103 protein-coding genes, 1 pseudogene and 1 other annotated feature (2 of these 105 cut by a window edge) are annotated in these 115343 nt (G+C 52.3%); of the genes and pseudogenes, 73 read left to right on the forward strand and 31 right to left on the reverse strand.

The window, feature by feature from the left end; all coding sequences use genetic code 11:
- The 16 genes from F556_RS0119910 to F556_RS0119985 all read left to right on the forward strand — a co-directional run.
- Positions 1–181 carry the end of a YveK family protein gene (locus F556_RS0119910; protein WP_169447612.1) on the forward strand. The gene continues 572 nt to the left of window position 1, outside the view, so the window shows 181 of its 753 coding nt (coding positions 573–753); its start codon lies beyond the left edge, outside the window; its stop codon occupies positions 179–181.
- A complete protein-coding gene (locus F556_RS0119915; protein ID WP_020618758.1) occupies positions 162–833 on the forward strand; it encodes a CpsD/CapB family tyrosine-protein kinase in 672 nt (223 codons plus the stop codon). The genes F556_RS0119910 and F556_RS0119915 overlap by 20 nt, the downstream gene beginning before the upstream one ends.
- A gap of 249 nt (positions 834–1082) precedes the next feature.
- On the forward strand, positions 1083–2288 hold the full coding sequence (locus F556_RS0119920) for a glycosyltransferase family 4 protein (RefSeq protein ID WP_020618759.1): 1206 nt from the start codon (positions 1083–1085) through the stop codon (positions 2286–2288).
- On the forward strand, positions 2257–3702 hold the full coding sequence (locus F556_RS0119925; RefSeq protein WP_157272855.1) for an O-antigen ligase family protein: 1446 nt from the start codon (positions 2257–2259) through the stop codon (positions 3700–3702). Before F556_RS0119920 ends, F556_RS0119925 begins: the two co-directional genes overlap by 32 nt.
- Positions 3699–4610 (forward strand): glycosyltransferase family 2 protein, encoded by a 912-nt coding sequence (locus F556_RS0119930; RefSeq protein WP_020618761.1) that lies wholly within the window; start codon positions 3699–3701, stop codon positions 4608–4610. Before F556_RS0119925 ends, F556_RS0119930 begins: the two co-directional genes overlap by 4 nt.
- Positions 4610–5737 carry a glycosyltransferase gene (locus F556_RS34625; protein ID WP_020618762.1) on the forward strand — a complete coding sequence of 376 codons (1128 nt, stop codon included), beginning with the start codon at positions 4610–4612 and terminating at the stop codon, positions 5735–5737. Before F556_RS0119930 ends, F556_RS34625 begins: the two co-directional genes overlap by 1 nt.
- 35 nt (positions 5738–5772) lie before the next feature.
- Entirely contained in the window at positions 5773–6492 is a 720-nt protein-coding gene (locus tag F556_RS0119940; RefSeq protein ID WP_020618763.1) for an SGNH/GDSL hydrolase family protein, read from the forward strand.
- Between the two features lie 30 nt (positions 6493–6522).
- Positions 6523–7398, forward strand: coding sequence for a glycosyltransferase family 2 protein (locus F556_RS0119945; RefSeq protein WP_020618764.1), 876 nt, complete (start codon positions 6523–6525; stop codon positions 7396–7398).
- 31 nt (positions 7399–7429) lie between these two features.
- Entirely contained in the window at positions 7430–8803 is a 1374-nt protein-coding gene (locus tag F556_RS34630) for an oligosaccharide flippase family protein (protein ID WP_083938063.1), read from the forward strand.
- A gap of 12 nt (positions 8804–8815) precedes the next feature.
- Positions 8816–10000, forward strand: coding sequence for a glycosyltransferase family 4 protein (locus F556_RS0119955; RefSeq protein ID WP_020618766.1), 1185 nt, complete (start codon positions 8816–8818; stop codon positions 9998–10000).
- Positions 9997–12315 (forward strand): glycosyltransferase family 4 protein, encoded by a 2319-nt coding sequence (locus F556_RS37235; protein WP_020618767.1) that lies wholly within the window; start codon positions 9997–9999, stop codon positions 12313–12315. The genes F556_RS0119955 and F556_RS37235 overlap by 4 nt, the downstream gene beginning before the upstream one ends.
- Positions 12316–12380: 65 nt before the next feature.
- Positions 12381–12884 carry a hypothetical protein gene (locus F556_RS0119965; RefSeq protein WP_020618768.1) on the forward strand — a complete coding sequence of 168 codons (504 nt, stop codon included), beginning with the start codon at positions 12381–12383 and terminating at the stop codon, positions 12882–12884.
- Positions 12885–12911: 27 nt separating this feature from the next.
- Positions 12912–13427, forward strand: a complete 516-nt coding sequence (locus F556_RS0119970) for a DUF1854 domain-containing protein (RefSeq protein ID WP_020618769.1) — start codon at positions 12912–12914, stop codon at positions 13425–13427.
- 297 nt (positions 13428–13724) lie between these two features.
- Positions 13725–13982: a hypothetical protein gene (locus F556_RS34635; RefSeq protein WP_020618770.1), complete on the forward strand. Its 258-nt coding sequence runs from the start codon at positions 13725–13727 to the stop codon at positions 13980–13982.
- Between the two features lie 153 nt (positions 13983–14135).
- The gene (locus F556_RS0119980; RefSeq protein WP_020618771.1) at positions 14136–15092 is read left to right on the forward strand and encodes an ABC transporter ATP-binding protein; all 957 of its coding nucleotides are present in this window, start codon (positions 14136–14138) and stop codon (positions 15090–15092) included.
- A 28-nt stretch (positions 15093–15120) separates the two neighbouring features.
- Complete coding sequence (locus F556_RS0119985) at positions 15121–15867, forward strand: ABC transporter permease (RefSeq protein ID WP_425414012.1); 747 nt, start codon at positions 15121–15123, stop codon at positions 15865–15867.
- Positions 15868–15939: 72 nt separating this feature from the next.
- Here the strand turns inward: F556_RS0119985 and F556_RS0119990 are convergent, their stop codons facing one another.
- A complete protein-coding gene (locus tag F556_RS0119990) occupies positions 15940–16377 on the reverse strand; it encodes a bactofilin family protein (RefSeq protein WP_020618773.1) in 438 nt (145 codons plus the stop codon).
- 215 nt (positions 16378–16592) lie between these two features.
- On the opposite strand from F556_RS0119990, the gene cls reads away from it, so the two are divergent.
- A complete protein-coding gene (gene cls, locus F556_RS0120000; protein ID WP_020618775.1) occupies positions 16593–18020 on the forward strand; it encodes a cardiolipin synthase in 1428 nt (475 codons plus the stop codon).
- Here the strand turns inward: cls and ligD are convergent, their stop codons facing one another.
- Both ligD and ku read right to left on the reverse strand, forming a co-directional pair.
- A complete protein-coding gene (ligD, locus tag F556_RS0120005) occupies positions 18021–18914 on the reverse strand; it encodes a non-homologous end-joining DNA ligase (protein WP_020618776.1) in 894 nt (297 codons plus the stop codon).
- Between the two features lie 39 nt (positions 18915–18953).
- Positions 18954–19793 (reverse strand): non-homologous end joining protein Ku, encoded by an 840-nt coding sequence (gene ku / locus F556_RS0120010; protein WP_020618777.1) that lies wholly within the window; start codon positions 19791–19793, stop codon positions 18954–18956.
- Between the two features lie 138 nt (positions 19794–19931).
- Between ku and F556_RS0120015 the strand changes: the two genes are divergently transcribed.
- From F556_RS0120015 to tsaD, 11 genes are all read left to right on the forward strand, one after another.
- Positions 19932–20138: a hypothetical protein gene (locus F556_RS0120015; RefSeq protein WP_020618778.1), complete on the forward strand. Its 207-nt coding sequence runs from the start codon at positions 19932–19934 to the stop codon at positions 20136–20138.
- A gap of 23 nt (positions 20139–20161) precedes the next feature.
- Entirely contained in the window at positions 20162–20344 is a 183-nt protein-coding gene (locus F556_RS0120020; RefSeq protein ID WP_020618779.1) for an H-type small acid-soluble spore protein, read from the forward strand.
- Positions 20341–21141: a polysaccharide deacetylase family protein gene (locus tag F556_RS0120025; protein WP_026297397.1), complete on the forward strand. Its 801-nt coding sequence runs from the start codon at positions 20341–20343 to the stop codon at positions 21139–21141. Before F556_RS0120020 ends, F556_RS0120025 begins: the two co-directional genes overlap by 4 nt.
- 285 nt (positions 21142–21426) lie before the next feature.
- The gene (locus F556_RS0120030; protein ID WP_169447613.1) at positions 21427–23784 is read left to right on the forward strand and encodes a YcdB/YcdC domain-containing protein; all 2358 of its coding nucleotides are present in this window, start codon (positions 21427–21429) and stop codon (positions 23782–23784) included.
- Between the two features lie 57 nt (positions 23785–23841).
- Positions 23842–24408: an FAD-dependent oxidoreductase gene (locus F556_RS0120035; RefSeq protein ID WP_020618782.1), complete on the forward strand. Its 567-nt coding sequence runs from the start codon at positions 23842–23844 to the stop codon at positions 24406–24408.
- Positions 24409–24613: 205 nt separating this feature from the next.
- Positions 24614–25474, forward strand: coding sequence for a YitT family protein (locus F556_RS0120040; protein ID WP_026297398.1), 861 nt, complete (start codon positions 24614–24616; stop codon positions 25472–25474).
- Positions 25475–25516: 42 nt separating this feature from the next.
- Entirely contained in the window at positions 25517–26632 is a 1116-nt protein-coding gene (gene thiL / locus F556_RS0120045) for a thiamine-phosphate kinase (RefSeq protein ID WP_020618784.1), read from the forward strand.
- Positions 26622–27107: a tRNA (adenosine(37)-N6)-threonylcarbamoyltransferase complex ATPase subunit type 1 TsaE gene (gene tsaE / locus F556_RS0120050; protein ID WP_020618785.1), complete on the forward strand. Its 486-nt coding sequence runs from the start codon at positions 26622–26624 to the stop codon at positions 27105–27107. The genes thiL and tsaE overlap by 11 nt, the downstream gene beginning before the upstream one ends.
- Positions 27104–27943, forward strand: a complete 840-nt coding sequence (gene tsaB, locus F556_RS0120055; RefSeq protein WP_020618786.1) for a tRNA (adenosine(37)-N6)-threonylcarbamoyltransferase complex dimerization subunit type 1 TsaB — start codon at positions 27104–27106, stop codon at positions 27941–27943. The genes tsaE and tsaB overlap by 4 nt, the downstream gene beginning before the upstream one ends.
- On the forward strand, positions 27943–28455 hold the full coding sequence (gene rimI / locus F556_RS0120060; RefSeq protein WP_020618787.1) for a ribosomal protein S18-alanine N-acetyltransferase: 513 nt from the start codon (positions 27943–27945) through the stop codon (positions 28453–28455). The genes tsaB and rimI overlap by 1 nt, the downstream gene beginning before the upstream one ends.
- Positions 28452–29522: a tRNA (adenosine(37)-N6)-threonylcarbamoyltransferase complex transferase subunit TsaD gene (gene tsaD, locus F556_RS0120065; protein WP_020618788.1), complete on the forward strand. Its 1071-nt coding sequence runs from the start codon at positions 28452–28454 to the stop codon at positions 29520–29522. Before rimI ends, tsaD begins: the two co-directional genes overlap by 4 nt.
- An 82-nt stretch (positions 29523–29604) precedes the next feature.
- On the opposite strand, the gene F556_RS0120070 is transcribed toward tsaD, so the two are convergent.
- The 3 genes from F556_RS0120070 to F556_RS0120080 form a co-directional block, all read right to left on the reverse strand.
- The gene (locus tag F556_RS0120070) at positions 29605–30675 is read right to left on the reverse strand and encodes a phosphodiester glycosidase family protein (RefSeq protein WP_020618789.1); all 1071 of its coding nucleotides are present in this window, start codon (positions 30673–30675) and stop codon (positions 29605–29607) included.
- Entirely contained in the window at positions 30675–31028 is a 354-nt protein-coding gene (locus F556_RS0120075) for a hypothetical protein (protein WP_020618790.1), read from the reverse strand. Before F556_RS0120075 ends, F556_RS0120070 begins: the two co-directional genes overlap by 1 nt.
- A gap of 279 nt (positions 31029–31307) precedes the next feature.
- Positions 31308–31520, reverse strand: coding sequence for a hypothetical protein (locus F556_RS0120080; RefSeq protein WP_020618791.1), 213 nt, complete (start codon positions 31518–31520; stop codon positions 31308–31310).
- A 353-nt stretch (positions 31521–31873) separates the two neighbouring features.
- Positions 31874–32126: a binding site (T-box leader), on the forward strand.
- Positions 32127–32218: 92 nt separating this feature from the next.
- Between F556_RS0120080 and F556_RS0120085 the strand changes: the two genes are divergently transcribed.
- Positions 32219–33760, forward strand: coding sequence for a 2-isopropylmalate synthase (locus tag F556_RS0120085; RefSeq protein WP_020618792.1), 1542 nt, complete (start codon positions 32219–32221; stop codon positions 33758–33760).
- Positions 33761–34171: 411 nt separating this feature from the next.
- Positions 34172–34828 (forward strand): NAD(P)-dependent oxidoreductase, encoded by a 657-nt coding sequence (locus F556_RS0120090; protein ID WP_020618793.1) that lies wholly within the window; start codon positions 34172–34174, stop codon positions 34826–34828.
- Positions 34829–34880: 52 nt separating this feature from the next.
- Here the strand turns inward: F556_RS0120090 and F556_RS0120095 are convergent, their stop codons facing one another.
- Complete coding sequence (locus F556_RS0120095) at positions 34881–36824, reverse strand: ABC-F family ATP-binding cassette domain-containing protein (RefSeq protein WP_020618794.1); 1944 nt, start codon at positions 36822–36824, stop codon at positions 34881–34883.
- A gap of 347 nt (positions 36825–37171) precedes the next feature.
- Between F556_RS0120095 and F556_RS0120100 the strand changes: the two genes are divergently transcribed.
- The 10 genes from F556_RS0120100 (at position 37172) to F556_RS0120145 (ending at position 46394) form a co-directional block, all read left to right on the forward strand.
- Entirely contained in the window at positions 37172–37867 is a 696-nt protein-coding gene (locus F556_RS0120100) for a 5-formyltetrahydrofolate cyclo-ligase (protein WP_020618795.1), read from the forward strand.
- Positions 37868–37872: 5 nt separating this feature from the next.
- A complete protein-coding gene (gene moaC, locus F556_RS0120105) occupies positions 37873–38349 on the forward strand; it encodes a cyclic pyranopterin monophosphate synthase MoaC (protein WP_040717354.1) in 477 nt (158 codons plus the stop codon).
- Between the two features lie 49 nt (positions 38350–38398).
- Positions 38399–38893, forward strand: a complete 495-nt coding sequence (locus tag F556_RS0120110; protein WP_020618797.1) for a MogA/MoaB family molybdenum cofactor biosynthesis protein — start codon at positions 38399–38401, stop codon at positions 38891–38893.
- Positions 38890–39915: a molybdopterin-binding protein gene (locus F556_RS0120115; protein WP_020618798.1), complete on the forward strand. Its 1026-nt coding sequence runs from the start codon at positions 38890–38892 to the stop codon at positions 39913–39915. The genes F556_RS0120110 and F556_RS0120115 overlap by 4 nt, the downstream gene beginning before the upstream one ends.
- A gap of 84 nt (positions 39916–39999) precedes the next feature.
- Positions 40000–40236, forward strand: a complete 237-nt coding sequence (locus F556_RS0120120; RefSeq protein WP_020618799.1) for a twin-arginine translocase TatA/TatE family subunit — start codon at positions 40000–40002, stop codon at positions 40234–40236.
- Positions 40237–40296: 60 nt separating this feature from the next.
- On the forward strand, positions 40297–41124 hold the full coding sequence (tatC, locus tag F556_RS0120125) for a twin-arginine translocase subunit TatC (protein WP_020618800.1): 828 nt from the start codon (positions 40297–40299) through the stop codon (positions 41122–41124).
- Positions 41125–41319: 195 nt separating this feature from the next.
- Positions 41320–41601 carry a co-chaperone GroES gene (groES, locus tag F556_RS0120130; protein ID WP_020618801.1) on the forward strand — a complete coding sequence of 94 codons (282 nt, stop codon included), beginning with the start codon at positions 41320–41322 and terminating at the stop codon, positions 41599–41601.
- 121 nt (positions 41602–41722) lie between these two features.
- Positions 41723–43369, forward strand: coding sequence for a chaperonin GroEL (gene groL, locus F556_RS0120135; RefSeq protein WP_020618802.1), 1647 nt, complete (start codon positions 41723–41725; stop codon positions 43367–43369).
- A 782-nt stretch (positions 43370–44151) separates the two neighbouring features.
- The gene (locus F556_RS0120140; RefSeq protein WP_083938065.1) at positions 44152–46047 is read left to right on the forward strand and encodes a serine hydrolase domain-containing protein; all 1896 of its coding nucleotides are present in this window, start codon (positions 44152–44154) and stop codon (positions 46045–46047) included.
- A gap of 83 nt (positions 46048–46130) precedes the next feature.
- On the forward strand, positions 46131–46394 hold the full coding sequence (locus F556_RS0120145) for a YolD-like family protein (protein ID WP_020618804.1): 264 nt from the start codon (positions 46131–46133) through the stop codon (positions 46392–46394).
- A 224-nt stretch (positions 46395–46618) separates the two neighbouring features.
- Here F556_RS0120145 and F556_RS0120150 read toward each other — a convergent pair whose 3' ends face one another.
- A complete protein-coding gene (locus F556_RS0120150; protein ID WP_245583099.1) occupies positions 46619–46810 on the reverse strand; it encodes a DUF6199 family natural product biosynthesis protein in 192 nt (63 codons plus the stop codon).
- A 190-nt stretch (positions 46811–47000) separates the two neighbouring features.
- Between F556_RS0120150 and F556_RS0120155 the strand changes: the two genes are divergently transcribed.
- Both F556_RS0120155 and F556_RS0120160 read left to right on the forward strand, forming a co-directional pair.
- A complete protein-coding gene (locus F556_RS0120155; RefSeq protein ID WP_020618806.1) occupies positions 47001–48041 on the forward strand; it encodes an oxidoreductase in 1041 nt (346 codons plus the stop codon).
- A gap of 95 nt (positions 48042–48136) precedes the next feature.
- Positions 48137–48988 (forward strand): ATP-dependent DNA ligase, encoded by an 852-nt coding sequence (locus tag F556_RS0120160; protein ID WP_020618807.1) that lies wholly within the window; start codon positions 48137–48139, stop codon positions 48986–48988.
- Between the two features lie 64 nt (positions 48989–49052).
- Here F556_RS0120160 and F556_RS0120165 read toward each other — a convergent pair whose 3' ends face one another.
- From F556_RS0120165 to F556_RS0120180, 4 genes are all read right to left on the reverse strand, one after another.
- Entirely contained in the window at positions 49053–49388 is a 336-nt protein-coding gene (locus F556_RS0120165) for a potassium channel family protein (protein ID WP_020618808.1), read from the reverse strand.
- A gap of 179 nt (positions 49389–49567) precedes the next feature.
- On the reverse strand, positions 49568–50704 hold the full coding sequence (isdG, locus tag F556_RS39080) for a heme oxygenase (protein WP_020618809.1): 1137 nt from the start codon (positions 50702–50704) through the stop codon (positions 49568–49570).
- Entirely contained in the window at positions 50701–51693 is a 993-nt protein-coding gene (locus F556_RS0120175; protein WP_020618810.1) for a FecCD family ABC transporter permease, read from the reverse strand. The genes isdG and F556_RS0120175 overlap by 4 nt, the downstream gene beginning before the upstream one ends.
- A 10-nt stretch (positions 51694–51703) precedes the next feature.
- Complete coding sequence (locus F556_RS0120180; RefSeq protein ID WP_020618811.1) at positions 51704–52657, reverse strand: ABC transporter substrate-binding protein; 954 nt, start codon at positions 52655–52657, stop codon at positions 51704–51706.
- Between the two features lie 372 nt (positions 52658–53029).
- Here F556_RS0120180 and isdC point away from each other — a divergent pair, with 372 nt between their 5' ends.
- Positions 53030–54100, forward strand: coding sequence for a heme uptake protein IsdC (gene isdC, locus F556_RS36455; protein WP_020618812.1), 1071 nt, complete (start codon positions 53030–53032; stop codon positions 54098–54100).
- 70 nt (positions 54101–54170) lie between these two features.
- On the forward strand, positions 54171–57293 hold the full coding sequence (locus F556_RS36460) for an NEAT domain-containing protein (RefSeq protein ID WP_020618813.1): 3123 nt from the start codon (positions 54171–54173) through the stop codon (positions 57291–57293).
- Between the two features lie 337 nt (positions 57294–57630).
- Here F556_RS36460 and F556_RS0120195 read toward each other — a convergent pair.
- A pseudogene (locus tag F556_RS0120195) lies at positions 57631–58784 on the reverse strand (IS3 family transposase).
- Between the two features lie 600 nt (positions 58785–59384).
- On the opposite strand from F556_RS0120195, the gene isdE reads away from it, so the two are divergent.
- The 3 genes from isdE to F556_RS0120215 are packed head-to-tail and all read left to right on the forward strand — an operon-like array spanning position 59385 to position 62098.
- The gene (gene isdE, locus F556_RS0120205) at positions 59385–60296 is read left to right on the forward strand and encodes a heme ABC transporter substrate-binding protein IsdE (RefSeq protein ID WP_157272867.1); all 912 of its coding nucleotides are present in this window, start codon (positions 59385–59387) and stop codon (positions 60294–60296) included.
- Between the two features lie 34 nt (positions 60297–60330).
- Complete coding sequence (locus tag F556_RS0120210) at positions 60331–61320, forward strand: FecCD family ABC transporter permease (protein ID WP_020618817.1); 990 nt, start codon at positions 60331–60333, stop codon at positions 61318–61320.
- Positions 61310–62098 carry an ABC transporter ATP-binding protein gene (locus F556_RS0120215; RefSeq protein WP_020618818.1) on the forward strand — a complete coding sequence of 263 codons (789 nt, stop codon included), beginning with the start codon at positions 61310–61312 and terminating at the stop codon, positions 62096–62098. Before F556_RS0120210 ends, F556_RS0120215 begins: the two co-directional genes overlap by 11 nt.
- A gap of 2 nt (positions 62099–62100) precedes the next feature.
- Here F556_RS0120215 and F556_RS34650 read toward each other — a convergent pair whose 3' ends face one another.
- Positions 62101–62607, reverse strand: coding sequence for a NucA/NucB deoxyribonuclease domain-containing protein (locus tag F556_RS34650; RefSeq protein WP_020618819.1), 507 nt, complete (start codon positions 62605–62607; stop codon positions 62101–62103).
- A gap of 119 nt (positions 62608–62726) precedes the next feature.
- Positions 62727–62939 (reverse strand): hypothetical protein, encoded by a 213-nt coding sequence (locus tag F556_RS0120225; protein ID WP_020618820.1) that lies wholly within the window; start codon positions 62937–62939, stop codon positions 62727–62729.
- Positions 62940–63187: 248 nt separating this feature from the next.
- On the opposite strand from F556_RS0120225, the gene F556_RS0120230 reads away from it, so the two are divergent.
- On the forward strand, positions 63188–64615 hold the full coding sequence (locus tag F556_RS0120230; protein WP_020618821.1) for an NAD-dependent succinate-semialdehyde dehydrogenase: 1428 nt from the start codon (positions 63188–63190) through the stop codon (positions 64613–64615).
- A gap of 161 nt (positions 64616–64776) precedes the next feature.
- On the opposite strand, the gene F556_RS0120235 is transcribed toward F556_RS0120230, so the two are convergent.
- Positions 64777–65988: a glucose-1-phosphate adenylyltransferase gene (locus F556_RS0120235; protein WP_020618822.1), complete on the reverse strand. Its 1212-nt coding sequence runs from the start codon at positions 65986–65988 to the stop codon at positions 64777–64779.
- A 255-nt stretch (positions 65989–66243) separates the two neighbouring features.
- Here F556_RS0120235 and glgB point away from each other — a divergent pair, with 255 nt between their 5' ends.
- The 13 genes from glgB (at position 66244) to F556_RS0120300 (ending at position 82240) form a co-directional block, all read left to right on the forward strand.
- Complete coding sequence (glgB, locus tag F556_RS0120240) at positions 66244–68175, forward strand: 1,4-alpha-glucan branching protein GlgB (protein ID WP_020618823.1); 1932 nt, start codon at positions 66244–66246, stop codon at positions 68173–68175.
- On the forward strand, positions 68172–69641 hold the full coding sequence (gene glgA / locus F556_RS0120245; protein WP_020618824.1) for a glycogen synthase GlgA: 1470 nt from the start codon (positions 68172–68174) through the stop codon (positions 69639–69641). Before glgB ends, glgA begins: the two co-directional genes overlap by 4 nt.
- Positions 69642–69801: 160 nt before the next feature.
- Positions 69802–70536: a hypothetical protein gene (locus F556_RS36465; protein WP_020618825.1), complete on the forward strand. Its 735-nt coding sequence runs from the start codon at positions 69802–69804 to the stop codon at positions 70534–70536.
- A 131-nt stretch (positions 70537–70667) separates the two neighbouring features.
- Positions 70668–70994 carry a YflT domain-containing protein gene (locus F556_RS0120255; RefSeq protein WP_020618826.1) on the forward strand — a complete coding sequence of 109 codons (327 nt, stop codon included), beginning with the start codon at positions 70668–70670 and terminating at the stop codon, positions 70992–70994.
- Positions 70995–71142: 148 nt separating this feature from the next.
- Positions 71143–74850, forward strand: a complete 3708-nt coding sequence (locus tag F556_RS0120260) for a response regulator (RefSeq protein ID WP_020618827.1) — start codon at positions 71143–71145, stop codon at positions 74848–74850.
- Positions 74851–74899: 49 nt separating this feature from the next.
- Complete coding sequence (locus tag F556_RS0120265) at positions 74900–75688, forward strand: CheR family methyltransferase (protein ID WP_083938074.1); 789 nt, start codon at positions 74900–74902, stop codon at positions 75686–75688.
- Positions 75689–75730: 42 nt separating this feature from the next.
- On the forward strand, positions 75731–77923 hold the full coding sequence (locus F556_RS34660; protein ID WP_020618829.1) for a response regulator: 2193 nt from the start codon (positions 75731–75733) through the stop codon (positions 77921–77923).
- A gap of 27 nt (positions 77924–77950) precedes the next feature.
- Positions 77951–78901: a magnesium transporter CorA family protein gene (locus tag F556_RS0120275; RefSeq protein WP_020618830.1), complete on the forward strand. Its 951-nt coding sequence runs from the start codon at positions 77951–77953 to the stop codon at positions 78899–78901.
- A 91-nt stretch (positions 78902–78992) separates the two neighbouring features.
- Positions 78993–79322, forward strand: a complete 330-nt coding sequence (locus F556_RS34665) for a hypothetical protein (protein ID WP_020618831.1) — start codon at positions 78993–78995, stop codon at positions 79320–79322.
- Positions 79323–79509: 187 nt separating this feature from the next.
- Positions 79510–80553, forward strand: coding sequence for a CobW family GTP-binding protein (locus F556_RS0120285; protein ID WP_020618832.1), 1044 nt, complete (start codon positions 79510–79512; stop codon positions 80551–80553).
- Between the two features lie 86 nt (positions 80554–80639).
- Positions 80640–80819, forward strand: a complete 180-nt coding sequence (locus F556_RS0120290; RefSeq protein ID WP_020618833.1) for a CsbD family protein — start codon at positions 80640–80642, stop codon at positions 80817–80819.
- A 147-nt stretch (positions 80820–80966) separates the two neighbouring features.
- Entirely contained in the window at positions 80967–81713 is a 747-nt protein-coding gene (gene map, locus F556_RS0120295; protein ID WP_020618834.1) for a type I methionyl aminopeptidase, read from the forward strand.
- 155 nt (positions 81714–81868) lie between these two features.
- A complete protein-coding gene (locus F556_RS0120300) occupies positions 81869–82240 on the forward strand; it encodes a hypothetical protein (RefSeq protein WP_020618835.1) in 372 nt (123 codons plus the stop codon).
- Positions 82241–82307: 67 nt separating this feature from the next.
- Here the strand turns inward: F556_RS0120300 and F556_RS0120305 are convergent, their stop codons facing one another.
- From F556_RS0120305 to F556_RS0120325, 5 genes are all read right to left on the reverse strand, one after another.
- On the reverse strand, positions 82308–83033 hold the full coding sequence (locus tag F556_RS0120305; RefSeq protein ID WP_020618836.1) for an ABC transporter permease: 726 nt from the start codon (positions 83031–83033) through the stop codon (positions 82308–82310).
- Position 83034: 1 nt separating this feature from the next.
- Positions 83035–83745: an ABC transporter permease gene (locus F556_RS0120310; RefSeq protein WP_020618837.1), complete on the reverse strand. Its 711-nt coding sequence runs from the start codon at positions 83743–83745 to the stop codon at positions 83035–83037.
- Positions 83745–84647, reverse strand: coding sequence for an ABC transporter ATP-binding protein (locus F556_RS0120315; protein ID WP_245583100.1), 903 nt, complete (start codon positions 84645–84647; stop codon positions 83745–83747). The genes F556_RS0120310 and F556_RS0120315 overlap by 1 nt, the downstream gene beginning before the upstream one ends.
- Positions 84648–84772: 125 nt before the next feature.
- Positions 84773–86164: a HAMP domain-containing sensor histidine kinase gene (locus F556_RS0120320; protein ID WP_020618839.1), complete on the reverse strand. Its 1392-nt coding sequence runs from the start codon at positions 86162–86164 to the stop codon at positions 84773–84775.
- Positions 86161–86835, reverse strand: a complete 675-nt coding sequence (locus F556_RS0120325; RefSeq protein ID WP_020618840.1) for a response regulator transcription factor — start codon at positions 86833–86835, stop codon at positions 86161–86163. Before F556_RS0120325 ends, F556_RS0120320 begins: the two co-directional genes overlap by 4 nt.
- A gap of 112 nt (positions 86836–86947) precedes the next feature.
- On the opposite strand from F556_RS0120325, the gene F556_RS0120330 reads away from it, so the two are divergent.
- A complete protein-coding gene (locus tag F556_RS0120330; protein WP_020618841.1) occupies positions 86948–87310 on the forward strand; it encodes a response regulator in 363 nt (120 codons plus the stop codon).
- A gap of 359 nt (positions 87311–87669) precedes the next feature.
- Here F556_RS0120330 and pepT read toward each other — a convergent pair whose 3' ends face one another.
- On the reverse strand, positions 87670–88917 hold the full coding sequence (pepT, locus tag F556_RS0120340) for a peptidase T (RefSeq protein WP_020618842.1): 1248 nt from the start codon (positions 88915–88917) through the stop codon (positions 87670–87672).
- A gap of 167 nt (positions 88918–89084) precedes the next feature.
- On the opposite strand from pepT, the gene F556_RS0120345 reads away from it, so the two are divergent.
- From F556_RS0120345 to F556_RS0120355, 3 genes are all read left to right on the forward strand, one after another.
- The gene (locus F556_RS0120345) at positions 89085–89609 is read left to right on the forward strand and encodes an RNA polymerase sigma factor (protein WP_020618843.1); all 525 of its coding nucleotides are present in this window, start codon (positions 89085–89087) and stop codon (positions 89607–89609) included.
- A complete protein-coding gene (locus tag F556_RS0120350) occupies positions 89593–90363 on the forward strand; it encodes a hypothetical protein (RefSeq protein WP_020618844.1) in 771 nt (256 codons plus the stop codon). The genes F556_RS0120345 and F556_RS0120350 overlap by 17 nt, the downstream gene beginning before the upstream one ends.
- Positions 90364–90584: 221 nt before the next feature.
- Positions 90585–90998, forward strand: a complete 414-nt coding sequence (locus F556_RS0120355) for a hypothetical protein (RefSeq protein ID WP_020618845.1) — start codon at positions 90585–90587, stop codon at positions 90996–90998.
- A gap of 204 nt (positions 90999–91202) precedes the next feature.
- Here the strand turns inward: F556_RS0120355 and F556_RS0120360 are convergent, their stop codons facing one another.
- The 5 genes from F556_RS0120360 to F556_RS0120380 all read right to left on the reverse strand — a co-directional run bounded on the left by F556_RS0120360 (position 91203) and on the right by F556_RS0120380 (position 98583).
- A complete protein-coding gene (locus tag F556_RS0120360; protein ID WP_020618846.1) occupies positions 91203–92030 on the reverse strand; it encodes an alpha/beta fold hydrolase in 828 nt (275 codons plus the stop codon).
- Between the two features lie 190 nt (positions 92031–92220).
- The gene (locus F556_RS0120365; protein ID WP_020618847.1) at positions 92221–94335 is read right to left on the reverse strand and encodes a serine hydrolase domain-containing protein; all 2115 of its coding nucleotides are present in this window, start codon (positions 94333–94335) and stop codon (positions 92221–92223) included.
- A 69-nt stretch (positions 94336–94404) separates the two neighbouring features.
- The gene (locus F556_RS0120370) at positions 94405–95169 is read right to left on the reverse strand and encodes a DUF3169 family protein (protein ID WP_020618848.1); all 765 of its coding nucleotides are present in this window, start codon (positions 95167–95169) and stop codon (positions 94405–94407) included.
- Positions 95162–95380: a helix-turn-helix transcriptional regulator gene (locus F556_RS0120375; protein ID WP_020618849.1), complete on the reverse strand. Its 219-nt coding sequence runs from the start codon at positions 95378–95380 to the stop codon at positions 95162–95164. Before F556_RS0120375 ends, F556_RS0120370 begins: the two co-directional genes overlap by 8 nt.
- A gap of 170 nt (positions 95381–95550) precedes the next feature.
- A complete protein-coding gene (locus tag F556_RS0120380) occupies positions 95551–98583 on the reverse strand; it encodes a copper amine oxidase N-terminal domain-containing protein (RefSeq protein WP_020618850.1) in 3033 nt (1010 codons plus the stop codon).
- Between the two features lie 244 nt (positions 98584–98827).
- Between F556_RS0120380 and F556_RS0120385 the strand changes: the two genes are divergently transcribed.
- The 4 genes from F556_RS0120385 (at position 98828) to thrC (ending at position 104088) form a co-directional block, all read left to right on the forward strand.
- Entirely contained in the window at positions 98828–100072 is a 1245-nt protein-coding gene (locus F556_RS0120385; protein WP_051108759.1) for an AAA family ATPase, read from the forward strand.
- Positions 100073–100156: 84 nt separating this feature from the next.
- Complete coding sequence (gene lplA / locus F556_RS0120390) at positions 100157–101170, forward strand: lipoate--protein ligase (protein ID WP_020618852.1); 1014 nt, start codon at positions 100157–100159, stop codon at positions 101168–101170.
- A gap of 346 nt (positions 101171–101516) precedes the next feature.
- Entirely contained in the window at positions 101517–102029 is a 513-nt protein-coding gene (locus F556_RS0120395) for a hypothetical protein (protein ID WP_020618853.1), read from the forward strand.
- Between the two features lie 655 nt (positions 102030–102684).
- Positions 102685–104088, forward strand: a complete 1404-nt coding sequence (gene thrC / locus F556_RS0120400; RefSeq protein ID WP_020618854.1) for a threonine synthase — start codon at positions 102685–102687, stop codon at positions 104086–104088.
- 101 nt (positions 104089–104189) lie between these two features.
- Here the strand turns inward: thrC and F556_RS34670 are convergent, their stop codons facing one another.
- Complete coding sequence (locus F556_RS34670) at positions 104190–105020, reverse strand: cupin domain-containing protein (protein WP_020618855.1); 831 nt, start codon at positions 105018–105020, stop codon at positions 104190–104192.
- A gap of 256 nt (positions 105021–105276) precedes the next feature.
- Between F556_RS34670 and F556_RS0120410 the strand changes: the two genes are divergently transcribed.
- The gene (locus F556_RS0120410) at positions 105277–106074 is read left to right on the forward strand and encodes a Nif3-like dinuclear metal center hexameric protein (RefSeq protein ID WP_020618856.1); all 798 of its coding nucleotides are present in this window, start codon (positions 105277–105279) and stop codon (positions 106072–106074) included.
- 12 nt (positions 106075–106086) lie between these two features.
- Here F556_RS0120410 and F556_RS0120415 read toward each other — a convergent pair whose 3' ends face one another.
- A complete protein-coding gene (locus F556_RS0120415; RefSeq protein WP_020618857.1) occupies positions 106087–106878 on the reverse strand; it encodes an AraC family transcriptional regulator in 792 nt (263 codons plus the stop codon).
- An 88-nt stretch (positions 106879–106966) separates the two neighbouring features.
- On the opposite strand from F556_RS0120415, the gene F556_RS0120420 reads away from it, so the two are divergent.
- Positions 106967–109030: an alpha-glucuronidase family glycosyl hydrolase gene (locus tag F556_RS0120420; RefSeq protein ID WP_020618858.1), complete on the forward strand. Its 2064-nt coding sequence runs from the start codon at positions 106967–106969 to the stop codon at positions 109028–109030.
- A gap of 249 nt (positions 109031–109279) precedes the next feature.
- On the forward strand, positions 109280–112843 hold the full coding sequence (locus F556_RS37240) for an RCC1 domain-containing protein (protein ID WP_169447615.1): 3564 nt from the start codon (positions 109280–109282) through the stop codon (positions 112841–112843).
- Positions 112844–113356: 513 nt separating this feature from the next.
- On the opposite strand, the gene clpP is transcribed toward F556_RS37240, so the two are convergent.
- Positions 113357–113941, reverse strand: coding sequence for an ATP-dependent Clp endopeptidase proteolytic subunit ClpP (gene clpP / locus F556_RS0120435; RefSeq protein WP_020618860.1), 585 nt, complete (start codon positions 113939–113941; stop codon positions 113357–113359).
- A 140-nt stretch (positions 113942–114081) separates the two neighbouring features.
- Here clpP and F556_RS36470 point away from each other — a divergent pair, with 140 nt between their 5' ends.
- Positions 114082–114825, forward strand: coding sequence for an RNA polymerase sigma factor (locus F556_RS36470; protein ID WP_020618861.1), 744 nt, complete (start codon positions 114082–114084; stop codon positions 114823–114825).
- 45 nt (positions 114826–114870) lie between these two features.
- Here F556_RS36470 and F556_RS0120445 read toward each other — a convergent pair whose 3' ends face one another.
- Positions 114871–115343, reverse strand: the 3' portion of a protein-coding gene (locus tag F556_RS0120445) for a mismatch-specific DNA-glycosylase (protein WP_020618862.1). It continues 46 nt past the right edge of the window; only the last 473 of its 519 coding nucleotides appear in the window; its start codon lies off the right edge, out of view — the gene reads right to left on this strand; the stop codon is at positions 114871–114873.

The raw sequence follows: 115343 nt of genomic DNA on the forward strand, positions 1-115343 counted from the left end.
CTTCCTCCTGGAATATCTGGATGACACCCTGAAGACGGAAGAGGACATTTCCCAAGTGTTCGGCGTACCTACGCTGGCAAGTGTTGTGCGCATCCGCAAGAGTGATCTGAAGCATAAGCGTCAACAGCAGCAGAACAATAATAAGGCAGGTGAAGCCAATTATGCGGCAATCCCCAAGTAATAGTCAACCGCTGATTATGGACATTAATCCTGAGTCTGCTGTTGCAGAAGCCTATCGTGCTATCCGCACACGCATTGCATTCCCTACCGATGGCAAGGAGTTAAAGGTCATTATGATTACCTCCACTAAGAAGGGTGAGGGAAAATCAAGCACAGCAGCGAATATTGCTATCTCAATCGCGCAGACGGGCAAAAAGGTCGTGCTGATTGACGCTGACATGAGGCGACCGGCGCTTCATCAGATGTTCGGGGCCATTAATCACACGGGATTGGCGAACTTCCTCGCCAATCTTTCGGTGGAACCCGGGGAAATTGTCCGTTCCATGCATATTGAGAATTTGTACTTCGTCCCTTCTGGTCTGACGCCATCTAACCCGGCAGAACTGCTGACGATGACTCGAATGGATGAACTGCTTCATTATTTGAAAGATGTTTATGATGTCATTATTATCGATACGCCGCCAGCGCTCTCCGTCTCAGACGCACAGATCGTCGCGGCGAAATCAGACGGTGTCGTTGTTGTGGTTGAATATGGCAAGGTTAATCGCTCCAATGCAAAAAAGGTGAGTTTCTATCTGAATCAGGTTAATGCCAAGCTGCTAGGTGTCGTGCTAAACAAGGTCAAACGCAAGGGATTGCATGTCTATCAATAAAAGAAATTCAGGTAAGATCTGCTGCACCTCTATCACTGCAGATACTCGGCCATGCTGTGGGTCAATCGACCTTAGACGTCCATCGTCGATGGTATGGTGTGAGGGCGGGTTAGATGCCCAATATAAAAAAAATAATTATGCTGTTTTGTGAATTTTTAAGTCAAAACAGTATAATTATTTTTTTTGTACAATAAAGAATTGTTTTAAGAAAGTGATTGAAAAGAAAAAGAGGTACGGGGTGGAGATCGAATGAAAAGAAAACCGGTTGTTGTGTATGTTGCACATGATGTAGGTGGGCACGGGGGGATGGAGCTTCACCTAGAGGAAGTCATCTCACGTCTTAAAAATGAGTGTGAACTCATCGTAGTTTCGACCACATTGAAGCTGAAAAATTCAACAGGTATTCGCCATATAAAAATTCCAGTCATTACCCGACCAGTCCCTTTAAGACTTGTTTTATTCTCCATATTCGCAACAATACGTATCGCCTTTATTAAAAGAGATATTTTACATACAACTGGAGCAATCATTTTTAACAGTGCAGACTTTTCGACAGTGCACTTTTGTCACAACGGTTATATAAATGCGGTGGGAAATACACGCGCTAAAAATAACACCTCCTATTTTAAAAAGCTCAATAGTTTGCTTGCAAGTAAAATTGCGTTGTTCATGGAGAGCAAAATATACAAGCCATCTAAAACGAAAAACTTAATTGCAGTTTCCAACAGAGTTAAGGAGGAATTGGATTCTAATTTTGCTTATGATGCGAAGGATGTTGTGGTAATACCCAACGGGGTTGATACCAAACGATTTTATCCTCAGTCATATAATGAAAAGATGCATTTAAGAAATAAATACAATCTTCCGACACAGGGAACCTTTCTTCTCTTTATGGGAGGGGATTGGCCATTAAAAGGGCTAGAATATGTTGTGCAATCATTTTCAGGGTTAGCCCAGAGTTTCCTAGATTTGTACTTGATAGTTGTTGGTAAAGGTGATAGTAAATTTTATAGCTCTGCATTGGAACCTAGCATAAGAAATCGTGTTATTTTTGCTGGAAAACAGACCCGTCCAGAAGATTGGATGGGAATGAGCGATATTTTTGTTTTTCCGTCTAGCTATGAAACCTTTTCGTTGGTCGTTCATGAGGCCGCGGCAACGGGACTAATTATCCTTGCAACAAGGGTAGGAGGAGTCGAAGATCTCATCAGGGATGGTAAGGATGGAATTTTAATTGAGAGGAATCTAGAGTCTATAACGACTCATTTAAATAATATACTGGTCGAACTTAAATCCCATCGTTACTTAGGTGAGAACGCAAGGAAAAACGTTGCCCGATTATCTTGGGAAAATACTTTTGAAGAAACTATGCAGATTTACAAAACATATCTTATTGAAACAAAGGAAAGCAGGGGAGGCGGCTTTGAATACATTTATAGCCAGGGTAAAAAGTAATGAGTGGCTTAAGACTTTAACGTTAATAACTCTTGTTTTACTTTCCAGTTATGTCTTGGGAAGACTTGTTATGAATCCCTCTATGGTTAGAATGCTTATATTCTTAGTACTTTTCATGATTGCTGTATCTTTTAGTCTTCGAAAACCAGTGTTGGTCTTATACAGTCTGCTTCTTTACTTACCATTTATGGGGTTTATAAGAAGGTGGTTGATTCCTCATACTGGATGGAGCGGGTTTGATCCGCTAGTAGTTCTTGCCCCTAGTATAGTTCTTCTAATAGCATCCTTTTGGTTATATAGAACTTATGTGATGCGTGAATCTATAATTGATGATACCACTTTATTTAAGCTTATTAGATATCTACTTTTAATCGAGGTTCTTCAAATTTTTAACCCATTACAAGGTTCGCTAATTGTAGGCTTGGGAGGGGTAATATTTTATATTGCTCCACTAGCTTGGATGCTAATGGGACGATATTATGTAAATGCCATATGGTTAAAGAGGATTTTTTTTACAATATCAGTTATGGGTGTATTTAGTATCCTCTACTCACTGAAACAAGTTCATTTTGGATTTTTTAGTTTCGAAGAAGCGTGGATTGAAATTTCTGGATACGCAGCTTTAATGGTAGGTCAAAACTCGAGAGGATTTTCATTTTTTACAAGTGCGGCTGAATATGCTCAGTATGCTTTGCTTGCTGCAATTATATGTTGGGTCTATGTGCTCAGGGGTAAGAGCTCTTTAAAAATAATCGCAATAGCTCTGTTACCCTTGTTTTTTTATGGGTTGTTGATGACCGGAAGTCGTACACCGTTAATCATGTTTTTCCTATCTATAGGTGCAATAACAATAATGAATGTAGGAAATATAAAAAAACGAGTTTTAACTTCAATTTGTGTAATTATTGCTGTAATTATCAGTTATCAGTTAGTAATCGCTATTGATGCCGGAGATAATGCTCTTATTGCAAGGCAAGTTAACGGTCTTACTAATCCCACGGATGAAGAGCACTCTACTCTTGGTTTGCATTGGAATTATTTTTTGGAGGGGATGAAGAGCGGTTTTACTAACCCTATCGGGACGGGGCTGGGAAGCACCACATTAGCAGGAATGAAGTTCTCAGAAGGAAGTAACAATTCAGAAGTAGATATAAGCAACATGTTTACCTCCAATGGTTTAATTGGGGGCATTTTGTATTTGGCGATTGTATTTCACATTCTAAGGCTTGCCTTCAGACACTGTAGGGATAATAACTTAATGATGTGCATATTTGGAGTTTTAATAAGTACTTTTGGTAGTTGGGCAATAGGGGGCAATTACTCTACTGTAACAATTATCTGGCTTTGTGTTGGCTACCTGGATGGTTACTCTGCAAAAAACAAATTATCTGATAAGAAGGTGATGAAAATATGATCTCTGTTATTATTCCGACATATAAGCGAACTCAAAGTGTAGTTGAATGCTTAAAAGGTTTGCAAAAGCAAATTATGTTGCCTCATGAAGTTATAGTGGTTGTAAGAGATGAAGATAAAGAAACGCTTGATACTTTAAAGAAATCAGACTTTTCGCCATTAGTAGTAAAATTAGAATTAGTGCATGAGCCAGGAATGGTAGCTGCTTTGAACAAAGGTCTTATCAGAAGTGAGGGGGAAATTATTGCAATCACAGACGATGATACAATTCCACAAAAGCAATGGCTTTACTACATAAATGATTGCTTTGAATCGAATAAACATGTAGGTGGAGTTGGAGGAAGAGATTGGGTATATATCAACGGTAAGCTTGTGGAGGGAATTGGTAAAAAGGTAGGGAAGGTGAAATGGTTTGGAAAGGTTGTTGGCAATCATCATTTAGGTACAAAATTCCATGAAGTTGATGTTCTTAAAGGTGCAAATATGAGTTTTCGAAAAACTGCGATCAATCATATTCGTTTTGATCATCGTTTAAAAGGATCTGGTGCCCAAGTGCATAATGATTTAGCTTTCAGTCTTGAAGTGAAAAAAGCAGGTTGGACATTAATTTATGATCCCAGAGTTGCAGTTGATCACTATCCTGCACAAAGGTTCGATGAGGATAAGCGTAATAGTTTTAATGCTGTGGCTCAGTTCAATGCAGTTTTTAATGAAACTTTCACTTTGAAGAATTATTTAGGTCCATTTAAAAGAGTGATTTATTTTATTTGGGCATTTCTAGTTGGCACATCCTCCGCTCCAGGGATTTTACAAGTTTTTAGATTGCTCATTACCTTAAAAAACAATAATTTAGTAGAAAAATATATAGCGACTCAAAGAGGACGCCTTAACGGAATGGTGAGTCGTTAATGTTCAATAAAAATATCGCTAAAGTTGAGAAATTGATGGTAGAGGATACTCAAGAGCTAAATATAATTGGTTTCGCTACTCAGGGAAGTAATGGGGATGATGAAAACCGATTAAGAACTCTATTGAGTAAATTACCAGTCAGTTACTATCCCTTCCGCAAAGACAAAAAATATAAAAATTACTCGAATATCGTGAGATTATTGTTATCTGAACGCCCCAGTTTGATCGTCATGGAGGGAACAGGTGTCTTTGGTGGATTAGCTTTAATTACAGGAAGTGTAATAACCAAAACGCCTTACATAGTGAGTAGTGGTGATTCTGTAGGACCATTTATTGCGAGTAAATATCCTGTAATCGGGCCATTATTTAATTTGTACGAAAAAATGCTTTATAAAAGAGCAACAGGATTTATTGGCTGGACCCCCTATCTAACTGGAAGAGCATTGACTTATGGATCTAATTTTGGCATGACCGCAGCCGGGTGGGCACCATTTCATATAAGTAATAATGATAAATATAGCGCAAGAAATGATATTAGAAAGAAATATGGAATTCCTCAAACTCATATCGTAGTGGGTATTGTAGGCTCATTAAACTGGAATAAAAGAATTGGTTATAGTTACGGCTTAGAATTAATTCAAGCTAATAATCGAGTGGAGCGACAAGACGTTACAGTAATGGTTGTAGGTGACGGAACAGGCAGAATCGAATTGGAAAAACTAAATAATAAGCAAAACGTAATATTTACGGGAAAGGTTCCAAGAGAAGAGGTACCGCTCTACTTGTCTGCAATGGATGCGGCAAGCTTGCCGCAAAGTGTTGATCAAGTTGGTAGTTTTCGTTACACAACGAAAGTTAGTGAATACTTATCTGTAGGTCTACCGATAATTACGGGAACAATACCGATGGTCTATGATTTGGATAGTAGGTGGTTCTGTAAAATTATTGGTGCTAATCCGTGGTCTGAACGATATGCTGAGGGATTAGCCCAATTTATTACTAATACATCTCAAGAAGAACTTAAAAAAATATCGGACGAAATTCCAGAAGAGATATCATATTTCAATAAGAACATGCAAATTAAAAGTGTTACTGAATTTGTAAATGACATTATGATTAGCATTTAATTTACTTAAATTATAATCTCCAGGAGGAAAAGGATTTGAAGATTATAATTCTAGGGGACTCAATTGCCGCGGGTTTAGGTGTTCAAGGAAAATCTTATGCTGATCTTTTGGGAGATATGGGGCATTCAGTTTTTAATTTCTCTAAATCCGCAATGCAAATTAATGAGTCGTTAGAGGTTTTAAAGACAAAAACAATTGATAACATTGATTTAGTTATCATTGCACATGGTATAACTGAAGCAATCATAAGGCCAAAACAAGCATACTTAAAATACTTACCATCACGTTGGCGCAGGGCAGGATGGATGGACCCAAGGCCTTATTATTCTAAACGTTGGCATAAAAAATGGATTCAAAAAGTAGAATCTGCAATCCGTTGGAGGATTAAAAATTTCCTTATAGTTTTATATGGTGGTCGAAGCTACCAAACAAGAAATGATTTTTATGACCACTATAAACAACTTATAAACCTAATAATGGAAGGAAGCCAAGCCAACATACTTGTACTATCACATTGTGGAATTGACGAACACTTTTACCCTGGTTCTGCAGAGTCATTAAACTCCTTTTATGATGAAACAAAAGTCTTATCAAACTCTCGTATCTACAATCTTGATTTGACTCAGGTTTGTAATAAATGGGAGGATTTTTTGGAAGATCATTTTCATCCTAATTCTTCTGGACACAAAAAAATATTTAAAGAAATAGCGGACTCATTGCCAAAATGCGAAACAGTAAATTTCAAAGCTAATTAATGTCCAATTACAAAAATAGGAAGGTGCATGATGAGTTTAATAAATCAGGATTTAATAATGAATCTTTCTATTTGTATCTGTACTCGTAATCGGCCTGAAGAAATCAAGAAAGCTCTTAAATCGATAGAGAAATCCTCCATTAAGATATATGAGGTCGTTGTTTCTGATGACAGTACGGACGAAAAGACAAAGGAGTTGATAGGTGAGGAGTTCCCTTACGTTACTTATGCTCAAGGACCTAGAACAGGGTTGTGTGCTAACAGAAATAATGCCATAAAATATGTTAAAGGTACTCATGTTTTGTTCATGGATGATGATGTGATTTTGGGTGAATCATTTGCTGAGCAAGTGAAAACATGCTTGAGCAGTAATAAAGGGATAGTTGATCGTGCAATCGTTACGGGGCTTGAGTTAAAAAATCAAATAAAAGTGATTCCGCATGATCAAAATTTTCTGGGTTTTCAAAAGAAAAAATATAAACAAGGCGAACCATTAAAAACTGTCATAATAAACAGTACCATATTTCCAATGGCGTTATTCTCGAAATTGAAATTCGATGAGCAGCTAAGATATGGATATGACGAAGTAGATATTACAACTCGTGCAATCAAAAATAACTTTTTAATCATCTTGTGTGATTCAGCCATAAATCATCATTATCCCTCTGAAGTGAACAGAGATTATTATAAGCCTTATATGGACGCTTCAAGAATCTATGTTACTTACAAAAGATATTTCTATAGTGAGGAAAAAAAGCTTAAGGCGATTTCTTTTGCACTGATTGCAGCACTTCACACTACAATTCACGGGCTGTCTAGCAAACAAGGATTAAAAAATACATGGTTCACTTTGCAAACCACAGCAAAATATATCGTTGGCTATCAAAAAGATATCATTAAACCTTGATGTAGTTAAGTCTGTAGTTAAGGGGAAGAAAATGAGACTTATTACGAATCTACGTAGTCAATTGCTTACATTTGGAGGACAAAAGACCACTACTTTCTCAGCAGCAGCTGGGAAAGTCTTTTTTTCTTCCGTGTGTCTGCTCATACTTAATATGGGTACCGGTATACTAGTAGCACGATTTCTGGGACCCGAAGGCAGAGGAGAGCAAGCCGCAATGATATTGTGGCCGCAGTTTTTAACATTTTTATTAACCTTTGGTATTCCATCCTCACTAGTTTACTTCTATAAAAAAAATAAAGCTTATTCGTCAGAATATCTTTCGGTTTCAATCATTCTAGCAGCCATATTTGGAACGGTTGCTTCTCTTGTCGGAATATTTTTAATCCCCTATATGCTGAGCGAATATAGCAACTCAATTATTCTATTCGCCCAATTATCTATGCTTTTAAGTCCTATAATTATGATTAGTATCTATATGAGTTCAGCCTTACAAGCTTATGACAATTATCGAATGTTGAATTTATCTAAAACAAGTGGTCCGTTTTTAACCTTATTGCTGATCGTAGGACTAATAGCAACCGATTATATAAATCCCTATACAACAGCGATAGCTTATTTGATTGGATCTTTACCAATTTCAGTATTAGTGTTTTTTGTCTTGTATAAAGAAATCAAACTTTCATTTAATAGATTGAAACTAAGATTTAAAGAACTCTTCAGCTACGGCATCCGAGCTTATGCAATTGATTTACTTGGTACACTTTCTATGCAGTTAGATCAAATATTAGTTGTCGCTATGCTTACCCCTACTCAAATGGGCTACTACACCGTGGCACTTGCGCTGGCTAAGCTTCCCAAAATCGTTCAAACCACAATCGTTACTGTATTATTTCCTAAGGCAGCTGGCAATGACGAAGCGACGATTTTTAACATGACGATGCGATCATTTCGCATAGGAACGTTTATTACAGGGCTCCTTTGCATTGGAGCTCTATTTTTGAGCCCATATGCCATTGAATTGTTGTACGGAAGAGAGTTTATGGGAGCTGTCGCGACGGTCCAAATCCTTTTAATACGAGAAATTATCGCAAGTGGAGCGAGCATTTTACTTCAGTATTTCATGGCTAATGGTAAGCCTGGACAAGTTTCTATTTTGGAAGCTATCGGAATCGGTTTGAACATTCCTTTAATGCTATGGTTACTCCCTCTTTATGGTCTCCCTGGTGTAGCTACAGCTTTGCTCCTTACGAGTTTAGTTCGGCTAGTATTTGTCATTATATTTATTCGTCGGAGTCAACCCGGCCGACTGCAGCTCATACTGAACAAAGATGATATCAAGCTCATGGTTCATGAAGGCATGAAAATAAAGAATAAGCTCGAAAAACGAAAAAGAAATCAGTCTTAAAGGAGTGAAACCATGAACATCCTCGCGTCAGGCATGGGATGGATCGACCACACGCATGGCGGGCTAAACCGGTATTTTGCCGATTATACCGCGGCCATGCAAGCTAAGGGGCACGCCGTCAAAGGTCTAATCACCGCTCACGGGGAGCGCACGACGGCACCTGCCTACATCCAGGAGGTACTGTCCAGAGAAGCCAAGGTGAATCCAATTGTACGAAGTCGGGCCTTCGCGAACAAGTTCCGTTATGAACTCAAGGCCAGCCCTCCAGATGTGTTTAATCCGCACTTTGCTCTTTATGCGTCATTAATTACCCGGCAGCAGGTCCCATTAGAAGTTCCTATCGTGACACACTTCCATGGGCCTTGGGCACAGGAATCGCAGGTAGAGGATCGCGGGGCAAGTATGGGGCAGAAACTGCGCTATCAGCTGAAGAAGAATGTGGAACAGCTGTCGTATCGACGTTCCGATTATTTTATTGTTCTCAGTCAATATTTCCGGGATATTCTGGCCAATGAATATGGGGTCCCGACGAACCGGATTCATATCGTGCCTGGCGCAGTGGATGTGGATCGGTTCCGCCCGGCAGTGGACCGTGAAGAGGTTCGGCGTAGTCTGGGACTGAGACCTGATCAGCCGGTACTGTTCTGTGCCAGACGGCTGGTCAACCGGATGGGCATCGACCGCTTGATTGCGGCAATGCCACAGGTGCTTAAGGAAGCAGCGGATACGGTTCTCTATATCGTGGGTGATGGTCCATTACGTGGCAGGCTGGGTGAACAAATCGAACAGCTGGGCCTGCAGCAATCCGTAACCCTGCTTGGTAAGGTGTCCAATGAGGACTTGGTCCGCTGGTACCAAGCGGCGGATCTCAGCATTGTCCCGACAGTCACGCTAGAAGGCTTCGGGTTGGTAACCGTCGAGGCCCTGGCTTGCGGAACGCCTGTCCTAGGTACTCCATATGGCGGTACATTAGAAATTCTAGACCAATTCGATCGCAAACTATTATTCCGCGACCATAGTCCCGAAGCAATCGGGGATAAGATTACTGCTGTCCTCACTGGGCAATGCACGATTCCAAGCCGAGATGCCTGCAGAGCACATGTCATGCAGCGGTATACCTGGGATATCGTCTCCGAGTCTGTGACCCAAATCTTCGAGATGGCGGTCTCGGATCGAAGGAGGCTGATGGTACGATGAAAGTCGCCTTCTACAATCATACAAGCGATATTAGTGGGGCCGAGATCAGCCTGCTGCTGACGATGAAACATCTACAGCAGGCGGAACCGGTCCTTTTTGCGCCGTCTGGCGAATTGACCGAACGTGCTGCTGAGTTCGGTATTCAGACCGTCCCGCTTGAGTCCTACCGAGCGAGGTTGTCGCGCAATCCCTTGAAGTTGCTCAAGGACATAGGCGGAATGATGAAATCCGGTTGGCGGCTCGCCCATGCTATTCGAAACGAGCGGGTAGAAGCGATTCATGCCAATTCGCTTCGCGCGGGTATGATGGCTTCTTTGTTCGTCTGGCTGCATCGCCGTCCCGTTATATGGCATGTGCGTGATATTCCACCGGGTGGAATGATTGGCCGCATGATAAATTGGCTGGCCGCACCTACAGTAACTGCAATTATCGGTATTTCCAAACCAGTGCTTGAAGGCTTTCCGCTAAAGATTCTACAGAAGCGGCTCCACCTGGCCCACAACGGAGTAGAAATCGAGGATCTCTCGGAGCTAGAAAGAGCTAGATGCCGGCAACAAATTCGCAAAGAGTGGCAGACTTCACAGGAAAGCAAGGTAATGGTGATTATTGGGCAGGTGGCTCCATGGAAGCGACAGGAGGATGCAATAGCGGCAGCGGAGCGGTTGATCTGGGAAGGACAGGATGTATACCTCTGGGTAGTGGGAGCGCCGAAGTTCCGACAGGAGAATATTGATTACTTCCGGGATCTGCGAGAGCGGGTGGCAGAGGCGGGGCTGTTGGATCGGATTCGGTTCACTGGCTTCCGTGAAGATGTGACGGCTATTTGCTGTGCAGCCGATCTGTTGTTGCTTTGCTCCGACAATGAGCCCTTCGGGCGAGTGATTACAGAGGCAATGGCTCAGGGGGTACCTGTGGTAGGTACGCGTGCCGGAGGCGTGCCGGAAATTATTAGACATGGAGAAGATGGGCTGCTATATGAGACGGGCGATGTGGATGAGCTTGTTGCGTGTGCGACACAACTGCTCCGTGATTCAACAACAAGACGTGTAATGGGCAAAAAAGCAGCGGAACGTGTACGCAGTACCTTCACCATCGAACGTACCGCTGCCCGTATTGAAGAGATTTACGGCACGGTACTTAAGAACTCCTTCAACAGAAGGATATCCTCTGCGCCGCGTGTCGCCATCGTCCACGATTATTTAAATCAGATGGGCGGCGCAGAGCGAGTGGTTGGGACGCTGCATCGCATGTACCCAGAAGCTCCAATCTTCACGACTATCGTTGACCGGGAAAAACTACTACCGGAGCTACAGAATGCGACCATTCACTCGACTTGGATGCAGCATATTCCTGGTATCCAGAAGCGTTTCAAGCTGTTCTTCTGGCTTTACCCACTAGCCATGCGCTCAATGAAGCTAGACGATTACGACTTGGTGATTAGCTCCAGCAGTGCATACGGCAAGGCAGCTCCTGTACGCAAAGGGGCCTTGCATTTATGTTATTGCCACACGCCAATGCGCTTTGCCTGGGATTTCGACACGTATATGGAAGGGATGAGAGTCTCTCCTGTCCTCAAAATGGCAGCTCGCATGCTGGTGATGCCGCTTCGGCTGTGGGATCGTGCAACCTCCAAGCGTGTCGATAGAATAGTTGCCAATTCAACAATCGTTAGTGAACGGATCAAGGCGCATTACAATAGAGAAGCACCGATTCTCTACCCGCCAGTTAACCTGTCCCGGTATGAGCCGAGCGGAGAGCCTCCGGGGGATTATTTTCTGGTCGTATCGCGATTGGTATCTTACAAGCGTATTGATCTGGCCGTGGAAGCGTGCTCTGCCCTGAGTATGCCTTTGGTCGTCATCGGGGATGGTCCGGACCGAGCGCGGCTCGAGGAGCTGGCCGCTCCATGCGTACGCTTTATGGGTAGATTGCCTGATGCCGAGGTTCGTCAGTGGATGCAGGGATGCCGGGCATTCTTGTTTCCGGGGCTAGAAGATTTCGGTATTACACCGTTAGAAGTTAATTCCTGTGGCAGACCGGTCATTGCGTATCAGGGCGGTGGAGCACTGGATACCATAAAGCCCGGCGTTAATGGCCAATATTTCACCGAGCAAACCGTAGAATCTCTGGCTGACGTACTCAAGCGTTTTGACGAAAAACTGTTTGATGAGGTACTTGTACGTAAGCATGCCGAGCAGTTTGATGAATCCCGCTTCATCCGACAGCTAAGCCAAATGATTGACCAGATGCACAGGACACCCAAACCAGTCACCGGATTTGAAAATGAATCGCACCCTGTCCGCGCAAATGCATAACTCACGTCTACTCCCACCCTCCCAAACATAAACTGTACTAGCTATGGTGGACAGGGAGGGAGTTTATGTTCAGAAGAAGACGGCGGCCGCTTCGTTTCCTGCCGATCGCCCTGCTTGCAGTTGTGCTGCTGTGGGGAGGATGGCAGGCATACGGGTGGCTGCAATCGTCGTTTGGCTCCAGTCGGGAGATGGAATTGCAGGAAACCGTGGATGCTTTCTATGCAGCGGAGCAACAAGGTGATTTCGGAAGCGCCTGGGAGCTGTTTCACTCGGACATGCATAAGCGGTTCTCAAAGGAAGCCTATATTGAAACACGCGCGCACGTAATTCTGAACCACTTCGGTGTCCAGACCTTTCAATACGCGGTGGGGGAGCCGGAGCTGGTCGGCGAGTGGCGAATGGACGATAATGCCTCCAAGCTGGCGCATGTGTATAAGATTCAAGTGCAAACGACATTCCAAAGTCCGATCTTCGGCCGGTTCGAGCTCTCCCAAGTCTGCTATCTTGCGCAAGAGAATGAGCAGTGGCGCATGCTGTGGGACTACCAGCCGGATAGAGGCTCCTCTTGAAATGATTATTCGTCATAGGAGGTCCAAATGAGCAACCTAGTCTACTACCGCCCTGATTGTGACAGTCATGCTCCGGTGCGGCTGCACCGGAATGACCGGGGAATGCTGGTGCTGGAGATGGATGGCGTCAGCTACGAACGGATACAGATCGCTTATGGACTGCCGCGGGCGCTGCCCCAAGGATATATTGCTGTGCAAAATCAATTGGGGAAACAAATCGCGCTCATCCATTGCCTGAGTCTGCTCGATGAGGCCAGTCGCGCTGAGGCGACACGCGAGCTGGAGCGGGCGGCTCTACTGCCGGTCATTGAACGTATTGACTCCATTGCCTATGAACAAGGAGATTGGGTGTGGCAGGTACAAACGAGCTGCGGCGCCGAGACGATTGTTATGCGTGCGACCAGCGAACAGCTTCACCGCCTATCCCAGCGCCGCTGGATCCTTGTGAATTATAACGACCATCGCTGCGAGCTGCGTGATCTGACAGCGTTGGATGATGTCAGCCGCCTGCAGGCCGAAGACTGGTTAGAGCGTTTCGGATAAAACCCCGCCATTTCAAATCCTCTGTATACGCTTCAGAATTCTCTCTCATCGCCGCTTTCCGATCAGGTCAACTTCTTCTTCCCGCACGATGTTCTCCGCGTATCGACAGGTCCTGCATCAGGGACCTATCGCTAGCCTGTATTGAAAGCGTATACACGACAAAACCCTACAAGATTTACAGGTTATGCTTGACACGGATCGATATTTGTCATAAATTAAGGATAACTGGGATACAATATGTAACATAAAGGATATTAAGATACATTTCGTATATCTCATTTCGAGGAGAGATCGTAGATGCTAAGATCAGACCAATATTACTGCGTGGGCTGCGGCCGCATGGAAAAGCTAGAAGAGGCACAAGTGTTGTTCCGTACCGGCTTCTTCCGTATCGTTCACCCGCTTGGTTGCTGTGTCAGCTGCGGTGAACAGGATCAAAGCGCCCCTGACCTGTCTCATCCCCTCATGAATAACGACCCGATGCAAGAGGATGAAGATAAGCGCCCCATTGCCTATCCTTACAAAGAACGCAAAGAACTGGCCTACGCTTTCTAGCTCCCTTGAATGGACCTCAAGCCGCCGTGCACCTTGTTGCAGGGCGGTTTTTCCATATTGTCTAAAGGAATTGCTAAGTTTTTGCTAAATTACTACCAATGCCTGAGGCAGATCAGCTATAATAAATGGAAGTTTCATGAGAGGAGAGATGGCATGACGTCCAGCTCGGCTCCTGCGGGAGCACATGCAGCCCTGCCCAATCAAGAACCGGTTGTCCGGATGCAGGGTGTTACCAAGCGAATAGGCAAGCGAACCATTATTGATAATCTCACGTTGGATGTTCCTCCTGGCGAGGTATTCGGCTTCCTTGGGCCCAATGGTTCAGGTAAGACTACGACGATCCGCATGATGGTCGGACTGATGAAGCTCAGTCAGGGTGAGATCCTGATCCGCAATCACAGCATTTCCCGTGACTATGAAAAAGCGATCCGGCATGTCGGCGCCATTGTCGAGAATCCGGAAATGTACAAGTATCTAACAGGCTATCAAAACCTGCTCCACTTCGCCCGCATGATTCCTGGCATCACCAGACAGCGGATCGATGAGGTAGTACAGCTGGTCGGGTTGAATGCTCGTATTCATGACAAGGTCAAAACGTATTCTCTTGGTATGCGTCAGCGTCTGGGTGTGGCCCAGGCTATTATGCACAAGCCTTCGCTGCTGATTCTGGACGAGCCTACCAATGGTCTTGATCCGGCGGGAATTCGTGAGCTGCGCGATTACTTGCGCTTACTGGCCATTGAAGAAGGGATTACGGTATTTGTCTCCAGCCATTTGCTCTCCGAGATGGAGCTGATGTGCGACAGAGTTGCGATTATCCAGAGCGGCAAGCTCATCGACGTTCGGCCGATGCGTCAGCAGCAGATGGAGACGGATCTCAGCAAAGTATTCTTCGAGGTCGATCAGCCGCAGACAGCGCTGGAGGTGCTCGAGGGTACGGGAGCTGCGCTTGAGGGTAATCACGTGGTATTCCTGGGCAATCGGGAGAACATTGCTGCGTGCAATGCGCAGCTGGTGCAAGCGGGGATCAAGGTATACGGTATCCGCCAACAGATCAAGACGCTGGAAGATCAGTTCCTTGAAGTGACGGGGGGCGAGAGAATTGTTTGATTTTTTGCAGCTCGTGAACAACGAGAATATGAAGATCTACCGTCGGGTTCGTACGTGGATTATGCTGGGCATCTTGCTGGTGCTGACACTCAGCATTTCTCTGTTGACTTACATATATAGCGGGAATATCTCCCCATCCATGTGGGACCTTATGCAGATTCAGTCCGTGATGTCGATCATGCTGGTGACCGTGTTCACAGTAGTCATTGCTGCGGAGACAGTGGCAGGAGAGTTCAGTACGGGAACGATTAAGCTGCTTATGATTCGCCCATGGAGCCGTTCGAAGATTTTGTTGTCCAAGTACGTGTCGCTCCTGTTGTTTGGCTTGTTCTTCATGGCCGTCATCTTCGTGTGGACTATCGTGACTAACATGCTGTTCTTCGGCTATGACGCATCTCCTATCATGGGTTCTGACATGTCCCAGTTGACATATTGGCTGCTCAACTATGGTGCGGAGTTCATTACCATGATCGTTATCGTTACCCTGGCGTTCCTGATTTCGACTGTCTTCCGCAGCGGTGGTCTGGCGATTGGACTGTCTCTGTTTATCCTGCTCGGCGGAAGCATTGTTACGGGCATTATCAGAATGCTCGATTATGCGTGGGTCGATTATCTGCTGTTTGCCAACCTTTCATTAAGTGAGTATATCCTTGGCGATGCTTCTTCAATTACAGGTAAGCCTCTCGGATTTACGTTGGGCGTTCTCGCGGGATACTATGTCCTATTCATTGCTATCACATGGACCGTATTCAACCGGCGGGATATTGCTTCCTAATGATTTGAAGATATACCACAATGGTCTGTTCCCTGTGAGATCCACTCTCCCTGGAACAGCCCATTTTTATATTCAGCTCACTGCGCGCGCCTTTTCTTTGTCCTTGGCTTCTTTGCCATTCTTCGGAGGAGGCTCATCCTTGCGGGATGCAGGGACGGCAGCAGGAGCGGGCAAGACCATCAAGCAGTGACCGTTGAGCTGGCCGCCTTCTTGAATAATTAGGGCAGCTGCGCTCACCGTGCCATGAATCTGACCTGTAGCCGTAATGATCAACCGTCCTGTGACCTGAACCTCGCCATGAACGATGCCAGCTACAGTCAGGTCTCTGGAAGTCAGAGTCGAGTGGGCCACTCCGCATTCCCCGATGATAATCTCACCTGTACACGAGATGTCGCCCCGCACCTCGCCTTCAATTCTAAGGTCGGATTCGCAGACCAGCTTGCCTTCCGTGTGCGTCCCTTGACCAATCAACGTATCCGCTGACGAATAGCGACTTTTCTCCTTAAACATACAGCAGACCTCCTCCTCCTCAAGATAAGGTGATGTCCTAGCCTCCTTAGCTATTTATTCGGGAGCTTGCTCCTTCATGACAGAAATCTTGTTAGCCGGTTGATGCAAGTCTGTATTCTCCGGGTTATAGGAGAGTATAAGGCTGACTGAGGATGCAAAAACTAACTGGAACGTTAATGAGTTGTGTTTGCGAGCCTCCACGAAAGGAGTCCTCCATGATCTGGCTTGTACTGGCACTGCTTATCTTTATCTTTCAAATCGCAACCATTCTAATTGCTGAATTCAGACGACCCTCCAAAGCAGTGGCCTGGCTGTTGATTTTATTTGTGTTTCCTTTGGTGGGGTTTGTGATGTACTACTTTATGGCCAAAGACTTCCAGCAGCGCCGTGCGGTTCGCAAGCGTGGTGTCATCGCAGGAGAGCATCGCCTGGAGGCGATGCGACGCTGCAAGCTGGTTCACCGGATATCTGACCTCGGGGAAGGGCGGTTTGATCATCAGGAGCGCTTGTTCCACCTGCTGCACAATCTGGCCCAGTCTCCGATTACTGGCTGCAACACAGTCAAAATTCTTAATAATGGGGAAGCGACCTTTGAAGCGATCCTCGATGCCATGGCGTCGGCCAAGCATCATATTCATCTGGAATATTATACGCTGCGAGACGACGAGATCGGCCAGCGCTTCAAGGAGCTGATGATCCGCAAAGCCAAGGAGGGCGTGGAGGTACGGCTCATTTTCGACGGGATCGGCAGCTATGAGCTCAGCGGCGCTTATCTTCGAGAGCTTTGCGACGCAGGTGTGCATACGCATTGCTTCTTGACACCGCGTCTGGCTTTTTTCCGTAAACGGATGAATTACCGCAATCATCGCAAAATCGTAGTGGTGGACGGGACCATCGGTTTCCTGGGCGGCATTAATATTGGAGATGAATACTTGGGCAAGGACCCCAAGCTAGGCTACTGGCGGGATATTCATATGCAAATAACAGGGGATGCCGTCTATTTCCTGCAAGATGTCTTCTTGCGGGACTGGTGGTTCACAGCGCGTGAGAAGCTCGAGGATGGCGCCTATATGCCAGAGCATAGCTGTGAGAGCGACCAGCATGTGCAGATTATCTCCAGCGGCCCGGATAGTACAGCCGATACGATACTGGAGTGCCTATCGGGAGCCATCTCCGTAGCCAAAAAAAGCATCTACATCGCAACCCCCTATTTCATTCCCGATCCGAGCATTCTGATGGGACTGCGAACTGCAGCGCTGGCTGGCGTCGATGTACGGATACTCATTCCCGAGAAGGCCGATTCGCGGTTGGTCATGTTCGCTTCGCTTTCCTACGTAGAGGATCTGATGACTGCCGGCATCCGGTTCTATCGGTATCAAAAAGGGTTCATTCACTCCAAGGTGACGATAATTGATGAGCTGGTTGCTTCGGTGGGGACGGCTAATCTGGATATGCGGAGCTTTTTCAGTAATTTTGAAATCAATGCGATGCTGTTCGACGAGGAGCCAATCCGTCAGTTGACGGAAGATTTCATGGCAGATCTGGAGGATAGCAAGGAGCTTCATCTGGCGGAGTTCCACGAGCGCTCGCGCTTGCAGCGTGCCAGCGAAATCGCCGCACGCATGTTATCACCGTTGCTTTAGCTAGCGCTTGGAGATGAACTCGAGAATGGGCCGCAGCTGCTGTGGCTCGGTCTGTTCCATCAGATCCCCCATCTGGCTGAGCCGCTTGCCAATGGTAAGAAGGTTGAACTCGGTGGGGTGGGGGGAGCGACGCACTTCATCCCAGGTCAATGGTGTCGAGACCGGGGCTCCCGGACGAGCTCTTGGTGTATAGGGAGCGGAGAGGGTCTTGCCTTGATAATGCTGCAGATAATCGACATAGATGAGCTTGCCGCGATTTTTCTTCAGTCGTTCGATCGTAAACAGATCAGGATACGTAGAGGTGAGGTATTCCCCAATGAACAGACCGATGTGCCGCAGCTCATCGAAGCTGAGGTCCCGTTGGAGCGGGACTGTAATTTGAACGCCGGTGGCCCCGGAGGTCTTGGGAATGCTGCGGATGCCTAAGGAATGCAATACATCGCCCACGCGCATGGCAGCCTCCATGATGCGGGGCTCTTCGTCTTGAGACGGGTCCAGGTCCAGCACCCATTCCGTTGGAACAAGCGGTTCATTAATCCGGTCAAAAGAGGCGTGAAACTCCAACGCAGCCAGATTCCCCAGCCATAACAAAGTAGGCAAGGAGTCCAGATGCACATAGTGAATGCCGGACTGCTCGGCAAGCTGCACGAATGGCGGCTGGGGCTGCGGGCAGTTCTTCTGGTAGAATGACTTGCCGTCAATCCCGTTCGGATAGCGAATCGTGGTTAGATAACGGCCGCGGCAGTGCTTGATCAGGTAAGGGGCGAGCTCACCCAGACGTTGCAGATAGACGAGCTTGGTAATGCCGTCCTCAGGCCATAACAGCTTGTCCGGGTTGGTAATATCGAGCTCGCAGCCGTCGATGGTGAGCTTTCCTTTTACAGTTGCCGGCATGTTCTCACCTCCTTTGGTTGGATTTGAATTGGCGTACTGCTATTCGGCCTTTTTGCGGGCGGGCTTCTTCTTGGCGGGAGCTTTGGTCTTGGCTGGCTTCTCGGTGGTATCGGTATTCACGGCTTCCAGCGAAGCCTGCAGAGCTGCCATCAGGTCGACAACATTGGTCCGCTGCTGCTCTGGCGCCACATGGACCTCTTCACCCGCAATTTTTTTATTGATCATATCCATCAAGCGCACCCGGTAGTCATCCTGGTATTGGTCGGGCTCGAACGGCGTGCTTAGCTGATCGATAAGCATCGCAGCCATCGACAGTTCTTTTTCGTTGACGTCTACTTTTTCGGGTAGACCTGGGACTTGGGATATCGGGCGCACTTCGTCAGGATAGAAGATCGTTTCCATTGCCAGACAATTATCCATGACCCGAATGGCTGCCAGTGAGCTTTTCGAACGAATGGAGATCTGGGCGATTCCGATGCGGCCCGATTGCTTCATGGCTTCCAGCAGCAGGTTGTAGGCATTGCCGCCGGCTTGGTCCGGAGAGAGGTAATAGGTTTTCTGAAAATAAATCGGATCAATCTCGTGGAGATCGACAAAATCCACAATCTTGATCGTCTTGCTCCCGTCACTGCCGAGCTGATCCAGCTCCTCCTTCTCAAACAAAACAAAGCGGCCCTTCTCATATTCATAGCCCTTGGCAATATCGGCCCATTCCACATCCACTTCACAGGTTTTGCATTGTCTGACATAAGCGATCGGCGTGCCGCACACTTTGTGAATCATGCGCATCGAGATATCCTTATCCTCTGTGGCGGAGAACATTTTGACAGGGACATGAACGAGCCCGAAGCTGATCGCCCCTTTCCAAACCGTATGCATGGTTAAAGCCTCCTCTTCCTGGGTTTCGGGGTGCAATTCGTCCTGCACGTGTAGTATTCAGGTTTCCCCGAATGCATGATTATCAACCGGAGAGGGCATATTTTCACAGAGACTGTAAACCTGAGGAGGAGTGACAGGATGCCTAACGATAAAAAAGAGCACCAGTTGGATGCTGACCACGAGGGCCGGCAAGCCTATGAGATGGATATCGACCGGATGGTCAATGAAGGTCTGGGCGGCGGTCAGGTCACCCGGGACAATGGGCTGATTGAAGAGACGACAACGAGTACGATGAAGGGTGACCAGCAGGTGTCCGAGAGCAGCTTGGACCGGGATGATCTGTAATTGAAGAAGGGAGGCGTAGGAAAATGAATACCAAGCGAGCACTGGAGATCTATCATGCCGATGAGCAGATTGGCGTACAGCTGAATGGCGAGCCGGTCTGGATTGAGCATGTGGATGAAGCGAATGGGATGGCTACTGTCCAGGTAGGTTCAAGACCGACCAATACCCAAACGGTTTCTGTAGACGCTCTGACCGAAGGGGAATGAGTATGAAGCCGGGCAAGCCGATTGCCATTTTGCTATTGGTACTCGTGCTGTTGGGGTGCGGGGCAATGCAAGAGGAGGCCGGAGAGGGTGGGCAGGTCATGAGCGGCGCGAGCGAGGCTGAGGGCATCAGGCAGCCGGTCGCTCCGCCACTGACACTGGCGGAATTGGGCCGCAAGTATCCGGAGACGTTCATTTTCCATGGTCCTCAGAATGTACGGGCCGTCGCCCTCACGTTCGATGATGCGCCAGACGATACGTTTACCCCGATGGTGCTCGATGCGCTCAAGGAAGCTGGGGTGCAGGCAACCTTCTTCGTGGTCGGTGAGCGGGTGGAAAAATATCCGGACGTTATGCGCAGGATCGTTCAGGAAGGGCATGTGGTGGGCAATCACTCGTATAATCATGCCAATCTCCCCACACTCAGCGAGGCGGCCTTTCGCTCCCAGATTACCAGGACCGATGAGCTGATCCGGCAATATACCGGGTACATCCCCAGTTACATTCGACCGCCCTACGGCAATATTAACGAGCCTCAGCTGCAGTGGATTGCTTCCCAGAAGCGCAAGGTCGTCAACTGGAACGTCGACTCACTGGACTGGCGCAATCTGCCCCGGGACGAGGTCGTCGCCAACATCCTGGCCGGCGTCAAGCCGGGTGCAATCATTCTCCAGCACTCAGGTGGCGGCGTTGGGGCCGACCTGCGGGGAACAGCCGAGGCCATCCCGATTGTCGTGAGCCAGCTCAAGGAGCAGGGCTACCGCTTCGAGACCATTCCCCGACTGTTGGGTGACTTTTAACCTTCAAAAGGATGGGTAAAAACCGATGCTGTACAAACCGAAACCGATTCTGTACCGCCTCCTGCGGCAGGGTCGGTTTTTTTGTGATTATAACCCCTGAGCTCATGAACAGGCTGAACCCACAACGAAAAATCGACGCAGCGATGGCGGAGCTTAAGCAGTTAAAATAGGATGGCGTTTTCCCTAATCAGGAAATTTATTGAAACCAACTTCCTCTTTTTTCCGTATGATATAGCGTTTTCTTTTTTGGGGAGAACAATTATCTGCGTTGAAAGGATGGATGAAGTGAGTAGAAAGCAAAAAAGAAGCACAAAGGCATTGAAGGTTGCGGTGGCCGGTACGCTTAGTCTGGCTTTGTTGCACGGTCCAATCATTCCGGGAGTATCGGCAGCAACAGGAGCTTCGGGCAGCGCAACAGCAGTTACGGTAACTGACACGACGGTACCCGCACCAACACCTGTGTCCGGAACCCAAGCACAGGGGCCAGATGCCAGCCAAGTGAAAGTGACAAAGGAGGAAGCAGAGAAGATTGCACGGGACTTGTTCCCGGAATTGGCGGAGGCTCAGCTGCAAGAGGTGAATTTGGGCAGTCCGGGTACGTACCCCCCGCCTACGGAGTTGGTTTGGGAGCTGCGTTGGCAGATGACAAGGGGTAACGGCAGCTATGGTTACGGGATTCGAATTGATGCGCTGACAGGGGACGTTCGTTCGTATTCCCTGCCATCTTTTCAAGAAGATTGGATTGTTGGCTATCCACCGGAGGTGAAGCGGGACCAAGCAGAGGAGATTGCCAAAGCCTTCATCGTCAAGGTGGCGCCATCTCTCAAGGATGTTGAGCTTGTCGAGCATCAAAACAGTTATATCTCCCCAAGAGGCGGATTGTTCGGCCAGATCGGTTATGCTCTCACTTATCAGGTCGTTGTCAATGGCGTGTTGAGCGAGATAGAAAGCATTAGCGTCGAGGTCGATGGCCAGGGAACCGTGAGAGGCTTCCATTACAATAAGCTGCAGAGCGAATATCCGCAAGTGACGGCAAGTGTCAATGCGGAGGAGGCGCTGGAATCTATTCAAGAAGGTCTCAAACTGCAGCCAGTCTACCAGAGCAGCAATTATTACTATTATGGTCCAAGAAGAGGTTCGGAACAATGGAGCCTTGTCTATACACCAGCTGAGCCGCTGTCGGTCATTGATGCCGTAACGGGTGAGTCCATTGTTTCTCCCTATCTCTCTGTCGGTCAAACTGAGTCGCTGCCTGCAGCAGATCGTGTATTCCAGCCTCATCAGGGAGCGAAGCTGACTGCGGAGCAGGCCAGAGCAAGAGTCACCCAGGTGTACACCATTCCAGAGGGCTTTGTTCAAGAGCAAAGTAATTTGCAAACAAACAGCTATGAGAGCAGCAAAGAAACCTGGTATTTGAGATGGTCCAAAGAATATGATCCCAGAAACAGATATCCGTTCCCGGAGAGCATCACGGCCACTGTGGAAGCAGACACGGGCAAAATCCTCCGTATCTATGATGAGAGCCGCATGTACTATGGCTATGAGCAAGAGAATGAACCAGCGAAGATTACGGAGGCTGAGGCGCGGGCTGAGGCGATCCGGTTGATCCATCAGCTCTATCCGAACGCTGCAACCGAGCTTCGTATGACATCCATTGGTGATTCTGAAGCTGCGGAGGAGTCTGGACAGTTTACATATTCTTTCCAGCGATACTATGGCGATTATCCTGTACAAAATGCCAGCGTTGGCCTGACATTGGACGGCGAAGGCAAGATCATCATGTACAGTAGTTCAGCGCCTTCCAATGAAGAGCTGGCACCGAAGCTGGATGGTCTGGAGTTGACGGTATCCGAGGCGGAGGCCCAGGAGACTTTCATAGATGCACTGACCACGGAGCTGGCTTATATCAGCACTGGCATCTTTGGTTATCCGGGGCATGAAGAAGCAGAGATTAAATTGGCTTATGTGCCGTATGTCGACGGCAAGCGTCTGGGGGCTTATGTGGATGGAACGACAGGGAAGCTGCATACGATTACTTTTGGAGAGCAAACGGAAATTGTAGAAGCTACAGACATCGAGGGACATTGGGCGCAAGAGCAATTGGAAACTCTGGTATCGGCAGGCGTATTGCAGCCTGATGCTGAGGGTCTCCTGCATCCGAATGCGGAGGTTACACTAGGCGACTGGATTCGTATGATGGCTAGAGCCATGTACGGAGACTATGAAATGTATGGATACTATGACGATGGCGGTGAGCTGTTCGCAGATATTGATGCGGATAGTCCCTATGTCTCCGCGGTCCGCCTTTTCGTAAATAATGGCTGGCTGGAGCGGAAGCCGACGGCCGACCTGAATCCGGAGCAGGCGTTGACGCGCGATCATCTGGCGCTGCTGTTGACGCATGTTCTGAGCTACGATAAGCTAGCGGGCTTTATGCAGCAGGATGTAAGCGTCAGCGGCTTGGCAGATGCGAGCGCAATCGACAACAAAGGCGCCGTAGCCATCGTAGCCAGTCTTGGCTTGCTGCAGCCATCCAATGGCCGCTTCAACCCTGACGGTGTCGTGACCAAAGCCCAGGCTGCGACCATCATCATGCGCCTTGCAGCGCTCCAGGGCAAGACCGATTCCACCTTATTCCGCTGATTGTGATACAATAGGGACGTATTACATATGTCCTGGAATGAGAGGAGCGACTGGAGCATGTACGAAATCGCGATCATCGGAGCCGGGCCTGCCGGCGCAAGTGCAGCGTTATTTACCGCCAAGGCCGGCAAATCCACCTTGGTGCTGGATAACAACCAGAGTATGACCAAGCGCGCTTGGGTGGAGAACCATTATGGTGTCATGGAGACCACCGGGCCTAATCTGGTCGAGACCGGTAAGCAACAGGCAGCCAAGTTCGGCGCCGAGATTATGGAAGAGCAAGCTACGCGTCTGGAGCCGATTGACGGCGGTGTTCTGATTCACACGGATACCGGCGAGAACTATGAGGCCCAGCATGTCATTATTGCCACCGGCATTGCGCAGGATCTGCTGGAGACTAGCGGCATTATGACCCGTCCCGGTACCGAGCCCCGGATTAAGACCGTTATCGACTGCGATCCGCTAGGACGCACATCGATGGAGCGCGTATGGGCTGCCGGTACGGCCGCAGGCATGAGCGTGCATACAATCATTACCGCTGGCGATGGTGCCAAAGTAGCGATCAATGTCATCAGTGAGCTGAATGGCGCACGTTACGTTGATCATGATGTTTTGAAATCCTAAGGTAATGGTAAGAAAAGCCCCTCGGGGCGGCCGGGCTCTGCGAATCATGCAGTGCCAGACCGCATCTCCCGCAGGGGCTTTTGACGCGGCTGTGCCTTTCTTGTATTCCTACATCGTGCTCCCGCTTTGAATCTGCGGACGTTTCAGTTAAAATAAGAACATTGACTGTAGATAAAGTCAGAAGGGAGCACACCCTGTGGTTGCAATGCAGCATCACCGTTTAACCAAAACTGATGTGGCTAGGCGGGTGTTTTTCATCGTCTTGGGCGCTGCGCTGGTTTCTGTGGCTCTGGAAATCTTTCTGGTCCCGAACCAGATTATAGACGGCGGCATCGTCGGCATTTCCATTATGCTGGCCCATCTATTGTCCCTGCCGCTGGGGATTTTTCTGTTCGCGTTGAATGTTCCCTTCTTGTTTCTGGGATATAAGCAAATCGGCAAGACCTTTGCCCTCTCCACCCTCTTCGGGGTTACGCTGATGTCGGTAGGGACACTGGTGCTTCACCATGTGAATCCGCTCACGATTGATACGTTTCTGGCAGCGGTGTTTGGCGGAGTCATTCTGGGCATAGGGGTGGGCTTGGTCATCCGCTTCGGCGGGTCGCTGGACGGCACGGAGATTGTGGCGATTTTGATCAATAAAAAGTCGCCCTTCTCCGTAGGCGAAATCGTCATGTTCTTCAACTTGTTCATTATGACGACCGCCGGCTTCGTGTTTGGCTGGGATCGGGCGATGTATTCGCTGATTGCGTATTTCATTGCTTTCAAGACGATCGATATCATTATCGCAGGCTTCGATGAATCCAAGTCCGTCTGGATTATTAGCGATGAGGCGCGGGAGATTGGCTCTGCGATTATGGACAGGCTCGGCCGTGGCGTAACGTTTCTGCAGGGTGAGGGTGCGTTTACAGGAGACAGCAAGCAAGTGATCTTCTGCATCATTAACCGGCTGGAGGAGGCCAAGCTGAAATCGATTGTCCAGGAGCTGGATACGTCCGCCTTCCTGGCCATTGGGACGATTCATGATGTAAGAGGCGGCCGCTTCAAAAAGAAAGACATCCATTAACCCGCCGGTTTACCGCCGGCCGCAGGAGAGAGGAGCAACGGGATGCCACTAGATGAATTTGGCCGGATCCGGCACTGGACGGGCAACCGGCAATCGCCAGAATGGTTGGCTGGCCAAGGTGTAATCATCGGCATTGGCGACGATACGGCGGTCGTTGACCCCCTGCCACCAGGCGGGGGTGAGCCTGCCGAATGGCAGCAGTTGCTTGCGGTCGATACCATGGTGGAGACGGTGCATTTCCTGGAATCGACGATGACCGAAGCGGATATCGGCTATAAGGCGCTGGCCTCCAATGTGAGTGATATCGCGGCAATGGGCGGCATTCCGCGGCACGCACTCATCTCGGTCAGTGCTCCTGCCTCATGGGGACCGGAGCGTATGCAGCGGCTCTATGACGGGCTATATGCTTGCGCGGCGGAATATGGGGTAGCCGTGGTGGGGGGCGATACGACCTCCGCACCTCAGCATCTGGTGGTGAGCGTAACGCTGACCGGCGCGGTAGAGCGGAGCCATGCCATTACCCGTGCGGGTGCACAGCCGGGAGACGCCGTGTTTGTCACGGGACCGCTTGGCATGTCAGCTGCCGGGCTCCATTATTTGTTGGCCGAGGCGGGGCGACCGGATTCGGATGATCCACTGGCAGCAGCGGAAGCAGCCGGGACGACAGCGCTGGTGCGAGCACATCGTCGCCCCCAGCCTTCGATACAGGCGGGGCGATGGCTGGCACATCGCGGCACCTGTACCTCGCTTAACGATGTAAGCGACGGCTTGGCCAGCGAGACTTGGGAATTGGCTGAAGCTTCTGGTGTCGCTCTTGTACTGGAGGAAGAGCGGTTGCCGCGCGCCGGCTCACTGTCGGCCTATGCTTCCCGTGTTGGAGAGGATCCGCTGACCTGGATGCTATGCGGCGGCGAGGATTATGTGCTGGTCGGTACGATTGCCTCATCGGATGCAGAGGCAGCTCGGACAGAACTGAACGGACTCGGCATCCCCTTCTATGTTATCGGCCGTGTAGCTTCAGGAGAAGGCGGGGCTTCGGTCTCGATGGAGACAACGTCAGCTTCGGGAACCGTCCGCCGTTCCCCGGTGGCGCGGCGCGGATACAATCATTTTGCGACATCAATCCAAGAGGAAAGAACTGATAGGCATGATAGTTAAGCATACGATATGGCAGGCCCGAAATGAGAACGATACAGTACGCCTGGCACGATCGCTGGCCGGCTGGGCGTCTGCGGAGACGCTGCTGGCGCTGGATGGGGAGCTGGGAGCCGGCAAGACCCGGTTCTCGCAAGCTTTTGCGGAAGCGCTTGGTGTACAGACGGTCGTGAATTCGCCAACGTTTACGATTATTAAAGAATATCAGGGCGAGCGATTGCCTTTTTATCATATGGATGTATACCGGTTGTCGATGGCGGAGGCGGACGAGCTGGGGCTGGACGATTACTTCTATGGTGACGGAGTAACGATCGTGGAATGGGCGAGTCTGATTGAACCACTGCTTCCGCCGGAGCGGCTGGAGATGCGCATTTTGCACGCGGCGGACGGTGGACGTCGTATCGAGCTGACCGGGCGGGGAGCTCGGTATGCCGATTGGTGCGCACAACTTGAAGAGATGGGGGCGGAGAACGCGTGAAGGTGCATACTGGTTTACAAAAAGGTCTCCATCCCTACCAACCGGAATCGGACGAGCCACTCGTGCTGGCATTTGATACGGCGACGGCGGCGATTGCAGCCGCACTGCTGCAAGGAGATCGGGTACTGGGCGAAGTGCAATCCTTGGCAGAGCGCAATCATTCGGTTCATATTATTCCTCAGCTGCAGCAATTGCTGCAGGAAGCAGGCGTCACTCCCCAGTCGCTGACGGGACTGGCTGTGGGCGTGGGGCCTGGCTCGTACACTGGCGTCCGCATTGCGGTAACTGCAGCCAAGACGCTTGCATGGGTGTGGGACAAGCCGCTGGTGGGCGTGTCGAGCCTGGAGCAGCTGGCGCTAGGCGGCGGTCCTGTAGGGGATTCCCAGTCTGCGGGGGATAGTGTTATGGAATGGGGCGTGCCGCTGATGGATGCGAGACGGGGCCAAGTGTATACGGCGGCCTTTTCTGCTGATCCTGATCAGTGGATGCGGCTTGCAGAGGATCGGATTCGTTTAATGCGCGACTGGTGTGGAGAACTGCTGGGGCGTTTGGATGCGATCGATGCTGATGCTCAACCGGCTTGTGTGCGATTCACTGGCGATCCGGCCCTGCATATAGCAGAGATTGAGGCGTTCGAGGCAGAGTTGAATCGTCGACATCCGTCTATCCGGGTAGCTGTCAGCCCGCATGTGTCCGAAGGACGTTGGGCCGCCCTGCTGGGATCGGTTCGTCTGTTCGCAGGTGAACGTGACGAGGCGCATGATCTAATCCCTAATTATACTCAGCTGGCCGAAGCGGAAGTTAAACTGCAAGCCAGGTTGCGGGAGGGATCGTAATGGCAAGCGTTCAGAGGGGAGAGGGCGGCCGACTGCTGCCTGATTCGCTCGTGTTTCGGGCGATGCGGCTGGAGGATGTACCGTCGATCTGCCAGATTGAACAGGAGGCTTTTACGAGTCCTTGGACCGCAGAGGCTTTTATTAATGAGTTGACGAACAACCATTTTGCGCGGTATATGGTGATGATGCTGGACGAGGACGTGATCGGTTACGGCGGGATGTGGACAATTATGGACGAGGCCCATATCACGAACATCGCGGTGCGCCATGACTATCGCGGCCGAGGCTTCGGCGAGCGGCTGCTCCTGGAGCTGCAGCGGACGGCGGTGTTCTTCGGGATGAACCGCATGACGCTGGAGGTTCGGGTAAGCAATGAGCAAGCGCAACGGCTGTACCGCAAGCTGGGCTTTACGCCGTCTGGGGTACGACCGGGCTATTACTCGGACAACAACGAAGATGCCCTTATCATGTGGGCGGAACTGGATAACAGGAGAGCGGGTGAGCGGGCATGACAACAGACCAACTAGCCAAGGATGGCGTGACGCCGGAGCTGATTCTGGCGATTGAAACGAGCTGTGACGAGACCTCTGCTGCCGTCGTTCGCGGCGGCCGGGAGGTTCTCTCCAACGTCGTCTCCAGTCAAATCGCCACCCATCAGCAGTTCGGCGGCGTCGTGCCGGAGATTGCTTCGCGCAAGCATGTCGAGACGATCACCCGGATTACCGAACAAGCCGTGCAGGAGGCTGGTATTGAGCTGCGGGATCTCTCGGCCATCGCTGTCACGCAAGGGCCGGGACTGGTCGGCGCGCTTCTGGTTGGCATCATCGCGGCCAAGAGCTTGGCCATGGCGCTGGATGTGCCGCTCATCGGTACCCACCATATCGCCGGACATATCTATGCCAACCAGCTGGTGCATGACCTTCAATACCCGCTGCTGGCGCTGGTCGCTTCGGGCGGTCATACGGAGCTGGTGCTGGTGGAGCGGGAGGGCGAATTCCGTATCATCGGACGGACCCGTGATGATGCAGTGGGCGAGGCGTATGACAAGGTGGCGCGCTCGCTCAAGCTGCCCTATCCGGGAGGCCCCCACATCGATCGGTTGGCGCAGCAGGCAGAGACAGCGACTCCGCTGCCCAGGTCTTGGCTGGAGGCGGACTCGTATGACTTCAGCTTCAGCGGCCTCAAGTCGGCGGTGCTGGGCGTCATTAATCAGCATGGGATGAAAGGGCTGACGCTCGATGAGGGAGCATTGGCGCGTGGCTTCCAGGAGTCGGTCATCGAGGTGCTGACCGAGAAGGCGATTCGGGCAGCCAAGGCATTCGACGTGCGCCAGCTGCTGCTGTGCGGCGGCGTCGCGGCCAACAGTGGCCTGCGTGAGGTGCTGGGCGCACGTTGCGAGGCCGAGGGCATCCCGCTGCTGCTGCCGCCGCTGTCGCTCTGCTCGGACAACGCGGCGATGATTGCCGCCGCCGCCCACTTGAAGTGGACGCGCCGCCAGTTCACCGAGCTCGACATGAAGGGCGACCCCGGCCTGCCCCTCGAAGACTGGTCGGTCAGCAGACACGGCAGCGACCGTTAGAGTGGGACTCAGAACGTAATACCGCCCGCCAGCGCAAGCCGCCACAAAAAAATGGACCTGACGTTATCGTCAGGTCCTTGCTTTATTTGAACAGCAAAAAGTTGGTGGCTAGCCGGCGTAGATTACCGTCGGAAGGCTTGTTGACCACACGGCCATTGAATATGAGCGACGACGAGCCGCCGCCGTCCAGATTGTACGCATCCTTTACGCCAAAACGGGAGAGCAGAATCTGCAGCTCTGCGAGCGTTGCACCCGAGTTGCCGTATTCGTCGGAGCCGTCGGTAACCAGGAACAGCAGCTGGTCATCCTTATAGTTGGCAATGACGGTACGAGGCGCCCGGTGTGGGTTGGACTTCCACTTCTGGGGAATGGGCTGCACTACGCCATCCTTCAGCAGGATCGGTACGAACGAGGCCCCGAATTTGGGGTTCTCGCGGTCCAATTCTTCCCGGGAGGCATACTTGCCCCCGATCAGTTTGAGATCCTCGCTCAGTCCGACGAAGAACAAATCAGCGAATGACGGCTCGAAGCCGTTGACGTACTCGCTATTTTTCACAGTCGTACTGAGCGGATAACGGCCGCTCTGGCTGTCGGCGAAGCCACCGGCGTTGATGCCAGCCAAGGCATTATAACGTTTGACAGCCGACATGGTCGTCTCGCTTTTGCCGAAGGTATCATGGCCCAGCACCATGTCGATGGCCTCGTCCGACTTGAGCTTGACCTTGAGCGCATAGCCCCGGAAATGCTGGGCGCGGATATGGAAGAGCTGAGCCGTCAGTTTCTCGCTCTGTACTTCCTCCGAGGCATAGCCAAGCTTGCGGACTACTCGCCGGTCATAGATATGCCAGGCCCGGTCGGATTGGGAGCTGGCCAGCTGCAGCAATGAACGGACCTCCTTGTTGGTCTGTTCATAGAGCTGGGTATCCCGCTTAATGGCTTGCGCGGTGACTGTGGCCATCTCCTTGGCCTTGTCCAATCCCCCGATGACATTGCCCGTCAAGGATTCGGCCTCGGCAGGCAGAACGGTCGCGGTCAACTCCGGCGCGGGATCGTTCAGTTCGACAGCCGGAGTGGAGAAGAGCAGCCATGCCAGGACGCCCAGAAATGGTGCGCAGGACAGCAGAGCCAGACGGTTGATTTGTCGTACATTCATTATTTCAACACATCCAGGCTCTTTTTGAGCTCATTCAGTTTCTGATTTACTTCGTTAATCTGGGTATATAGTTGATTGCTGTTATCCGTCTTCTCCGTTGTGTTATCCTTGGCGAAAGTCAGCAACTCGTTAAGGGCGTTAACCTTGCCTTCCAACTGCGTAATCTCTGTTGCGAATCCATCCTGCAGCTGGGTAATCTGGGTCTGGTAATTCTCCTGTACGGCTGCGATCTGCCTTGCGGTCTGCTGTTCGATCGCGGCTGCCAGTTCAGCTTGCTGCTTGTCCGAATACCAGATGGCGCCGTATACGCCTGTTCCGATAAGCACGACCCATACCAGCAAAAATGCCACCATGGACTTGGTCGTTGATCTACGGGCTGATCTCTCTGGTAGGCCCCTAGATGTCTGAAGATCTTCATTCATAGCTTGGTCTCTCACCTCAACAAGTAAGACGCATGACGGCCCAAAAAGTTGCGGATTGCCAAATGAGAAATATGTCATGATTGAGTGAATGGTTATCAATAGGTTGTGTCAATCGGTTGTTGACAGATGTATGGCAACTCGCTATACTGGGTAACAATACATGAATGTCATCCATAATTATAACGCGATGAACAGGAACAGTAGGATGGTTTAGGGGCCGGAAGCCGAGCAATCGGGGACTGGAACAGAGAGCTGCGGGACGGTGCGACGCAGACCCCATACGATCTGAAGCTCGCCTGGGAGCGGGACGTTGGACGTACCGATTCGAGATTGTAGGAACAGGTACAGGTACTTCGTCACGGCAGCCACCGTGATTTGGCAGCGTATCTTCTTACGGTCCGGACCGGAGCAGATGTGCAACAAGGTGGGCGCCCTCCTCTGGGAGCAGCGTCAACAAGGGTGGTACCGCGCGGACAATGGTCTGTCGTCTCTTGAATAAGAGACGGCAGGCCTTTTTTGAATTCTAAGAATTTATATGTTTCACCTATAGATCAGCTTAGAATTCTCCGGAATGAAACTTGCGTCCCCGTCAAAGGACAGGGTAGCCGTTTCACCTTGATTATATAGGCACCTAAACAGGTTCACCTATAGATCATACTCGCGGCAGGCAGTGCACGGCCTGAACCGCCCGCTGACAGAAGGATGCATGTATGACGTTACTAACATAACGCTCGGCAGTGGCACGAATGGTCTTCAGCCGGCATAGAATTGCATAGAGAAACGCGATGAACAGGAGTAGTAGGACGAACGTCGGGAACCAGAGAGCTGTGGGGTGGTGCAACACAGACGAAGACGATCCGAACTCGCCTGGAAGCGGTGTGCCAGAAGTGCGCGGGGCAAGCAGTCCCCGCACATAGTAAGGCGCAACGGGTAACCTCCGTGATCAGGTATTGAGCGGGCCGGGAGCCATACTCCAGGCCAACAAGAGTGGTACCGCGGCAGCTGTTCAACCAGCCTGTCGTCTCTTCTGTAACAGAGGAGGCGGCAGGCTTTTTTTATCGGAATGAAACGCGCTGCGCTGCTAACCCCATACAAAATTGAACCTTTGGAGGATGAATACAATGACAATTCGGAACATTCAGATTTTTGACACGACTTTGCGTGATGGAGAACAGTCCCCAGGAGCTTCTATTGAACCGGCCCAGAAAATCGTTCTGGCCCGTCAGTTGGCCCGCTTGGGTGTAGATATTATCGAGCCCGGGTTTCCGGTCTCCAGTCCTGGAGAATTCAATGCGGTACAACAAATCTCGCGTGAGCTGCAGGGCACGGAAATTGTCGGCTTCGCCCGTGCGGTGAAGGGAGATATCGAATCAGCCATCAAGGCAACCCAGGATGCGGCACGGCGCCGGCTGCATTTGTTCATCTCCTCCTCTGACATTCATTTGGATTTTCAATTGAAGAAATCAAGAGAAGACGTCATCCGAATCGCACGTGAGATGGTAGCCTTCGGCAAGGCCTCCGTCGATGAAATTGAATTCTCCGCTATGGATTCGACACGGACCGGATTGGAGTTCGTTATTGAGCTGGTGGAGGCCGTCATTGAGGAAGGAGCCACGGTGATCAATCTGCCCGACACCCTGGGCATCGCGCTGCCGGAAGAGTACGAGGCCTTGTTCCGTAACGTGCGGGCGCAGGCGCGAGGCGGGGACAAGGTGCGTTACAGTGCCCACTGTCATAACGATTTGGGGCTGGCGGTAGCCAATTCGCTGGCAGCGATTCGGGGTGGTGCTACTCAGATCGAAGTAACAGTCAACGGCATCGGAGAGCGTGCCGGCAATTGTTCGCTGGAGGAACTGGTCATGGCAATGGAGACGCGCAAGGAAGCGTTGCAGGCCGGCACGGGCATCAATACGTCTGAGATCTACGCTACGTCGCGGATGGTCAGCCGGACGATGCATTTCCCGATTGCCTACAACAAGCCGATCGTGGGCCGCAATGCATTTCAGCACGAATCAGGGATCCATCAGGATGGCTTGCTGAAAAACCGGAACACCTATGAGATCATGGATCCGGAAGCAATGGGCATTCCGCGCAGCATGATCATTCTGGGCAAGCACTCGGGCCGTCACGCCATCAAGCATCGCATGAGCGAATATGGCATTGAAGTGAGTGGGGAGCAGTTGGAGACGGTCTATACTCGGTTCAAAGATGTAGCGGATGAGAAAAAAATTGTTACCGACGATGAATTGCTGCGTCTGGTAGGTGAAGCGACGGCAACCCAGCATGATCCTTATGTGCTGACCGATGTCCAAGTGAAGACGGGACCTGCTGAAGTATGCACGGCTCAAGTGACGGTCCGCACTCAAGACGGTGCCGCACATAGCCGGACCGGAGAGGGTACGGGTCCGTTAGAAGCCGTCATCCGCAGTATTCAAGAATTAATCCCTGTGGCGGCACAGTTTGAAGATCTGGAGCTGCATTCTCTCTCCACGGGGGAAGATGCGCATGGGGAAGCGGTTGTCAGCATCCTGCATGAACAGGCGCGCCACCAGGGCACCGCGATTCACAAGGATATCATTCTGGCTGCAGCAACCGCTTATGTAGCGGCCTGTAATCAGGCATTACTGAGCTCAGCCCGCAAACGTCAACAGCAACAAGCATAAGTGTTTATGGCATCAACCGTGTAGGCGTCTACGATCGCTTATACGGTTGATTCATGTTTGAACAGAGCTTTGTTAGAAGAAGAAACAGGCTGTGAACAAAAGTTATCCACATATCCTCCACAAAATGTGGGTAACTCCATTTTGGGTTGATTTATCAGTGTTTTAAAACCGGGGGTAGTTGGGGACAGATACGGATGGATCAGCCTGTGGATAATGTGGACAATGTGTGCAAAACTTTCAAAATAAGCTTTACAAAAAAGTCAATCTTAAATTTTAGTGAAGAAATGGACGTTTTTTGAGAAAAACTATCGACAGAATTGCCTAACAATTCACAAAGAGTTGTGGATAACATGGCGGATGTGGGGATAAGCGTCATTCTATCCATAATCGGCAGAAAATGGGGGTATACCTATGAGAGTAACGATCCTGGGAGCAACAGGTCGTGTGGGACAAGCGGTTTTGGCAGATGCCTTGGCAGATGGTCATAATGTATCGCTTTTAGTAAGGGATGCGAAGAGAGCCAAGGGAATTCTGCACCAGACGTCTGGCACGAAGAATGCTGTTGTGGGAGAAAATGTACGAATGGTGGAAGGCGATGCGCGGATAGCATTGGATGTTGAGGCTGCTCTTGCTGGTGCGGATGTCGTATTCAGTGCTTTAGGGACGGATGGGGGAAATGTATTAAGCGAGTCGATCCCGCACGTGATTGAAGCCATGGACAAGACGGGGGTAAGTCGGCTTGTCACGATTGGCACGGCCGGCATCCTGAACAGTCGGGTGGAACCGGGCCGATTGCGCTATGAGTCCGTCGAATCACGCAGAACCCAGACACGAGCCGCAGAGGAACATCGGCTCGTGTGGGATCGGCTGGCAGAGACATCTCTGGATTGGACCATTGTCTGCCCTACCTATTTGCCCGATGGCGACAGTACAGGCGTATATCGTGTCGAACGCGAGTTTTTGCCTATAGACGGCCGTTCTATCTCTGTGGGGGATACCGCAGCATTCGCCTATTTACAGCTGCGGGATTCCACATATAATCGCGTGCGCGTTGGTATTTGCTATTAATGTGTGTTCAAAAAGGTCGGTGTTCAGCACCGGACTTTTTGAACAACCTCTATTAGGCGAGCAGTTCTTCCCAAGCCGTATATACCTCGGAAAGCTCTTCCTTATAAGTATCAATCGCTTGCTGGCGCTCTCCAACTGCAACATAATCATTGTAGATGTCGGGCTGCGTCAGTTCTTCCTCGAGGTCAGCGATCGCTTGCTCCAGTCGAGCAATATCCGCTTCCATCTGCTCCAATTTTCGCTGACGCTGGCGCTCGTCCTTTTTCGCCTGTTTGTCGGCTTCATACGACGAGCTTGGCGTTGCGACAGCAGACTGCGCCGATGCTCCCGGTTTTTGGATGGCCTCTGCCGCAGCTAATTCCTCCAACTCCTGCAATTCCTGTTTTTTCTCCATCATGTCGTCGTAATTTCCCAGGAAATGTTGCGTACCCTCTGGTGTCAGTTCGACAATTCGCTCCGCCATCTTATTGAGGAAGTAGCGATCATGGGAAATAAAGAAGAGTGTGCCTTCGTAATCCATCAATGCCGACTCCAGCACTTCCTTACTGAACAGATCCAAGTGGTTGGTAGGCTCATCAAGGATAAGGACATTGGCCTGCTGCAGCATAAGCTTGGCAAGCGATACGCGAGCCTTCTCGCCACCGCTGAGTGCCGAGATCCGTTTCTTCACATCCTCGCCGCTGAACAGGAAATTGCCCAGCACGGTGCGAATCCGCGCCTCTTCCAAATGACGGTATGCACTCCAAACCTCCTCCAAGACCGTGTTGGTTGGTGTCAGACCTGTCTGCTCCTGATCATAATATCCAATTTGAACATTGCTTCCCCAGCGGATCGTGCCGCTGGCCAGGTTGGGCTTTGGATGAATAAGTGCTTTGAGCAGCGTGGACTTGCCTACACCGTTGGGACCCACCAGAGCGACAGTCTCTGCACGACTCAGGCGGAAATCGACATCGTGAAACAATGGCTTTTCCTTGCCCTCGAAACCAATCGACAGCTGCTGTACGTCGAGGACATCCTTGCCCGTGCGCTTGTCGATTTCGAAGGAGAAGTGTGCTTTCTTGAGATCGCCGAGCGGCTTGTCCATGCGGTCCATCTTCTCCAGCGCTTTACGCCGGCTCTGTGCTCGCTTGGTGGTCGATGCGCGAACAATATTGCGTTCGATGAACTCCTCCATACGGGCAATTTCGTCCTGTTGTTTCTCGAAGGCCTTAAGAGTAGCCTCGTATTCTGCTGCTTTGATGTCGATATAGCGGCTGTAGTTGCCTGTATAGCGTTTTGCGGCATGGCGTTCGATCTCTACGATGGAAGTCGCCAGCGCATCCAGGAAGTATCGGTCATGGGATACGACGAGAATGGCGCCGGCATACCCGCGCAGATAGTCTTCGAGCCAAGTAAGGGTCGGAATATCTAGGTAGTTGGTGGGCTCATCGAGCATCAGCAGGTCCGGTGCCTGGAGCAGGATGCGCGCCAGAGCGAGCCTGGTTTTCTGTCCGCCGCTCAAGGTATGGATCGGGGTTGCCGGGTCGAAGCTGCCGAATCCCATACCATGAAGCACGCTGCGAATCCGGGTCTCGATCTCAAAACCACCGTTCTCGCGGAACCACTCCGAGAGGTAGGCATATCGATCAAGCGTATCCTGGTAACGCTTCTCGTCGTCCTGCAAATGTGGATCGGCAATCTGCTGCTCCAAGGTGCGCAGCTCCTGTTCTGCCTCCAGAAGACTGGCGAAGACGGCCAGCATCTCCTCTTGAATTGAACGCTCGGAGGTGAGTCCGCTGTTTTGCGCCAGATACCCGATCCGCGTTTCCTTAGACTTGAAGATCGAGCCTGAATCAGCGGACATCTCGCCGCAGATAATTTTGAGCAGCGTGGACTTGCCCGCACCATTTACACCAACCAGGCCGATTCGGTCCCGTTCCTGAACCTGCATGGTAATATGAGAGAGTACGGACTTTACGCCGTAGCTTTTGGATAGATCGGATACTTGTAGCAGCATAGCAACCTCCGTGACATGTATTCCTTTAAGTGCGTGTTCAAAAAGGTCACAATTCAGCACCGAGAAGGTTGCGAGAACCTGCAGAAGGAGGAGCGGAGTGTAGGCAAACCTACATGAGCACCGGACTTCAAGGGTGAACGCAAGATTCGATGTCGAGTTAGCTTCCTGATTTTCTTCGTGATCAATTGGGGACTTTTTGAACAACCTCTTTAAGTGTACCACATTGCTTGTCTGTGCTCACTAATGGCTTGGGAGAAACCTAGGCCTTCAGGTCTTCTTGGCGAAATCAGGGGATCAATGGTAAACTAAATCATACAGATGAAATTGATGTTGAAGAGGGAGAAAGCATGAATCAACCAGTTTCGGCACAAGAGAAACGCCTGCTTCGGCAGGAGATGAAAGAGCGGCGGGACAAGCTCAGCGAAGCGGAACAGACGCATGGCTCCGAACAGATCAATGAGCATGCGCTGACGTATATTCGTGGCCTGGACGCAAGGTCCGTTATGCTCTACCTCTCGTTTCGTTCGGAAGTCCGCACAGATGCGCTGATTGAATCGCTCTGGGCGGAAGAGATAGAGGTGATTGTACCGATTAGCAATCCCTACGACCGATCCTTGTCCTTGTTCCGTCTGCGGAGTTGGGATCAGCTGATTACCGGGGCGTATGGTATTCGGGAACCGGATTCGGGATTGGCCGAGCCTTGTGACCCAACATTCGTGCCCGACCTCGTCATTGTCCCTGGTCTTGCCTTTGACAGGAAGGGAGGCAGGCTTGGTTACGGCGGCGGTTATTACGACCGGTTCAATGAGCGTTTGCAGAAGCTTGCCGGTGCTGGTCAGCGAGCATCGGAGCATGTACAGCTGACAGATGGCGGAGGTGATTCTACTATTAATATAGCCCCTGTATTGGAGCCGCCTTGGGTGGGGTTAGCTTATGAAGCACAGATGGTGGAGCAAGTGCCGATGCAGCCTCACGATGCCTCTATGAACGGTGTCATTACGGAGCAAGGAATTTGGATCCATCCAAAAATTGGAAGGGGATGATGATCATGAATAGCTTTACCCATTTCAACGAGCAAGGACGGGCACGCATGGTGGATGTATCGGACAAAGAAATTACGACTCGTGTCGCCTCGGCCCGCTCCTCCGTCAAGATGGCGGAAGAGACGCTGCGGCAGATCAAGAGCGGCGGCATTCAAAAAGGGGACGTGTTGTCCGTCGCCCAGATAGCCGGGATCATGGCTGCCAAGCGGACAGCCGATTGGATTCCGATGTGCCATCCGCTGCCCCTGACAGGAATCGATATTTCCTTTCATGACAACGGTACGGATGTCCTCTTCATTGAAGCGACGGTGAAGACAACCGGGAAGACCGGAGTGGAGATGGAAGCCTTAACGGCGGTATCAGCCGCTGCACTGACCGTGTATGATATGTGCAAGGCGCTGCAGAAGGATATGCTGATCGGGCCGACCATGCTTATACACAAAGCCGGGGGCAAGAATGGCGATTATAGCGTAACGGAGTAACAAGTATAGAAGAGACGAACATCCAGTGATGAGGATTGGGGGGCTAAGGATGAGATGGAAAGTGGCCATACTGACAGCTAGCGACAAGGGCTCTGTCGGGGAGCGGGAGGATACGAGTGCTCAGGTCATTCGCGAGTTGGTGGAGGAAGAGCTCGGCGGCGAGATTGTCGATTACCGAATCGTCCCAGACGAGCAGGATGAGATTACGGCAGCACTGATTGAGATGATCGACTATTATCAGGCGGATCTGGTGTTGACCACCGGCGGTACGGGCTTGGGTCCACGCGACGTGACTCCGGAAGCCACGCAGCGCATCATTGAGCGTGAGGTGCCAGGCATCGCAGAGGCGATGCGGATGTTCTCCATGCAGAAGACGAAGCGTGCGATGCTCTCCCGGGGGATCTGCGGGATTCGCGGACGTTCGTTGATTCTCAATCTGCCGGGTAGTCCGAAGGGCGTTCACGAGAGTCTAGTGGCCATTATGGACCAGCTTCCTCATGCGCTGGGCATTCTGACCGGAGCGATTGGAGAGCATAAGCGATGAGCGGGACAACAGGCGGTACTCGGCTGACGGAGGTTCCGGTACGGGAAGCGGTCGGGCTGCGTCTGGCGCATGACCTGACCCAGATTATTCCCGGCCAGTTCAAGGGGAGACTGTTCACCAAGGGACACTTGATTACGGAAGAGGATATCCCTCGCCTGCTCGATATCGGCAAAGAGCATATCTATATTCTGGAGCTGGGATCCACCGAGCTCCATGAGGACGAGGCGGCCCAGCGGCTGGCGGCGGGGTTGTGTGCGGATACGGATTTCTCGGCGACGGAGCCTCATGAAGGCAAAGTCACAATTAAGGCGGAGCGACGCGGACTGCTGGAGATCGATGGTGAACTGGTACACGCCATTAATCGTCTGGGCGAGATTGCCCTGGCGACTGTGGCCCATTGCACGGTCGTGGAGCCAGGGCAACGTGTGGCGGCGACCAGGGTCATCCCGCTAGTTGTGGACAAGGACAAGGTGGAGCAGGCAGAGCGTCTGCTATCCGACTACCGCTCGGAGCAAGGAATTCCGCCGCTGCGGATTCGCCCCTTCCGCGCCATGCGGATTGGTTTGCTCACGACTGGTGGTGAAGTATTCAGCGGTCGCATTCAGGACAAATTCGGTCCGGCAGTCAGGGACAAGGTGGCTGCGTATGGCTCCGAGGTTATCGAGCAACGATTTGCGCCGGATGATCGACATACAATTGTCAAGGAAATACACTACTTGCTTGACGCAGAGTATGATATGATACTTGTAACTGGCGGGATGTCGGTAGACCCGGATGATCGCACACCTGCAGCGATTCGTGAAGCAGGGGCAGAGATTGTCAGCTACGGCACGCCGATGCTGCCGGGCTCGATGCTGCTTATGGGGTATCTGCATGGCGTACCGATCTTGGGTTTGCCAGGCTGCGTGATGCATGACCCGTATACTTCGTTTGATGTGCTACTGCCGCGGATCCTAGCCGGCGACACGATTACGAGAGAAGACATCGTGACGATGGGCTTTGGCGGCATGCTGGGTTGTTAATTGTTGCAAGTCTTCGATTGTTTTGGGGAAGATTAGAATAGACTGACAGGTTGACATCATGAAAGTTTGAGGAGGTTAACGATTATGGGATTGGGTACATCAGGAATCATTTTGCTGGCCATCGTGGCGCTGTTGCTGTTCGGACCGAACAAGCTGCCAGAGCTTGGACGGGCATTTGGACGGACGTTGAAGGAATTCAAGAACGGTGCCAAAGACATCATGGGCGATGAGGACCAGAACGAACGCAAGACCGTTAGTACCGTGCAAGCCGATGCGCCGCGCTCGGGAGAACCAATGAACAACAAGCGCCTTCCGGACTAACCGGAGACGCTTTTTTTATGAAATTCCTAGTACGTTCAGGTATAGAAAGGATGTCCTCGGGTGACGGAAGATAAAAAAACGGCCTCCTCCGGCAAAGGCAGACGGGAGGCCTTTGCAGACCGGCTCGGACAAGAAGGGCTCATGCCCCTGTTGGGACATGTCGGGGAACTGCGCAAACGGATCATCGCCGTCTTGGTCGTGCTGATCCTCGGAATGATTGCAGGGCTGTCCTTGGCCAAGCCCGCTTACGATTTTCTCATGTCGCAGGAACCGGCTAGGGATTTGACAGTACATGGTTTTTCTCTCTGGGACGGCGTCGGAATCTATATGAAGTTTGCGCTGGTCATGGCGCTTCTGATTACCTTGCCGTTTACGTTTTATCAGCTTTGGTCATTCGTGAAGCCTGCATTGGCGCCCAGTGAACAAAAAGCAACGCTAAAGTACATTCCATTCGCGACGCTTATGTTGCTTATTGGAATAACCTTCTCTTATTTTGTTGTGTTACCAATGGCTTACTATTTTACTACGGCAGTTTCAGCTAATCTTAATTTGGTTGAAACTTTCGGTGCAATCCAGTACCTTCAGTTTATGTTCAACATCATTATTCCAATCTCGTTGCTCTTCGAGCTGCCGATCGTAATCATGTTCCTGACCAAGCTGAGAATCCTTAATCCACTCCGGCTGCGCAAAATGAGGCGTGTCGCATACTTCGTGCTCATCGCTGCTGCAGCTCTCATTACACCGCCGGATATTGTGTCGGACATTCTGGTCGCGATACCGCTCATCATCCTATATGAGTTCAGTGTCTTCCTCTCCGCTCGCGTGTACCGCAAGCAGTTGGAGAAGGATGCAGAGTTCGAAGCGCAATATCAAGACAATCAAGCTTAATGTGTCGACTTCCTAGTCCCGTACAGATCGAATACCGAGATGTGCGGGACTATTGTTATTTAATGAACTCTTCGCAAAAGGGACTTGAAATTTAAGACCAAAATAGGTATTATAAAAATGGTTGTTAGCACTGAGGGTTGTCGAGTGCTAACCATGCCGATATTTGGCGACAAATTTAAAAGGAGGCTATTTTTCATGATCAGACCTTTGGGTGAGCGCGTTTTGATCGAACCAATCGCGAAGGAAGAAACGACTGCTAGCGGTATCGTCCTGCCGGATACGGCGAAGGAAAAGCCGCAAGAAGGCCAAGTTATCGCAGTTGGTGTCGGTGCGCTGAAGGACGGTGTACGCGTAGAGCTGGAAGTGAAAGTAGGCGATCGCGTTTTGTTCTCCAAGTATGCCGGTACAGAAGTGAAGTATGATGGAAAAGAATATTTGATTATGAAAGAAAGCGACATCCACGCAATCTTCTCTTAAGTTAAGGAGGTTCAGAGAGCTCGACTTTTTGAACTTTAATTTTAGAGATTGCGTTTCGGACCCCACATAGATTGTAAGAAAGATACTTATTTGTTCTAAATCTAAGGAGGTTAATCAAGCTATGGCAAAGGATATCAAGTTCAGTGAAGATGCTCGCCGTTCGATGCTTCGTGGTGTCGACGCGCTGGCAAACGCAGTAAAGGTTACACTTGGACCAAAAGGCCGTAACGTGGTACTCGAGAAGAAATTTGGCAGCCCGTTGATCACAAACGATGGTGTGTCCATCGCGAAAGAGATCGAGCTGGAAGATGCTTTCGAGAACATGGGTGCTCAACTGGTTAAAGAAGTTGCGACCAAAACCAACGATGTAGCTGGTGACGGAACAACAACTGCGACTGTATTGGCGCAAGCGATGATCCGTGAGGGTCTGAAAAATGTAACCGCTGGTGCAAACCCAATGGTTATCCGCAAAGGCATCGAGAAAGCTGTCAAAACAGCCATCGAAGAGCTGAAAACTATTGCGAAGCCAATCGAAGGCAAGCAGTCGATCGCTCAAGTTGCTGCAATCTCTGCTTCCGACAGCGAAGTTGGCGAGCTGATTGCAGAAGCCATGGAGAAAGTCGGCAACGACGGCGTTATCACCGTTGAAGAATCCAAAGGCTTCGTAACTGAGCTGGAAGTGGTTGAAGGCATGCAGTTCGACCGCGGTTACATCTCCCCGTATATGATTACAGATACGGACAAGATGGAAGCTGTGCTGGAGAACCCGTACATCCTGATCACTGACAAGAAGATCACCAACATTCAGGAAATCCTGCCTGTTCTGGAGAAAGTCGTTCAATCCGGCAAGCAACTGATGATCATCGCAGAAGACATCGAAGGCGAAGCGCTGGCTACGCTGGTTGTCAACAAACTGCGTGGTACCTTCACTTGCGTAGGTGTCAAAGCTCCTGGCTTCGGCGACCGTCGTAAAGCGATGCTGCAGGATTTGGCTGCTCTGACTGGTGGTCAAGTGATTACGGAAGAGCTGGGTCTGGATCTGAAAACGACGTCGATCGAGCAACTGGGTTCGGCACGTCAAGTACGCATCACCAAAGAAAACACAATCGTCGTCGATGGCAGCGGCAACTCTGCTGACATCGTTGCTCGCGTGAACCAAATCCGCGCTCAACTGGAAGACACCACTTCCGACTTCGATCGTGAGAAGCTCCAAGAGCGTCTGGCTAAACTGGCTGGCGGTGTTGCCGTTATCAAAGTCGGTGCAGCTACTGAGACTGAACTGAAAGAGCGCAAGCTGCGCATCGAAGATGCCCTGAACTCGACGCGTGCTGCTGTCGAAGAAGGTATCGTATCCGGTGGCGGTACTGCCCTCGTGAACGTATACAACGCAGTTGCTGCTGTTGTCACTGAAGGTGACGAGCAAACGGGTGTAAACATCGTTCTGCGCGCGCTGGAAGAGCCTGTACGCACAATCGCTGCTAATGCTGGTCAAGAAGGTTCCGTTATCGTGGAGCGCCTCAAAAACGAAGCTATCGGCGTAGGCTACAACGCAGCTTCCGGCCAATGGGTGAACATGTTCGAAGCAGGTATCGTTGACCCAGCTAAGGTAACTCGCTCTGCGCTGCAGAACGCGGCTTCCGTAGCTGCAATGTTCCTGACCACCGAAGCTGTTGTGGCTGACAAGCCAGAGCCAAAAGGCGCAGCTGGCGGCGGCATGCCAGACATGGGCGGCATGGGTGGAATGGGCGGTATGGGCGGCATGATGTAATCAAGCCCCCAGAAACCTTATATAGATCAAAGATCAGAGGCCTCGGAGTGAGGTCTCTTTTCTTTTTTGCAATCAAAGGAAAATAACAATCCACCTGCGCATTGCTTGATATTGAGGCATAGATAACTGCCGACGACAGAGATATGACCTTTTGGATTTCCATTGTCGACAATCAGGAGGACAAGTGACCAACATCCTGCTACTCGATCGAAATGTCCCTCTTCACTCAAAAAAAGTAGAAATCGTCCGGCCAGCTTCCTCTAACGGCCACCACAGCCGCTATTTCAGTCAAAATTCGTGGTTCAGAATTCTAACGGCCATATATGCAGTTATCTGATCTACTTGGGGCCGTTTTCTGGTGTTTTTGATGAGATAAGCGCATATGTGGCCGTTAGAGCAGCGAGCCCCGCAAAAAGCAGGAAATAGCAGCTTATATGGCCGTTAGAGTAAAGTAACCATGCTACAACACTCCGAGCACCATACTCAGCACAGTACACCCATTCCGCACAACCAGTACAATACACTCAGCGCCGCGCACTCAACATCATCCGAAAACCACACATCGAGTCCACCACCCCGAACCCAGCATCACTCGAGCACAATTCACCAAGCAAAGTATACCGAACCCCGCACACACGCTACCTCTCCACCCATTTTCTTCGCACCTCCCCACAAGCGTCTCCGGACCAACTACTTCCTGACCCGCTGCTTCCTGATCTCCTACGGGATATGGTAGAATGAACGACGAATATCATTAACGCGAACGTAGAGGAGAGCCCATTGTGCCCCGAAAAGCTGCAGTCCTTATCATTATGATGCTTATATGTTTTTCTCTAGCGATACCTGGGCTTGCTGAATCGCAAGCATCTGGCGGTCCGCTTCGTCCCATACCAGGAACGACGCCAACAGGCGTGCCTTATGAGGAGTTAGAGGACTTTGTGGATGAATATGCGGGGCGTTATGTGGGACAGAGGACGGTCGGGGCAGCCGTTGTTATTGTAAAGGATGGCGAGATCATCCTGTCCAAAGGCTACGGTTATACAGATATGGAGCTACAGCAGCCGGTGGATCCACAGCGTACCGTATGGGAATGGGGATCCATTTCCAAACTTACGGTCTGGACCGCAGTGATGCAGTTGGTGGAACAGGGGAAGCTTGATCTGGATACGGATATCCGATCGTATCTGCCTGACGGGTTCTTAACCCAGCTAAGCTATGACGAGCCAATTACCATGCTCGATTTGATGAATCATAGTGCAGGCTTCGAAGAGTATATGTTTGATCTTGCTTATCAGTCACCGGATGACGTCCAATCCCTGGAGGAAGGCCTAAGGCTTGCTGAGCCTGCACAAGTGTACAGACCCGGCGAAAACATCGCCTACTCCAATTATTCCACTGCCCTGGCAGCATATATTGTTGAGCAGCTTACGGGATTCGAGTTTCATACTTATGCAGAGAATCATATCTTTTCACAATTGGATATGAAGCAGACGTCAGCCCACCCTACGCTGTCGGACCGTCCTGAGCTGCTGACACAGAAGGCCAAGGGGTACTATTATCAGGGGAATGCACAATTCGAACCTGGCCCATGGAACTATATGTCGATGTATCCGGCAGGTGGCATAAACGGAACTGCCGAAGACCTGGCCAGGTTCGCAATGGCCTTCATGCCGGCTGAGGGGCAGTCTTCTCCTCTTTTTCATCAAATCACTACCCTAAGCGATATGCTGGCAACCAGTCATTCGAGTGCACCGCAGGTACCTGGAATTGCGCATGGATTTTGGGAATATGCAGGGGAGCATGGCGGCTTGGGGCACACCGGCAATACGATGGTTTTTACCAGCAACTTGCTGATTGTACCCGAAGAGGGGCTGGGGATTGTTGTAATGAGCAACCAGGCGAGCGAGGCAGATATGGTTCATGGTTTGGTCAAAGCACTCGCTGGCAGGGTGAATGTCGCGCCTCCTCAGCTTGAAATGCCGAGTGCAGCAACCATCGAAGGCAGCTATATCGCCGCCCGCCGGCCGCACCACGGGTTCATGAGCCTCTATCCCTACCTGTCCTTGATGAAAATTGCTGCAGTAGATGAACAGACGATCCAGCTTGCTATTGCCGGCGCCATTGGTGAATATGTGCAGACTCATCCCTATGTCTATGAGAAGGTAAGTGGACATTCGGCACTGGATGCTTGGTCTGTTCTGTACGCTCAGGTTGAGGGGGACAAGGTAATGAAGGTTGCCATTCCGACCTCTGATTATTTGCCTCTGCCAGCTGGAAAATCCATACCAATGCTTACGACTTACGCGATAGTGGCTATCATCGTCATATTGTATTTTTTGAGTCTGCCGATTCTGCTTATCGTTCCACCTGTGCGAAGAAAATGGAGATTTTCCCCGTCCCTTTTCTGGCTTAGCCTTACGGGTATGGGATTAATCCTGAATAACGGCTTCCTCGCGCTGCGGATGCTCAGCAATTATGAGCGGGCGTATGCAGAGGTCTATCCACATCTCGTCGTGAACTACATCTTCACGGGGATCGGGTTGGTGCTGAGTGGAATCGTCCTAAGCGGATGGAGAAAACAAACCATGACCTTGGTCCAGAAAAGTATCCGACTGGCTACGGCTCTGTTGATGCTTCTTCTTGTTGCTTTGCTTGTCATGTGGCAATTTTATTCGTAGAATGCAGGCTAATTTTCATCAACGATCTTCTCCCTCTCTTAGCTTCGTATGGTATAATTATGGGATAAGGAGAGGGTAACGTGATGTTTCAAAAGCCAAAAAAAGGATACAAAGCAAAACGGCCCACGAGGGACGAGTATCAATTGGAGGAATTAGGTGACCGCTTGGTGGAAGCCAAGGAAGAAGAGTCGGAGCTGTTGCTTGAGGTGTGGGGCGAAGAGCAAGAGGTACGCGGCAGAATTGTCGCATTGGATTCCCGGACCCGCAAAGTCCATGTCGCGGAGAGCCATGGGGAATTGAGAAAAATCCCCTTTCTGGATATTATGAATGTCAACCGTCCCAGGTAAACTCCCACACGAGCGCCGCGAGGCATTTATTCGCATGTAATGTTCTTGTGCGTCCTGTGATCCATGAGAAGGACACTTTGAAAAAGTGGCCCTCTTGTGGGTCATTTGTATTTTGGATGCAGATTCAGGCCCCCACAGTCGTTAGAGTCTCACCCCCGCCAAAAATGCCCCCATCCCATCGCCATTCCTAGCCAAGGTGCTGTTGCGGCTAGCAGCTTATCACCTCAAACCGGCCATGCTCCTGCGAAAGCAAAAATCAAAAAAATAATAAGGACAAAGACGCTGCCAATTCTACTCATCGTCATGTAGGCTTCACTGGGTTCAGATTGGCCTTTGACCATCCACCCATAACGCAAATACCAGCCGATCGCCGGATTAATAATATTCACAATCGTAAGACCCACAAACAGTAACATGAAGAAAATCATCCGCCTCAGCTCCTTTTTAGGTAATACGTGGGAGAGGCGCTAAATGTTTCGGCGTTGGAGCCTAAATGGCGCAAGATGCAATAAAGCAGTTTTTTTTACGACAATTGGCCCATTCGACCACAAAAGTACGGTTTCATACTATACTTATGGGAGTAGATTCCAGAAGGGGGACGGCCAGATGGACACGGAGCTCAAGTACCTATTTGCACCCTACGAGTTGAAGGGCCATCACATCAAAAACCGCATCGTCATGGCGCCGATGGAGCTGTTGATTAAGAAGACAAGGGATGGATTCGTGAATGAGGATCACTTGAATCATTACGGAGAGCGAGCGAGAAGCGGGATTGGCCTGGTCATTATCGAAGCAACCAGCGTCGATCCGCGCAGCATGAATGTCGTGTCCCAGCTCGGTGCCTGGTCGGATGAGCACATCCCGGGGTTAAGACGACTTGCCGCAGCGTGCCAACGGTATGGCGCCAAGGTGCTGCTGCAGCTGCAGCACCTGGGTGTCCGCATGAAGCAGGATCCGATCGGCCCATCCGCGTATCAGGACAAGTCGGTGACAGCGCGAGAGATGAAGCTAGACGAACTGAAGGCGCTGCAAGAGGCATATGTGTCGGCTATCCGGCGTGCAGAATTAGCTGGCTTCGATGGGGTTGAGCTTCATGGGGCGCACGGCTATATGCTGAATCAGTTTTCTTCGCCGAATGTGAATCAGCGAACCGATCGCTACGGCGGGACGTTAGACAACCGACTGCGTTTTGTCCAGGAGGTCATGGAGCAGGCGCAACCGCTGGTGAATGAACGCTTTATCTTCGGTTACCGCATGGGCTGCAATCAGCCTACCCTTGAAGATGGCGTTGCGATGGCCGTAAGGCTGGAGCAGATGGGGATAGATGTGATCCATGTGTCTTCTTGCGGCTACTCTGGTTCGCGGCCAGAGCTGCCTACGGATTTTCCCTACAATTGGGTCATCTATGGCGGCAGCCGGATCCGGGAGAAGGTAACGGTCCCGGTCATTGTGGTGTATGAGATCCGGACACCGGAGCGTGCGGACGATATTGTGAAGCAAGGCTATGGAGATTTTGCGGCTATTGGTCGGGAGCTGATTGTGGATGCGGAATGGGCGAGAAAAGCAGCCGATGGCGATGAGATCCGCTACTGCATTCGCTGCCAGCCCTGCGTCATCTTTAATGGAGAGAACTGTGTGATGCTTTAACAAGCCGTAGCATTTCTACCCCCACTTGCCTACATTTACCGAGTGGCAGCCCGCAATCGAGGTGCTACAATGGTTGAAATGGGAGGCGCGAGTTAATGTTTTACGAACCAATGCTGCTAGAGACTAGCGAGGTAGCTTTTGATGATGAACGCTATGTATTTGAACCCAAGATTGACGGACACCGCCTGGAATTATCAATGATTAATGGCAAGGTTAATTTGTATACCCGATTTCGAACGAACGTCACGGAGCGTTATCCGGAGCTGCATCACGTACCTGTGGATAGCCCGCATGTGGTGCTGGATGGGGAGGTGGCTTACCTTAATCCAGATACCGGGGACTTTGAACTGGAATCTGTGATGCAGCGGTTTCGGCTCACCAAACCAGCTAAGATTCGGGATGGCATGAAGCGGCTGCCGTTGCGTTATTTTGTGTTTGATATTCTGAGCTACGACGGGGAGGACATTCGTCACTGGCCGCTTCACGAGCGCAAAGCACTGCTGAACGACGTGTTGACGGAGAACGCAACGTACAGCCGGGTGATGTCTGTTGAACGAACAGGAAAGGCGTTATTTGATGTCGTGAAGCAACGGAGACTGGAAGGGATTGTGTGCAAACGCAAGGACAGCCCGTATCTGGGACGCCGGTCTACCAACTGGCTTAAGGTCATCAACTATCAGTACGCCAATGTAACGATTGTTGGCTACCGCAAATCACAATTTGGCTGGCTGGTCCACTTTAATGGCAAACCCGTTGGGGTGGTTGAGCATGGGGTGCCACCGCATCAGAGAGCCAAGTTCTACGAAGCCGCCAAGAAAATAGTTACGTCTGAGGATCGCAATTATACGTATCTTGAGCCTGTGCTGCAGGCACGAATCCGCTACCTGAATGTTTACAAATCCGGTATGCTGCGTTCGCCGGAGTTTGTCCGATTTGTGGTGGACTGAGCATAAGCTTCTAAGGAGGACTCCACGCGAGTCCTTTTTTCTCTGGGCTGCCCATAATATTCGGCTACTTCCTCTTCCCTTCGGGCTGCTTGATCAAGGCATAGGCGATATGACCGATCATGCTGATGAACAAGCCGGTGCCGACAATAATGTAGACCATCATGAAGCCTTTACCCAATCCTGTCTGGGGGACGAAGGTCGGGTGGCCGACCGTGCTGAGGGTAGTCACACATACATAGAGGGCATCAATAGGCGCCAGACCTTCCTGCGTCGTGAAGAAAATCGTACCGGAGATGAGCATCAGCAGCACAAGCACGAAGATGGCTTGAAAATTCTTCATCTTGAAGGCGCGCCACATTCCGCTCAGGAGACGTTTTACAGTTAATGCAAAGGAAATCATGGTTGTCCTGCCTCCTCTGGCTTAGGATATACCGCTACTATAAAAGTCATGCGAGATATTCCTAGGCTAGCTAATTCTTCATCTACTGTACAACTGACCACGTGAATAATCAACGCAATCATGAAACAGCAACAGACGGAACCGGGGTGGCTCCGTCTGTTGCTCGCATCGGGGAATTATTATTGCGCCTGGGCCTGCAGGTCCTGCGACTCGGTCAGAATCGGGTTGCGCTTAACTTTGACCTCCTGGAAGGTAATCTTATTAGAAATAATATACTCCGGCGTCTTGCGATGGGCGTGCGATTCCTTGAAGGCTTCACTGCGCGTCCAGTTTTGAAAATCCTCCTTGGTTCTCCAACGCGTCACCACAGACACTTCATCATGATCCTTGAGATTTTGCGTCAGCAGCACCTCCAGGCCCAAGAATCCCTCCATGGCTTCCACTTTACCAATGCGGTCAAAACGTTCGATCAGCTTGTCGCCGTCCCCTTTGGTAATCTGCGAGATGTTCGTTACAATAATCATCGTTGACTCCTCCTCTATAGGTTGAACTACCGGTATAATGACCGGGTATTGCTCTTCAAAGCTGACCCTGGCTTCAATCTCATAGACTTCTCTGAGAAAATCAGCCTGGATAACCTCCTTGGGCGCTCCTGAGGCGGCAACTTCGCCGTCCTTCATGGCTATCAGATGGTCACAGAAAGCTGCAGCATGTTGCAAGTCGTGGAGCACCATCACAATCGTTATGCCGGCTTCCCGATTGAGGCGGGTCAGGGTGCGCATCACTTCCAACTGGTGAGCGATGTCCATATAGGTTGTCGGCTCATCCAGCAGCAAGATGCCGGTTTTTTGAGCAAGCGCCATGGCGATACGCGCCTTCTGTTGTTCGCCGCCCGAGAGGGTGTGGAACATCCGCTCCTCGTGCCGACGGATACTCATGACACGCATCGCCCAGTCGATGATCTGCTCGTCTTCGTCGCTAAGACGTTGGCGCAAGCCCCGCAGATGCGGTGAACGGCCATAGGCGACGAGTTCGCGGACTGTCAGCTCGGGCAAGCGGTCTTTGGCTTGCGGCAGCATCGTCAGTGTGCGAGCGTACTGCGAGCGGTTGTATTCCGAGACGGCTTTGCCGTCGACGACAATTTGGCCGCTCTCTGGAGCGATGAGAGTAGTGATAAGCTTCAGTAGTGTCGATTTGCCCGAACCGTTGGGGCCGATAATGGCAGTTATTTGACCTGTAGGGATCTCGAGCGAGAGCTCGTGCAGCCGGAAGCGGCCGGCTTCATAGACTAGCGTGTCTGTCTGGATCGCATTCATCGCCATTGACTCCTTTTTCTTAGCAAAATGAGGAAGAACGGTCCGCCAATCACAGCAAGCAGGATGCCGACCGGCAGTTCAACCGGATCGAACCAAGTGCGGGCGGTCGTATCCGCGAGGACGACTAATGCTGCACCGCCAATCATGGAGAGCGGCATTAGATAGCGATAATCATCGCCAAGCAATAGTCTGATGGCATGCGGGACAACCAGACCGACGAAGCCGACCAGGCCGGCCACACTGACCGCAGCTCCAGCCAATAAGGACGAGAGCAGGATGAGCAGCAGGCGCTGGCGTTCCACCTTTTGCCCCAGTAGCTGAGCCGAATCGTCCCCGAGTAGCAACAGATTGGCAGGCTTGATCGCTAACAGTGCCAAGAGGAGTCCGACAATCGCATAGGGAGCCATAAAGGATAAATGATGCCAGCTGCGACCATTGAGTCCGCCAGACAGCCAGGGCAGCACAGCTTGCACACGGTCGCTGTAGAGAACCATAATTCCGTTCATGACCGCGCCCAGCATGGCGTTCACGGCAACACCGGCCAGCACGATGCGTACCGGAGCACTGCCTTTATCCCAAGCAAACGCATAGACAACAAGCGATGCGCCAAAGGCACCCAGAAAAGCCGCGGCAGGCAGCAAATAGCTGAACTGAGGCAGAACCACCATTGTGATAACGGCAGCCAGACCACCACCCGCGGAAACCCCGATAATTCCGGGATCAGCCAGTGGGTTACGCATGACGCCCTGCAGGATGGCTCCCGCAGCCGCCAGAGATGCACCAACCAGCAGACCGATTAGAATGCGGGGCAGCCTCAGATCGAACACGATCGTCGAGTAGTTGGAATGACCGGTCAATGCCGGCCAGATTTCCTGAAGTGGGACAGATACAGATCCATACATCAAACCATAGAGCATGCTGAGGACCAGCAGGAGAGGGCAGCCCGCGAGCAGCCAACGTCTGCGGCGAGTGCGTTGAAGTTTATCCATGATGCTCCTTTCAAGGCGTGGCCAATCCCAGCTTGTCGTGCATAAGTGCCAATGCGTCTAAGATGCGAGTGCCTGGATTCGTACCGAACAGGTCGGGAGGCAACACTTCAATCCTGTCATCTGTAACCGCATCGATCTTGTTCCAGGCCGGGTTGGTCTGCATCTCGCGTACGAAGCTATCGCGAACCTCGTCCGGCTTGCCGTGGGTCAAGATGAAGATGCGTTCAGGATTGGCCTCTACGATCCGTTCGCTGCTCAGTTGAGCGTATTGCGGATAGCTCTGGAGACGGGGATAATCCGATGCGATGTTGATTCCGCCCGCAACACTCAAGATATCCCCGCTCAGCGAGTTGGGCAGCGCCGCCATGAAGGTGCCGGGTGCGCCGTAGACGAGCAGGACTCTTGGCTGATGATTAGCTGAACGCTGCTGGTATGTGTCCACAGCTTCATTGATCTTCTTGACCCATACTTCTGCCTGTTGGTCGCGGTCAATCAATTCACCCAGCAACGTGATTTGCTGCTGAATATCTGCAATGGAGTTGGCACTGGAGAGCAGCATCTGGGAGCCCAGGCTTTCGATGGTGGGGATATCCTTCGTATTCATAGGGTGGTTGCCAAGGACAACATCCGGCTTCAGTAGACTTATACGCTCCAGATCCACCTCGTGCGTGCTGCCGACCTGGGAGACATCGAGGGCGGCAGGGTTGCTCGGCACGATATCTGAGGTCGGCCTGCCCACTAACGTACCTCCCAGAGCGTAGATAATATCGGTTTCGCCATTGCCCAAGGCAACAATATGCTGGGGCGGCGTGTCGAATACAAGCTGGCGCTGTGCAAAATCGGTAACGATAATTGCATCGGGAGAATTCGGATTCACCTGTTCGGGTCCGGCGCCGGCACTGCAACCTGAGACTGCGATGCCGAGCAGTAAGATAGGGACGGAGAGCCATTCAGGCTTCTTCACAGTTGAACCTCCTTACAATTCATATGTAACTGATACTGAGAATCAATTTCAACAACATGATAATCCTTCTCATTTAAGAAGTCAACAAAAATATTTGGAAATGAATGGTCGGATGAGTAGGGGAGGATCTCGCCTTGATTAAGGTCAGTTGGATAAACAGCCCGGCTGATTTTCGTTAAATTAACGCTCTAATGTAAGGAAAAAGCCAATGCAAAAACGAGTTGACGGGATGGGAACTCATGAAGTACTATGTTGGGGAACTGGTAAGGAGAGGGAGGAACGGGCAAAGGCCCTTTCTTTTTTTAGTCCTTATTGAGAATGATAATCAACAATAATCATTTGATTATCACTATCAATATTTGGAGGTGAACAATGAAACACAAGCTTAGAAGGGTGTCGCTGCTGCTGACCGGACTTGTGTTAAGCCTGCTATGGGCGGGATTGATTCATGCCCAGTCCCTGGACAACGGCGTCTATACTGTGGATTACACGGTTCTCAAAGCAGAGAACGATTCGGCATCGATGGCCAATGATTATTGGGAGAAGCCTGCCAAACTTACCGTGCAGGATGGCAAAGTGACGATCCAGATGACGGTCAACCATAGCCAGTGGGTGACAGAATTCAAAGTCCCAGCTGGAGGAAACTATGTGGATACCAAGGTGATCAGCACTGACACAGGCGCTGATAAGCGAACCGTGGAATTCACAGCTGCCGGGATTGAGCAACCCATTCTGTCCAAGATTCACGTCACCGTTGCGGAGATTGATTATGATCACGATTATACGATCCGCTTCGCATTCAAACCGGACAGTCTCAAGCTGATCCAGGCGGCTGAATCGGCAGCGACGCCGGAGCCGCCAGTCGATAAGCCGACGACCGAGAAACCGCCAGCTGCAACGGAGCAGCCTGCGGCTGCCAAGCCGTCCAAGCCAGCTGCAACTCCGTCCTCAAGCGGGACGCCAGCTGCCAATACAACGGCGAGCTCGCCGCCGCCAGCTGCTCAACCTACGCCACCCAAGAAGGAGGCAAGCAGCAGCTCACAGGAGCCAGCGGCTGGATCTGGACAGGAAAGCACGAATCCTCCTGAAGCAGAGGCGAGGGAGATACAAGCTGATGAACCCGTTGTCGAAGCTGAAGAGAACCCTGCCGTTGAGCCTGTGGAAGAACCGGCCGCATCAGAGATCGATAATAGCACGGTTGATGAAGAAGCTGCGTCTACTGAGCAGCCTGCCGAGGCAACGGCCGTGACGGCAGACGCTACCGATGAGACGACTGTGGTAGAGGAAGGCCGCCAGCTCTCTGCAGCTCCGGCTAGCGGAAGCAGTTCGTCAGGTCAAGCCAAGACCTGGCTCATCATCAGCATCGCAGTTGTAGGTGCAGGCATCATTGCTGCGGGAGTTTTCTTGATTTATCGCCGCCGCGTGGAAGCACGCCAAGCTTAATCGGTCTTACCGGGTCCCCGTCTATCGGGGCCCCACCCCACTACACCCATTCAAAGGAGAATGAGAATCCGTGAGTACTCGCAAGTCTTTTCGCTGGATTGCCCTGCTATCCGCTTGGTTTATTCTGCTCTCATCCGTACATATTTCTACTGCTGCAGCTGCCCCAGATCCGTCCGAGTTGGAGGATGGGTTGTATAGTGTAAGCTTTAACTCGTACAAACATAATACCAATGAAATTTCCGTGATGAATACGTATATCGGTACATCCGCCGTACTGGAAGTCAAAGATGGCGAACAGACGGTGCATGCGTTGCTCCGCTTCAGCAACTGGATTAAAGAGCTGAAGATTGGAACAACCATAGAATCGCAAACCGATGTCGTTAATCTGACCGAGGATCTGTGGGTTTTTGATTTTGTAAATACACAAGGTGACACGTACCCGCGTACGTCTCGTATTGTGAGCTTCCCTGTTGAACAATTGGGCAATTTCAATTACGAAGGCTTCACACACATTGAGGTGCCGCAAGGCCAACTGCCCTTCACTTATAACCACAAGTACGATTTGCATTTTCAGGTAGGCGAGCCAGCAGGTCTTGTGGCCAACAGTACAGGAACGCTTGCTGACTTGCAGCAAGCGATTGGCGGTGCAGAGCAGGTGCTGGACGCTGGCAAACGGCATGCTGATTTTGTCGCAAGCAGAGCGATCGATCTTACCGATTCCATTACGTATGCCAAGGCTATTGCTGCATTGCCATCGGCTACTCCATTGCAAATAACGGCAGCTCAGCATTATCTGGAACAGGATGCGGCTGTATTTGCCGACTTGTACCCAGGTGAGCAAACAGCGGACATCACTGTCCAGGCCGTCCATGCGACGGATGATTATCGCTCTTCTGCAATGTCTGGTTATCTGGCCAGTCCCAAAGCAGTAACGAGTGCTGCCGGAACGGCTGTTCAATTACTAATTAATGATCACAAGACAGTGACGAGCTTCATGGTGGAGCAGAACGGAGAATTGGTGGAGGCAACGAACGTGTCGGTGAATGCTGATGCGAATACGCGCCTAATCGAATTCCCGGTCTCAAGTCTCGATGCTGTCATTAATGCACGTGTTCATGTGTCAACTACATTGGATAATGGCCAGCCTTACGAGATGGATCATAATATTCGCTTGATTTTCAACCGTGCATTGAACCGTGTCGAGTTGCAATCGGAAGTGACTGCAGCCCAACAATTGCATAACCAAGCTGTGGTCGGAACAGAGGTTGGCCAATATCCGCAGGAAGCCACAACAGCTCTGCAAGCCGCCATTAATCAGGCTAAAGTGGATGGAAGTATGCTATCTACCCAGGAAAAAGTAAACGCAGCCTTGGCAAATCTGAGGACGGCAGTAGAAGCATTCAAGAGTGCTGTTGTTGCAGCACCAGGTAACGGTCAAGGCACCCCGATCTCGATTCAGGTCGTGCATGGAACCGATGATTACCGCTCTTCGTCGATGGCCAGCTATCTGCTGAATCCTAGAGCTGTGACAGAAAACGGCGAGACATCCGTTCAACTGACAGTTAAGGATCATACCATTGTAACCAGCTTCAAAGTGCAACAAGCAGGCGAGCTGAAAGAAGCGGCTACCGTATCTGTTGATACAGAAACGAATACTCGCTTGGTCACATTCCCGGTTTCCAGCCTGGATGCCGTAGTCCAAGCACGCGTTCATATCTCGACGTCGATGCCGAACGGCAGCCCGTATGAAGTGGATCATGACATTCGTCTGATCTTCAACCGTGCGCTGGATCGTGCTGACCTGCAAGCGGAAGTCACGTCTGCACAAAAGCTTCATGACGAAGCAGTTGTCGGAACGGCAGCTGGACAATATCCGGCAGCGGCCAAGACGGCACTACTGACAGCAATCAACAAGGCAAAAGTGGACGGCAGTATGCTCTCCACCCAAGCGAAAGTAAACACAGCTTTGACGGAGCTGAAAGCAGCAGTCAACACGTTCAAAGGGGCGGTTGTCGCTCCTGGAAACGGCGGTGGTCCAGTTACGCCTCCACCGGGTGGATTGGCTGATGGGAAATACTCAATTAATCTCCGTGTTCTGAAAAATGGAACTTCTGAAACATCTATCATGAATGGATATGTGTATCATCCAGCAAGGCTCCTTGTCCAAAATGGAGTTAAAACCATTGTGATGAATCTGGGTGTAAGTGATAAAATCACTTCTTTTTCGGTAAGTGGTTCATCCATTTCAGTTGTAGAAACGAATGCAAATGAAAATAGCCGTCGAGTCAGTTTTAATGTATCGGATCTCACACAAAAATTGGATGGAGAAGTCCGAATAGATTGGAGCGAAATCAATTATCATTATACGTATAAAATTCAGTTGGAATTTGGAAATCCAATAGAAGTTGATGAATGGCCTGTTGAAAATCCGCCTAATCCCAATCCTCCAACGGAAACACCTAACCCTAATCCACCAGCAACCGGTGGTAACGGTACGGGTGGAGGTGGAACGACGCCAGGCGAAGAGGGAGAGCAGGGCACCGAGCCAGGTACAGACAACGGCTCGGAGAATCCATCGCAGCCTGGTAGTAACGGGAATGGTGGCGGAACCGAAACACCTACGCCGCCGGCCGTTACATTCACGGACACTGCAACGCACTGGGCGAACCAATCCATTGCTCGTGCAACGGAGCTGGGAATCGTGAATGGTTATGCTGACGGCACATTTAAGCCGAATGCCACAGTGAACCGTGCCGAGTTCGCAGCCATCATCAGCCGTGCGTTCCAACTGGATCTGAACGCACCAGCCTCATCCTTCAGCGATTGGAATGGCGTACAGGCCTGGGCTAAGCCATTCATCGAGCAAGCGGTCGCCGCAGGTATCATCAACGGCTACGAGGATGGTTCATTCCGTCCAACACAGCAGGTGAGCCGTACGGAGATCGCAGTGATGATCGTCCGTGCGCTGGGGCTGCACACAAATAGCGAGGCGGAGCTAAGCTTCCAGGATGCCGGACAAATCCCGGCTTACGCCAAGCCATACATCGCAGCGGCTGTGGAGCATGGTCTGATTGAAGGACTGGGCAACAATACCTTTGGCGCTCAGGCACCAGCTACCCGCGCCCAAGCGATCACACTGATTCTGCGCGCACTGGATTACCTGGCCGCATCGCAGAATGGTCAGGCCGCTTAAATCGCAGCGTATCACTGAACCGAACAAGACAACGAGCACGTACGAGGACGCCAGAACACTGGTGTCCTCTGCGCGCTTGCAAGCACAGAGCTGGCCCAGCCGGCCGCACCAGAGCCCAGCAAGTAAAGAAAATGTACTTGCACGCACCCAACATGCCGCACCCGAGCGCAGCAAGTAAAGAAAATGTACTTGCTGGCCCCTAGCATGCCGCACCCGAGCGCTGCAAGTAAAGAAAATGTACTTGCACGCACCCAACATGCGGCACCCGAGCGCAGCAAGTAAAGAAACTATACTTGCGGACCCCAGCGTGTACCACTGTCAAGAAAATGGACACAAATTAAGCAACCTGGAGTTGTTCGTAATACTTCTTCTCGGCCATGTGCGGAGTGAGGTAGCCAATGGATGAATGGATTCGAATCCGGTTGTACTCAAGCGTAATGTATGAGCGGATTGCACGGTAGGCCTGTTGGCGTGTCTGAAACGTCGTCAAATACACGAGTTCCTTTTTGAAGACGCTATGGAACGCTTCAATACAGGCGTTATCGTAGCAATTCCCTTTGCGACTCATACTTCCAACCATCCCATAACTCTCTAAGCGTTTACGGTAATCCTTGGCGGCGTACTGAGAGCCTCGATCGGAATGGTGAATGAGTCCTGCCTTTGGCTGCTGCAGTTTGTAGGCCATGTCGAGGGCGTCCAGAGCAAGTTCCTGGGTCATCCGGCTGCCCATTGAATAGCCTACAATTTTGCGAGAGTACAGGTCCATCACGCTCGCCAAATACACCCACCCTTGCTGAGTGGCGACATAGGTAATGTCGGAAACCCACGTATGGTTAGGGGCTTCAACCTTGAACTGACGATCCACCAAATTGGGGAACACCGGTTGGTTATGCTTGGAGTTGGTGGTTGCCTTGTACTTCTTCACCACACGAGAGACCAACCCCATCTCTTTCATGAACTTCGCTACCGTCTTAGGGGAGATCACCCAGCCCTCTTCGCGCAGCTTAGCCGTGATCTTCAGGCTCCCGTAACGCTGCTTAAAGCCGTTAAAATGATGCTGGATTCGCTTCTTCAGCTTTGCTTGGCGCTTGTGTGTATCACTGGGTTTGCGGTGCACCCAGCGGTAGTAACCGCTTCTAGATACCTTCATCAACTGGCACATCTTCTGGACGCGGAACTGGAAGCGGTGTTTGTGGATAAACTTAAAAATCAGTCCCGATTTTTCGTGAAGAAGTGCATGGCCTTTTTTAAGATTTCGTTCTCCTCCTGCAGTTCACGGTTCATCTGCTCTAGCTGTTTCAGATGTTCCTTGTCCACAAAGAGCTGGGACTTCTCTCCCGTCTCACTGTACTGACGTTTCCACTTTCGGATACTGGAAGCCGGCACATCAATCTCTCTAGCTACTTCGGTGGGGGTTTTACCCGCCTCCATCATATGCTGCACCGTATTACGCTTAAACTCTTCATCAAAGTGCTGTCGCTGTTCTCCCATAAGTCACCTCAACCTGATCGAATTCTTTATTCTATATTATCAGGTCGCTCTTACATCGTGTCTAAATTTCAGTTTACATGCAGCGTGCCGTGTCCAAGCGCCGCAAGTAAAGAAACTTTCGCTGGAGCGGCGGTGTGCGCCGAGTTGTGCGCTCCAAGGCAAGAAACTTTCGCTGTAGCAGCAGTATGCGCCGAGTTGTGCGCTCCAAGGCAAGAAACTTTCGTTGCAGCAGCAGTATGCGCCGAGTTGTGCGCTCTAAGGCAAGAAACTTTCGCTGTAGCAGCAGTATGCGCCGAGTTGTGCGCTCCAAGGAAAAAAACTTTCGCTGCAGCAGCAGTATGCGCCGAGTTGTGCGTTCCAAGGCAAGAAACTTTCGCTGGAGCGGCGGTGTGCGCCGAGTTGTGCGCTCCCAAGGCAAGAAACTTTCGCTGCAGCGGCAGTATGCGCCGAGTTGTGCGCTCCAAGGCAAGAAACTTTCGCTGGAGCGGCGGTGTGCGCCGAGTTGTGCGCTCCAAGCCCAGCAAGTAGTAAGGAGGACATATGAGAAAAGATTACCGTACACGGTTCAAGCCCTTACTCGGGGTCCAGACCCTGCTGCTAATGTTACTGCTCCTGAGCGCTTGCGGATCAGAGCCGCCGCTCAGTAACCAGCCGCAAGACACATCCGACGCGCAGACCGTCCAGGCCGCTGCACCTGAACCCGAAGCGGAGGCGGAGACCGCGAAGCCTCCGCAATCGGAGGAGCAGCGTATCGTCTCGACCACGGTCGCCATTACGGAGATCATGGATGCCCTGGAGCTGGAGCTCGCCGGAATCCCCAAGAGCGTCAAGACTTTGCCCGCACGCTATGACGGCGTGACCGAAGTCGGCAATCCGATGAGTCCGGACATGGAGCTCGTCAAGTCACTGAAGCCGACAGAAGTGCTGTCGGTGACAACTCTCCAATATGACCTGGAGCCCGTATTCGACAATGTCAACCTGGACGCGACGTTTCTGGATTTCACATCACTCTCGAACATGCAAGCAGCAATAACGGATCTGGGTGCACGATATGACCGGGAGCAGCAGGCTTCAGCAATCGTCGAGACCCTCGATGCGCAGGTCGCAGAAATTCGTGAAGCGGCCAGGGGCCGGGAGCAGCCGACCGTGCTCATTCTGTTGGGCGTGCCGGGCAGCTATCTCGTCGCGACGGAGCATTCTTATATTGGCGACCTGGTGCGACTGCTGGGCGGTGTCAATATTGTGCAGGGCGAGAGTGTGGAATATCTGGCTTCTAATACGGAGTACCTGCAGCAGGCCAATCCGGACGTCATTCTGCGGGCCGCGCATGGGATGCCGGAAGAGGTCGTGAAGATGTTCGACGCCGAGTTCAAGACCAATGACATCTGGAAGCATTTCAAGGCGGTCCAGACTGGCCGCGTCTATGATTTGGAGGAAGCGTTATTCCCGACCACCGCCAACCTCGCTGCCGACCGCGCGCTTGCCGCGCTGGCAGAGATGCTCTATCCCTAAGCGAACGTGATTCTAACTGGTGAGGAACGATAGCATGTCTACTTTACGAACTACATTCAAATTTACTGTTGTATTGTTGCTCCTGGCAGCGGCTGTACTCATCTCCATAACGACAGGCAGCATCAAGGTTGGCCTGTGGGAGCTGCTCCAGGGACTCTTCAGCGGTACCAACGAGCAAGTCGAAGTCATTCGTGATCTTCGTTTACCGCGAATCATCGTCTCCATGCTATCCGGTGCGGCGCTTGCTGTCTCCGGTGTGCTGCTGCAGGCAGTCATGCGCAACCCGCTGGCCGACGCAGGCGTTATCGGTATTGCCTCGGGCGCGGGATTCGTTTCTCTGTTGCTGGTGACGCTGTTCCCGGCGATGTTCTTCTGGATGCCGCTGTTCTCCTGCCTGGGCGGGGCGCTCGCTTGCTTCCTGGTCTACTCGCTCTCCTGGCGCTCGGGTCTGCAGCCGATGCGGCTGATCCTGGTGGGCGTAGCCATTAACGCTACCTTCACCGGATTAGGCCAGTCATTCAATTACCGGGGCAGCTATGCAGTCACCTCGGTCAATCAGGCGATCAGCTCGATCTTCACGATGAAGACCTGGACGGATGTGGAGATCCTTGGCATTTATGCATCCATTGGATTAATCCTCTCCTTACTTGTTGGCTCCTGGTGCAACATGCTGGCCCTCCAGGACAAGACGGCGGGAAATCTCGGTATGCGTGTGACCCAGGCTCGGCTGCTAATCTCAGTCATCGCCGTCCTGCTTGCTTCGACCGCCACCGCAGTTGGTGGGCTGATTGCTTTTGTCGGACTCCTGGTACCGCACATCGGCCGCCAGATTGTTGGTTCGGATCACTGGTTGTTGATCCCGTTCTCCGCAATCAGTGGCGCGCTGCTGATACTGGTCGCTGATACCTTGGGCCGAACGATTCTGGCACCCACCGAAATTCCGGCCTCGATCCTGATGACGATCATCGGCGGGCCATTTCTTATTTTCATGCTTAGAAGGAGTGATCGGCTTCATGGAGCTTAAGGGCCTTACCTTCTCGTACGACGGAAGAATAGATCAGCTCAAGCAAGTGGAGGACCGCATCCCGACGGGACAGATTACAACGATAATCGGACCGAATGGCAGTGGCAAATCCACGCTGCTTGGCGTCATGGCCCGCAATCTCTCTCCGCGCGAGGGAGAAGCCGTGCTGGACGGCAAGGCGATCATAGCTTATGCACCAAAAGAACTCGCCCGTAAACTGGCAGTCGTGCACCAGCATAATGATGCGCCACCGGATCTGACAGTCCAGCGCCTTGTCGCCTATGGACGTCTACCGCATCGGCGGATGTGGTCGCAGCAGAGTGAGGAGGATGAAGCGGCTATCCAATGGGCATTGGAAAGCACCCGGCTGCTCGACAAACGGGAGTCCCGGCTTTGCACACTGTCTGGAGGTGAGCGGCAACGGGCCTGGATTGCCATGGCGCTTGCGCAGCGAACGAAGCTGCTTTTTCTCGATGAGCCCACAACGTTTCTGGATATGTATCATCAGATTGAATTGCTGGAGTTAATTCGACACTTAAATGAGGAGCATGGGATCACCATTGTGATGGTGCTCCATGACATTAATCAGGCACTGCGCTACAGTCATCATCTGATCGTCATGAAGGAGGGGGAGGCAAGACTCAGCGGAGCGCCGCGGGAAGTTATCACTTCGGCTGCGCTGGCTGACATCTATGGGGTAAAGGCGGTGCTGCGGGAGGATGATCAGGCTGGCCTGGTCGTACTCCCGCTCGGGACAGCAGAAGCTGCACATATGTAGGGTTAGTCGGTAGCAAACACGACGTTCTGCAAGTCGATTTCCCCTTCAATGGTAAACAGGACAATGGTGCCGTCGGGGTAATCACTCAACTGATTGCTGACCCAGGAGCCGGCTCCACGGTTATCTGAGGGACTTATGTAGGCAATACTCGCACCTTCGCCGCCTTCGGCACACATGGCCATCGGCCATTCGTCACGGTCCAGGCCTTTTCGTGTAGGGATGCCACGGAGCGACAAATCTCGATTGCGATCTGCACCTTGGCGGTCGATGGTACAGGTGGCGGAGGATCCCTTTCCGATGGCGGCGGCAATATGCGATCCGGTTTCAGGATAGCGATCCGCCGGAAACATCAGCTCATAATCATGGATACCGGCAGGTGCAGGCGAATCTGTCGGCAGCCAATCCGGATCCAATACCCCGATCGCTATCAGAATCGTCAGCGCAAATCCAATCAGCAGGGCAATTCCTCCACTGGGGGCGCGTTTTGTTCGTCTTCGCGTGCTTCTCATTGTTCCTCCTCTGACTGTATAAATAGGGCCAGAGAATAGTATACCATGCGAGTTAAATCATGGGCTTATTAAAAATGAATGCACAAAAAACCGCCTATCCCTTGGATCAGGCGGTTCGGTCAGACACTGATCGGCTTACGTGTCATCATCTCATACAACGTATGGTACGCTCTGGCGATATCAGAGTTTGGATTATTGGCTAAATGTTGCCTGTATTCATGACTCATCTCCATCAGCAATTCCCGGTAATGCCGTTTTTTCTCGGTTTCGGGGAAGAGGGAGCGGCTCATAAGCATCGCTTCGTCTAGATATCGCTGCGGGGGCTTACTCATGCTGATCAACTCCTTGAAGTCTGGCTATCCTTATATTAACCTGTCCTGTTACATTCGAATCGGTAGCTTAACAAATTTAACACATCTTTTTTGGCCATGCCACTCCCTTTCGACAATCGTCACGGAATCGACAAGCTCCGTCCACGTACCCGCAGACTTTGACGATTCGCCGACTGTCCGAGACGTTTAATCACTAGTATCGGGCTTTTAACCGCCCAGACTGTGAGCTAGAAGGGAGACTGATCCGTGTGAATACATGGCAATTGTTTAAAGACGGTAAATGGCGACCGGCACGCTCCGGTCAAACGTACGAAGTGACCAATCCCGCTAATGGCGAGGTTGTAGCGGTTGCTGCATCTGGAGATGCCGAGGATGCGGCGGATGCGGTGAGGGCAGCTGAAGCTGCCTTCTCAGCATGGGCTGCAACCCCGGCCAAGGAACGAGCAGAACTACTGGAGCGCCTGGCTGCTTTGCTGGAGGAAGACAGCGAGGAGCTGGCACGCCTCATTACGTTGGAAATGGGCAAGCCGCTTGCGGAAGCGAGAGGCGAAGTGAAAATCTCCGCCGATTATCTCCGTTGGAACGCTGGCGAAGGGGTGCGCGCCTATGGTCAGATGATTCCACCGCCTGCTGGAGACAAGCGATTGTTGACCTTGCGTCAGCCCGTTGGGCCGGTCGCGGCAATCACGCCTTGGAATTTCCCATTGTCCATGGTTGCGCGCAAACTGGGGCCTGCGCTGGCCGCTGGTTGTACCGTCGTCCTCAAGCCGGCAGGCCAAACCCCGGGACCTGCTGTTCGTTTCTGTGAACTCGCAGCTCGAGCTGGGATTCCTGACGGCGTCATCAATCTGGTGACAGGACCGTCAAGTCCAATCGGCGATACCCTGCTACAGGAGGAAGCGATTCGTAAGATTACCTTCACCGGCTCAACGGCCGTCGGCAAGCAGCTGATGGCACAAGCGGCCGAGCAGGTCAAGCGAGTGTCCATGGAGCTTGGCGGTCACGCACCGCTGCTGGTGTTCGAAGACGCGGATCTGGACGCGGCGGTTGCTGGGGCAGTCAGCAGTAAATTTCGTAATAGCGGTCAGACTTGTATCTGCGCCAACCGTATTTACGTTCAAGCTTCCATTGCCGAGGCATTCACGCAGAAGTTCAAAGCAAAAGTGGACGAGCTGGTCGTCGGTGACGGCCTTCAAGAGGAGACGACCATTGGTCCGCTGATTAACGCGGACGCCGTAGATAAAGTACAAGAACAGGTTCAGGATGCGCTGGATAAAGGTGCGAAGCTGATCAAGGGCGGTAGACGGAGTGACCGGGAGGGTAATTTCTACGAGCCCACCGTGCTTGCCGATGTCGACGAGTCCATGACCATCACGACGGAAGAAACATTTGGCCCTGTCGCGCCAATCTATGTCTTTGAGACCGAGGAAGAGGCCATTGCCAAGGCTAACGCCACGCCTTACGGGCTGGCCGCCTATTATTACACCCGTGATCTGGCTCGTTCGATTCGGGTCTATGAGGGTCTCCAGTATGGCATTATCGGCTGTAACGATGCCGTACCAACGACAGCAGAGGCCCCGTTTGGCGGCTTCAAGGAGAGCGGAATCGGTCGGGAAGGCGGTCCAGGGAGTATCGATGATTTTCTGGAAACCAAGTTCGTATCGATCGCGATTTAACTATGGGTTGTAGCACCTGCCATACACAACATAATGTCCGGTCCAGACTTGCGCTTAGCATAGTTATGATCGGACATTTTTTTGTTTTACAGACAGTTGGGCGCATCAAAAATCCCCTGTGCAACAGAGGATCTGTCGTACAGGGGATACAAGAAGCCGGTTTATTTGCTGTAAGCTGCTGCCGTCTCGACTGCCGTTTGCCTACCGTACAGTTGACGGAGAACATGCGGTTTGAGCGAAGAAGGCTGCGTAGAGAAGATCAGCTCATCGGCACCAATAACCGTAATTTCACCGGAGCTACTGCCGATTACCGTTCCATCCTCAATGATCGAGCCTTCGCCAATGATGGCGCGTGTAATCTTGACATTCCGGCCAATCTTCACGTTAGGCATAATAATGCTGTCCTCGATTTCGCTGCCGCGCCCAATCTGCACGCCATGGAATAGCACCGAGCGGGTCAGATCGCCGTCAACTGAGCAGCCATGGGGAATCACAGATTGTTCTACGGAAGCAAAAGGATCACGATAAGATGCCAAGTCACCGGATACCGCTTTGGTTTGCATTGGCCAAGCGTCCGTATCAATGGTCAGTCCGTTATCCAGAAGGTCCATATGAGCCTCCCAGAGGCTGTCAACCGTACCTACATCACGCCAGTAGCCGTTGAATGGGCAAGCGTACAGCTCGATTTGATCCTTTAACATTTTAGGGATGATATCCTTGCCGAAGTCATGGCTTGATTGAGCGTCTGCAGCATCTTCGATCAGATAGTCCCTCAAGGTTTCCCAGCGGAACATATAGATGCCCAGGGAAGCGAGGTTGCTCGCAGGCTTAGCCGGCTTTTCCTCGAAGCCAATGACGCGTTGCTGCTCATCGGTGTGCATGATTCCGAACCGGTGGGCTTCCTTCCACGGTACTTCTTTCACAGAAATTGTGGCATGGGCACCCGTGGAGGTGTGCACATCCAACAGCTCGCGATAATCCATATTATAAATATGATCACCCGACAGGATGAGTACATTTTCAGGTTGAAGCGCATCGAGATACGCAATGTTCTTGTAGATAGCATCCGCCGTTCCGGTATAGCCGTCTTTATGTTCGGAGGATGGAGGCAGCAAGGTGAAGCGACCTTCCTTCTCTTCAGGCATCCAGCAAGCTCCGTCCTCCAGATGACTATGGAGCGATTCAGCCCGGTATTGGGTCAAGACTCCGATCGAGTGAATGCCGGAATTTTTGCAATTGCTCAGCGGAAAGTCGATAATCCGGTATCGGCCTCCGAAAGGGACTGCAGGCTTGGCAAGCTTTGCAGTCAGGGGCGCAAGCCGCTTGCCCTCTCCACCGGCCAGGATCATCGCTACACATTCATTGGAAAACATACATTAAGTCCCTCCCGTATCATTAATTATCAAATTATGCCTTTTTGGTAAGTGTTTGGATTGCAAGTGAACCCGTTCCAAAATGACGATACGTATATATAACGCCTTGGACTTGTTTTGAAACCAGTTGACCAGGTTCAGAGGATAAAAGACCGGGCGTGGCGAACTAAGATAATGAACAATTCGTGAACAGCAACGCGGGGGCACTGAAAGACTGCTTCAATGAGAAGTAAACGGGGTAATTGGACTAAAACTATGGCTAATGATGGTGGTGAATACGTGCTGGGAACGACAATACGCTCGGAAGACGTGTTTCTTTTTCATGAAGGAACACTATATGAAAGTTATCGATTGCTGGGGTCGCATGTTGTGCGTGGTCGTGATCAAGAAATCGTAGGCACGCGCTTTACGGTATGGGCGCCGCATGCGCAATCGGTTGGCGTAGCAATGGACCGGAATCATTGGGACGGAACGGTTCATAGGCTGGAGCAAGTGCCCCAATCGGGATTGTGGACGGGGTATATCGAAGGCGTCAGTGAGGGAACGTTATATAAATATGAAATCATCGGATCTAGTGGGGAGAAGCTGCTCAAATCGGATCCCTATGCGTTCGAGTGCGAACTCAGACCTCGCACGGCTTCGGTTGTACGCGACATCGAAGGCTATCAGTGGCGGGACAAGGCCTGGGTACGCAAGCGCAAAGCGCCGTACGATCAGCCGATGAATATTTACGAGGTACATCTGGGTACCTGGAAATATTCCGAAGCAGGCGAACTCCTGACCTATCGGGAGCTGGCAGGGGCGCTGCTCGATTATGTTGTTGAGATGGGCTATACCCACATTGAGCTGATGCCGCTCTCGGAGCACCCCTACGATTTATCATGGGGGTACCAGGTTACAGGTTTCTACGCAGCGACCAGCCGGTTTGGTTCTCCTCAAGACCTAATGTACCTGATCGACGAATCCCATAACCGTGGTGTCGGCGTGATCCTGGACTGGGTACCTGCACATTTTGCCAAGGATGCGCACGGTTTGCGTCAGTTTGACGGACAGCCGTTATTCGAGCATGAGGATCCCTTGATTGCCGAGAAGCCGGGTTGGGGAACGCTGGGATTTGACTACAGCAAGCCTGAGGTAAGATCATTCCTCATTTCCAATGCATTGTTCTGGATGGAGAAGTATCATGTAGACGGGCTGAGGGTCGATGCCGTCACCAGCATGCTGCTGCGTGATTTCGAGAAGAGCGAATGGCGTCCCAACGAAGAAGGCGGCAGAGAAGATAAAGATGCGATTTACTTTTTACAAAAGTTGAACGAGACGGTTTTCGGCACATTTCCACACACGCTGATGATGGCGGAGGAGTCAAGCGCCTGGCCTCTGGTTACGGCACCTGTGGAGCAGGGGGGATTGGGCTTCAATTATAAATGGAATATGGGCTGGATGAACGACACCCTCTCCTATTTTGAGCTCGACCCTATTCATCGTGCAGCCAAGCAGTCCTTGTTGACCTTTCCCATCGCTTATGCGTACACGGACAATTTTGTACTCCCGCTCTCCCATGATGAGGTCGTCCACGGCAAAAAATCGCTGTTGAACAAGATGCCTGGCAGCTATGAGCAAAAGTTTGCGGGTCTGCGAACGTTGCTGGCTTATTGGTTGTCGTTTCCCGGCAAAAAGCTGATGTTCATGGGGGGCGAATTCGGTCAATTCATCGAATGGAAGGACCAAGCTGAGCTGGACTGGCTGCTGCTCGACTATGAGATGCATCAGCGAATGCAGCATTTCACCCGCACCGTCAATGGTCTCTATCGTCAGGAGAAAGCGCTATGGCAGCTGGACCACGAGCTGTCCGGCTTTGAGTGGATCGATCACGAGGATCATATCCAGAACATAATTGTCTATCTGCGCAGGGGCAAGCGGAACGGCGAGACACTCATCGTCATCTGCAATTTTGCTCCGGTAGAACGTCAGGGCTACCGGATTGGCGTGCCTACAGCGGGGGATTATTACGAACTGCTGAATACCAGCGATGCCGAATTCGGCGGTGAGGGCCAGACCTCACAAGAGCCGTACCAGACGGACAAGCTGCCTTGGCATGATCGTAAGTACAGCTTGGAAATGACCTTGCCGCCGATGAGTGTCATCTGGCTTAAAAAGAATCGTGGAAGAGGGGTAAAGAAACCATGAAAGTGCTGTTCGCCGCTGCGGAAGGAAGTCCGTTCATGAAAACCGGCGGTCTCGCGGATGTCATATCGGCTCTGCCGAAAGCGCTGCTGGAGAGCGGAATCGATGTGCGAGTCATCATGCCCAAATACAAATCCATTCCCGAGTCTTATAGCTCCTCCATGCGCTTTATTAAAGCCATCGAGGTTCCGGTAGGCTGGCGTCAGGTCTATTGCGGGCTGTTTGAGCTGATGCACGAGGGCGTGATGTTCTATTTTCTGGACAGTGAATACTATTTTGGCGCCCGGGACACCGCCTATGGTCATTACGATGATGGCGAGCGTTTTGCTTTTCTGGACCGCGCGATCCTGGAAGCACTGCCGCATGTAGCTTTTCAACCGGATATCATCCACAGCCACGACTGGCATACCGGTATGGTTGCACCGCTGCTGGACAAGCACTATCGGCATGATCCATTCTATCGGGATATCCGGACCGTCTATACGATTCACAACTTGCAGTTTCAAGGCGTTTTTCCGTATGAAATACTGGGCGACCTGCTTGGGCTTGATCATGAAGCCTTTCATCCGGAACGCCTGGAATATCAGGGTGGCGTAAGCTTCATGAAGGGTGGTATTGTCTACTCGGACCGGGTGACTACAGTAAGTCAGACCTATGCGGACGAGATCCGGACATCGTATTACGGGGAAGGACTGGATGGAACCTTGCGCTGGCTTGGCGGGAGACTGAGTGGAATTGTCAATGGGATTGACGAGCAATCCTATAATCCGGCAACGGATCCCCATCTCTATCTGAGATACAGCTCGGACATTGCCAAGAAGCAGTCCAACAAAACAGAACTACAGCGTGTACTTGGACTGGAGCAGAACAAAGACATTCCGCTCATTGGCATGGTCACGCGATTGACGGATCAAAAAGGAATGGATCTGGTTTCACACGTGCTACAGGAGATTCTGGATGAAGACCAAGTGCAGTTTGCCATTCTTGGCAGCGGCGATCCCAAATATGAAGGCTTCCTTCTGGACAAGGCCTATCATCATCCGAAGAAGCTGGCGGTGCAGGTGCGTTTTGATGAACGATTGGCAAGGCAAATTTATGCCGCCTCTGATTTGTTCCTGATGCCTTCACGGTTTGAACCTTGCGGACTGAGCCAGTTGCTTGCGCTGCGATATGGGAGTATCCCGGTCGTACGTGAGACCGGTGGGCTGGTTGACACCGTCCAGGCCTACGATGAATATGCAGGCACAGGCAACGGTTTTTCCTTCACCAATTATAATGCGCATGACATGCTTCATACGATCCGCTATGCCTTGTCCTTCTATGGAACACCGGTATGGAAGGATCTTGTTCAGCAAGCCATGAGCGCGGATTATAGCTGGGGCCAGTCTGCAGCCAAGTACAAGGAGCTGTATGACGAGATTGTCGGGGCAAGGACGTCCGTTTCAACAGCGGGAGATTCAGTCGAATAGATCATGTGAAACGGGGCTTAGCCAGCTCCGTTTTTTTCTGCACGAATCTATAAAAGCGCTTGCAAATTGAGTCGCAGCTGGATAAAGCTTGTTTAGTCCTTTAGTCGCACGGGTAATAATGGGAACAACGAAGAACAGCGAACGGAAAGGATGACGAACCATGCTGAAATCGATCCTGGCTGCTATGATGATTATTGGCCTGTCAACCATTTCCCCAACGGCTCAAGGCCCTACCTCTAACCATGAACATTTTTCGTATACCTATCCTCCGCTTGCTGCTGGCAAAGCAGAAATCGGCGGATCCATCGGCACCCATCCAGGGGTTCCGGCGGAAACGACACAAGAACTTGCTGGTCTTCTTCCTGCACATATCCAAAAGCCGATTGGTGCGGCTGTTCCAGGGACGGAGACGGTCCACGTTCCTGAATCCTTGAACCATGACGTACCCGTGGTCACGGAGCATAACGAAGTGGAGTCTGTGGAGCATGAACCAGCGGAACAAGAGCCCGCATTGGAGCTTGGCTACCGTCAAGTGAATGGGCTGGATCTGGATGCGGATGCCGATACCGTCCTCCAACTGCTTGGCGACCCCGAGGAACGGACGACAGACCCGTTGCTGGGTACGGAGGAATATCATTATGCTGCACAAACCGTAGGACTCTATGAAGATCTGGTCGATTATATTATTGTTCCTGCTTCTGCCGGTCAGGTTCAACTGGGTAATGTCACGATTCCGCTTGATATGGAGCAGCTGAAGCAGCATTTGGGCGAACCGGATTACACCGCAGAGGATGGATTGGTCTATGTACAACAGGAGGTTTGTCTCAAACTCTTCTATGGAGAGAACGAAGCAGAGTTGGACTCTGTACAAATCTATTGGTTGTCCCATATCTGATCGGATGAATCAGTGGCAAAAATTGCCCATACCATCCTGTTTCAACTTCTGTAGGCAGTGGTAATTAGAGCTATGCTGGTCAACGCATAATTAATTTGAACTACTAACCATATGAATGGAGGAGAAGAAACATGAGACCGAATGTACAGATTGTCGATAACGGAATGGCTGCAATCAATGCGGTGAGGGAGCTTAACTCCCGTGGCTACAGTCAAGAGGATATCTACGTGCTCGCCCATGACAGTGATCAGACTGATTCGCTGAAGGAAGCGACGAACACGAACAAGATCAGTATGTCGGAGGAAGGTGTATTCAACTCCATGGCGAACTTGTTCAGAAGCCGCGGCGATGAGCTGAGAGCGAAGATGGAATCCGTAGGGATGACGAAAGCGGAAGCGGAACAATATGAATCGGAGCTTGATCGGGGCAAGGTCCTCGTCATCGCAACCGTACATTGAGGCCGATGCGCCAAGCCACCCCAGATAGAAAGACAAGTCTTCTTTGAAGGCTTGTCTTCTATTTGCGTGTAGCGGCCATTGGTCTGATCCGGTCATTTTTGTTGCAGCAGCATCGCCTAAGATATAGAGATAGCGAGGGGCATAGAGGATGAAGATAAGAACCAAATTAATCATCAGTTCCGCGATTATGATCGCGCTGCTGTTGATACTGGCCGGAGTTGCGATTAATAATATTTTTAAACTCAGCGGACAAATGAATGAAATGTATCAAGAGCGCTACAAGAAGATGGAGCTTGCATACGAAGGCAGGGGGCACATCAATGAGCTGGCCAAAGAAATAGCACGACTGATGCTAGATCCCACGTTAGAGAACGTGAACCGGCTTATGCCTGCCTTGGAAGCTCGTTATGAAGCGGCCGCGGCTTCATTTGACGAACTGGGATCAATGGTGCAGGCGAGCAATGTCCAAGTATCCGCCGCCGAGCAGCAGATTTTGTCCCAAGTCGATACGGCGCGCAGTCAGTTCTCACGATATGCTGTGGATCTGCTTACAGTGATCGAGAACGGAAGCGTCGAGGAGGCGCAGGCCTTGTATATTACGCAAGGGGGCAATGTCGAGGGCGAGTTGATCAACAAGACCAATGAACTGGCCACCTATCATAGCCGACTAATGGACGGTGCCTTCACGGAAGCGACAAGCAGCAACGAGCGGACGCTGACTGTGATGATTGCCGTAGCGGTTATGGGCTTGCTAATAGGTATCGTGACCATGCTCTGGAATATGCGTCTTGTTGGGCGGGGACTGGCCAGTCTGTCTGCCATGATCCGAGGATTTGCACAGGGCACAGTTGATGCATCTTCGCGGGTGGAGAATCTTAGCGATGATGAATTTGGCGATGTTGGCCGCGTATTTAACACCCTCGCCGAGAACCTGGAGCAGAAGAGTGAATATGAACTGAGATATAACAAACAGATGGAGGATGACTCCTGGATTAAGACGCACCTGACGCAGACAGTGATGGCTATTCAGAGCCAGACCGATCTGGCAAGGATGAGCAAGAGCTTCATTCAAGAACTGACGCCTCTGCTTGGTGCAAGCTACGGAGCCCTTTACATTCGAGAAGGAAACGGCACACAGCAGGCGCTTCGGCTGCAAGGCAGCTATGCCTTCCATGATGAGAAGGCTTGGCATTCTACATTCTTATATGGACAGGGTCTGGTTGGGCAATGTGCCGAGGACCGCAAAGTCATTGAGCTTCATGAACTGCCGTCGGACTACGTGAAGGTAAAATCCGGCACCGGTGAGACAGAGGCGAGCTATCTCGTCCTGCATCCCATCCAGTATCAGGATGAGCTGTTGGGCGTCTTGGAGATTGCTTCCTTGCGTCCCCTCTCTCCGGTAGAAAAGCAATTGCTTGAAGAAACTGTCGAGAGCCTGGGTATAATCCTGAATAGTCTGTTCGGACGGATTCGGGTAGAGGAGCTGCTCCGCGAATCGCAGACGCTCAGCGAGGAACTGCAGGCTCAGTCTGAGGAATTGCTCAGCCAGCAAGAAGAGCTGCGCAGCTCGAATGAACGGCTTGAAGATCAGACCCGTCAGCTCAAGAAATCAGAGGAGCTGCTGCAGAGCCAGCAGGAGGAGCTGGAGCAGAGCAACGAAGAGCTCCTGCAGAAGACTCACCTGCTAGAATTGCAGATGAAACGAACCGAAGAAAAGCATGAACAGGTGGAGAAGACCAGGCAGACGCTGGAGAAGCAAACGGTACAGTTGGCTCTGTCTTCCAAATATAAATCAGAGTTTCTTACCAACATGTCTCATGAGTTGCGGACGCCACTTAACAGCTTGCTGATTCTCTCTCAAATGCTGATGGACAACAAGGAGGGTAATCTTACTTCCAAGCAACTGGAATTTGCCGGTACCATCTACGCTTCTGGTAACGATCTGCTGAAGCTGATTGACGAGATTCTGGACCTCTCCAAAATTAGCGCCGGCAAGATGGATGTAGTCATTGAGCATCTGCCGATTACGGAGCTTGATCTGTATCTGCGACGCAGCTTTACACAGATGGGCTTGCAAAAGGGCGTATTGTTCGAGACGCATTTGGATGCCGAGCTGCCAGAACAAATCTATACCGACAGCCACCGCGTCAAGCAGATCCTGAAAAATCTGCTCTCCAACGCCTTCAAATTTACCCAGCAGGGCTCTGTCGAACTGACGATCCGCCCCGCTAGTCAGGAAGAGACGGACAACCACGAAGGCAAGATGATTGCTTTTGAGGTGAAAGATACGGGAATTGGTATTCCCGAAGACAAGCAACAGCTTATCTTTGAAGCTTTCCAGCAGGTCGATGGAACAACCAGCCGCATCTATGGCGGTACGGGCTTGGGATTGGCCATCAGCCGTGAACTTGCAGGCCTGCTCGGCGGAACCATATCGCTGCACAGCAAGGAAGGGGAAGGCAGTACGTTTACTCTTTATTTGCCGGAGTTTCTGGTAGCATCTGAAGCAGGCAGCGAGTTGCATGATAGTGTCCTGACCTCAACGGCGCTTGCTGATACAATCAGCGATTCAGTAGCCGACTCGGCAGCTCAGGCAGCACCAGCCAAGGAAAATCGCAGCTATGAAGGGGTTCGACTGCCGAATGCCAAGATCGACGATGATGCCGACAATCTTCAAGAGGGAGACAAGGTCGTTCTAATCGTCGAGGATGATATTCATTTTGCCAGAGTTCTCTTGGACATTGCGCGTACACGCGGGTTCAAAGGCATCGTTGCCATGCAGGGTGATAAGGGACTCTCCTATGCCAGAACGTATAAGCCGGATGCGATTCTGCTCGATATTCAGCTCCCTGTCCTCGATGGGTGGGCGGTGCTGAATCAGCTGAAGCATCATGCCGAGACGCGGCATATTCCTGTTCATGTCATCTCTGTCGTTGATGACATTCAGCATGGTCTGGCCATGGGCGCCATTGCCTATCTGAAGAAACCTGCAAGCAAGGAGCATCTGGATCAGGTATTCTCGCAAATTGAAGGCTTCATGGAACGTGATTTGAAACGATTGCTGGTTGTAGAAGATGATCTAGCGCAGCGCAATAGTATCGTGGAGCTGATTGGTCATGATGATGTACTCATTACTGCCGTATCTACGGGGCGCGAGGCGCTGACAGAGCTGAAGGGTGCTCACTATGACTGTATGGTGCTGGATCTTGGCCTGCCGGATATCTCGGGCTTCGAGTTACTGGATGCGATCCGCAAAGAGGAAGGACTCAGCGATCTGCCGGTTATCGTCTACACCGGAAGAGAGCTGGACAAGAAAGAAGAGCTGCGTCTGAAGCGGTATGCCGGCACCATCATTGTCAAGGACGTCAAGTCGCCAGAGCGGCTGCTGGATGAGACGACGCTGTTCCTGCACCGGGTCGAAGCAGATATGCCGGAGGATAAGCGCAATATGCTTCGCAAGCTGCACAATATTGAATCGATCTTCGAAGGCCGCAATATACTGATCGTCGACGATGATGTGCGTAACGTATTTGCACTCTCCAGCGTACTGGAGAATTACCGAATGAATATCAGTTTTGCCGAGAATGGGGTAGAGGCGCTCCAGCAATTGGAGAAGCAAGGGGATTTTGATCTCGTGCTGATGGACATCATGATGCCGGAGATGGATGGTTATGAAGCGATGCGGGAGATTCGCAGCATGCCGAAGTACGACAAGCTGCCGATTATCGCGATTACAGCCAAGGCCATGAAGGATGACCGTGACAAGTGCATCGAAGCCGGTGCCTCCGATTATATCGCAAAACCAGTAAATACCGAGCAACTGCTCTCCCTGATGAGAGTCTGGTTGTACAAGTAAGCAGGTGAGAGTGTTGGAATCCGAAGAGCGAGAACGTATTGAAATTGAGATGCTGCTTGAAGCGATATTTAGGCTATACGGCCATGACTTCCGCAATTATGCCTATTCCTCGATCCGCCGAAGGATCTGGCATCGCGTGCATGCGGAACGTCTGGACACGATTACCGGACTGGCAGAGCGAGTGATCCACGACCGGACCTGCATGAACCGGCTGCTCGCTGACATGACCATTCATGTAACAGAGATGTTCCGTGACCCGGAGGTGTTCCACACGTTCCGGACACAGGTCGTCCCGATTCTGCGCACGTATCCGTTCATTCGGGTATGGCACGCTGGTTGCTCTACGGGAGAAGAGGTCTATTCCATGGCCATTCTCCTGCATGAGGCCGGCTTGTATGAGAAGACCCGGATTTATGCAACTGACACCAATGCCGATGTACTGAATATTGCCCGCGAAGGCGTCTATCCGCTTGAACGGATGCAGCACTATACGCGTAACTATATGGAGGCTGGAGGGACGGAAGCCTTCTCTAACTACTACACCGCTCGTTATGACTCCGTCATCTTCCATTCCTTCTTAAAGAAGAATATGGTTTTTGGACAACACAATTTGGTGACGGATGGCTCTTTTAATGAGTTTAATGTCATCCTGTGCCGCAACGTCATGATTTATTTCAATAAGGACTTGCAGGATCATGTACATCGACTGTTGTACAACAGCTTAAGTATGTTTGGCATCTTGAATCTGGGCACCAAAGAGTCCATTAATTTCACATCGCATGCAGAAGATTACGAGGACCTGGATAGCCAAAGCCGACTGTACCGCAAGATCAAATAGGTGTGAACTGTTAGTAAAGGCAAACAACGAAAGGTGAGCGGCATGGGAACGGGAGAATTTCCAATCAATATATTGCTGGTGGACGACAACCCTGACAATCTGTTGGCGCTGGAGGCTGTTCTGGGGAATCGAGAGTATAATCTGGTGAAGTGCCTATCGGGGGAAGAGGCGCTTCGCAGCTTGCTCAAAGATGACTATGCGGTGATCGTGATGGATGTCCAGATGCCTGGCATGGATGGCTTCGAGACGGCCCGTCTAATTAAATCTCGCGACAAGACGAAAGAGATCCCCATCATCTTCGTCTCTGCGACCAGCAAGGAGTCGGAGCATTTCTATACCGGGTACTCGGTAGGGGCAATTGATTATATGCTTAAGCCGTTTGTGCCTCAGATCTTGCGCACCAAGATTGAGAATTTTGTCCGGATGTTCATTAATAACAAGAAGCTGCAGCTGCAAACCGATCTGCTGCATCAGAAGACCGTGGAGCTGGAGCAGATGAACCGGGAGCTGATGCGGACGGCTTACATGCTGAGCAAGACGGAGGCTCAGGCTCGCGTGATTCGCGAAACCTCGATTGATACAATGATTACCTTCGATGAATCGGGTACCATTCTGGATGTCAATCCTGCTCTGGAGGGGATGTTTGGTTATCGGCAAGAAGAGGTCGTGGGCCAATCCATTGAATTACTCATTCCGGACTTCGCAGATGTTGATTATAACAATCATGCCAACAGTCCGCTGACTGGGGCAACACCGGGCAAGCTGATGGAGATCATGCCGCAGCGGAGCGACGGCTCGTTATTCCATGCCGAAATCCAGATCGGTATGGCGATGGTGGATGATGAGCAGATCTACGCTTGTACGGTGGCTGACATTACTCAGCGCAAGCAGTTTGAGAGCGAGCTCATGGAAGCCAAGGAGCGGGCAGAGATCGCCGCACGGGCCAAGACGGAATTCCTCGCGATGGTCAGCCACGAGATCCGCACCCCGATGAATGGTGTGCTGGGCATGACCTCTCTGCTCATGGACACGGAGCTTAGCGAAGAGCAGAAGGATTATGCCGATATCATCCATAAGAGCGGTGATGCGCTGCTGCTGGTCATTAATGATATTCTCGATTATTCCAAGATTGAGTCCGGCAAAATGGAGCTGGAGGAAGTTCCGTTTCATCTAGCTTCCTGCATTGGCGAGACCTTCGATTTGTTTACTGTCAAATCCAAATCGCATAATCTGCAACTGACCTGGGGCGTCGATCAGCACATTCCTGCTCAACTGATGGGGGATGTCACCAAGCTTCGCCAAGTCCTCATTAATCTAGTCGGCAATGCGGTTAAGTTTACGGAGACGGGCAGTGTTAATGTCCATGCTTCCTTGATTGGGGAACAGGAGGAATTCGTAAACATTGCGATTGCCGTGCAGGATACAGGGGTCGGTATTCCGGCAGATAAGCTCCCGTTGCTATTCCAGCCGTTCTCTCAGCTCGACTCCTCCATGTCTCGCAAATATGGGGGTACGGGTCTGGGGCTCGCCATCTGTAAAAATCTCATTGAGTTGATGGGCGGGGAGATCTCGGTGCAATCGTGCCACGGTGCCGACGGGGAGAGCGGGACGACCTTTTTGATTGAGCTTCCGCTGCGCAAAGGGAGAACCATGCCTTGCACCGAGCCGGAAGACGAAGAGTTTACGCCTACGTCCTTCTCCTTTGCGGCATTGCTGGAGGAGGATGAGCGGGAAGAAGCTGTCGCTTACCAGGACGTATGTCAGGACGGACCCAAACTGGTCGAACCGACAAACCTGGCCGTTGCACGAGCCATTCCTGTGCATGCGCCACAAGATTACCGTATCCTCGTAGCGGACGACAATGAAGTGAACCAGAAGTTGTCGCTGCGTCTGCTTGAGAAGCTGGGGCTAAGTGCAGATGTGGTCAGCAACGGGCGGGAGGCTTGGGAGAAAGCAAGCTCGCAGCCGTATCATCTGATTCTTATGGATATTCAGATGCCGGTGATGGACGGTTTTCAGGCCACACGTGAGATCATCTCTAGCATCCCGGAGGAAGAGCGACCGGTTATTATTGCTATGACCGCCAATGTTCTGCGCGGCGAGCGTGAGAAGTGTATCGACTATGGCATGCATGATTTTATCAGCAAGCCGATCCGACTGCAGGCACTGCAAGAGATTGTCGAGCGGTACCGGTACAGTTATCCCTATGACCGTAACGCAACCGCCCCGCTATAAACGGGGGAGAGAGGAGCATGAAGACCGATGGGGATGAGGGAGGAACCGCCGCGCGATCCACAAGAGTGGACGTGGCACAGAATCGGCGAAGCCGCCTCGCCAGAAGCGGAAGCTCTCGCGGGCAGCAAGCCTGAACTCCAACGGTGGTACGGACGGCTGAATGGCCGGATATCCAACCATACCGGTGTACGCACGCACGCAGGTGAACAGGATGCCTTGTATGGCACCATTGTGACGAGCAGAGACGGGGAAACATTGCGGCAGCATACCATGATTCACTACTATGTCACCCGACATTATCTAGTAACGATTGGGCTGGACCTTGAGGAGTTATGCGGGCTAACGGAGCTGGAGCTGTCTGCGAAGATGAGCACCTGCGATTCATCCCTAGACGGTTTTTTTCTCTTAATTGGCGAGGCCTTGAACCGATATATGGCGGGGATGGATCACTTCGAGGAGCAATTGTTCCGGCTTGAAGCGGAGATGCGGGAGAACAACGGTATGCGGGTGCTCGATGAGATTATGGACTGTCGTTACGAGCTACTTCGCTGGTCAGCTCTGACACTGCCGATGCGCGAGGTCGTGGCGGCCGCCCGCGAGGTGTTCATGGACGAAGCGGAGGAAGCCGTAGAATACAAGCGGACGCGGTTGCGTGCGGAACGGATCGTCATGCTGGAGAAGCAATATGAGCAGGAAGTAGAGACGCTGCTCCGGATGGATGATAGTATCGGCAGTGTGCGAGGCAATGATATTATGAAAACGTTGACTGTCTTTACTGCGGTAGTCACACCGGTTATGGCCCTGGGCGCCCTCTGGGGCATGAACTTCAAAGAAATGCCTGAGCTCGAATGGCCTTGGGGCTATGCTGCCGCGCTCGGTCTCATCGTTGCAGGCACGTTTGCCGTCTACTGGTTCCTGTATTCCAAAGGCTGGACAGGAGACATCCTGAAGCGGAATCGTCAGAAATCCAAGCATTAACCCGTTTGAGCTCCGGGCGAGACGTTTAATGTATCATACAGCATACCTCATGATGGGATGCTGCTGATTATTAAACAGGAGAAAGCGGTGAATGATGATGGCAACAGACATACGTATTCCTTGTTTTGACAGTGAGATTATTGTGAAGCGTAGCGCGGAACAGGAAGGATCGTTCGCAGTCAGCATTCAGGGTACCGCCAATCCGCTGGCATTTGGCAATGAACTGGCCACGTTTCCATCAGAAGAACAGGCTGCAGATGAGGCCCGGCATTTTTGCACATTCTACGCCAAGGCTCGCGAGCGGGGATACTATCTGAAGGATCATGCATTCGTCAAGCCGGATTTTGAAGATATTGATGTCGCTGTTGTATTCCAACCAGATCTTACCGAAGAACAGAAAGTAGCGCTGCTCCGGGAGTAACCGCTACCGGGCAGTCCCTTTATCTTAAGAAGAGATGCTTGCAGGCCTTGAGTCTGCAGGGCATCTCTTTTTTGGTCTGGGAAATAAGGGTCTTGGGACCCCAACTTGACGAGAGTGGGAGGCTGGCGCTATAATCCGGCATAGACTGTGCGGACAGCGCACAAGCAGGCAGGAAAGGGTGGAGCATATGAACACGCAGGAGGCATTAATTCCGGTACACTTGGTCTCGGGGTTTCTTGGCAGCGGCAAGACTACACTGTTGCAGCGTCTGCTGCAGCATGCTCAGGAGTCAGGCAAGCGTGCGGCAGTAGTAATGAACGAAATCGGAGAGGTGAATCTGGACGGCCAGCTGGTAGACGAAGGCATTCCAATGAGCGAGATGCTAAGCGGCTGCATCTGTTGTACGATCCGTAGCGACCTGAGTCTGGAGATTAAGGCGCTCGTGGAGGATCACAAGCCGGAGCTGATCTTCATTGAAGCGACCGGAGCAGCCAATCCGCTGGAGATCGTCGATGGGGTCACCGAGGCCTCGATGTTCGCGCCCATCGAGCTGCGCACCTTGATTACAGTTGTGGATGGACCGGAAGTGCTGAAGCGAAGCAGACAAGGCGGTCGTACGCTCAAGCTGATGCGGGAGCAGGTTCGTTGTGCGAGCCAGCTGTTGCTGAACAAGATCGATCTGCTGGAGCCACAAGACATTGTGGAGGTGGAGCAGCTGATTCGCGAGTGGAATGCGGTGGCGCCGCTCACAGCTACACGGAGCTGTATTATCGATCCTGATCGGCTGTTGGGGAGCAGTGATGAGCCGCTTCTGCGTCCGGCATTGACTCCTGAGCTAGAGGGTGCACAGGGGACAAGCTCGCCCGATTCCGGACATGCAGATCACGTCCATCATTATCCGGGAGACACCCCACATGCCCATGAGTCACATGCGCACGTGATGGTGCTGACCCATTACTTCCGCGGACCAGTAGACAGCGAAGCCTTTGAAGCGCTGCTGGGACGTTTGCCAGAGAATGTGTATCGTGCTAAGGGAATCGTCACCTTCCGGGACACCAAGAGCCGGTATATGTTTCAGTTTGCTTTTCGCGAGAGTGATTTTGTGCCGATCCGCCCGCAAGGCGAGGTGCACGACGTTGCTGTGTTCATCGGCGAGCATTTTGCCAAGGACCGGCTGAAGGAACAATTGGAAGCACTGGAGTCTGGGGCACATCAAGAAAATAATGGTTAGAGCTACATGTTTAAAGACCTAGCCCATCCGGGTAAAAAGAATCATCAACAGATTAGTTTCCATTACCCGATGAGGAGAGGATTATGATGAGTAATTCTAATGGATTAGGCGATAAAATTAAAGGTAAAGTGAATCAGGTCAAGGGCGAAGCCAAAGATCAAATCGGTAACGCAACCGACAATAAAAAGCTGCAGGCGGAGGGCAAGATCGACAAAGCCAAAGGCAATATTCAAGAGAAGGTTGGCGAAGTCAAAGACCGCCGCTAAATGGATGAAGAGAAGGACCCTTGCGAGCATGAGCTTGCGAGGGTCCTTCTGTCGTTGCTGTTGCATTGAATTCATGGCTAAGGCTGATTATACTGGAATACAAGATCAGGACCTGTCACCTGAACAGAGAGAGGAAAGTGCAGACGTATGTCCATACTCAAATCCAATGAAGCACTGGCCATCATGCGGGAAGCGGGGCGGATTGTCGCCGAATGCCACGCCCTGCTCCAGGATGCTATCAAGCCTGGCGTGACCACCAATCACCTGGATCGGCTGGTCGAAGCACATATCCGCAGCCGGGGCGCTGTGCCCAGCTTCAAGGGTCACCATGATTTTCCCGCCTCCATCTGTGTGGCCAAAAATGAAGTCATCTGTCATGGCTTCCCCGATGATCGACCGCTCCTGGAGGGTGAGGTTGTCACCATCGACACCGGCGCCCTCTATCAGGGGTATCATGGCGATTCAGCCTGGACGTACGCGGTGGGCTCCGTTTCGGATGAGATCGCCAAGCTGATGCTGGATTGCGAGCAGAGCCTGCAGCTTGGTATTGACCAAGCTCGGGCTGGGCGCCATATCGGAGATATCGGACATGCGATTCAGTCCTTTGCCGAACCCCTGGGCTATGGTGTCGTTCGTCAGTTCACGGGTCACGGGATCGGTCAGGCTCTGTGGGAGGAGCCGGCTGTTCCCCATTATGGAAGTGCTGGCACGGGCAAGCCGATTGTTGAGGGAATGGTGCTGGCCATAGAGCCGATGCTGACCTTGGGCGGTTGGCAGGCAGTTGTCGAAGCGGACGGCTGGACAGCCCGCACGAGGGATCGCTCGATCTGTGCGCAGTATGAGCACACGGTGGCCGTTACCGAGCAAGGACCGGTCATTCTCACGGTGCTGTAGTCGCCACCGATTAAGAAATAGCCTGTTGATTCCGTACCTCTCCGGCTTTTTTCAGCAGACTGAATTTGGTCAATTGGCTTGTGTCAGTCGTCCAAGCTCCTGAAGTCTTGTCCTCATATACTGCAGTATGCTTTATATGAGAGGAGCAAAAAGCTATGAAAAAACAAGTAAGCATCTCCCAAACGTACCCTCGTCTGAGAGTTTTCGACGAGGAGAACTTCCGCGGTCGCAGACGTACATTGCGTGGCAACCTGGGGATTCGGGACCTCGACAACATCCTCGATGGCATCGAGAGCCTGAGTTTCTTCTCCACCAACCCCAATGCAACGCTTGTCCTGTTCACAAGAACCCGCTTCCGGGGCAACTTCCGTATTCTGCGCGGCAACCGCAGTATTCGTGATCTGGATGATCTGATTGGCGGCAATGACGTGGAGTCCTTGATCTCCACCAACCAGCGCCTCACCATCGCTCAGGTTCGTGAGATCCGTCGTACTGGACGGCTGCCCCAAGGCTACCGTTTAATCTAATCCAACCACAACCTTTGATATAGCTGTAAGCGGCACAGGATCTGATCCTGTGCCGCTTGTTTGCATGTTACACAGCCTTGCGGCTGAAGTAAGTCCAACCGACCAGGAAGAATGCAGCGAAGCTGACGCCGATAACTGCCAGCAAAGTGCCGGATGTAATTCCAAAGGCGCCAAAGGCCATGTGTTCGCGGGGAATCATGGCCAGCATCGGCTGCACCCAGGGATAGTAGGGACCATATTGGGCCGAGTTGGCAATCAGCATGTTCGGCATCGTGAAGACGACGCCTGCCGCCACTGGTGCAGCGAAGCTCTGGAATAACGTCGAGGCGAACAGCTGGAGGGCGGCAAGCGGGAGACAGGCGATCCAGCCGCCAAGCACGGAGCTGAGCAAGGCGCCCCATGGAATGGGTGGAGCAAACCCTCCCAGTATACCTACCATCAGCAGCGCCAGCAGGAATAATAGTTGAACGAGCGCCAGCAGCAACAGAATAACGGCTAGCTTGGCCGCGTAGACAGATGTCCGCGAGACCGGCAGAGCGAGCAGTTGCTTCCAGCCTCCGTTCAGATGCTCATAGCGGCAGACCATTGCGGCGAACACACAGGTCAGGAGGGGCAAGAAGAGCATGGCATGCAGCACGGCTAGCAGGGCCAGTGCCTCCTGCCAAGGTGCGCCGTCTGTTGCCGAAGTGCCAAGCAAACCTGCCGGCAGCGCCAGCAGCGGGCTGATCGGGACAAGCAGCCACACGATAGAACGGCGGATTTTCATCCATTCGGAGCGCATCATTGCCAGCATGTTATCTCACATCCTTTCGATTGAATACGAGCATGCCGATCAACAGAATGACAGCTCCTGTGCCGACTCCCGCGAGCACGGAGTATAGCGGTTCGCCGTAGCTGTTCTCCAGGTATGGCCAGATCCACGGCATCCAATCGGGAAGCCATAAGGCAAACATCGAGATAACAGTGCCTAGAATTCCTACCGTGAGCGGCACAGCTTGATTGTGAATCAGGACAGACAGATTGGTCTGCAGCGCAACAAAGGGCATGATGGCCAAGTAGGGATAATACGACGCCTGCAGGAGCTGTACCACCGGCGGATTCATTTCTAATCCGAGCAGCCAGCCAAGCATCAGTGTGAATGCAATTATCAGGGTGCTGGAGACGAGCAGCAGCAGCGAAGTTATGAAGAATTTGGCCAAAAACACGTCTCTTCGCTTAACAGGCAGAGCCAGTGTCTGCTTCCATGCATTCATCTGATGCTCAATACCTGCGTTCATTGAGGCCAGAATGGCCAGCCCGATGAACATGGAAGGCAGCATCAGCATCGTTACATTGGTAATCAGCCGCCCCCACGGATCGTCTGCATAGAGCGGCATCAAGTAATCATAGCGAATCGCATAATTGAGACCTTGAAGGCCAACTGCCCCCAGTGGACCTAGCATGACGAGAAACCAGATGCCCTTGCGGCGGATCTTCAACCACTCGGCCGACAGTACGCGTAGCATCACAGACTTCCCTCCGTCCCCGTCATATCCAGGAAGATCCGCTCCAGCGAAGCGGCAGATTCCTCGATGCGGTAAATCAGATGTCCATGCTCCGAGAGTCGGGCCACCATGGCGCCTATCTGCGCATCGGGCAGATCGTCGAATGCCAGCAGCTCCGATTCCACCGCAGCCTGGAAGCCGTGGCCGTGCAGCAGACGCATGGCTTGCTCGGGCTCGCTGACGCGCATGCGGATCCCGCTCTTGGCCTGCTTGCGCAGACGGGCAATGCTGTCCTGGAAGATCATCCGTCCGCTTGAGATAATGCCCACGCGCGTGGCCATCTGATCGACTTCGGACAGCAGATGGCTGGAGATCAGGATCGTCACCCCCTGCGAGCGGGGCAGACTCTTGATCAGTTCCCGGATCTCCAGTATGCCGGCAGGGTCCAGGCCATTGGTAGGCTCGTCGAGGATCAGCAGCTCAGGTGAGCCCAGCAAGGCGGTGGCGATGCCAAGCCGTTGCTTCATGCCAAGCGAGTAGCCCTTGACCGGCCGCTTGGCATCCTTGGTCAACCGCACAATGGCGAGCACTTCATCGATCCGGCTCTTCGGTATATCGAGCAGACGACGTACCGCCTCCAGATTTTCATAGCCACTCAGATGTCCATAGTAGGAAGGGTACTCGACCAGCGAGCCTACCTTGCGGAGAATATCCAAACGCTCCCGGCGGATATCCTTGCCCAGCAGACGGATGTGTCCGCTGCTTGGACGAGCCAAGCCGAGCAGCATGCGGATCGTCGTCGTTTTCCCTGCCCCGTTGGGCCCCAGGAAGCCGTAGATTTCTCCTTTCTGAATGAGCATATCGACACGGTCGACCACGGGTTTGCCGCCGAGCATCTTGGTTAACTGTTTGGTTTCTATCATCCACGGACTGTTCATTATTATTCACCTCAAGAATGACTGTACCAGATGCAGGTTAAATCCACAGACCGTGAAGTTTAAGAGGAGTTTAAAAAAATAAAGAAGCGGCCCCAGCGGGCCGCTTTGCTCTAATCCGGTTGAATACGAATCGTCGTGCCGTCCTCGGTGCTGTCGATCTGCCAGCGGAGCTGCATCTCCTGGAGCATGAGCGACACAATCGACAAGCCCAATCCGGTGCCTTTGTCAGGCGAATCGCCCTGCATTCCCGGGCCACGGTCGCGAATCAGGATGGCGCCGCCTCCTTCTCGGGTATCTGTTGCTTGATCAGGCAGCTCCACACGGATCTCAATGTATCGGCCGGATCTCGCATGGCGCAACACATTTTGAAACAAATTGTCCAATACCCGCTCCAGCCATCTCGGATCAAGCTCCCAGTACATCCCGCTCTCAGGCAGGTCAAGCTCGATGACGAAGCTGGCTTCCTCGAATGCCGGATACCAGTGCGCTGCCTGAGCTCTCACTAACCGGACAATGTCGGTGCGTTCCGGGTGGCGCGGATATTTCCCTGCATAGAGCAGGGAATAAGAAAGCAGGTTGTCGATGAGCTCGCTGAGGTAGCCGATCTTGCTGTCGACCAGTTCCAATGAGGATTGTCCTTCCGGCGAGGACACCTCCTCACGCAAGCTATAGATATGCCCACGGATGGCTGTCAACGGGGTGCGCAGGTCATGCGACAGATTGGCAATCAGCTGTCTTCGCAGCTGCTCCTCCTCCTCCTCGCGCTGACGGCTCTGCCGCAGCTGCTCAACCATGGTGTTGAAGGAGCTCTCCAGGCGGCCGATTTCATCGAGATTAAGCACGGTAACCGGCTCCGGCGTTGTTCGCTCATCATCAATAGCCATCGCCCGCTGCAGGCCGAGCAGCCGCGTACGGATGCGATAGAAGAACAGCCAGGAGAGAAGCAGGAACAACACCAAGATAATGAACATCGTCACGAAGATAAAAGTCGTTTCATGAATCCAGAGTCGTTGGTAAGGCGGTTCCATATGCTCACGCGGCACTTGCATCACCATAAACCCGGCCCCGTCATGTTCTCCGAGAAAGGCTACAATTGTAAACGGATCTGCATTATAGTGCTGCTTCATAAAAGAGACCGTATACGACGGTGTCCAGCGATCCGGCAGCTCGGGCTGCTCGGGCAAGGCGAGCATGGTCTGGCCGAGATCGTCTACCCAGAACATATCTGCTTCGGGATACGCGCCTTTCAGTTCCCTCAGCTTGGCGTCAATGTCAACGGCTCCGGCGCCTGCCAGACCGCGGGCTTCCTTGTGCCACATCGATTCCAGCGCAGCCCCGCTCTGATAAGGGTTAGGAGCCGCTTGGCCGGCATTGCCAATATTGAAGAGCAGGACGCTGACAACAGGCAGGGCAATGGGCAGAAACAGGACGGCGGCGATAATCAGCAACAGGTACTGTGAGCTTAACGAATGCTTGAGTCGAAGCGGGCGCAGCCATTTCATGATAGCCTCACCCGAAATCCGATGCCCCGTACCGTCTGAATGATCGTGGGCTGCGAGGGATCTGCTTCAATTTTCTCGCGCAGGTACCGGATATGCACATTAAGCGTCTTGTCGCCGTCCAGGTAAGGCTCTCCCCACACGGATTCATAGATTTGTTCCTTGGTCAGCACCTGGCCTGGATGCTTCAGGAGATACATGAAAATATGAAATTGCTTGCCGGTGAGCAGCACTTCCTCGTTCGTACGGGTATCGATGATCTGGCAGCCTGGCAGCTTAATGCTCAGATGCTCCAAGGCAAGCTGACGGGTCTCCGCAGGAGTGCCTCGTCGCAGCAGTACCTGGATTCGAGCGGCCAGCTCGTCGGGATGGAATGGCTTGGTCAGGTAATCGTCTGCAAACTGCAGCCCCAGCAGCTTATCATCCACTGCAGTTCGGGCCGACAGCATCAGGATCGGCAGGTCGGGCCATTGCTTTTTCAGGCGCTGGCCGATCGTAAAGCCGTCCAGCCCGGGCAGCATAATGTCCAGGATGACGAGGTCCGCGTCTCCGGCATGAGTGTCCGCTTCCTCGCCGGTCTTCAGCCAGGTCACCTGGTACCCGCGCTTCTGCAGGTCAGTTACCGTCCAGCTGCCGATATCATGGTCGTCTTCGATATATAAGATGCGTGTCACACATTATCACCTCAGCTTGAAGAAAATCTTCTAGTAGCTCTACTATAACACCTGTCCAGTTCTTGTCCAGAACTGGGTGGTATGCTGAAGATATAAACAGGAGGCGGGGAATATGGCAGCCATCATGATTGTAGACGATACGGCATTTATGCGGGGGATGCTTCGGGACATTCTGGAGCGCGGCGGTCACCAGGTCGTTTGCGAGGCAACTAACGGGGAAGAGGCGGTTCGCAGCTTCATTACCTATAAGCCTGACCTGGTAACGATGGATATTACGATGCCATACATGGATGGCGTGGACGCGCTCAAGGAGATCGTCGTGCGCCACCCTTCCGCGAAGGTTGTCATGTGCTCGGCAGTAGGACATCAGCCGATTATTATTGAGGCGGTGCAGGCGGGGGCCAAGGATTTCATCTTGAAGCCGTTTCGACCGGAACGGGTACTCGCGGCAATTGACAAGGTTATGTGCTCCTAGACGACATATAGAAAAAGACTGCACATAATACATACGCATGTGCAGTCTTTCATGAATCTCTACAGTTACATAAATCCGCCATCGGCGGCAGTAGCGCACCTTTCTTCCTCTATTCGCACGTATCCCCGCCCCGCGTTGTCTGTAGCGCACCTTTCTTCCTCTATTTGCACGCATCCCCGCCTCGCGCCGTCTGTAGCGCACCTTTCTTCCTTTATTTGCACGCATCCCCGCCCCGCATTGTCTGTAGCGCACCTTTCTTCCTCTATTTGCACGCATCCCCGGCTCGCGCCGCTGTAAGGCACCTTTGTTCCTCTATTTGACCAACACATCGCTGGTCGTCGGCTTTATCGCTGGTGAATCTACAGCTTCAATTGTTCGGCTTGCTGCTCGAAGCGTTCGATGATGCCTGTGATGACCTGTACTGCTTGCAGCATGACATCGACGGAGACGTATTCGTAGCGTCCATGATAGTTCTCGCCGCCAGTGAAAATATTGGGCGTTGGCAATCCTTTATAGGAGAGCTGTGAGCCATCCGTGCCGCCGCGGATCGGTTTGATTACAGGCTCAATTCCGAGGGAGACCATTGTCTCCCGGGCAATCTCGACGATCTCTTGGACCGGCTCTATTTTGTCCCGCATGTTGTAGTACTGATCCCGGATGTCGAGAGTGACCCGCTCCTCACCATGGGTCTGCTGCAGCTCCTGCACCACGTTCTGCAGGAACGCCTTGCGGGCTTCGAAGCTGGACTTGTCGAAGTCGCGAATCAGGTAGCGGGCCTGGGCCTGCTCCACCGTAGCTTCGAGTGAGACCAGGTGATAGAACCCCTCATACCCCTCAGTATGCTCCGGGGCTTCCCCGACCGGAAGCCTGTTGTGCAGGGCCATAGCGATTTTCCCCGCATGAATCATTTTATCCTTGGCCGTGCCGGGATGGACATTCTTGCCACGAACGGTAACAGTCGCCACCGCCGCGTTGAAGCTCTCATACTCCAATTCACCGAGCGGGCCGCCATCGACTGTATAAGCACAGACCGCGCCAAAGGCCGCAACATCAAAAAGGTGTGGCCCACGCCCGATTTCCTCGTCCGGTGTAAAGGCAACACGAACCTTGCCGTGCTTGATCTCTGGATGCTGGATCAGGTAAGCCATTGCCGTCATAATCTCGGCGATGCCTGCCTTGTTGTCTGCACCCAGCAGCGTCGTGCCATCGGTTGTAATGAGCGTATGGCCCTTGTATCCGGTCAACTCGGGAAAATCTGCAGGTGAGAGGACGATACCGTTTGTTTTGTCTAATGGGATATCTGTGCCGTCGTAAGCTTCGACAACCTGCGGGTTAACGCCAGCCCCGGTCATCTCGGTGGCCGTATCCAGATGAGCGAGGAAACCGATAACCGGTACGGGCCGATCGCTATTGGCTGGCAGGGTAGCCATCACGTAGCCGTTATCGTCCATCGTTACCTCCGCCATGCCGATCGCCTTCAACTCTTGCACAAGCATCCGACCCAGCTCCAACTGTCCCGGCGTAGTGGGGCATGTCTCGCTGCTTTCGGTAGATTGGGTATCGACTTGGGCATAACGGATAAACCGTTCGATCATCTCTTGTTTCATCTATGATTCATCTCCTTTAGACTAGTTTAGGGTTCCAGTTGCTCTTGTGCTTCATTCGCGCAAGACCGTCAGAACTCCTTTTTTTGTTTTTTTTCATGATGGAGCAAACTTTTCGCCAACTCAGCAGGTAATACTTTATAGAAAGGCAAGAGAGAGGAGTGAACGGATTGGAGCAAGCCTGGATGCAGCGCATTGTTCAGGGAGACCGGGATGCGTTCCGTCAGTTGTATGACGCGTACTTTGATTATGCGATGCGGACGGCCAGATTGGTCATCAAACATCATGAATGGGCAAAGGATGCGGTGCAGGAGACTTTTCTCAGAGTGTACCGCAATAGCTGGCAATATGATTCGAAGAAACCGTTTAAGCCATGGTTCTATTGTATCCTGCTAAGAGAATGTTACCGTGTCATGGAGCGTGAGAAAAAGGTGGTGCCGCTGGGCGAGCAACTGGAGCGGATCCCTGTGGATCCCAAGCTTCCCGATGAGCAAGTGGATATCTATGAAGCGCTCCAGGGGCTGGAGGATCTGTATCGGATTCCACTGATTCTCAAGTACCTGCACGACTATAGCGAGAAGGAAATTGCCGAGGTGCTGGATGTGAACCAGAATACCTTGAAATCCCGGCTGTTCAAGGGCCGCGAGAAAATGAGACAACGACTGGGAGGGGAGCAATATGGAACGCAAGCTTAAGGAGCGTCTACTGGAGGAGAGCAAGTACGATCCTGGCGACAAGGACGAAATCTGGGCCAAGCTGGACGCGCATCTGGATCATGAGCCCCAGCCTGCACCCCCGTCTCAACAAGAGGATCAACCAACCCTACAAAAAAGGAGAGCTAAACTAATGAAGAAAATTAAAATTACAACCGGGGTCGCTGCAGCTGCCATCGCTGTCGGCGTGTTCTTTTCCTTACCTGCGGGCACGGCCTTCATGAATGAAATTCAGGGCTGGTTTGCCCCAGAAAAACAAGTTCAAGTGGAGGTGGAAGGGCAAAAAGAAGAGACGCAGCAGGAGCTGCATCAGGACGAGGAAAGCCGCTATGTCATCTACTACGATGTGGACCGCTACAAACTGATCGAAGGTGAGCATCAAGACATGATTACGACGAAGGAGCCGCTGCCTGATATGTATCCGGAGGTATCGCTGACGATTGATCAAGCGCTGGACGTATCGCCGGCACAAGTGGCCGCGCAAGTAGCAGAGCAACTGCAAAGCGAGTTTGCTGAAGTGAGCGCACCGGAGCAAATCCAGGAGCCCGTCGAAGGCTATGTCGTTCATGCAATCGACGGCAACGAGTGGGACAGTCCGGTCACACGAGTCTATCTTGTCGATAACGGCAAATCCGGCACCTTCGTTCTGCAAGCCAAGTATTTCCTCGAAGCCGCCGAAGGTCACGGCGCCCGCTTCGAGCAGATGCTCGGAGAATTCCAGGTCCTGCCGGAGTAGTCTCTGCACATCACGCTGTCTAGTACATCACGCAGTCCCCTAAATCATACCCTGCTGGTGACCCCAGCCCCGTCCCCCTCCCCAGGGGGCGGGGCTCTTGGCGTGTGCTGAAAACCAATTTAAAGAGGGGAAACAGTCCTATTTTGCTTATTTTTCCCTCAATCCGGGTAATACTAACTATCACTGAACATATACATATTACAACCTAAGGAGTGATAACGATGGTGAGACATTGGACTAGCAAGCTCGGACGGGGAGTCATGGCGCTGCTGTTAACTGCAGGGCTCTTCATCGGAACATTACCAGGATCAGGACATTCAGCTTCGGCGTTGACATGGCATTCATTTGGTTTGACAGGATATCAGGGCGTGTGGCATGCACTGGCGCAGGACGGGCTACTGGATGAGGATATTTTGGAAGCTACCGGCATCTATGTTGGCATGGCTGACCCACATACAATAGAGGTGGTTGTCGATGGCGAAGCGCAGGCATTTCAGCTTGGCGCAGAGCTAAGAGAGACCGTGGAGCTTCTGGAAGAAGACGACATTGTCGAATTCGAGTATACCGAGGAACCACTGGATGACATTGCGATTTTGCGTACTTTGTTGTCGATTGAAGTGGTGGAGTCGCAATAAGCACAGCATTTGGAAATGCTAGAGAGATGACCAAAAGCCGCAGGCGGATTCACGCGCTGCGGTTTTTTGCGGCTCTGATTGACCAGTACCAGTAAGTTAGAAAAAAGCCGTACAGCGGACAGCTTCCGCGTACGGCTCTTGCTCGTATAGTAGCTTACTATGCCACTGCATAGGGTTACTACGTGCTATAGTTACGTCATCGTATCACGTCGTGCTCTTCAAGAAGTCCAGCAGCGCAGCATCGAATTTCTCCGGTTCGTCGAACAACATTCCATGGCCGCTATGCTCAAAGGTGACCAGCGAGGCGCCGGGAATGCCCTCAAGCTGAAGCTCGGCGAACTCCGGTGGACAGATCTTGTCCAGTTTGCCATGGAACAGGGTCGTTGGCACCGTGATGGCCGACAAATCGTTGAACAGCTCCTCATCCCGCAGCGACTCGCCGACGCCGATGGTTCCCCATGGCGTTGCCGCCAGGCCAAGCTGGTGGAGCCAGTTCTGGAATGCCTTGCTCACCTTGCGAGAGCCAGAGCCCTGGGATAAGAAGATGTCGCCAAACTCTTCGAGCATTTTCGGTCGGTCCTTTTGCACCGCTGCGATCTGTTCGTTCATCTCCTCCTGCGTCATCCCCAACTGATACCCTTCGCGCTGGGTGAAGCAAGGAACGGCGGCACCCAGAAGGGCCAGCTTGGCCACGCCATGTTGACCATGGCGAGCCATGTAGCGGGTTGCAATCGCGCCGCCAACCGAGAAGCCAACGAGTGTCACGTGCTCCAATTGCAGATGGTCGATAACGGCGCGCACATCATCGGCGAGCCGATCATAGGAATAGCCAGTTGCAGGCGCGTCCGAACAGCCGAATCCGCGGAGATCGAGACCGAGGACACGGTAGCCTTGCCGAGACAGCGAGGTGAGCTGGTACTCGAACATCTTGTGGTTGAGCGGCCAGCCATGAATGAACAGCACGGCAGGTCCTGATCCAATATCTTCAACATAGAGCTTCACATGAGGCTCCACTTCAATATAGTGTCCCATTATCATCCATCTCCTTTTTAATTGGAATAGCTATTCTTACCCTAATTGAAGAAGGACTAACAGGCAGCGAACGGTCGGTCTCTGGAATTGCGCGTTACGGGTTGGATGGAGACGATTCGAAAAAGTCGATGTCGGGTAGGCGAAAAGAAAGCAGCCTGACGCGTTTTCGCGTCAGGCTGTCTCAGGCCGCTTAAGCGGCTTCTTCTTGCTCTTCAGCTTCAACTCCAGCTGCTTCCATCAACTCAGCTACGATGTGATCTGTTGGCTGGGTGAAGATACTGTACAGCAGTGCGGCTTCCTGTTCGCGGTTCAAGGTCTCGCGGGAGAGGAAGTCGGTGGAGCCGTCCTCAGCCGTCTCCACTTCCGGACCGTGCAGTCCAAGTGCAACCATCATTTGTACGGCTTGAACGGCCCAGGCATCTGTTGTGCCCGAGAGCGCGACATCATCGAACAGCTCGGCAGGGTATTGCATGGCCAGCAGCCGCCAGAGCATGACAGCTGCTTCCTGGCGCGTAATCGTCCGGTCCGGAGCGAAGCTGCCCTTGCCGTCTCCGGCCACCATTCCGAGCTCATATGCACGTTGGATGAATGAAGCGGCAGGATGACCTGAAATGTCTGTGAAGGCATAGTCTGTCGACTCGCTGCCCTCCAGACTGCTGACTTCGAGCATACGCTGAATGTATTCCGCCCGTGTCACCGCCTGCTTCGGCTCGAAGCGGCCTTCGCCATCATTCGGATAGTAGCCGAGCGATTGCAGCGCCATCACAGCATAAGCATACGGATGATCCGCGTTTAGATCAACGAAGCCGGCGGCTTTGTCGCCTCTTTTGGCGTAGCCCATTGGATTAATGAGCGGCTCCTTCATATAAGCGGCCTCACCTTGCTCATCCAATTGGAAGGCGGTGAACAAGCCGGTTGTCTCATCAAGGAACAAGGTGTCGTCAACTTGACGCAGTGCGCCTTGACCAAGCAAAGCACTATTCACCTGCAAACCGCCAGTCGATTCGCCGGATTGCAGTTTGGTGACAAACGAGCGAATACGCAAATCTGCATAGTATCCATCGAATTTGGTTAGCTCTTCAGCAGATTCAGGCTCGAACTCAGCCAGCTCTACAGGAGCCGCGTACTGCGGGAAGAAGGTATGAATGAATTCCGGATAAAACAGGTTGCGCAGAATACCCATATGGTTGTAAGTGATGAAGACGCCGGTCTCCTGCTCAGGAATCATAAACAGATACGAGCTGAAGCCATTCAGGTCGCCGCCTTTGGTGATGATAGACGGGTTGCTGCCAGCGCCGGGCAATTGAATGGGTGCTTCGAATCCATACGTGGTGTCAGGGAGCAGCGGATGAATCTCGGAGCGGTATGGCTCCATGAGAGCGACAGATTCCTCGGAGAGGATGCGTCCATTCTCCGCCTCGCCTTCATTTAAGAAAGCAATCATGAACTTGCCGATATCCTCGGCTGTCGATAGCATGCCGCCATGTGGCATCACTGTCGGGGAGAGGGTGTAAAGCGGCAGCTCATCACCTGTGGGCAGGTAGCCGGAAGCCAGATTATCCTTCAAATCACCTTCGAGCAGATAGCCGCTGTTCTCCATACCCAGTGGTTCGAAGACATGTGCGTCCATGTAATCCTCAAAGCGCTCACCACTAACATTTTGAACAATCAGACCCAGCAGCAGGGAAGCGAAATTATCGTACATGTAGGAGCTGCCTGGCTCGCGGACGACCGGCGGCAGGTGTCCTTTGACATAATCATCAATCTCTACGACCTTGTCGAAATCGTCATGAATATCCTCAGGTTTGGGGTCGCGAATCTCAAAGCCGCTCGTGTGGAGGAGCAGTTGTTCTACCGTAACCGGAGTATCAAATGGATTGTCCAGCGTCAGGCCCGGCGTATATGTCAAGAAGTCAGCCTGCAGATCCAGCTGGCCTTCTTCAGCCAATTGCATAATAGCGACCGCTGTAAACGATTTGGAGACCGAGGCGACGCGGAATACGGTTTGGGTAGGATCAACGGCTTCGTTTTGTTTGACATCCGACAAGCCGTATCCTTCCAGTGCGACGACTTCGCCGTCTTTGACGATGACGACAGAAGCTCCGGTAAAATGAGGTTGCGTGTAGTCTGCAGCAAAAAATTCATCCAGAAACGCCTTGGCATTTTCAGGTGTCAGTGCCTTCGCTTCAGACGGGACACTAGGTGCAGGTGCAGCCTGCACAGAAGTGGCAACCAAGCTGAGGGACAGCAAGACGGCGGCAGCGGTCTTGGTCCACAAGCCGCGCGGCTTGAATACATGAGTCAAAGTAAATTCCTCCATTATCAGCGTATTTTATGTGTGGCCGCCTGGACTCTGGGGCCGGGCGGGGTGGAGCTACTTGTTGCGATAGACTTTGGAAGCTTCGTAGTAATAGGAAGCCTGCTGGATCATCCAGATGATACCGAGTACGACAATCGGCAGCGGGCTGAAGGTGAAGAATACGGAATACAGAACGAAAACAATCATGCCACTCACCAGCGCGATGTTCACGGCTTTGTAAGCAGTGAAGGCCGAGCGGTAGACCGTAAATTTCTCTGCTTCGTCCAGTTTGTCAAAAAACTCCTTCTGGCCGTTCTTGCCGAAGTAATCCAGCGAACGCTCGGAGAAATGCTTGTTGTATAGCTGTACACTGCGAAACTGAAGAAAAGTGCTAACAAGGACGGCAGCGGTACCGGCGAAGATATTCACGAGTATGAAGGGCACCTCCGACGGAGCGGACACCGAGGAGGCCGAATACGCAATGGCCGTCAACATCCAGATCATCGCTACAATATGATTGAATGCGCTCACCATCAACAGCTTGCTTAGGGCATACTCTTCCTTATTACCCAATTCTTCCGCCCAATCATCAAGTGGAACGGGTACATTTTTCAAACGGTTGAGACCGAAGAGGGTCAGCCCGGACAAGACAATGATAATCAGGGCGGCCAGAGCAAATGGCAGGTCGTACTTATAGTAAATTGATGGGTCGAATCGTAGGCTCGATGAGGCATTCTGCCCCCAGTCGCTGGCGATCAGGAAACCAAATATGCCTCCCCCAAGCAAATAAGCAAGCATGTACAAGGTGTTCTTCATGGTTTTTGACATATTCTTAGCCATTGTCTGTTCCTCCCTTAAGAGCAAATATTTCTTCTACACTCACCTCAAATACGGCTGCGATCTTCAGCGCCAGCACGATTGAAGGCGAGTAGTCGCCGCGTTCAATTAAGGCGATCGTCTGGCGGGATGCGCCGATCTGTGCGGCCAGATCGCCCTGCGAGAGGCGATCGCGGGCTCTCAATTCGCGTACCCGATTGGTAAGTTCACTCACCTTCTCACCTCCTGTTACACCATATTGTATATGATCATATACAAAAAGTAAAGGATCATAATCAAAATAAATAAGATCATTTACAAATAGCGAACGAAAAAAGCCATGTGCGATGGATCGCACATGGCTTGGTAAAATGCTTATGATCCCCTTGAGTTCAGGGCAATAGCCTAGAAACGAACTTCTGCTGAAGCCTCAGACAACGTGCCGGTCCCGCCGCCTTGTGGGACGGACAAGACGTACACACGGTATGCATTGCCTGCGGTCAGGGCAGTTCCGTTACTGTCCACGTCAGTGGCGAACAGTGTAGTCGAGGCTGCTCCACCTTTGGCTACCTGAATGTAGCGGTTGGCGTTGACCGCAGCATGTGCTGCTCCCAGATCGAAGTTGGTGCCAACCGGCACCACGATTACAGCATAGTAAGCGACGCTGTTCTCATTCAAGGCATTCGAGAATCTGACCTGAAGCTCCGTCTTGTCGACATTCTGAACAACAGTAGCACTAACCGCCGTGGCCGGCAGTACTGGTGAGCTGAGTGTTAAGTCTGCCGAAGCCGCAGACAGTGCGTTGGTCAGCGAGCCTGTGCCTACAGAGAGAACGAATACTTTGTAAGTTACACCGTTCTGAATTGGCGCACCGTCAGTGTCGCGTGTCCCAGCGGCGAGCGTCTGAGTTAGGTTATTGCCGGTCTTGGCGATCACTGTGTAATTGGATGAAGCCACATTGTTTGCCGCAGCTAGTGTAAAGGAAGAAGCGGCGGCGGATTTGACGACGAGCACCCGATATTCTCTAACGCGCGATTCATCAGCGGCGCGGGCGAAGGAAACCTGCAGATCACGGCCGTCACCGAAGTCGCTCACATCGGCAGCACTCACGCCGGTGACCGGCTGGGCTGAGCTGTTGCTGAGCTGGATGACTGCCGAAGGCGTAGACAAGGTGTTGACGCCATTGCTTGAGCCACTGCCTACAGAGAGAACGAAGATGCGGTAATCCACACCGTTCTGGATCGGTGCGCCGTCTACATCCCGCGTTCCCGAGGCCAACGACTGACTAATATTGTTGCCTGTCTTGTTAATTACCGTGTAATTGCTGCTTGCAACGTTGGTTGCTGATGCCAGGTTGAAGCTGGCAGCGTTGGCATTCTTCACAGCGAATACGCGGTACTGGCCGATCTGAGACTCATTGGTTGCTCTGGTGAAGGATACGAGCAAATCGCGGCCATCGCCGAAGTCACTGATGTCAGTGGCTGCTACATTGGTTACAGCAGGCACGCTAAAGTTGTTGGCTAGCGTGATTTCATTACTGCCGGCTGACAAAGCGTTGCTGTTCCCGGACCCGCTCTGGCTGACCGACAAGATAAAGATACGGTAGCTAGTGCCATTGCGAATGGCCGAGCCGTTGACGTCCCGAGCACCGGAGGCTAGCGCTTGGCTGATATTGTTACCGGTCTTGTTGACAACCGTGTAATTGCTGCTGGACACGTTGTTGGCTGCTGCGAGATTAAACGAATTGGCATTGGCGGTTCTAACGACCATGATGCGGTATTGCGAAATGGCGGATTCGTCCGCAGGACGGCTAAAGCTGACGAGCAGATCGCGTCCGTCATTGTTGTCACCGATATCCGAAGCGCCAACATTGAAGGCTGGCTGGGTGCCATAATTCAGCGTCAGGTTGATGATACCCGAGCTTGCAGATAGCGTATTGCTGCCTGTGTAATTGTTATTGCCTACCGCCAATACGAAGACACGGTAGTTGATGCCGCCACGGATGGTATCCCCGTCGGTATCCCGCGCTCCGGAAGCCAGCGTTTGGATGATATTGTTGCCGGTTTTATTCACGACCGTATAGTTGCGATTGGAGACGTTGTTCGCGGCTGCCAGATTGAATGCGTCAGCCTTGTTGCTCTTCACAACCATGATCCGGTAGTGGGCAAGTGCGCTCTCGTCCGTGGCCCGATTGAAGACGACCCGTAGATCGCGCCCGTCACCGAAGTCACTGACGTCAAATGCGGTGACCGCAGTGGCACCCGCCAGTGACAGGTTTTGCGTGAGCGTGATGGCATCGGAGGCGGAGGACAGCGAATTGGCTGATTGTCCGATCGCAGCAACGAAGATGCGATAGCTGTTGCCATTGCGAATCAGCGCACCGTCTACATCACGAGCGGAGGCATCGAGTGTCTGACTCAGATTGTTGCCGGTACGGTAGACAACGGTATAATTGCCAGCTGATACTGCAAGCGCCCGATCCAGATTAAAGCTATTGGCGTTGCCAGATTTAACGACGAAGACACGATAATGATTCAATTGCGATTCATCGGCCAGCTTATTGAAGGTTACTCGCAAATCTCGGCCATCGTTCAGATCTCCGACATCCGTTGCTCTTACATTGGATACTGCCGAAATGACAGGGATGGCAGTAAGCGAGAAGGCTGCCGAGCTGCTAGATAGCGCGAATTGGCCATTGCTGTTGCCCACTGTGAGCACGAACAGCACATAAGGCTGACCCCCACGCAGGAGCTCGCCGTCTGTATCGCGGCTTTGGGCTGTCAGGGAGACGTTCAGATCCCGACCAATCGGCAGGACAGTCGTATAGTTGCGCGAAGAGACGCTGAGTGCCGCGTTTTGGTTGAAGCTTCCGGCCTGGTTCGCTTTGACCGCGAAAATGCGGTAGTGGCTGACGGGGACTTCGTTTGCCGCCATCCGGAACCCGGCTGTCACGTCGCGGCCGTCGCCGCGTGTGCCATTAATTGTGGCGTAGACGCCCGAAACTGCACTAACGGATTGTTGAGTTGTCGTAATAAATACTTGATTGGACTGCCAGTCGACTTGAGCACCCATCGCTTCACTGACGAAGCGGACCGGGACAAGTGTCCGGCCTCTGACGGCCTGCGCAGGCACATCCAGGGTCACGCTCTGTCCGTTGACGGAGGCCGTACGGGAGCCTAGACGCAGAATAACGGTCGTGCCGCTTTTAACGGCGGTAATTGTTTTGGTCGGGGCATCATAACCGACTTCGGCCTGCAAGGCTTCGAAGATGGCCCGCAGCGGCAGCAGAATGCGCCCGCCCGTTGTGACCGCAGGCTGGTCCGTGACGAGCCTGTCTCCGTTAATATAGATCGTTGTGTCGGATGCTGCCTGTACTGTTGTTTGCAGCACAGAGAAGAGTAGAATGATGGCCAAGCCTGCAGATGCCAGCTTTTTCACGCGTGTTGCCTCCCCAATATGAGATGATTTTCTTTGGAATACTACTTTGACGCGGGATCGATGCCAAAAGTTTCTAGATTTTGCGGCGTTCTAAAAATATTTATCGGTAGGACGGCCATTGACAATCAGCTACGGGGAGATTTAAGATAGCAAAAATTACGGTTTTGCTGTTCGGGAGCGCAAGCAAGGAGGAGAAACAGACGTGAATACAAACAAAACGGCCCACCCACCCATCTACACGTACATGGGAGCCGAGGACAAGGAAATTGAACGTTATGGCGAATACGCCCGCATTATTGACGGGATTCGGCAAGCGCTTCGAGAGCGCTATGGCGTCACTTATGAGCTGTATGCCAGCGATGATGCCCATAACCAGTACTGGAAGCTGCTCGAGGAGGATGTGAAGAACGAAAGTCCGGATGTCGAGCAAGTGGCCAAAATTTTCGACAGGCTGGAGGAGCGGACCTTCGCCTACGATGACGAGAAGCCAGAGCCCGAGTACAAGGTGCATTTATCCATTCTGAACAATGTGTTTGCCTATCCCAAGATGGGCGTGGCACTGGCGCGCAGCCCGTGGTTCGGCCCGCATGGGATGGGTTATCAGGACTACGTGTTTGCCGTCGGAGACCAGGAGCTCCAGGCATTTCTCGGCAATGTGCGCCTGCGCGAGCGGCAGCAGAAGATGAACCGGGTCACCGTATTTACGGATACCCGGGAGGGGATTCGCCGGGAGGACGAGCCGATTGCACGTACGGCAGGCCGTGAAGATGTCGTGATGGACGCCAGTATCAAAAAAGAGATCTTTCGATCATTGGATCAATTTTTTGACGCGGATCGCACCTTTTTCGAACGGTATCAGATCCCTTACAAACGGGGCATTCTGCTGTACGGTCATCCGGGCAACGGCAAAACGACGCTGGTCAAAGCCATTGCAGGGAGCGTGCCCGGACCAGTAGCCTACTGGCAAATTACGGAGTATACCAACAGCGAGTCGATCTCCGAAGTGTTTGATGCCGCAGCCCGGCTGACACCGATGGTGCTGGTCATTGAAGACATCGATTCGATGCCTCAGGAGGTGCGCTCGGTATTTCTAAACACGCTCGATGGAGCGACCTCCAAGGAAGGCATCTTCCTGATTGGGACAACCAATTATCCCGAGAAAATCGATCCGGGGCTGATGAACCGGGCGGGACGATTCGACCGCGCGTATGAGGTGAAAATGCCGGACGAGGCTTTGCGTTTGAACTATTTGCAGATCCGCAAGTTCGACATATTCGCTGGCGAAAGCGGAATGGTCACGGCTGCGGGCTTGACCGACGGTTTCTCTCTGACGCAGCTGGGCGAGCTGTATGTCACGGCCGCCTTGGAGTGGCACGAGCGCGGAGAGATCGATGTCGAACTGCTGGTACGTGGCATGCGCGGGGAACTCGAGAAGGGCCGCCGGCACGAATGGATGAAGCGAGGCAACAGCCAGATGGGCTTTCTGTAAGGTTTTGCTTGGCATCTTCCGGGTGGGGTATACTGGGGACAAAGAGTTCATGCGAAACTGAATCGGAAGCGGGGAGTTGAAGCCATGCTGTTCATCGATAATCAAGAGTGCCATGACCCGGCAGTCAACCTGGCATTGGAGGAATACGCGCTGCGCCATCTGCCGATGGAGGACGGCGGCTATCTGCTGTTCTATATTAACGAGCCATCCATCATTATCGGGAAAAATCAGAACACGATCGAAGAGATTCACGCCGAGCATGTCGAGGCCAAAGGGATTCACGTGGTGCGTCGTCTCTCCGGGGGCGGTGCGGTCTATCATGATCTGGGTAACCTGAATTACAGCATCCTGACGGCTGATGACGGCAAGTCGTTCCATAACTTCGCCAAGTTCGTTCAGCCGGTCATCGAGGCATTAGGCAAGCTTGGGGTAGAAGCAGCCATGACCGGGCGCAACGACATCCAGGTCGGCGAGCGTAAAATTTCCGGCAATGCCCAATACGTCTCCAAGGGTAGAATGTACACGCACGGTACGCTGCTTTTTGATTCGGACATGGAGCAGATTGTCTCCGCGCTCAAGGTCAAACCGATGAAGATCGAGTCCAAGGGAACCAAGTCGATCCGCTCCAGAGTGGCCAATATTAGCGAGTTCCTGCAGGAGCCCATGACGATCGAAGCGTTCAAGCGGCGTTTGTTGTCGGAATTGTTCCAGTGTGCGCCAGAGGATGTGCCGGTCTATCCGCTCAGCGAGGCGCAGTGGGCAGAGGTTCACCAGTTGGCGGACGAGCGTTACCGGAGCTGGGACTGGAACTATGGGCGATCACCGAAGAGTAACATTGCCCATGCGGTCAAGTTTCCTTCCGGGATCATCGATGTCCGGCTGCAGGTGGAGGAAGGCCTGCTGACGGAGATCCGGCTGTTTGGCGATTACTTCGGCGCGCATGATGTGACGGAGCTAGAAACGCATCTCAAGGGCGTCCGCTATGAGGAGCAAGCGCTGCGAGAGTCATTGGCGGACATCGATCTGAGCCGCTACTTCGGGGCAATCACCCAGGATCAGTTCATCGGCTTGCTGATGCTTCGCGATGGACAGGCCTAACGAACACACACTTGAGCCTTTGGTTCGCTATTTAGCGAAACTGAAGGCTTTTGCTTTATCTCAGCGCACTCACGGCGGCTAACCAAACAGAGCTCGTAATGCTGGACCTCCACTACCTAGTGTAGTGGCTGCGCAACCGCGGAGGTGGCTGGGGCGGCATCGGCGATGGCTGTAAGTACAGAAAGTTTACTTAGAGGAAGCTGAGACGGCATTGGCGATGGTTGTAAGTCTAGAAAGTTTACTTGGAGGTAGCTGCGGCGGCATCGGCGATGGTTGTAAGTCTAGAAAGTTTACTTGGAGGAAGCTGAGACGGCATCGGCGTTGGCTGTAAGTACAGAAAGTTTACTTGGAGGTAGCTGCCGCGCTACAGGCGTTGCTCCAACGAAAGAAACTTGCCTTAGAGGCGATTGCGGTGCTACAGGCGTTGCTCCAACGAAAGAAACTTGCCTTAGAGGCGTTCGCGGTGCTACAGGCGTTGCTCCAACGAAAGAAACTTGCCTTAGAGGAGACTGCGGCGCTACAGGCAGCACTCCAACGAAAGAAACTTGCCTTAGAGGCGGCTGCGGCGCTACAGGCGTTGCTCCAACGAAAGAAACTTGCCTTAGAGGCGGCTGCGGCGCCACAGGCGTTGCTCCAACGAAAGAAACTTGCCTTAGAGGCGATTGCGGTGCTACAGGCGTTGCTCCAACGAAAGAAACTTGCCTTAGAGGCGTTCGCGGTGCTACAGGCGTTGCTCCAACGAAAGAAACTTGCCTTAGAGGAGACTGCGGAGCTACAGGCGTTGCTCCAACGAAAGAAACTTGCCTTAGAGGCGATTGCGGTGCTACAGGCGGTGCTCCAGCGAAAGAAATGGCCTTAGAGGCGGCTGCGTCGCTACAGGCGTTGCTCCAACGAAAGAAACTTGCCTTAGAGATGGCTGAGGTGCGGTGATTGGATACTGTAGCGCACCTTATTACCTTTGCAAGGGTGTGCATCCGCTGCTTGGCTACTGTATCGGGCAAGGCTGCGTATCAACTAACTGGTGTGTAGCGCAGAATATGAACTGGTCGCGCTCCAGCCAACTCTGCCTACCCCAACTTCAGCCCGCGCTGGTTGCGATCTCGTCTCACACTGTATGCGCGCTGTTTGTGCTCCGCCCAACTCCGTCCCGCGCTGGTCACGCACTGATCCCGTCGTTGTAGCAATCCGATCACCCACCGATCACACCTCTGCCTCACACTTATCGGACAATGATTACACCTCGTGTCCCACTCTTGTCGCAATCCGATCGCCCACCGATCACACCTCTGCCTCGCACTCATGGCACAATGAGTACACCTCGTGCCCTACTGTTGCCTCATTCCCATCACCCACCGATCACACCTCTAACCTCACTCTGGTCCCCCTCTAGCCCGCTTCGGGCATCTAATGGCAATCTTGACTTGGCGAAGCGGACGATTACATGTAGAATAACAATAAGATAAGATCGCTGACCGGTCAGGCTGGCGATGACTATGGGTATGGAGTGAATAGGGATGAAATACAGAAGTACAAGAGGCCAGGTATCCGGCAAGGGCTTCGTTGAAGCGCTGCTGATGGGATTGGCCGATGACGGCGGACTGCTTATTCCGGAGGAGATTCCGGTGATTGACGCAGCCACGCTGCAGCAATGGAGCAAATTGAGCTACGAAGAGCTTTTCCTGGCGATCTTCGCCTACTATACGAATGATGAGATTCCGCTTGAGGATCTGCGGGAGATGGCTTCGCGCGCCTATGGACGGTTCCGTCATCCAGAGGTGGCGCCGCTTAAGCGTGTAGATGACAAGCTATATGTGCTGGAGCTGTTCCACGGGCCGACCTTCGCATTCAAGGACGTGGCGCTGCAGTTCATGGGCGAGTTGTATTCGTATGTCGCGCAGAAGCATGGGGAGACCATTCACATCCTGGGGGCCACCTCCGGCGATACCGGAGCAGCGGCGATTGAGGGCGTACGTGGCAAAGAAGGCATCCGGATCTGCATCCTGCATCCGCACCAGAAGGTCAGTATCGTTCAGGAGCGTCAGATGACGACTGTCGATGACCGCAATGTGCTCAATCTGTCGGTCAAAGGCAATTTCGACGACTGCCAGCGCGTCATCAAGGAATTGTTCGCAGATCTGCCTTTCAAGAGCAAATATCACCTCCGTGCGATTAACTCGATCAACTTTGTTCGGATTTTGTCGCAGGCGGTCTATTATTTCTATGCTTATCTGCGTTTGCAGGATCAACTGGACGGCGCGGAGGTTAACTTCAGCGTGCCATCCGGCAACTTCGGCAACATCTTCTCCGGCTACCTTGCCAAGCGCATGGGTTTGCCGGTGGGCAAACTGATTATCGCCACCAACGAGAACAACATTCTGGAGACATTCGTACGGACAGGACTCTACCAGTCCGGGGAGTTCAAGAGCACGCACAGTCCATCGATGGATATTCAGGTAGCGAGCAACTTCGAACGGTACCTGTATTATCTGCTTGGCGAAGACACAGCAGCTGTCTCGGAGGCCATGAAGGGCTTCCAGGAGACGGGTTCCATCAAGCTGGACGGCGAGCTGCTAGAGCAGGTACAGCGTGACTTTGCAGCCTATGGTATCGATAATGCGAGCTGCTTGTCCACGATTGAAGGCTACAACCAGAACCATAACTATTTGCTCGATCCGCACACGGCTTGCGGGATTTCTGCAACCGAGCGTTTTGCATCGGATTCGGGAGATCACCGTGTGTCCATTTCGTTTGCAACGGCGCACCCGGCCAAGTTCGATGAAGCGATTCGTCTCGTCGATATTCAGCAAGAGCTGCCAGCCGAGATTCAAACGCTGTTCACCAAGGAGCAACATCAGACGGTCATTGAGCAGCAGAAGGAAGAGATCGTTCGCGAGCTGGAGCATTTCTTTAAGTTATAATTTAACTATCACAAAACAAAACAACCGCCGTGGGAGATGCTCCTACGGCGGTTTTGCGTATCTGCTTTGTCATGATTTCAATGCGAATGCTGGAATCCGCTCTAGAATTGGGGCCGTGGTCCGTACTGCTGACAGGACGGGTGATGCGGACTCATATGAGCATAGGGATGGGCATAGGACTGATAAGTAGGCTGTGCAGAAGGCGCAGGGTACTCGGGCTGCCTGGCACCAGAGTCTCGAATGCCGGCATAGCCGTAGGAGCCGACTGATCCGTAGGTGCCCGGTGCCATGGAGCCAGGGCCGTAAGCTCCAGGAGCGGCTGCTCCTTGCCCGCCCTGAATTTGACCATACTTGATGGTTGGAGTCGCTGCCGTACTGGTGCCTTGAACCTTAGAGGTCTGGCAGTCCTTTGGCGGAGAGATCACGACCGTTTCTTTGAGCGGTGCCAGGGTCTCCTTGACCGCTTCCTGATCCAGGCAGTACGAGTAAGCGAGCACCTCTGGCGGGGTCAGACGGAGAATGTCTGAACCATAGATGACATCTGGAATCGGCGCATCGAAGATAGCTAGCAGATGCGTGTTATCTTCTGTCGCAGCGTCATAATGCCACCAGCCCTGAGGAACGTTGGCGACCTGACCTGGCTTGATTGGGAAATGTAACAGCTTGTTGGTGAACGGGTTGATAATGGAAATGACGGCCGCGCCTGCGACGCAATAGACGAGCTCCGACGCATTCTGATGGTAATGGGGCTCGACCAGGTTGTCTTTACTAAGGTAGATATCCAGTAGTGACACATTCCCCAGCGTATTGAGCTGATTGATGGTCAGCGCAGTAATATAATTGCGGGGATCCTTTTTAAAGATGACATTCTGATTCAAATCATAAGCGAATTGCACCGTCGGTGCCGTGAAGTCCATATAGGAGACTGCCATGCGAGAATCCGTCCCTTCATTTAGGCTTAATGGGGCTAGCCGATATGCTTTAAGCTATGCCAATGCCTATGGGTTGGTGCCTGCACGATTTTCTTTTGTATGAAGGCATACCTGATCGTGAGTAGCCATAAAAAGTTTACTTTTTACAAATAATCTTGTCTTTCTCTCTGGAGCGCAGACGAGGAGTCGGGATATAATGTGGGCGTGGTAAACGGCGGAGGGATAGGAACAAAAAATAGCGCTGAGGAGGCGGACTATGGGACGAACGGTAGGAGATTTTTTGCAAGTTGTGGAAGCGTTATCAGGGACCGCCGACTCCAGTGGTGTGGACGGATTGGTCTGTGGAGACCCCGAATCTATCCTCACTGGTGTGGCTGTCGTCTTCTCCGCAACCCTGCCAGTATTGGAGGCGACTGTGGCATCCGGCGCCAATCTGATTATCGCCCATGAAGGCGTCTATTATCGACATCACGCTGGCGAGGATTGGCTGTCTCAAGATAGTGTGTATCGTCAGAAAAAAGAGTGGATCACCTCGCAAGGTCTGTCGATCTGGCGCAATCACGATGGATGGCACCGCAGAGTACCAGATGGCATCATGCAGGGCTTGGTTCATACACTTGGCTGGGATGACCGGATCGATACGTATCTGCCCACAGCGGCGGTTGCAACGATTCCGCCTGTCCCGCTTGCGACGCTTGCCAAGGAGTTGAAGTTCCGGCTGGCTGCACCGTTTATTCGATTGGGTGGCGATCCGGCTATGATTAGCAGACGAATTGGTCTGCTGGCAGGCTACCGGGGCAACATGGAACAGGCGCTGCCGCTGCTCCAGGAGCATGGCGTCGATACCTTGATTGCCGGGGAGGGGCCGGAATGGGAATTGCCGGAGTACATGACGGATGCCTGCCATCAAGGGGGAGGCCGGGGACTGCTGATGGTCGGCCATGCGGTGAGTGAGGAGCCGGGTATGCGTTATCTGGCGGAGGAGTTGCAGTCACTCGTCCCGGATGTACAGATTCATTATATCGCCGGCCCGGCACCGCTCTCCGTGATTTAGAAGAGCGGTGACTCAATCGAGAGGAATCCTCCGGGCCACCGAGGGGGAATATCCTTTGACGGAGCGGAAGACGTTGCTGAAGTAGCTGATATCCTGGAACCCGCAGCGCTCAGCGACCTCAGCGACACGAAAACCTCCAGCAGCAAGCATCATTTCGGCGTGATTCACCCGGATCATGTTGACGAATTGCTTGAAGGTTGAACCAGTATCCTGCTTGAAGCGCTTGCCAAAATAAACCGGGTGGAGCCCAGTTAACTCCGCTATGGTTTCCAAGCGCAGGGGCTCGGCATAGTGGTCGGTGATATACGCTCTTGCCATTGCCATCCGTTCATCGGTCTGGCGTCCTGGTCCGAGCCGTGCCGCCAGCAGCAGCAATCGGTGAACAATCAGCAGGAATAATCCTTTGGCCTGCAGCTCGTAGCCCTGCTGCTTGGTCATCCAGACCTGCGTGAATTCTTTTAACAAACGTATCATCTCCGGTGACTGGCAGCCCTTGGTTACGGTCGACAGCGGCAGGGTCGGCACGGCTACAGGATGGAGATAAAAGTTAAAGGCATAAGAATGCATGGGATTATCGGAGCGGGTCGTCGCTTCCCGGACACTGTGGGGAGGAATGTAGAGCAGGTCGCCAGCTTCGACGGAAACCAACCGCTCATCCACATAATAGTCGGCTTGGCCGGAAACGACAAAGGTCAGGTCATGAAAACCGATTCGCTGTCTAATAATCTCCCAGTCGGGATAGCAGCGGCGGTCAACGAACAGGAAGACTTCGGGGTCCATGCTGGCATAGCGGGTCAAGTCCATTCTACGTCCCCCCTTTGCTCTTGGATCTGTAAAAGCACAATTAGACGAATATGTTTATTATACCAGACGAGAGGCGGAGAAGAAGTACATGACTACATCGATTTATGAACAGCCTGGCTATCATGGCTGGTTGAATTACAGTCGAATTGAAGATGAACAGCTGCGCGCAGCTTATGCCAACTACGGCTCCTCCATTACGGTACTGGGCGACTCCCCCATCCTGCAGTCGGCTGCAGAAGAGTTAACGACGGCCTTGGCGAGCCTGCTTGGCTTGGAGCCGGTCCGTCGGGAATCACTCTCCGGTGAGGGAATCCAAGGTATTGTAGCAGGTACGCGAGATGCGCTGAAGCAGTCCGTTCTGGAGGGCACAACCAAGGAGGAATTGGGAGACGAAGGATACGAGATTCGCACAGTGGATCGTGCCATCGTTGTGTCCGCAGAACAAGACAAAGGTGTTCTGTATGCGGTGTTTCATTTGTTGCGTCTGATTCAGACGGGGGAGTCTATTTCGCAACTGCAGATTACGGAACGACCGCTCAATAAACTGCGCATGATTAATCACTGGGACAATATGGACGGCTCCATTGAGCGTGGCTATGCCGGGCGCAGCATTTTCTTCAACGATTACAACTTTCGGGGCGACTCACGGAGGCTGAAGGATTACGCTCGGCTGCTAGCCTCGGTCGGACTTAACGCCGCAACCATTAATAATGTGAATGTGCATCGCATTGAGACTCAGCTGATTACCGAGCGTTACCTCCAGGACGTCGCTCAGGTCGCAGAGCAATTTCGGGCCTATGGCATCCAGTTGTACTTGAGCATCAACTACGCCGCCCCGATTGAACTTGGGGAACTCGATACAGCCGATCCCCTCGATCCAGACGTGAAGGCCTGGTGGGGGCGGCGTTGTGAGGAAATTTACCGGCATATTCCGGATTTTGGTGGTTTTCTCGTCAAGGCGGACTCCGAGTTCCGTCCGGGTCCATTCACGTACGGGCGTGATCATGCCGATGGTGCCAACATGCTCGCAGATGCCATAGCCCCCTACGGAGGCCAAGTCATCTGGCGATGCTTTGTCTACAACTGCCTGCAGGACTGGCGGGACCGCACGACAGATCGTGCCCGGGCAGCGTACGACCACTTTATGCCGCTAGATGGGAAGTTCCGAAATAATGTGCTGCTGCAGATCAAGAATGGTCCGATGGACTTCCAGGTGCGTGAACCGGTGTCTCCTCTGTTTGGCGGGCTGGAGCAGACGCAGCACTTATTGGAGCTGCAGATAACGCAGGAATACACGGGACAGCAGCGCCACCTGTTTTATCTGGTTCCGCAGTGGAAGACGATTCTCGACTTTGATACGCATGCCCGCGGCACGGGTTCAACTGTTGCCGAGGCTGCCAGCGGCCGCTTGTTCGGCCAACTGCTTGGCGGTATTGCTGCCGTCACCAGCATCGGCGATGATGCGAACTGGACGGGGCATGGTTTGGCTCAGGCCAACCTATATGGCTATGGGCGGCTGACCTGGAACCCGGCGACGGCTGCGGAGGAGATTGCCTCCCATTGGATTCGCATGACATTTGGCGCCGATGCAGAGGTGGAGCGGGTTATCACGGATATGCTGTTGGCGTCCCCGGATATCTATGAATCGTATACTGCACCACTGGGTGTTGGTTGGATGGTGAACCCTAACCATCACTATGGGCCCAATGTGGATGGCTACGAGTATGCCAAGTGGGGCACGTATCATTTTGCAGATTGTCATGGTATCGGTGTCGACCGTACGGTGGAGAGCGGTACGGGCTACGTTGCTCAGTACCACGAACCGTGGTCCAAGACATACAGCGCTGTGGAGACCTGTCCCGACGAATTGCTCTTGTTCTTCCATCATGTCCCTTATAGGCACAAGCTTCACTCGGGCAAGACCGTGATTCAGCATATCTATGATACACACTTCGAAGGCGCTGAGAAGGCAGCCGGATTGCTGGAGCAATGGGATTCGCTGCGCGACCGAATGGAGCCAGGCTTGCATGCAGGCGTTCGCGAACGTCTGGCTCATCAAGCGAAGCATGCCTGCGAGTGGCGGGACCAGATTAACACGTACTTTACCCGCAAATCGGGTATCGCCGATGAGCAAGGAAGAACGATTTTTTAAGCTCTAACTCCATACCAAAGCAGGGCAGGCCGGATAAGGCTTGTCCTTATTTGTCATTGCAGCCTTCTTTTTCAGAACTCTTAATCTACTCTTAAACTGGTTCGGATACGATACATGGAGTTGGCAGAAAGGGAGCCCGAGATGTCAATCGGCAGGACGGAGGGAAGGGAATGGTACATAGAAACAAGAGACGCCGGTATGCCAGCTTGTTGGAGATGTCGTGGAGAGAAAGAAAATGGAGGAAAGCATGTGAGAACATTGATTAGATGTGCATTGGTACTAGTGCTTTTGTGGAGCGGTTTGTTTCCGCATCTCACACCGACAGCGACAGCAGCTGAAGAAGGTCACGAACCCCTGGTGGTGCAGGAAATTGCTGCTGGCGGCAATGCCATGTTGGCATTGATGAGTGATGGAACCGTCCGATCGTGGGGAAGGAATACAGCAGGCCAACTGGGTGTCGGGTCCACGGGCAATCGAAATTATGCGTCAATCGTTATGCATGTTGAGGGACAGCCATTGCAAGGAATTGTGGCGATATCCTTAGGGTCGCAGCACGGTCTAGCCCTAAGTGAAGACGGCATCGTTTATTCCTGGGGAACGAATAACATGGGACAGCTAGGCCGCAGCGGTAGAGCGAATCTCGCCATGGAGATCGAAGGTTTCGACCAAAGAAAAATTAAGCAAATATCTGCTGGCGATTCCCATTCCCTGGCCCTTGATGAGGAAGGACAAGTATGGGGTTGGGGACTGAATATGTATGGGGAGGTCGGTGATGGCAGCGGTACGTTTACGATTGGTCGTCCAAGCAAAGTCAGAGCGGCGCCAGGTGTAGAATTGCAAAATATTCAGGCTGTCGCGGCCGGTCAATTTCATTCGCTTGCGCTGTCCAATGATGGTCACGTGACCGGATGGGGGATGAACAGCAACGGTCAGCTGGGTGATGGCACACAGACCTCCCGGACTTATCCTGTGGCCGTCCGAGATACGAATGGACAAGATCCCTTAAGTGAAATTAAACAAATTTCCGCCAATGGGTATTCGTCATTTGCCCTCCGAACAGACGGTACAATGCGGGCATGGGGAGACAATAGCACGTATCAGCTGGGGACAGGAACAAACCATTTTTCAATCCGGGCGGTTGTGGTCAGAGATCAGGATGGTGTTCCACTGGGCAACGTCGCTCGTGTTCATGCTGGCAGAGCTCACGTCACAGCCGTAGCTGAAGATGGCTCCTTGTGGACTTGGGGATCAAATAATGATCAACAATTAGGCTATCGGACGGACAGGACAGAGAACGGATTCGCCAGCAAGGTGATGGAAACCGAAAATGGTCCGCTTACCGATGTCCAATCGGCAGTAGGTGGAAGCACGCAAACCAGTATCTTGCGGGCAGATGGCTCCGTATGGAGCGTAGGGAAGAACAGTGATTACGTCCTGGGTGGAAACAGGCCGGAAGGACCGCAGGGAGTCGTACAACTCTTCACGCACATTACGCTCAGCGCTCGAAGTCAATCCAATTGGACGGGGGATTCACCCCGCTCTGTAACAGCGGGTGAGGAGACCGAAGTGTCTTTTCAACTGGCAGACAACGAGGGGAAACAATTCCCAGTCGCTACTGATGACGTCGTGTTTACGACGACTAGCGGGACATTGGGGATTCCTGAGTATGCTGGGGACGGAATCTACACCGCGACCTTCCGTGCAGAACAAACGGGATCCGCAGTAATCTCGGCTGCGGTTAATGGTGTGGCGTCGCCCTTCAGCTTGTCCATGGAGATTACCGCGGGTGCGCCAAGCCGGACGGGCTCCTCGCTTCATGCGGGGCAGGAGCAAGTGACGGTTCACGAAACGGAGGGAGCCCTGATCCAACTGGAGCTTGGCGATGCATGGGGCAACCTCATCGATATCGACGCGGCGCGAATATCGATTACCACGTCGTTGGGAACGGTTGGACCTATCACCAAGCTAACGCCCGGTGTGTATGAAGCGCAGCTGCATTCCACAGAGACAGGGACAGCCATCTTCGAAGTGTTGGTAGACGAGGAACCCTTGGAGCTGGAGACGAGTGTCGTGTTTATATCGGATGATCCAGATCCTGCGCGCTCGGTGTTCACCTCCAACCGGCAGTTCCTGCCTGCTGATGAAGAGCATCTGGCCACACTTGAATTGCAGATGTATGATCGGTTCGGCAACACGCTAACACAAAGCGGGGGCGACTTGCTGCTCACCACCAGCTTGGGCAACATCGGTGCCGTGACCGAATCGGCCTTCGGCGTCTATACTGCTTCTCTGTCTTCCCTCACGCCAGGCCAAGCCGTGGTTCAGGCCTTCCTGGACGAGCAGCAGATGGGAGAGACTGTGGAAGTGGAGTTTGTTCCGCTTGTGGAACAATTATTATTCACGGAGGAGAGTTACGAAGTTGTTGTTGGGGAAAGCGTTCAGCCGCATGTTCTAGCCCGTTATTGGGATGAGGTTGAGCTAGACGTCACGCTCCAAACGACATTCGAAGTTTCAAATCCGGAACTCGCTTCAATCCAACCCGATGGTACAGTAACGGGTGAACAAGAGGGTGAGACCACACTGGTGGCGACATTCGGCGCCTACCAAGCGACCGTCCTACTCACCATTGCAGCACGGCCTGGCACGGACCCGGGGACGGATCCAGGTACAGATCCAGGAACGGATCCAGGTACAGATCCAGGAACGGATCCTGGCACGGACCCGGGAACGGATCCAGGTACGGACCCGGGCACGGATCCCGGAACAGATCCCGGTACGGATCCAGGTACGGATCCAGGAATGGACCCAGGTACAGATCCGGGAACGGATCCAGGTACGGACCCGGGCACGGATCCAGGTACGGACCCGGGCACGGATCCCGGAACAGATCCCGGTACGGATCCAGGTACGGATCCAGGAACGGACCCAGGTACAGATCCGGGCACGGATCCAGGTACGGACCCGGGCACGGATCCCGGCACGGATCCAGGTACGGACCCTGGCACGGATCCAGGTACGGATCCAGGAACGGACCCGGGCACGGATCCAGGTACAGATCCAGGAACGGACCCTGGCACGGACCCGGGAACGGATCCCGGTACAGATCCAGGTACTGGCCCGGGGACTCCTCCCGGCTGGAGTCCAGGCCCCGGGTCTGGTGGCGGAAGCAATTCAGAAGACAATCCAGGGGAGACTCAGCCTGAGCAGCCTGTAACGGAAGATAATGAAGAGCCAGGAGGGGAGGCACCAGAAATGCCCGTACAGCCTCTGTTGTTAACAGATGTCGCAGGACATTGGGCACAAGAAGACATTGCTAGAGCTGTGAGAATGGGGATCGTGTCGGGATATCCCGACCATACCTTCAAGCCGAGTGGCATCATAACAAGAGCTGAGTTCTTGGTCATGCTCAGTCGAGCGCTTGGACCAGTACACGAATCCCTGACGATTCCCCGCATGCCAGAAAGAGATACATGGCCTGAATGGGCGCGTGAAGACATAGAACGCATGATGGAACGTGGGATCGTCCAAGGATACCCTGATGGAAAATTTTATCCATCTCGTCATTTGACTCGAACAGAAATGACCGCTATGGTTAGTCGGGCAATCCATTTGCCTATCACGGCAGTTCCGGCACAAACGACATTTGCTGATGATCTGGATATCCCAGCTTGGGCAAAACCGATGATCGCGACTGCTGCATCGTACAATCTGGTCAACGGGCGAGGGGACAATTATTTTATTCCGGACGCCACGACAACACGAGCAGAGGCTGTCGTAGTCATTCTTAGAATGTTGGATTTATACCAAGGTTAATGAAAAGGAAAAAGTTGGAGCAAAAACATCCTGTTTTCGCTCCAGCTTTTTTGTTCTGCCATCAGAGTAGGTTTAGCGTACCGAACGAGGTGCACTATGTTACTTAAATTGCACCATCGTGCGGGAATCCGCTGAATTAGGTGCACAATGTTACTTGAATTGCACAACAATGGGGAAATCCCACCAACCACAGGTAAAAAGTTACTTGATACGAGGTGCAACCTGGGAAACGCACTAACCACAGGTAAAAGGTTACTTGAAACGCAGCGCAACCTGGGAAACTCACCAACCACAGGTAAAAGGTTACTTGAAACGCAGCGCAACCCGTGAGCGGCAATCAGGTACACAATGCAGCCTGTTGAAGAAAGGCTGAAGAGGCACGAAATCGACTCCGGGGACAACAGCAATTGGAATATATCGGAAGATCGATCTGTGACAGTAAGCATACTTTTTAACAGCCTGACAATGGTATTTAATTGCCCCTTCGCACGTGGATCCGCCTCGTCCAACGACCTAAACCAGGGTCGGAATGACCTTGTCGATGATGCCGTAAGCAACCGCCTCTTCGGCTGACATGAAGAAGTCGCGATCCATATCCCGTTCAATGCGGTCTGCCGGCTGGCCGGTTCGCTCTGCTGTGATGTGGACGATTTTTTCCCGAACTTGGAGGATGCGTCTGGCACTAATCGCGATGTCGCTAGCCTGGCCCTGGGCGCCACCGTGCGGCTGATGGATCATGATCTCGCTGTTAGGCAGGGCGTAGCGTTTACCCTTGGTGCCGGCAAGCAGCAGGAGCGAGGCAAAGGAAGCGGCAAATCCGGTACAAATGGTATTCACCTGCGGGCTGATATATTGCATAGTATCGAATATGCTGAAGCCAGCTGTTGTCGACCCGCCCGGGCTGTTAATATACATATGGATGTCTTTATTCGGCTCTTCGGCATGCAGAAACAACAACTGCGCCACGACGCTGTTCGCCAGTGTGTCGTCAATCGCTGAGCCTACGAAGATAATGCGGTCTTTGAGCAGACGTGAGTAAATATCGTAGGTTCGCTCACCGCGGCTGCTTTGTTCAACGACATAAGGGATGGTGTTCATGAGATCGCCTCCGTTTTGTGGTGTCGACCTGTAAACGAATGAAATCTCTTGAAAGATACGGCAGGAAGGCGTATCTTTTCGACCGGCTCATTCGTTTGTATACTAGAAGCAGAATGGTGAAGAGAAAGGAGCGGGGAAGCATGCGGATGAAATGGGAGGTTGCCGAACCTTCTAGCACCACCCCTGCCGATTTGCGGACAAAGCTGTACAGATACTGTCTTTCCCTGACCCGCATCGCGCAGGACGCGGAGGATCTCGTACAGGATACTCTGTTAAAGGCGGAGCTTCGAAGAGAGCGTCGCGGTGAGCATGCCAATGAAGAGGCTTTGCTCATGCGGATGGCCAAGAATGCCTGGATTGATCACCTGCGGCGTGCCTTAAAGTACAAGGAGTTGTTGCAGCAGGAGCACAGAGAAGCGGAGGATCAACGTCAGGAAGGGGCGGATCGCGGGCGTGAACGGATGGCGGCGGCTTTTGCTGTCCTGCTGCGGGACTTGTCACCTCTGCAGCGCGAGGTGCTGCTGATGCGAGAAGTGCTGGGTTACTCTGCGATGGAATGTGCGGATAGGATGGAAACGACAGAAGGCTCGGTGAAGTCTCTGCTTCACCGGGCAAGGCGTGCCTTGAGCTGCGCCAGGTCGGCAGGTGTCGCGGTGGAAGAAGCGGCTTGTTCCCAACTGGAGGAAGCGACACTTGCCGTCATTGATGAAATGATCAACGCCTATGTGCAGGGGGATATCGAACGACTGCTGCGTCTCGCCGCCACTGGCGCGTCCGAAGTTTATTTGGTCGAGGCCGTATCGACGCATCACACAGGTTCTCTCGTCAGTGCCACAACCAGTTACAGTGTTTGGTCCACAATGGAGCTGCGCCTTAGCGCTTAACGACGGAGTGCGGCTGTTCAATCCAACAGCTAGCCCACCTGCCTATTACTCCTTCTCTCCCAGCAGGCCCGGAAGCTGCCGGTAGATGGCAATGACCTCATCAATCGGCATGCGGACGAGGCCGCTGGAGGAAGGGGCGACGAAGTCCGTCACGCCGGGGACGACAGGTTTCTTTTGCACGCCCCATGAGATGCTTCGTTGACCTGTCAGCTGCTCGTAGACGCCCTTGCCCACATAACAGGCTACCTTAGGCTGACAGCGCTCCAGCTTCTTCTTGAGAAGCTCTGCCCCCTCCCGATATTCCTCTCGTGTAATCTCCGCTGCTGTGCGCGTCGGCCGCGCGACGATGTTCGTAAACCCGTATCCGTAATCCTTCAACAGCTCGCCATCCTGATCCGCCCGGTAGCGGCGCTCCGTCAAGCCAGCCTCGTGGATAATCCGCCAGAAGCGGTTATGTGGATTCGCGTAATGATGACCCGACTCACCGGATCTCAAGCTAGGGTTGAAGCCCACGAACA

The sequence above is a fragment of the Paenibacillus daejeonensis DSM 15491 genome, from assembly GCF_000378385.1.
GTDB lineage: Bacteria > Bacillota > Bacilli > Paenibacillales > Paenibacillaceae > Paenibacillus_D > Paenibacillus_D daejeonensis.

What these genes read in the sequence shown, in the direction of transcription:
- F556_RS0119915 (WP_020618758.1), top strand. Translation starts at nt 162, where the DNA reads ATGCGGCAATCCCCAAGTAATAGTCAACCGCTGATTATGGACATTAAT.
- F556_RS0119920 (WP_020618759.1), top strand. Translation starts at nt 1,083, where the DNA reads ATGAAAAGAAAACCGGTTGTTGTGTATGTTGCACATGATGTAGGTGGG.
- F556_RS0119930 (WP_020618761.1), top strand. Translation starts at nt 3,699, where the DNA reads ATGATCTCTGTTATTATTCCGACATATAAGCGAACTCAAAGTGTAGTT.
- F556_RS34625 (WP_020618762.1), top strand. Translation starts at nt 4,610, where the DNA reads ATGTTCAATAAAAATATCGCTAAAGTTGAGAAATTGATGGTAGAGGAT.
- F556_RS0119945 (WP_020618764.1), top strand. Translation starts at nt 6,523, where the DNA reads ATGAGTTTAATAAATCAGGATTTAATAATGAATCTTTCTATTTGTATC.
- F556_RS34630 (WP_083938063.1), top strand. Translation starts at nt 7,430, where the DNA reads ATGAGACTTATTACGAATCTACGTAGTCAATTGCTTACATTTGGAGGA.
- F556_RS0119955 (WP_020618766.1), top strand. Translation starts at nt 8,816, where the DNA reads ATGAACATCCTCGCGTCAGGCATGGGATGGATCGACCACACGCATGGC.
- F556_RS37235 (WP_020618767.1), top strand. Translation starts at nt 9,997, where the DNA reads ATGAAAGTCGCCTTCTACAATCATACAAGCGATATTAGTGGGGCCGAG.
- F556_RS0119965 (WP_020618768.1), top strand. Translation starts at nt 12,381, where the DNA reads ATGTTCAGAAGAAGACGGCGGCCGCTTCGTTTCCTGCCGATCGCCCTG.
- F556_RS0119970 (WP_020618769.1), top strand. Translation starts at nt 12,912, where the DNA reads ATGAGCAACCTAGTCTACTACCGCCCTGATTGTGACAGTCATGCTCCG.
- F556_RS34635 (WP_020618770.1), top strand. Translation starts at nt 13,725, where the DNA reads ATGCTAAGATCAGACCAATATTACTGCGTGGGCTGCGGCCGCATGGAA.
- F556_RS0119980 (WP_020618771.1), top strand. Translation starts at nt 14,136, where the DNA reads ATGACGTCCAGCTCGGCTCCTGCGGGAGCACATGCAGCCCTGCCCAAT.
- F556_RS0119985 (WP_425414012.1), top strand. Translation starts at nt 15,121, where the DNA reads ATGAAGATCTACCGTCGGGTTCGTACGTGGATTATGCTGGGCATCTTG.
- F556_RS0119990 (WP_020618773.1), bottom strand. Translation starts at nt 16,377, where the DNA reads ATGTTTAAGGAGAAAAGTCGCTATTCGTCAGCGGATACGTTGATTGGT.
- cls (WP_020618775.1), top strand. Translation starts at nt 16,593, where the DNA reads ATGATCTGGCTTGTACTGGCACTGCTTATCTTTATCTTTCAAATCGCA.
- ligD (WP_020618776.1), bottom strand. Translation starts at nt 18,914, where the DNA reads ATGCCGGCAACTGTAAAAGGAAAGCTCACCATCGACGGCTGCGAGCTC.
- ku (WP_020618777.1), bottom strand. Translation starts at nt 19,793, where the DNA reads ATGCATACGGTTTGGAAAGGGGCGATCAGCTTCGGGCTCGTTCATGTC.
- F556_RS0120015 (WP_020618778.1), top strand. Translation starts at nt 19,932, where the DNA reads ATGCCTAACGATAAAAAAGAGCACCAGTTGGATGCTGACCACGAGGGC.
- F556_RS0120020 (WP_020618779.1), top strand. Translation starts at nt 20,162, where the DNA reads ATGAATACCAAGCGAGCACTGGAGATCTATCATGCCGATGAGCAGATT.
- F556_RS0120025 (WP_026297397.1), top strand. Translation starts at nt 20,341, where the DNA reads ATGAGTATGAAGCCGGGCAAGCCGATTGCCATTTTGCTATTGGTACTC.
- F556_RS0120035 (WP_020618782.1), top strand. Translation starts at nt 23,842, where the DNA reads ATGTACGAAATCGCGATCATCGGAGCCGGGCCTGCCGGCGCAAGTGCA.
- F556_RS0120040 (WP_026297398.1), top strand. Translation starts at nt 24,614, where the DNA reads ATGCAGCATCACCGTTTAACCAAAACTGATGTGGCTAGGCGGGTGTTT.
- thiL (WP_020618784.1), top strand. Translation starts at nt 25,517, where the DNA reads ATGCCACTAGATGAATTTGGCCGGATCCGGCACTGGACGGGCAACCGG.
- tsaE (WP_020618785.1), top strand. Translation starts at nt 26,622, where the DNA reads ATGATAGTTAAGCATACGATATGGCAGGCCCGAAATGAGAACGATACA.
- rimI (WP_020618787.1), top strand. Translation starts at nt 27,943, where the DNA reads ATGGCAAGCGTTCAGAGGGGAGAGGGCGGCCGACTGCTGCCTGATTCG.
- tsaD (WP_020618788.1), top strand. Translation starts at nt 28,452, where the DNA reads ATGACAACAGACCAACTAGCCAAGGATGGCGTGACGCCGGAGCTGATT.
- F556_RS0120070 (WP_020618789.1), bottom strand. Translation starts at nt 30,675, where the DNA reads ATGAATGTACGACAAATCAACCGTCTGGCTCTGCTGTCCTGCGCACCA.
- F556_RS0120075 (WP_020618790.1), bottom strand. Translation starts at nt 31,028, where the DNA reads ATGGTGGCATTTTTGCTGGTATGGGTCGTGCTTATCGGAACAGGCGTA.
- F556_RS0120085 (WP_020618792.1), top strand. Translation starts at nt 32,219, where the DNA reads ATGACAATTCGGAACATTCAGATTTTTGACACGACTTTGCGTGATGGA.
- F556_RS0120090 (WP_020618793.1), top strand. Translation starts at nt 34,172, where the DNA reads ATGAGAGTAACGATCCTGGGAGCAACAGGTCGTGTGGGACAAGCGGTT.
- F556_RS0120095 (WP_020618794.1), bottom strand. Translation starts at nt 36,824, where the DNA reads ATGCTGCTACAAGTATCCGATCTATCCAAAAGCTACGGCGTAAAGTCC.
- F556_RS0120100 (WP_020618795.1), top strand. Translation starts at nt 37,172, where the DNA reads ATGAATCAACCAGTTTCGGCACAAGAGAAACGCCTGCTTCGGCAGGAG.
- moaC (WP_040717354.1), top strand. Translation starts at nt 37,873, where the DNA reads ATGAATAGCTTTACCCATTTCAACGAGCAAGGACGGGCACGCATGGTG.
- F556_RS0120110 (WP_020618797.1), top strand. Translation starts at nt 38,399, where the DNA reads ATGAGATGGAAAGTGGCCATACTGACAGCTAGCGACAAGGGCTCTGTC.
- F556_RS0120115 (WP_020618798.1), top strand. Translation starts at nt 38,890, where the DNA reads ATGAGCGGGACAACAGGCGGTACTCGGCTGACGGAGGTTCCGGTACGG.
- F556_RS0120120 (WP_020618799.1), top strand. Translation starts at nt 40,000, where the DNA reads ATGGGATTGGGTACATCAGGAATCATTTTGCTGGCCATCGTGGCGCTG.
- groES (WP_020618801.1), top strand. Translation starts at nt 41,320, where the DNA reads ATGATCAGACCTTTGGGTGAGCGCGTTTTGATCGAACCAATCGCGAAG.
- groL (WP_020618802.1), top strand. Translation starts at nt 41,723, where the DNA reads ATGGCAAAGGATATCAAGTTCAGTGAAGATGCTCGCCGTTCGATGCTT.
- F556_RS0120145 (WP_020618804.1), top strand. Translation starts at nt 46,131, where the DNA reads ATGTTTCAAAAGCCAAAAAAAGGATACAAAGCAAAACGGCCCACGAGG.
- F556_RS0120150 (WP_245583099.1), bottom strand. Translation starts at nt 46,810, where the DNA reads ATGTTACTGTTTGTGGGTCTTACGATTGTGAATATTATTAATCCGGCG.
- F556_RS0120155 (WP_020618806.1), top strand. Translation starts at nt 47,001, where the DNA reads ATGGACACGGAGCTCAAGTACCTATTTGCACCCTACGAGTTGAAGGGC.
- F556_RS0120160 (WP_020618807.1), top strand. Translation starts at nt 48,137, where the DNA reads ATGTTTTACGAACCAATGCTGCTAGAGACTAGCGAGGTAGCTTTTGAT.
- F556_RS0120165 (WP_020618808.1), bottom strand. Translation starts at nt 49,388, where the DNA reads ATGATTTCCTTTGCATTAACTGTAAAACGTCTCCTGAGCGGAATGTGG.
- isdG (WP_020618809.1), bottom strand. Translation starts at nt 50,704, where the DNA reads ATGAATGCGATCCAGACAGACACGCTAGTCTATGAAGCCGGCCGCTTC.
- F556_RS0120175 (WP_020618810.1), bottom strand. Translation starts at nt 51,693, where the DNA reads ATGGATAAACTTCAACGCACTCGCCGCAGACGTTGGCTGCTCGCGGGC.
- isdC (WP_020618812.1), top strand. Translation starts at nt 53,030, where the DNA reads ATGAAACACAAGCTTAGAAGGGTGTCGCTGCTGCTGACCGGACTTGTG.
- isdE (WP_157272867.1), top strand. Translation starts at nt 59,385, where the DNA reads ATGTTACTGCTCCTGAGCGCTTGCGGATCAGAGCCGCCGCTCAGTAAC.
- F556_RS0120210 (WP_020618817.1), top strand. Translation starts at nt 60,331, where the DNA reads ATGTCTACTTTACGAACTACATTCAAATTTACTGTTGTATTGTTGCTC.
- F556_RS0120215 (WP_020618818.1), top strand. Translation starts at nt 61,310, where the DNA reads ATGGAGCTTAAGGGCCTTACCTTCTCGTACGACGGAAGAATAGATCAG.
- F556_RS34650 (WP_020618819.1), bottom strand. Translation starts at nt 62,607, where the DNA reads ATGAGAAGCACGCGAAGACGAACAAAACGCGCCCCCAGTGGAGGAATT.
- F556_RS0120225 (WP_020618820.1), bottom strand. Translation starts at nt 62,939, where the DNA reads ATGAGTAAGCCCCCGCAGCGATATCTAGACGAAGCGATGCTTATGAGC.
- F556_RS0120235 (WP_020618822.1), bottom strand. Translation starts at nt 65,988, where the DNA reads ATGTTTTCCAATGAATGTGTAGCGATGATCCTGGCCGGTGGAGAGGGC.
- glgB (WP_020618823.1), top strand. Translation starts at nt 66,244, where the DNA reads ATGGCTAATGATGGTGGTGAATACGTGCTGGGAACGACAATACGCTCG.
- glgA (WP_020618824.1), top strand. Translation starts at nt 68,172, where the DNA reads ATGAAAGTGCTGTTCGCCGCTGCGGAAGGAAGTCCGTTCATGAAAACC.
- F556_RS36465 (WP_020618825.1), top strand. Translation starts at nt 69,802, where the DNA reads ATGCTGAAATCGATCCTGGCTGCTATGATGATTATTGGCCTGTCAACC.
- F556_RS0120255 (WP_020618826.1), top strand. Translation starts at nt 70,668, where the DNA reads ATGAGACCGAATGTACAGATTGTCGATAACGGAATGGCTGCAATCAAT.
- F556_RS0120260 (WP_020618827.1), top strand. Translation starts at nt 71,143, where the DNA reads ATGAAGATAAGAACCAAATTAATCATCAGTTCCGCGATTATGATCGCG.
- F556_RS0120265 (WP_083938074.1), top strand. Translation starts at nt 74,900, where the DNA reads ATGCTGCTTGAAGCGATATTTAGGCTATACGGCCATGACTTCCGCAAT.
- F556_RS34660 (WP_020618829.1), top strand. Translation starts at nt 75,731, where the DNA reads ATGGGAACGGGAGAATTTCCAATCAATATATTGCTGGTGGACGACAAC.
- F556_RS0120275 (WP_020618830.1), top strand. Translation starts at nt 77,951, where the DNA reads ATGGGGATGAGGGAGGAACCGCCGCGCGATCCACAAGAGTGGACGTGG.
- F556_RS34665 (WP_020618831.1), top strand. Translation starts at nt 78,993, where the DNA reads ATGATGATGGCAACAGACATACGTATTCCTTGTTTTGACAGTGAGATT.
- F556_RS0120285 (WP_020618832.1), top strand. Translation starts at nt 79,510, where the DNA reads ATGAACACGCAGGAGGCATTAATTCCGGTACACTTGGTCTCGGGGTTT.
- F556_RS0120290 (WP_020618833.1), top strand. Translation starts at nt 80,640, where the DNA reads ATGAGTAATTCTAATGGATTAGGCGATAAAATTAAAGGTAAAGTGAAT.
- map (WP_020618834.1), top strand. Translation starts at nt 80,967, where the DNA reads ATGTCCATACTCAAATCCAATGAAGCACTGGCCATCATGCGGGAAGCG.
- F556_RS0120300 (WP_020618835.1), top strand. Translation starts at nt 81,869, where the DNA reads ATGAAAAAACAAGTAAGCATCTCCCAAACGTACCCTCGTCTGAGAGTT.
- F556_RS0120305 (WP_020618836.1), bottom strand. Translation starts at nt 83,033, where the DNA reads ATGCTGGCAATGATGCGCTCCGAATGGATGAAAATCCGCCGTTCTATC.
- F556_RS0120310 (WP_020618837.1), bottom strand. Translation starts at nt 83,745, where the DNA reads ATGCTACGCGTACTGTCGGCCGAGTGGTTGAAGATCCGCCGCAAGGGC.
- F556_RS0120315 (WP_245583100.1), bottom strand. Translation starts at nt 84,647, where the DNA reads ATGATAGAAACCAAACAGTTAACCAAGATGCTCGGCGGCAAACCCGTG.
- F556_RS0120320 (WP_020618839.1), bottom strand. Translation starts at nt 86,164, where the DNA reads ATGAAATGGCTGCGCCCGCTTCGACTCAAGCATTCGTTAAGCTCACAG.
- F556_RS0120330 (WP_020618841.1), top strand. Translation starts at nt 86,948, where the DNA reads ATGGCAGCCATCATGATTGTAGACGATACGGCATTTATGCGGGGGATG.
- pepT (WP_020618842.1), bottom strand. Translation starts at nt 88,917, where the DNA reads ATGAAACAAGAGATGATCGAACGGTTTATCCGTTATGCCCAAGTCGAT.
- F556_RS0120350 (WP_020618844.1), top strand. Translation starts at nt 89,593, where the DNA reads ATGGAACGCAAGCTTAAGGAGCGTCTACTGGAGGAGAGCAAGTACGAT.
- F556_RS0120355 (WP_020618845.1), top strand. Translation starts at nt 90,585, where the DNA reads ATGGTGAGACATTGGACTAGCAAGCTCGGACGGGGAGTCATGGCGCTG.
- F556_RS0120360 (WP_020618846.1), bottom strand. Translation starts at nt 92,030, where the DNA reads ATGGGACACTATATTGAAGTGGAGCCTCATGTGAAGCTCTATGTTGAA.
- F556_RS0120370 (WP_020618848.1), bottom strand. Translation starts at nt 95,169, where the DNA reads ATGGCTAAGAATATGTCAAAAACCATGAAGAACACCTTGTACATGCTT.
- F556_RS0120385 (WP_051108759.1), top strand. Translation starts at nt 98,828, where the DNA reads ATGGGAGCCGAGGACAAGGAAATTGAACGTTATGGCGAATACGCCCGC.
- lplA (WP_020618852.1), top strand. Translation starts at nt 100,157, where the DNA reads ATGCTGTTCATCGATAATCAAGAGTGCCATGACCCGGCAGTCAACCTG.
- thrC (WP_020618854.1), top strand. Translation starts at nt 102,685, where the DNA reads ATGAAATACAGAAGTACAAGAGGCCAGGTATCCGGCAAGGGCTTCGTT.
- F556_RS34670 (WP_020618855.1), bottom strand. Translation starts at nt 105,020, where the DNA reads ATGGCAGTCTCCTATATGGACTTCACGGCACCGACGGTGCAATTCGCT.
- F556_RS0120410 (WP_020618856.1), top strand. Translation starts at nt 105,277, where the DNA reads ATGGGACGAACGGTAGGAGATTTTTTGCAAGTTGTGGAAGCGTTATCA.
- F556_RS0120415 (WP_020618857.1), bottom strand. Translation starts at nt 106,878, where the DNA reads ATGGACTTGACCCGCTATGCCAGCATGGACCCCGAAGTCTTCCTGTTC.
- F556_RS0120420 (WP_020618858.1), top strand. Translation starts at nt 106,967, where the DNA reads ATGACTACATCGATTTATGAACAGCCTGGCTATCATGGCTGGTTGAAT.
- clpP (WP_020618860.1), bottom strand. Translation starts at nt 113,941, where the DNA reads ATGAACACCATCCCTTATGTCGTTGAACAAAGCAGCCGCGGTGAGCGA.
- F556_RS36470 (WP_020618861.1), top strand. Translation starts at nt 114,082, where the DNA reads ATGCGGATGAAATGGGAGGTTGCCGAACCTTCTAGCACCACCCCTGCC.